Origin of the sequence: Faecalibacterium sp. Marseille-Q3530 (genome assembly GCF_017377625.1) — a bacterium.
In the GTDB taxonomy this organism is placed as follows: domain Bacteria; phylum Bacillota; class Clostridia; order Oscillospirales; family Ruminococcaceae; genus Faecalibacterium; species Faecalibacterium prausnitzii_E.
Window position 1 is genome coordinate 1 of record NZ_JAFREH010000008.1, and the last position, 115,343, is coordinate 115,343.

Here is a 115,343-nt window from a genome sequence, read left to right on the forward strand (position 1 = left end):
GGGGTCTGGCTGCGGGAGGGGCGTCTGACCCTGCGGCGGCAGCGGGGCATCTATCTGCACAGCATCTGCGTCTTCCATCCGGACATCTGCCTGACGGCCCGGCAGTCGCCCTGGGCCGTCAATGCAGACCGCACCAATCTGACCGTCGCCTTCCCCGGTTTTGTCCGGCTGACGGTGCGCAGCATCCCGTGGCGGGACGCACAGAAATGTTTTGAATTTTTGGAAAGAAGTCGAATCTTATGATAAAAACGATCCTTTTTGATCTGGACGGCACCCTTCTGAACACCATCGACGACCTGGCCGATGCAGGCAACTGGGTCTGCGCTCAGCACGGCTGGCCCACCTTTACGGTGGAGCAGTTCAAGCACATGGTAGGAAACGGCATCCCGAAGCTGGTGGAGCGCTTTTCGCCCGCCGATGCCCGGTCGCCCGAACGGCTGGCCGCGACGCTGGCCGAGTTCACGGCCCGGTACGATGCCCACAAGGAAGACAAGACGGCTCCCTATCCCGGCATCCCGGAGCTTCTGGACGCCCTGAAGGCCGAAGGCATCCAAACCGCCGTCTTTTCCAACAAGGCAGACCCGCTCTGCGGGAAGATCATCGCACACTACTTCGGCACCGGTCGGTTCGAGCTTGTCCGGGGCAACCGCCCGAATGTGCCCACCAAGCCCGACCCCACCGGCGTCTATGCCCTGATGCAGGACCTCGGTGCAGAGGCTGCCAGCACCCTTTTCGTGGGCGACAGCGATGTGGATATCCTGACCGGCCACAACGCCGGTCTGCCCGCCATGGGCGCGCTCTGGGGCTTCCGGGGCGAAGCGGAGCTTACCGCAGCCGGAGCCGACGCTTTGGCCGCCGTGCCGATGGACATTCTGGAATTTGCCCGGAGAGGGTGATCTTTGTTTTCATAAAGTTTACGGGCAGTTCATTGCATTCCGGGGCCTTCTTTCTTATAATTTGATTCAAATTTGAATCACACTGGAATCATCTGGAGGTATCCCCCTATGGCAGCTGAAAAGAAAGCATCCCCCAACGTCGAGAGCCGCCTGCGCCACAACATCCTGAAAATGCCGCAGGAGGTCTATCAGGCCAGCGGCATCGTCATCAACGGGCGGCGGCTGAAGAGCTTCGTCTTCACCACCGACCTCGCCATCATCCGCAACTGCGATGCCGACGCCGTCTTCGCCGTCTATCCGTTCACGCCTCAACAGGCCATCAGTGACGCCATCATCAAGGCCTCTTACATCCCGGTGTTCTGCGGCGTGGGCGGCGGCACCACCCACGGTGTGCGCACCCTGAACCTGGCCCGCGACGTCGAGAGCCAGGGTGCCATGGGCGTCGTGCTCAACTCCCCCATTTCCGACCTGAATCTGCTGGCGGTCTCGCGGGTGGTGGACATCCCGGTCATCATCACCGTGACCAAAGCGGACACCGACATCCGTGCCCGCCTCGATTCCGGTGCATCCATCCTGAATGTGGCGTGCAGCACCGACACGCCCCGCATCGTGAAGAAGATCCGCGATGCGTTTCCGGATGTCCCCATCATCGCCAGCGGCGGCAAGACCGGCGAGAGCATCTCGGCCACCATCGCCGCCGGTGCCAACGCCATCACCTACACTCCGCCGTCCCCGGCCATCCTGTTCAAAGAGATGATGGAAAAGTACCGGGAGTGACGACACGGAAAACGCCCCATGTTCGAGCGGCTGCGGCAGTGCAGCCGCTCGTTTTTTCGGGCTGTACCGGAGATCTGAAAAAAATTTGATTTTTTTCAGAAATAATTGTTGACAAACAGGCGAGTTCTGGATATAATAATAAAGCACCGTTCAAGTGCGCAAACAAAATATGGCGGCATAGCTCAGTTGGCTAGAGCATTCGGTTCATACCCGAAGTGTCACCGGTTCAAATCCAGTTGCCGCTACCAAGTTACAGAGTTTCGCTAAGATAAGGGGGACGGTCGTCCGCAATAGTGGATGATGAATGTCGGAGGTTTTAGCGAAGCTCTGTATTTATAAGGCCCGTTGGTCAAGCGGTTAAGACACGGCCCTTTCACGGCTGTAACATGGGTTCGATTCCCGTACGGGTCATAAAAGCGTTCAAGCAAAGGCTTGAACGCTTTTATTTTTTGCCCGCACGGGAATCGAACCGGGCGGCGGTGCAAAGCACCGTAAGCAATCAGCCCTGTAGGCTGTTGCTTAGCCCGCGGGTCCCAGCGTACCAGGAATGTCTACGAGGCGAGACTGCCGTGAAGAAATCGTCCCCCATCAACAACAAACACCCCGCTCGATCGTCTGCGTCAGCAAACGGTAAAGCGGGGTGTTTTCAACATCTTATTGCATTGCTGTGGAAAGCTGTGTGGTCCGCTCTCAGCCCTTCTTGTGGGTTGGGACCATGACCTCCAGGCCGCCCATGTAGGGCTGCAGGACCTTGGGGATGGTGACCGAGCCGTCGGCCTGCAGGTGGTTCTCCAGGAAGGCGATCAGCATACGCGGAGGTGCCACGCAGGTGTTGTTCAGCGTGTGGGCCAGATAGGTCTTGCCGTCCTTACCCTTGACGCGGATGTGCAGGCGGCGGGCCTGTGCATCGCCCAGGTTGGAGCAGGAGCAGACCTCGAAGTACTTCTGCTGGCGGGGGCTCCAGGCCTCGATATCGCAGCTCTTGACCTTCAGGTCTGCCAGGTCGCCGGAGCAGCAGTTCAGCTGACGGACGGGGATCTCCATGTTGCGGAACAGCTCCACAGAGTTCTTCCACAGCTTCTCATACCAGTCGGCGCTCTCTTCGGGGCGGCAGACGACGATCATCTCCTGCTTCTCGAACTGGTGGATGCGGTAGATGCCGCGCTCCTCGATGCCGTGGGCGCCCTTCTCCTTGCGGAAGCAGGGGCTGTAAGAGGTCAGGGTCAGGGGCAGCGTTGCCTCGTCGAGGGTCTGGTCGATGAAGCGGCCGATCATGGTGTGCTCGCTGGTGCCGATCAGGTACAGGTCCTCACCCTCGATCTTGTACATCATGGCGTCCATCTCCGGGAAGGACATCACGCCCTGCACCACGTTGCCGTGCATCATGAAGGGCGGGATGACATAGGTGAAGCCCTTGTCGATCATGAAGTCACGCGCATAGGCCAGAACGGCCTCGTGCAGGCGGGCGATGTTGCCCAGCAGATAGTAGAAGCCATTGCCGGCCACGCGGCCTGCAGCGTCCATATCAATGCCGTCGAAGCTCTCCATGATCTCGGTGTGGTACGGGATGGGGAAATCAGGCACGACGGGTTCGCCGAAGCGCTGTGCCTCGACGTTGTAGGTGTCATCGGGGCCGATGGGCACGCTGGGGTCGATCATCTGAGGGATGGAGTACATGATCTCCTGGATGCGGGCGGCGAGCGTTGCCTCCTCGGCTTCCAGCTCTGCCATCTTGTCTGCGTCGGCCTTGACGGCGGCGTTGTTGGCGTCGATCTGCTTTTGCAGCTCAGCCTTCTGTGCCTCGTCGGTGCACTTCTTCAGCTGGCCGAACAGCGGGCCGTTGGCCTTGCTCAGCTTGTTGCGGGCAGCCTTGAGGGATTCGACCTCCTTCAGGCACTCACGGTACTTGGCGTCCTTCTCAACGACCTCGTCCACGAGGGGGAGCTTGGCGTCCTGGAACTTCTTCTTGATGTTTTCCTTGACCGCGTCCGGATTCTCACGGACAAATTTGATATCAAGCATGATTTACTCTCCTTACTCTATTTCATTCGCGCGGGGGCGCATCGTCCCCGTGCCGTTCAAAGGCGGGAGCCCGCCCTCAATCGCATGATTGTTGATACTGGCCCAGCAGATTTGCAAAGGCCCGGAGCTGATCGTCCGAATAGAAATGCACCGTCAGCCTGCCCTTGCCGCCATGGTATGCAACGTTGACTTCGCTGCCCAGCACTTCTTTCAGGCTCTCCTCTACCTCCACCGGCAACGTGTCGATGGGGGCCGGTTCGGCGGGGCCTTTGGCGGGCCGTGCCAGCTTTTTGCAGAGCACTTCGGCCTGCCGGACGTTCAGTTCATGGTCGGCGATCATCTGCGCGGCCTGCTCCTGCAGCTCCGGCGTGGGCAGGCCCAGGATGACCTTGGCGTGGCCGGTGTTGAGGAAGCCGCTCTTGAGCAGCTCCAGCACGTTTTCCGGCAGGTTCAGCAGGCGCAGGCTGTTGGCCAGCGCACTGCGGCTCTTGCCCAGCTTCCGGGCGGCCTGCTCCTGGGTCAGGTCGCAGCGGGTCATCAGCTCACGGATGCCCATGGCCTCTTCCACCGGGTCCAGGTCTTCGCGCTGCAGGTTCTCCACCAGCGCGATCTCCATGGCCTGCTCGTCGGTGACGTCCTTCACGACGACCGGCGCTTCGGTCAGGCCCGCCATCCGGCAGGCCCGCCAGCGGCGCTCGCCTGCCACGATGAGGTAGCCGCCGGACACCTTGGGCCGTACCGCGATGGGCTGGATGAGGCCGTGTTCAGCGATGCTGGAAGCCAGCTCGGCCAGTGTCTCGTCATCAAAGGTCTTGCGGGGCTGGTCGGGGTCAGGCTCGATCTCCCGCAGCGGCAGGGTCTCGATCTTTGCATTGTCGGGCTCAAAGCTGGGCGAAACGTCCTCGAACAGACTTTCCAGCCCTCGGCCGAGGCCCCCTCTTTTCTTTGCCATCTCCTTATACTTCCCCCTGCTTTACTTCTTCCAGCGCATTTTTCGGTTCGGCGGGTGCACTGCTGCCCTTGCCGCGCCGTTTGGCAGGCTCGTGCGGGCGGTTGTTCTTCACGAACTCAATGGCGAGGTCCATGTAGGCCTCGCTGCCCTTGCCCTTCGGCTCATAGAAATTGATGGGCTGGCCGTAGCTGGGCGCCTCCGAAATACGGATGGTGCGCGGGATGGTGGTCTTGTAGACCTTGGCCCCGAAGTACTTTTTGACCTGCTCCACGACCTGCATGGTCAGGTTCAGGCGGCCGGAGAACATCGTGAAGACCACGCCCTCAATGTCCAGATAGGGGTTGTACTTTTTGCGGATGGTCTTCAGGGTGCTGATGAGCTCAGACAGACCTTCCAGCGCATAATACTCGCACTGGATCGGGATCAGCACACTGTCGCAGGCGCACAGGCCGTTCAGCGTCAGCAGGTCCAGGCTGGGCGGGCAATCGATGAAGATGAAGTCATAGTCCTTCTGCACCTCGGCCAGCGCCTTGCGCAGGCGGCTCTCGCGGCCGGGCAGGTCGATCATTTCCAGGCTCGCGCCCGCCAGCCGGGTGTTGGAGCCGATGACGTCGGTGCGGAACTCGGTGTTCCGGATGGCCTGCCGGGCGCTCGCCTCGCCGATGAGCATCTCATACGTCCCCAGCTCGACGCTCCGCTTGGGGATGCCGTAGCCGGTGGTGGTGTTGCCCTGCGGGTCCAGATCCACGATGAGTACCTTTTTGCCCAGCGCCGCAACACAGGACGACAGATTGACGGCCGTGGTCGTTTTGCCCACGCCGCCTTTTTGGTTTGCAACTGCAACTATTTTTGCCACGCGCGTTTTCTTCCTCTCAGGAAAACTTTTTGTTCCACATGGAACATTCGAGGTCGGGCCGCCGTTTTCCCGTCTGCGGGCCCCTTTGTTCTTTAGTATAGCACATCAGCGCGGCTTTTTGAACCCGATTCTTTATAATTTTACGCGAAAACGGCCCCGCGTTCGCAGATTTTGCTTCCCCCGTTCGATTTTTTCAAATTCTTTCGCTTCCCGGCGCGTTTTTGATGTTGTTTTTTCGGCTCCGGATGTTCCACATGGAACATTTCTGCCCTCCCCTATTTCTGGGCCGCAGCAGTTGGGATGCGGACGGTGTACTCAATGTAGCCGTCCCGCTCCTCACGGTGGGCGGTGGCGGGTACGCCGTTGTCGGTCATCAGGCGGATGGCGTGGTCGATGGTGTTCACAAAGATGCGCACATCCTTGACCATCGAAATGCGGTGCTTGCCCTGCGACGTCTCGTTCAGCAGCTGGTCGATGTAAAGGTCGGTCGTGCGGGCGTTCATCTTCCGCTTGGCGATCATGATGAGGGCTTCGCTGCGGCGGTTCTCCGGCAGGCGGAGGACGGCCCGCGCGTGGCGCTCGGTCAGGCCGTTGTCCAGAATGAACTGCCGCTGGTCCCCTGTCAGCTGCAAAAGGCGGAGTTTGTTGGCCAGAGTCGGCTGTGCCATCCCCAGCCGTTTCGCTGCTTCGGCCTGCGTGCAGTCCCACAGGACCATCACATCCCGCAGGCCCTGCGCCTGCTCAAATGGGTTCAGGTCTGCCCGCTGCAAATTTTCGAGCAGGCCAAGCGCGGCGGTGCGCTGGTCGGTGAAGTTGCAGACGATGGATGGGATGGTCCCCATCTTCGCCAGCTTGCAGGCGCGGAGCCGCCGCTCCCCCGCAACCAGTTCATAGCCGCTGTCGGTCTTCCGCACCGTGATGGGCTGCAACAGACCGTTTTCCCGGATGCTCTGGGCCAGCCCCGCAAGCTCCTGCTCATCGAAGGTCGTGCGCGCCTGATACGGCGAGGGATGGATGTCTTCCACCGGGAGCTGCACGATTTTTCCAGCGGATCTTCTACGTTCAAACATAAGAATACCCCTTTCACCAAAGTATGCGCTCGTTTTCAACAATTTCTCAGGAAAAGGTGGAAAACAAGCCTCGTTCCATCCCCAGTGTACCAGAAAACAAAACACCCTGCCAGAAGTTTCGTTCGGCAGGGTGCTTCAATTTTATTTCGATATTTCGTTATTTCAGCGGCGATTTTGCGATTTTTCCACCATTTCTGGGGTACGCTGTCGGAGTTTGCGAAATCTTTTTGCAGAGGATGAGGGTGCGGGTGTCGCCGCCGGGCAGATGCAGGGTGCGGGTCTCCTGATACGCGCCGCCCAGCTTCCGGATGGCGCCGCGGGCTGCCGCGAGTTCCTCCTCACCGGAAGCGCCCTTCATTGCCAGAAAGCTGCCGCCGACCTTGACCAGCGGCAGGCAGTATTCGGCCAGCATCGGCAGAGCCGCCACCGCGCGGGCCGAAGCAAGGTCGAACTGTTCCCGCCAGCTCTTGCGGGCTGCTTCCTCAGCGCGTTCCTTGGCGAACTCCACCCCGGTCAGGCCCAGCTGGCCGCAGGCATATTTCAAAAACTCCACCCGCTTGCCGGTCGGCTCCATCAGGGTCAGTTCCAGTTCCGGTTTGTAGATCTTGGTCACGATGCCGGGGAAACCTGCCCCTGCGCCGACGTCCACCATCTTCCCTGCCACTTCCGGCTGCGCGGCAAAGAGCAGGCTGTCGAGGAAGTGCTTGTCCTCGATGCCCTCCGGGTCGGTGATAGCGGTCAGGTTGACCTTCTGGTTATACTCCACCAAAATCTCTGCAAAAGCGTCCAGCTGGTCGAGCTGGGTCCCGGTCAGCGCAATGTTCCACGTGGAACACTTTTCTTCCAGTCTGTTTTTGTCGATCATCGTTTGTTCCTTTTCGTTTCAGGTGTTTTGCGTGTTCGGACGGGTCATTCCCCGGTGAGCTTTACGTAGGTCGGCGCATGGTGGCCTCTCCTTTTAGGAGAGGCCCTGGCATTCTCTCTCAATCTTTCCGGGGGCCTGCGGCCAGCGCGATGCTGAGCTGCGCCACATCCGAGGGCGACACGCCGGGGATGCGCCCCGCCTGCCCCAGATTCTTCGGGCGGATGCGCGCCAGCTTCTCGCGGGCTTCCAGCGTCAGGCCGGTCAGGGCCTCATAGGCGAAACCCTCCGGAATGAGCGTCTTTTCATGGCGGGCCACGTCGCGGATCATCCGATCCTGCCGGGCAATGTAGCCCGCATACTTGATCTCCGTCTCCAGCCGCTCGGCCAGCATGGGGGTGATCTCCTCCCCCCAGCCGATGACGCCCGCGAGGAGCGGATAGGAGATCTCCGGGCGGCGCAGCAGCTCTTCGGCGATGCCGCCCTCCGCTGCCGGGGCCAGACCCGCCGCTTCCATCGCGGCCCGCAGGTCGGCGGTGCGCAGATGCGTTTCGTGCAGGCGGCGGCGCTCTACGTTCAGAATGGCCTGTGTGTGCTGGTATCTGGCCCAGCGGTCATCCTGCACCAACCCATAGTCCCGGCCGATGGGGGTCAGGCGCTGGTCGGCGTTGTCCTGCCGCAGGGTCAGCCGGTATTCGCTGCGGCTGGTCATCATGCGGTAAGGGTCCATGACGCCCTTGGTCACAAGGTCATCCACCAGCGTACCGAGGTAGCTCGTATGACGCGGCAGAATGAGCTGTTCTTTGCCCAGTGCATTGCGGGCGGCGTTCAGGCCGGCCAGCAGCCCCTGCGCAGCCGCTTCCTCGTAGCCGGAGGTGCCATTGAACTGCCCCGCACCGTACAGACCGCGAACGTTCTTGCTCTCCAGCGTTGCTTCCAGACTGGTGGGGTCCACACAGTCGTATTCGATGGCGTAGGCCGGACGCATGATCTCGATGTTCTCAAACCCTTTGATGCTCCGGTAGAAGGCATTCTGCACATCTTCCGGCAGGCTGCTGGAAGCACCCTGTAAATACATCTCCTCGGTGTTCTCGCCGCAGGGCTCCACAAAGATGGGGTGGCGGTCCTTCCCTGCAAAGCGGACGACCTTATCCTCGATGGAGGGGCAGTAGCGCGGGCCGACGCCCTCGATCATGCCGCCGTAGAGCGGGCTGCGCTGGATGTTGTCCAGAATGATCCGGTGCGTCTCCGGGTTGGTGTAGGCGATCCAGCATTCCACCTTGTTGTGCATAGGCGCATCGGTCAGAAAGCTGAAGGGCTGCAGCTCATGGTCCGGGTCGCCGGGCTGGCATTCCAGCTGGGAGAAGTCGATGCTGCGCCGGTGGACACGGGCCGGGGTGCCGGTCTTGAACCGGCGCAGCGGCAGGCCCGCCGCCTTCAGGCTCTCGGTCAGGGCATTGGCGGCGTGCATCCCGTCCGGGCCGGAGGCATACCACGCATCACCCACAAAGATCTTGCCGCCGAGGTTGGTGCCCGTGGCGATGACCACGCATTTGGCCCCATACTCGCCGTTCAGCTGGGTCACAACCCCCTTCACATGGCCGTCCTCCACCTCGATGGAGACGACCTCCGCCTGATGGATGGCCAGACCCGGCGTCAATTCCAGTGCATGTTTCATATATTCGTGGTAGCGCTTGCGGTCGGTCTGGACGCGCAGCGCATGGACCGCCGGGCCTTTGCCCTTGTTCAGCATCCGGCTCTGCAGATAGGTGGCGTCCGCCGCCAGGCCCATCACGCCGCCAAGGGCGTCCAATTCACGTACCAGCGTTCCTTTTGCAGTTCCACCAATGCTGGGATTGCAGGGCATATTGCCGATGGCATCCAGGCTCATGGTGAACACCGCCGTCTTCGCGCCCAGCGTCGCAGCCGCATGGGCCGCTTCAATGCCCGCATGGCCTGCGCCGATCACAATGACGTCATAATCTCCTAAATGGTTCATTTTTACTTTCCCACACAAAATCGTTCAAATACTTCGTTGATGACCGCTTCCGACGCATTTTCGCCGGTCAGGTCACACAGGGCATCCAGGGCATCGTCCACGCAGACCGATACGGCATCCAGCCCGAACCCGCCCGCTGCGGCCTCCAGCGCACCGGCGACCGCTTCCCGCGCACGGGTGGCGGCGGCAAGCTGCCGCTGCCCCGAAAGGCTGGCAGCGTGGGGGTCGATCTGGTTCGTACCCAGCAGCCGCGCCACCGCCGAGGCGATGAGCTTCCGTGCCCCCTCCTCCTGGCAGCAGACCGGCAGCACCATCGCGAAATAGGACGCGATGACCTCCGCGTCGAACCGGGTCGGCTTGTCCTCCTTGTTGATGAGGGCAATGGCCGGGCGGCCCTCACACTTCCGGGCCAGCGCAAGATCCTCCCGCGTCAGCGGCTCCGAGCCGTCGAAGACGGCCAGCACCAGCCCGGCCTCGTCCAGCTTCTTCCAGCTGCGGCGGATGCCCTCGGCCTCGATGACGTCTTCGGTATCCCGCAGTCCGGCGGTGTCGAAGAGGTTCAGCCGGATGTCGCCCAGCCGGACGGCCTGTTCCACCACGTCGCGGGTCGTGCCCGCCACCGGGGTCACGATGGCCCGGTCGAACCCGGCCAGCAGATTCAGCAGGGTGGATTTTCCCGCATTGGGTCGGCCCACGATGGCGCAGTCCACGCCTTCGCGCAGAACGGCCCCGGCATCGTAGTTCCGGATGAGGACATCCAGTTCGTCCTTCACGCTGCCCAGCACGGCTTGCAGATGGGTCTCGTCCAGCTCCGGCACATCTTCCTCCGGGAAATCCACCCACGCGGCCAGATGGGCCTGCAAGCTGGTCAGGGCCTCTTTTTCGGCGGCGATCTTTCTGGCCAGCGCCCCGCCCAGCGAAGCATTGGCCAGCGCGGCCCCCTGTCTGCCATCCGCAGACACCAGATCCATGACGGCCTCGGCCTGGGTCAGGCTGAGTTTGCCGTTCAGAAAGGCGCGGCGGGTGTACTCGCCCGGCGCAGCAGGCGCAGCCCCGGCCTCGATGCAGCTTTCCACCAGCCTCCGGGCCACAGCGCTGCCGCCGTGGCAGCTCAGCTCCACCACGTCCTCGCCGGTGTAGCTGTGGGGTGCCCGGAAAAAGAGGGCGACCCCCTCATCGAAGGCGTCCTCCCCTTCCAGAAACGTTCCGAACAGGGCGGTGTAGCCCTTGGCCCCGGCCACGGTCCGATCCGGGTTCGCGGGGCGGAACACCCGCGCCGCCACGGCGTAGCTCTCCGGCCCCGAAAGGCGCACCACGGCAATGCCGCCTGCCCCCGGTGCTGTTGCAATGGCTGCAATGGTCGAATCCTGCATCTGTGTCCCCTCCCGCTGGTTTGAATCAAAATTTATTGTACCACGAACCGACGAAAAAGGGAAGTTTTTCTTCGCAGGCGGCCTGTGTGCAAAACAAAAGCTGCCCCTTCCCGGCAGTTTTCCACCAGAAAGGGGCAGCATGGTTCAAAACTCAGCGATCAGATCTCGATCTTGCCGAAGCTGAAATCGGCGAAATCATCCACGCGCTCGGTGCGCTTGGGTGCTACGGGTGCTGCATCCTCCGCGTCGCGGGGCGCATAGGTGCGCTCCGGCACACTGGAGCCGCGGCCGCTGCGGCTGCCTGCCGGGCGGGGTCCGCTGCGGTAGCCGCCGCGATTGCTGCCATTGCGGTCGCCGTTCCGGTTCCCGCGATAGCCGCCATTCCGGTTCCCACCATTCCGGCGGCCGTTGCCGCGCGGGCGGCGCTCGCCGTAGGTGTTGTCGGTCTGGGCATCGGGTGCGGTAGAGTAGATGACCACACGGCGGTCACGGCCTTCGCCCTTGCTCTCGCTGCGGACGCCCTCCATCTTGCCGATGGCAGAGTGGATGATGCGGCGCTCGTAGGGGTTCATCGGCTCCATGGCAAAGCTGCGGCCGGTCTTGCGGACCTTGGCACCGATGCGCTGCGCCAGAGCGGTCAGGTCGCTCTCGCGCTTGTCGCGGTAACCGGCCACATCCAGACCCAGCTTGATGTAATCGCCTTCCAGACGGTTGGCCACCAGGCTTGCCAGATAGGACAGGCTCTCCATGGTCTCGCCGCGGCGGCCGATGAGGGCACCCAGCTTCTCGCCATCCAGACGGATGATGGTGGCTTCGCCCTTCTGCACAGCGCTGAAGGTCACGTCATTGACGCCCATCCGGGTGATGACTTCCTGCAGGTATTCCACAGCGGCCTTGACCTTGCTGTTCTCTTCGATGTTGATGGGCACTTCCACCTCTTCGGCTTCCTCTGCGGGAGCAGCCTCTGCGACCGGTGCGGCCTCCTCCGCCTTTGGTTCCTCGGCCGGAGCAGCTTCCTCTGCCGCGGGTGCGGCGGGCGCTTCCACCTTCTCCTCCACGGGAGCAGCTGCCGGTGCCTCTGCGGCGGCGGGTGCCTCCGGAGCCTTGGGTGCATCGGGTTCTTCCACGCTGACCCGCACCTTGGCGGGGGTCAGCTTCAGGCCCAGGAATCCCGTCTTCTGCGGCATTTCCAGCACTTCGTAGCTCACATTCATATCCTCAGCCTGCACACCCAGCAGGGCGCAGGCCTTTGCGCGGGCTTCATCAACCGTCTTGCCGGTTGCTTCCTGAGTACGGATCATAACCGTTATTCCTCCTCTTTCTTGTTCAGCTCACTCAGCGGAACGGTGCGCTCGTCCTTGTAGCGCTCTGCGTCCAGCTGGCGGGCATACTCCAAGCGGCGCTTGTTCATCTCGCTGGCGGAGATGTTCTTCTCGACCGTCTTGCCGGTCTTCTCGTCGGTGACCTTGATGGTGGTGCTCTTCACACCGCGCTTCTGCTCCTTTTTGCGGGCTGCCATCTCCGCCAGAACTTCAGCCTTCACCTTTTCGGGGTCGTAGATCTTCTTCATGATGATGCTCTGCACGGTCATGAGGATATTGGAGACGACATAGTACAGGGAGAATGCACAGGGGACTGTGAAGCAGAAGAACAGATACATCAGCGGCATCATATACATGGTCAGCTTCATGCTGCCCTGCATCTGCTGGCCGGAGGCCTTCATGCTGATGTGGGTGGAAATGAACATGGTCACGATGGCCAGGACGGGGAAGATCAGCAGGGGCAGGTTCTCTGCGGCCAGGCTGTACTGGGGCACACGGGTCAGGTCGATGCCGAAGAAATCCATGTGCTGGCCGAACTCGGTGATGGTGCTGACCTGATCCGGGGTGAAGCAGCTGGTGACGGTGCTCTCGCCCGCGATGACCTGCGCAATGATGTTGGTGTCGCGGGTCACGGTAGTGAAGCTGATGCCAAGGGTCGTCAGGGCCTCACCGGCAGCGGTCAGAGCATCGGCACCGATGTGGAAGATGCGCTGCAGCGGGCGGTACACGACCTCGATGACGCCGAACATGACCAGGAAGTTGACCAGCATGGGCATACAGCCTGCGGTGGGCTTGTAGCCCTGCTCCTGCAGCTTCATCAGCTCTTCCTGCTGCTTGTCGGGCTTGTCGCGGTACTTCTTCTGGATGTCGGCGACCAGAGGCTGGTAGGCGGACATCCGGGCCATGCTCTTCTGCTGGTTGATCTGCAGCGGGATCTTGACGAGCGTGATCAGCAGGGTGAACAGGATGATGTCCCAGCCATAGTTCGGGATCAGCTTGTAGATCCACTCCATTACATAGCCGAGAGGCCAGCCGAGGATGTATAAAGGATTCATATCTTCGTCCATTCTGCCCCGCCTGTGGCGCGGGACGATAAATTTTTTATGAGAAGGACACACCGCCCACAGTTCGGTGCGTCACAAGAAGCAGATTTCTCCGTCTTGCTTTGCCCGCCAGGCCGTGCTGGCTGAAAAAGTGCGACGGTTTTTCAGGAGCGATGGCTCCGTCTGGCCCGGAAGAGCCGTGCGGCCGAGAGCTTCCGCTCCGGGCTGACCCACCTTCCCTTCGGGGGGACGGGGTCGTACCCCCAGCGGCCCAGCGGATTGCACCGGGCGATGCGGGCCGCGCCCAGCAGCAGCCCTTTCAGGCATCCATGGGTCTGGATGGCCTCCAGCGTGTACTGGCTGCACGAGGGCGAAAAGCGGCAGCTGCGCCCAAGGCCGGGGCTGATGAAGCGCTGGTAAAATCGGATGGGCGCGCAGAGCGCGTTCCGGCATCCCTGCGAAAAGCTCATTCCTGCGGGGCCGGCTTCTGAGCCGGCGGAACGGTGGCCGGGGGCTTGGCTCCCGGCTGTTTGGCCTTGTCCGGCAGACCGGCCTGTGCAAAGAGTTTGGCCACCACTTCGCTGAGCTGCCAGCTCTTGAGGTGCGGGGTGATGCCCCGCGCCACAAACACGAGGTCGTAGCCGCCGATGTTGTAGTCCAGATGCTCGTCGATGGCCGCCTTCATCACGCGGCGGGCGCGGTTGCGCTGCACGGCATGGCCGATCTTTTTGGTGGCCGTCAGGCCCACGCGGGTCTTTTTGCCGCGGGTCTTGAGGACGTACAGCACCAGCGCCGGGTTCACATAGGACTTGCCGCGGGCATACACGCGGCCATATTCGCTGTTGCGGCGGATGGGACGATAGCGCACTCCTTCGGCGCCTCCTTTTCTGGTAAAATCGGGTACTCTGCCCAAAAGGCAAAGTTCAAAATCAGTATAGCAAAAAAACGCCGACATGAAAAGCCTGTCCGGACGTTTTTTGTGCCAAATCTTCGGAATATTTTTTAGTCAAACCGCGCGAAAATAAAAAAGAAGACCGCCAATTCGATATCAGCGGCCTTTTGTGCGCATGTTCAATTCTGCGCCGGACCCATTGCTCAACGCAGCTGGATCAGACGGTCAGGCTCTTGCGGCCCTTTGCACGGCGAGCATTGATGACCTTGCGGCCGTTCTTGGTGCTCATGCGGGTCAGAAAGCCATGAACTTCCTTGCGCTGACGCTTCTTGGGCTGAAAAGTTCTCTTCATGGTTGTATCCTCCGTAAAAACTCGTCCCCGGTGATGGGGTCTATTCTGGTCCCAAAATGGGGACAGGCTTGCAATTCAACAGTATATCGCACACTATCCCCTTCTGTCAAGCATTTTTTTCGCTTTCCAGCAAACTTTTTTCAAAACCGGGTGTGAAAAATCTTTCAACTTTTTCACCCATTCCCCGTGGAAAACTTTTCTTCCACCATATCTTGTGGCTGATTTGGGTGTTGAACACAAGCCTTGCAGACGGACGCAGGTGCGTCTTTTCTTATGTATTATAAATTACATTATAGAATGTAGACGCAGGGAGATTTTTGTGGTATACTAACCTGGTATCAGCAGCATTGTTGAAAACTTCAATGGAGTGGATGTTTTATGGATTCTTTCAAGGACGTTTTAGAGGCCGCGCAGGCGTACTGCAAAACGCAGATGGCCGAGCCGACCTATAATCTCTATATCGATGGCCTGGAGCCCATCAGCTTCGAGGACTCAAGCCACATCACCCTTTCGGTGCGGAACGACTTCATCTGCAAGATCGTGACGGACCGCTACCTCGGCCTGCTCAAGGAAGCCTTCAAGACCGTGCTGGGCTTTGATGTGGACATCACCCTCGTGGTGCCCAGCACCCCGCCGCACGAGGTCGTGCTGGCGCAGCAGTACGAGGCGAACCCCGCTTCCCCGCAGGGCAACTACGAGTTCACCTTCGAAAACTTCATCAAGGGCCCGTCCAACCAGTTTGCGTTTGCTGCTGCGCAGGCGGTCGCGGCCAACCCTTCCGGCGCCTACAACCCGCTGTTCATCTACGGCGGCTCCGGTCTGGGCAAGACCCATCTGCTGACGGCCATCCAGACCGAGATCAAGCGCACCCACCCCGATTTCGTCATCATGTACGTGACCTGTGAGCAGTTCACCAACGAGCTGATCGCCGCCATCCGCGCGGGCAGCACCGAGGACTTCCGGATGAAGTACCGCGTGGCCGACCTGCTGCTGGTGGACGATATCCAGTTCATTGCCGGCAAGGAGTCCACCCAGGAAGAGTTCTTCCACACCTTCAACTCCCTGCACGACGCCCACAAGCAGATCGTCATTGCATCCGACCGCCCGGCCAAGGAGATCAAGAGTCTGGAAGAGCGCCTGCGCACCCGCTTTGAGTGGGGTCTGACCGCCGATGTCCAGCCGCCGGATTTCGAGACCCGCGTGGCCATCGTCAAGCGCAAGGCCGAGCTGCTCCACCTTGACCTGCCCGAAGATGTGGCAGAGTTCATCGCCAACCACCTGAAGAACAACATCCGCCAGCTGGAAGGCGCAGTGAAAAAACTCAACGCCTACTACATGCTGGAGGGCATCCAGCCCGTCATCAGCGTGGCGCAGAATGCCATCAAGGACATCCTGAACGAGACCCAGCCGGTGCCCGTGACCATCGAGAAGATCGTGGGCGAGGTGTCCCGCACCTTCAACGTCTCCCCCGCCGACATCCGCGGTACCAAGCGGAACGCCAACGTCGCCTCCGCCCGCCGCGTCGCCATCTACATCCTGCGCGAAGTCACCGGCATGAGCATGGAGGAGATCGGCCGCGAGTTCTCCGGCCGGGACCATTCCACCATCGTCTACTCCCTCAAGACCATGGAGCGGGACATGAAGAACGACCAGCACCTGCGTGAGACGGTCAGCGACATCATCAAAAACGTCAAGGCGTAAACCCGAAGAACGCCGCAAAAAGTCATACTATTTCAGGTGGCAAACCACCAAATATGGGAGAAAAAGGGGCATTCCGGGGAAAACTGGAACAAGATGTTGTGGCAAAGGGGCGGATCTTTCCACTCTTTCCACAGAGTTTTCAACATTTAACACCCACAATCCACATTGGATGTGGAAAGAAACCGCCGACCACACGATTCAACACTTCTTCCACGACGCATTCACAACCCCGTGGAAAACCCCTGCCCCGCATGAAACCAGACACTTTCCGACTTTTCAACATCTTCCCCACCCCCTACTACGGTTACTACAACAAGTTCAATATACAGAAGACGGTTTTGCAGCCATTCCATACGGAAGACTTCCTGAACAAACGAATCCAAAATAAGGAGAGACGATAGATTGAACATCATCTGCGATAAGACCCTGCTGAGCGCAGCCATCGACGGCGTTTCCAAAGCCGTCACCCTCCGCTCCACCATCCCCGTGCTCGAAGGCATCCTGCTGAAAGCCGAAGGTTTTCAACTGACTTTGACCGGCTACGACCTCGAAATGGGCATCGTGACCACCATCGAAGCCAATGTCAAGGAACCCGGCGAGATCGTGCTGAATGCCAAGCTGCTCAGCAGCATGGTCAGCCGGATGCCCTCCGGTCAGATCACGATTCAGTCTGCCGAAAACGGCAAGACCACCATCCAGAGCGGCGTGGCCCAGTTTGAGATCCAGTCCATGTCGGCCACCGATTTCCCGGAGCTGCCCAACACCGGCGCCGAGGAGACCCTGAACATCCCGACCGGCGTGCTGCGCGATATGATCGACCGCACCCTCTATGCCGTCAGTCAGGATGAGAAAAAACCTGCGCACACCGGTGAATTATTTGAGATCCTGCCCGATAAACTGACTGTGGTGGCCCTGGACGGCTACCGTCTGGCCATCGTCGAGCGCCCGGTCAAGGCCGTGAAGGACATCCGGATCATCGTGCCCAGCAAGACCATGAACGAGGTCTCCCACCTGCTGGCCAACGACGACGAGGAAGCCGTCCACATCTGTGCCAACCGCCGGTATGTCGTCTTCATGACTGCCGGTTACACCATCATGAGCCGCCTCATCGAGGGCGAATTCCTCAACTATCACAATGTCATCCCGGACGGCAGCCGCACCCGCGTGACGCTGGACACCAAGGAATTTATCGAGACCATCGAGCGCGCGTCCCTGATTATTACAGAGCGTCTAAAAAATCCCCTCCGCATCAGTTTTACAGAGGGTAAAGTCGTGGTCCGCTGCCAGACCAATCTGGGCCGCGTTGTGGACGAATTCAACGCCAAATGCGAGGGCGACGATGTGGAGATCGGCTTCAACAACCGCTATCTGCTGGATGCGCTGCGGAATGCCCGCACCGAGCAGGTCCGGCTGGAGATCAGCGGCCCGCTGAGCCCGGTCAAGGTCCTGCCCGCCGAGGGAAACGACTTCCTGTACCTCGTCCTGCCCGTCCGTTTCAAGAACGATTGAGAGGCGTAATATGCAAAAAATTCTCATCCATACGGAATTTATCAAGCTGGATGCCCTGCTGAAATATGCGGGCCTGTGCGAGACCGGCGGCGAAGCCAAGGAGCTGGTGCAGAACGGTGCCGTCAAAGTGAACGGCGAAGTCTGCACCATGCGGGGCAAAAAGTGCCGCGCCGGAGATGTCGTCGAACTGGACGGCCAGAGCGTGACCATCGGCCAGGGACAGTAAACCATGCGTCTGCTCTCACTGGAAGTTCAAAATTATCGCAACATCGCCTCGGCCAGCCTGACGCCGGGCCGGGAGCTGACCGTCATCTGCGGCAACAACGGCCAGGGCAAGACCAACCTGCTGGAAGCCATCTGGCTGCTGACCGGCGGAAAGAGCTTCCGGGGCGGCAAGGACGCCGAACTGGTGCGGCGGGGCGAATCCTTCGCCGTGCTGGAAGCGTCCACCCTCCGGGCACAGCAGGAAGAGCAGGAACCGGACACGCCGAACCGCGTCCGGATGACCATCGGGATGCCGGATTCCGCCCGGCCGGGGCGGTACGCCGCCGTGAACGGTGCCCCGCCCAAACGGGCGGCGGCATTGGCGGGCAGTTTCCCGGCCGTCGTCTTTTACCCCGGACATCTGAGCCTTGTCAAAGGTGCCCCGGAGGGCCGCCGGAAATTTCTGGATGCTGCCTTGTGTCAGCTCTACCCCGGTTACCTGACCATCTACCGCCGCTATGTCCGGGCATTGCAGCAGAAAAATGCGCTGCTGCGCCATTCCAGCACCACGCCGGAACGGCCCTACGCTGAAAAGACGGCTCTGCTGGAAGTGCTCAACACCGAGCTTGCCGCGCAGGGCGAGGCCATCCAGCAGCGGCGGCGGGCCTACCTGGAACAGCTGGGCCCTCTCGCCTGCGCCAACTACGCCGAGCTTTCCCACGGCGCGGAGCGGATGGAGCTGCGCTATGCGGCCCAGTTCGAGCCGGGTGGTCTGGCCGCTCTGCTGCGGGCCCGGCAGAACGAGGAACTGCGGGCCGGACAGAGCCTTTGCGGCCCCCACCGGGAGGACCTGGAACTTCTTCTGGACGGTCAGCCCGCCAAAGTGTTCGCCAGCCAGGGACAGCAGCGCAGCGTGGTGTTGAGCCTGAAAATGGCCGAAGCCGCTGCCGCAGCGTCCATCACCGGCGAACACCCGGTGCTCCTGCTGGACGATGTGCTCAGCGAACTGGACGACGGCCGCAAGCAGTATCTGCTGACCCGGATGCGGGAAAAGCAGACCTTCGTCACCAGCTGCGACGATACCGCCTTCCTCAAGACGGACGGCGAGGTCTACCGCATGAACGGCGGGGTGCTGACCAAACTGTAATTGGCACTCTTGCAATCACAGTGCCGAAATTGGAGATAATACGAAATGTATATTCATCTGGGGCGCGACTATGTCCTGAACGACCGGGACGTCATCGGCATCTTCAATCTGGAGACGACCACCATCTCCCCCCGCGGGCGGGAATTTTTGAACTACGCCCAGAAGAACGGCGCGGTGGTCAGCCTTTCGGAAGAACTGCCCCAGTGCTACGTGCTGGCCGATGCACCGGTGGATACCGTGTATCTCTCGGAGCTGTCCAGCACCGCGATGAAAAAAAGAACGGAAGCGCCGTTCTGAACGGCCCGGCTGTGAAAATGAGCCGAAGGCAAAATGAAATCAACGAATCCGGCCTGCCGGAGGCTCCCGCTTTGGGGAGCCGGCTTTGCGATGCAATGCCGGAAAAGCAGGCCATTCAAATCTAACGATAAAGGGAGAAAGGATATGGCAGAGGAAATCATCACCAGCACCAACGCGGAAACCGCAACGGACCACGAGTATAACGCCAGCGAGATCCAGGTCCTGAAGGGCCTGGAGGCTGTGCGCAAGCGCCCCGGCATGTATATCGGCTCAACCGGCGAGCGGGGCCTGCATCATCTGGTCTACGAGATCGTGGACAACGCCATCGACGAGGCTCTGGCCGGTTACTGCGACCACATCGAAGTCAAGATCCTGAAGGACAACATCATCCAGGTCACCGACAACGGCCGCGGCATCCCCGTGGATATCCAGGCGGATACCGGCCTGCCCGCTGTCACCGTCGTCTATACCATCCTCCACGCCGGCGGCAAGTTCGGCGGCGAGAACTCCGGCTACAAGGTGGCTGGCGGCCTGCACGGCGTCGGCGCATCGGTCGTCAACGCCTGCTCCGAGTGGCTGACCGTCAACGTCCGCCGCGACGGCCACGAATATGAGCAGACCTTCCGCCGCGGCGACCCGGACGGCCCCCTGAAGTGCATCGGCACCGTGGAGCCGGGCGTCACCGGCACCCGCGTCACCTTCAAGCCGGACCCGGAGATGTTCAAGGATACCACCGTCTACAACTTTGAGACGCTGGAAAAGCGTCTGCGTGAGGAGAGCTTCCTAAACGCCGGTGTCAAGATCACCCTGACCGATGAGCGTGAGCTGTACACCCCCGTTCTGGAGGACGGCCAGGAGGGCGACCCCTGCTACCGCACCGAGGTCATGTGCTACGAGGGCGGCATCAAGAGCTTCGTCACCTACCTGAACGAGAAGCGGAACCTCGAAGTTCTGCATCCCAACGTCATTTACCTCAAGGGGCAGACCGACCGCGGCATGGCCGAGATCGCATTGCAGTACAACTCCAGTTACAACGAGCTGGTGCTGAGTTTTGCGAACAACGTCAACACCCCGGACGGCGGCACCCACGAAGAGGGCTTCCGCACCAGCCTGACCCGCGTCTTCAACGACTACGGCCGCAGCCACGGCCTGCTGAAGGACAAGGATGAGAACCTGTCCGGCTCCGATGTCCGCGAGGGCCTCATCTGCGTCATCTCGGTCAAATTGCAGGAGGCCGAGTTCGAAGGCCAGACCAAGGCGAAGCTCGGCAACACCGAGATCCGCACCCTCGTCTCCAACATGGTCTACACCAAGCTGATGGAGTTCTTTGAGGAGAACCCCGGCGTGGCCAAGGCCATTTTCGAAAAGGCCACCCAGGCCGCCCGCGCCCGCGCCGCTGCCAAAAAGGCCCGCGAACTGGTCCGCCGCAAGAGCGCGCTGGAGACCAGCCGGATGCCCGGCAAGCTGGCCGACTGCCGCGAGAAAGACCCCTCCCGCACCGAGATCTTCATCGTCGAGGGCGACTCTGCAGGCGGCTCGGCCAAGATGGGCCGGGACTCGGCCATCCAGGCCATCCTTCCCCTCTGGGGCAAGATGCTGAACGTCGAAAAAGCCCGTGCCGACCGCATCTACGGCAACGATAAGCTGATGCCGGTCGTGCTGGCGCTGGGCTGCGGCATCGGCGAGGAATTTGATATCTCCAAGCTGCGGTATGACAAAGTCTTCATCATGGCCGATGCCGATGTCGATGGTTCGCACATCTGCACCCTGATGCTGACCTTCTTCTTCCGCTATATGCGCCCCCTCATCGAGCAGGGCCATGTCTACGTTGCCCAGCCGCCCCTGTTCAAGGTGCAGAAGGGCAGCACCATCAAGTATGCCTACAACGACGCCGAGATGGCCGTGCTCTCGCAGGAAATGCCGGGCGCAAAGGTCAACCGCTATAAGGGCCTTGGTGAGATGAACCCGGAACAGCTCTGGGAGACCACCATGAACCCCGACAACCGCGTCATCGTGCAGATCACCATCGAGGATGCCGAAAAGGCCGATGAAGCCTTCACCATCCTGATGGGCGACCAGGTCGAGCCCCGCCGCCGCTTCATCGAGGCGAATGCACAGTATGCAAAGCTGGATGTCTGATATCCCTCTCAGGCGCTGACGCGCCAGCTCCCCCTAAGGGGGAGCTTATCGGCAAAAGATAAACGTTCCCTTCTCAAGCAAAAAAGCTCGCCCTTTGGGAGAGCTGTCAATGCCGCAGGGCATTGACTGAGAGGGTTGATCCTACGGAGGAAAAAATGGAAGAAGATTTTGTGATGATACCGGGCAGCGGTACCAAAAAGATCATCCGCGACGTCAAGAAAGAGATCGAGACGGCGTTCCTGGACTATTCCATGTCGGTCATCGTGTCCCGTGCGCTGCCCGATGTGCGCGACGGTCTGAAGCCGGTCCACCGCCGCATTCTGTACACCATGCACGAGCGCGGCAACGACCCCAGCCATCCCTACCGCAAGTCGGCGGATACCGTCGGTGCGGTGCTGGGCTCCTACCACCCCCACGGCGACGCATCGGTCTACGATGCCATGGTCCGTCTGGCGCAGGATTTCTCGCTGCGCTATCCGCTGGTGGACGGCCAGGGCAACTTCGGTTCCGTGGATGGCGACCCCCCGGCTGCTTACCGTTACACCGAGGCCCGCATGAGCCGGATGGCCGTCGAGATGCTGACCGATATCGACAAGGATACCATCAACTGGGACCCCAACTTCGATGAGACGAAGAAGGAACCCAGCGTCCTGCCCTGCCGCTTCCCGAACCTGCTGGTCAACGGCAGCCAGGGCATCGCGGTCGGCATGGCCACCAACATCCCGCCCCACAACCTGAGCGAGGTCATCGACGGCTGTGTGGCGTATATCGAAGACCCGGACATCGACCTGCCCGGCCTGATGGAGCATATCAAAGGCCCGGACTTCCCCACCGCCGGCATCATCATGGGCCGCAGCGGCATCCGTGCTGCCTACGCCACCGGCCGCGGCAAGATCACCCTGCGCGGCCGCGCCACCATTGAGGAAAAGAAGAACGGCCGCGCCCAGATCATCGTGACGGAGATCCCGTACATGGTCAATAAGGCGCGCCTCATCGAGAACATCGCAGACCTCGTTAAGGACAAGCGGATCGAGGGCATCAGCGACCTGAACGATGAGACCAACCGCAAGGGAATGCGCATCGTCATCGACGTGCGCAAGGATGCCAACCCCCAGGTCGTCCTGAACCAGCTGTACCAGTACACCCAGCTGCAGGATACCGTGGGCGTCATCATGCTGGCCATCGACCACAAGGTGCCGAAGGTCCTGACCCTGAAGCAGATGATCCAGAAGTACGTCGAGTTCCAGGATGAGGTCGTCCGCCGCCGGACCCAGTATGACCTGAAGAAGGCACGGGAGCGCGCCCACATCCTCGAAGGTCTGAAGAAGGCAACCGACATCGTGGATGAGCTGATCGCCACCATCCGCGCCTGCAAGGGCGGCATGAGCGAGGCAAAGACCGCCATCATGGAGCGCTTCGGCTTTGATGACCCGCAGGCCGACGCCATCGTGAAATTGCAGCTGGGCCGTCTGGCCGGTCTGGAGATCCTGAAGATCGAGGAAGAGCTGGGTGCTTTGCAGGCTAAGATCCGGGATTGGGAGGACATCCTGTCCAACGACGCCCGTGTGCTGGAAATCGTCAAGAATGAGCTGCTGGAGATGAAGAAGCGCTTCGGTGACGAGCGCCGCACCGAGATCGAGACCGTGAACGGCGAAGTGGACATCGAAGACCTCATTGCCGAGGAGCAGTGCGTCTATACCCTGACCGAGGCAGGTTATATCAAGCGCCAGCTCAAGGCCACCTATCAGGCCCAGAAGCGCGGCGGCCGCGGTATTTCCGGCATGACCCGCAAGGAAGAAGACATCGTGCAGGAGATGTTCGTCGGTTCCACCCACGATTATGTCCTGTTCGTCACCGACCGGGGCCGTCTGTTCCGCATCAAGGGCTACACCATCGCCGAGGGCAGCCGCACCAGCAAGGGCACCAACATCGTGAACCTGCTGCAGCTGGCGGAGGGCGAAAAGGTCACGAACATGATCTGCCAGAGCAAGGACGCAGAACAGGAGGGCGGCTTCGTGACGATGGTCACCAAGCAGGGCCTCATCAAGCGCACCCCGCTGGAACAGTACGCCAACATCCGCCGTTCCGGCCTGATCGGCATTGCCCTGAACGAGGGCGATGCGCTGGCCTGGACCCGCCTGACCACCGGCCACGATATGCTCATCGTCGCCACCCGCAACGGCCAGGCCATCCGCTTCAACGAGGAGGATGCCCGCCCGATGGGCCGCAGCGGCCACGGCGTCCGAGCCATCAAGCTGGCCGAGGGCGACGAGGTCGTCGGCGTCTGCATCTGCCGCGAGGGCGCGACTGTCCTGACCGTGACCGAAAACGGCAAGGGCCGCCGCTCCGAAATCGACACCTACCGCATCACGGCCCGCGGCGGCAAGGGCATCCGCAACTACGATGCGTCCAAGGATAAGGTCGCAGCCGTCAAGATCGTCGATGATGTGGACGATATCCTGCTGAGCAGTCAGGAGGGCATCATCATCCGCTTCCATGCCGACTCCATCCCGGTGCAGAGCCGCTATGGCTCCGGCGTCCGCGTCATGCGCCTGGGCGAGAGCGACAAGGTCATGGTCCTGGCCCGTACCGACCACGACGACGAGGCCCAGACCGCAGCCATCGAGGCCGAGGAGGGCGATGAACCCACCGCCGAGCAGCTGGCCGCGATGGAAGCTGCCGACGAGGCTTCGGCTGCGGAGACCCCCGAAGCAGACCCTGAAAACTGAGAGCAAGGCCCAGCCGGTTCCCGTTTGAAAGTGCTTTGTTCTGCTCACGCCGATTTTCACGGCCTGAGAGGAAAAGTTAGTCTGGACTTCGCCCGGAACGTGTGATAAAATAACCAAACAATAACAAATCCCATGGGGGAGTAGCAGGCGCTGTTTGCAGACGGCGCAGCAAGTCAACACAATGGCCGCCGGTCGCGGTCTGGCTTGCTTTCATTTGCGAGACTCATGTGTTTTGGTGCGAGTACCACGCCCAACACATGGAGTCCGGATGTAGAAAATGACCCGGAATCGGACGTGTACGCGCGTCGATTCCGGGTTTTGTTTTTGCCGCACCAGATTCCGGTCAGATTTAGGAGGCATGTTTGTATGGAATGGAATTTCTTGTTTTTCTTCAACAGTGGATTGCTGGGCGTGGGCCTTGCCATGGATGCGTTCTCGGTCTCGATGGCGAACGGCCTGCACGACCCCAAAATGTCCGTCAGGAGGATGTGTATCATCGCAGGCACTTTCGGTGTATTTCAAGCGGTCATGCCCATGACGGGCTGGGTCTGCGTCCACACCATTGTCGAGCTGTTCTCGTCCTTTGAGCTGTTCATCCCATGGATCGCCCTCATCCTGCTGGCGTACATCGGCGGCAAGATGCTGTTGGAGGGCATCAGGGGCGAAGAGACCGAGGAGGCAGTTGAGCTGAGCGCCGGTGCCCTCTTCGTGCAGGGGGTGGCCACCAGCATCGACGCCCTTTCCGTCGGCTTCACCATCTCGGAGTACGACTGGACGATGGCACTGGCGGCATCTGTTATCATCGCCGCAGTCACCTTCGTCCTCTGCATGGCCGGTCTGCACATCGGTAAACAATTCGGCACCAAGCTGGCCGGCAAGGCATCCATTCTGGGCGGCGTCATCCTCATCGGCATCGGTCTGGAGATCTTCCTCACCGGCGTCCTCTGACGGAAACGTTTTCACGGGGCCTTGTATTCGGAAAAAATCTTTCGTACATGCGCCACAGCATGGCCTCCTGCATTTTCGGCACAGTGGCCAAGAAATGCAGGGGGCCTTTGGATGAGCTGCTGTGTTTTTTGCCGGTTCGTGCGCAATTTCTGCGGCTTTGAGAAAACGGCAAAGTTTCTTTACTGAAATTTCGTACAAAGAAACGCAGCCCGGCCGGTTTTTGGCGCAGATTCCGCTTGCAAAACCTCCGGAGATTTGATATGCTCAGGGCAGAGAACAACATTTCCAACAATGGTCGGAAATGTTGCAATACCAGACCATTCATAAGGAGGTACCGAATATGGCAACCAATATGAGCCGCCGCGTTTTTCTGAAGTGTGCAGGTGCTGCTGCACTGGCTGTGACTGCATCCGGCATCTTCGCAGGATGCTCCCCATCGGGCGGGGGATCGAAAGACACCGTGTACGGCGTGGGTGAGTCCACACAGATCAATGGAGTGAACGTAAAGCTGTTGGGCTATCGCCTGGATCCGATTTCGGGCATGGTCGGGAACTATGCAGGAAAAACGTTCATCACCGTGTGCATCGGGCTGGAAAATCAGTCGGAGCAGACGGTCAAGATGGGAAATACCACGGAGACCGAACTGGCCGAGGTGCTGAAGGCAATCTATAAGAACCAGTATGAGACGCTGGGCAAGAGCGATTTCAAGATGACGTCGGACAGCGGCAAGATTGGCCATGCGGAGATCGGTTATCTGACGGACGAGACCGGCCTGAAGAGCTACGGTGTGCGGGATAATCTGAAACCGAAGGAGACGGGCTGCATCAAGATCTATGCGGTCGTTCCGAGCAACTGGGAGCAGATCGGCATCCAGTATACGCCGTACTTTGCCCCGAACGAGACCCGCAGCTTTGTGCTGAACCGCGCCAACAAACTGTAACCATGCCTACGGCCCTTCCCCCAGGGCCAGGCGTTTTCTCCGACCCCACAGAAAAAGGACCCGCGCCGCAGAGTGAATGCCCTGCGGCGCGGGTCCTTTTGTGGTTGAAGCGCAAGTTTTATGGTTCCGGTTCAAAATAGTCGGCATATTCCTCGGTGAGCTTGGAGCCAAGCCGCCGAATGCCGCCGTAGAGGTGCCGCTCCACCAGCGGCTCAAATGCGGCCATGTCGCAGTGCTCGATGGCGTCGATGAGGTTGGCGTGGTCTGCGATGACCTCGGCAAGCCCGCCGCTGGTGATGGTGTCCAGCATCCGGAACCGGCTGTAGTCGGCGTGGGCGTTCTGCAACGTCCGCCAGAGATACATCTTCCCCATGGCGGCAAACCAGGTCTCGTGGAGCAGGCGGTCAGCCTCGTACAGACGGTTGAAGTCTGGGTGCTCGGCGTGGGCCAGAGCCTCGTAAGCAGCGGCCCGCTTCCGGATGAGCGCCCGCTGTTCCGGGGTGCACCGGGGCGAAAAATCCCGCAGCACACGGGCCTCCACGGCGGTGCGCTCGTAGATCAGCTCCTCCACGATCTCACGGTTCAGCCGGGTGACGGTGGTGCCCTTGTAGGGCACGATCTTCACCAGCCCGTTTTCCTGCAATTTCTGCAAAACGACCCGGATGAGCGACCGCGGTGCCCCGAACCGGGTGCAGAGCGGGTTCTCACTCAGCGAGCTTCCGGGGCGGATGGTCAGGTCGATGATCTCCCGCTCCAGCACATCATAGATCGCGGCGTCTGTTTTGTACGTTTGTTGTTCCATAGCTTCGTTCCCCAGACAACAAGGCCCGGCTGTGTTCAAGCCGAAGGCGAAAAAATAGAGTGGACTGATCTGCCGAAGGCGGATGCTAAATGTTCCATGGTGCCGTGTCCGGCTTTTCCAATGCGAACTCCATCGGCTCCCCGGTCTCCGGGTGCAGAAAACAGAGCCGTGCGCTCTGCAGTGCAATGGTTCCCTTGAAATGGCTGCCGTATTTGCCGTCGCCCCAGAGCGGATGCCGCCGGGAGGCGAACTGCACCCGGATCTGATGGGTCCGCCCGGTGTGGAGGGTGATGTCCGCAAGGCTCAGTGTTCCGTTCGAGGCAGTGATGCGGTATTCGAGCACGGCTTCCCGTACCCCTTTGCGCGGGCGGCTGACCGGGAAGACCCGGCCCTTCCGGCTGTCCTTGAACAGATAGTCCCGCAGGATGCCGTGTTCCGGCAGTGTTTCGTCCGGTGCCCCGGCAAGGACGGCCCGGTACTGCTTGGTGAAGACCGGTGCGGGCAGCGTATTTTGGGTGGGTGCAGCCCGGCCGTCCAGCACGGCGTAGGCTTCCTGGCTCTGGGTGATCTGCCGTGTCAGCGCGGCGGCGGCCTTTGGAGTCCTGGCACAGACCATCAGGCCGGACACGCCGGTGTCCAGCCGGTGCACGATGCCCACATAGGCGTCCGGCTGCCTCCACAGCTCCCGCAGCCGGGCGGGCAGGCCGGCCTCACTGGACAGGCCTGCCGGTTTGTTCACGACCACAAGGGCCGCATCCTGATAGAGGATCACAGTCTGCCCTCGTCCAACAGAGCCTTCAGCTTGAGCACGCCTGCCACAGTCTTGCCGTCCTTGATCTCGCCGCTCATGACCATCTCATAGGCTTTCTGCAGCGGCACACGGTCGGGCGTCAGGAACTCGTCGGCGTCCAGGTGCATGTGGGTCTCCTTCAGGCCGGTGGCCACCCAGGTGTAGATGACCTCGGTGTCGTAGCCCACGGTTGGGTAAAATTCGCCCAGCGAGGTGTAGTGCTCGGCGGTCAGGCCGCATTCCTCTTCCAGTTCGCGCCTGGCGGCTTCAAAGGGATCTTCGCCCGCTTCCAGCTTGCCGGCGGGCAGCTCCCACAGCTCCTGCTGCATGGCATAGCGGAACTGGCGCACCATGCAGATGGTGCCGTCCTCAAAGTAAGGCACGATGCAGGCACCGCCGTGGTGGTGCACCACTTCGCGGGTGGCGGTCTTCCCGTTCTCCAGCAGGGCGGTGTCCTTAGTCAGGGTGATGACCCGGCCCTCGAAGAGCACCTCGCTGGTCAGTTTCTTCTCAAAATGTGCTGCGTCCATCGTTTCTGCGTCCTTTCTGAACGAGCCGGAGCCTGCTCCGGCCCGGATAAATCACTGGTTCCAGTTTACGGCATTTCCTGTACGATTGTCAATTCAAAATTAAGGAAAAGTTAAGAAAAAATCGCTCCATTGGCCAAAAACTTAAAATTCTGCAAGAATGAATCCCACCAAAAACACAAGCGTAAAAAACCAACAAAAAAAATCGTGAAATTTTGTTGCGTTTTGCCAGTGGGTTTGCGTTTACTTTAGAAGCGGAATTTGTTATTATAGTATATGAGCAATAGTGCCTTTTGGGGTTCTCCGGCCCCGCCGGGGCGCTTATTGCCCCGCGCAAAAGGTACCAAATTCTGAACAATGGAGGAAGAAAAATGCCTAGAGCAAAGCAAACCATGGATGGCAATACCGCTGCCGCTCATGTAGCATATGCCTACACGGACGTGGCTGCCATCTACCCCATTACCCCGTCTTCTCCGATGGCTGACTCTGTGGACCAGTGGTCCGCAGCTGGCCAGAAGAACATCTTCGGCAACCAGGTCAAGGTCGTCGAGATGGAGTCTGAGGCCGGCGCTGCCGGCGCTGTGCACGGCTCTCTGGGTGCAGGTGCTGTTACCACCACCTTCACCGCTTCTCAGGGCCTGCTGCTGATGATCCCCAACATGTACAAGATCGCTGCGGAGCAGCTGCCCTGCGTGTTCGATGTTTCGGCACGTACCGTTGCTACCCAGTCCCTGAACATCTTCGGTGATCACAGCGACGTTATGGCATGCCGCCAGACCGGCTTCGCAATGCTGGTCGAGAGCAGCGTGCAGGAAGTCATGGATCTGTCCCCGGTTGCCCATCTGGCAGCAATTGAGGGCAAGGTCCCCTTCCTGAACTTCTTCGATGGCTTCCGTACTTCTCACGAGTACCAGAAGATCGAGAAGTGGGATTACGCTGATCTGAAGGAAATGTGCAACATGGAGGCTGTTGAGGCGTTCCGCGCTAAGGCACTGAACCCTGAGCACCCCAAGATGCGCGGTTCCCACGAGAACGGCGACGTGTTCTTCCAGCATCGTGAGGCCTGCAACTCTGTCTACGACGCACTGCCCGCAGTCGTCGAGAAGTACATGGCCAAGATCAATGCAAAGCTGGGCACCAACTACGATCTGTTCAACTACTACGGCGCTCCCGATGCAGACCGCGTCATGATCGCTATGGGCTCTGTCTGCGACGTTGCAGATGAGGTCATCGATTACCTGAACGCCAAGGGTGAGAAGGTCGGTATCGTCAAGGTCCGCCTGTATCGTCCCTGGGTCTCTTCCGCTCTGCTGAAGGTCCTGCCCAAGACTGCAAAGAAGGTCGCAGTTCTGGACCGCACCAAGGAGCCCGGCTCCCTGGGCGAGCCTCTGTACCTGGATGTTGCTGCTACCCTGCGTGAGGCCGGCATGAACGATGTCGTCCTGACCGGCGGCCGCTACGGCCTGGGCAGCAAGGACACTCCCCCGTCCTCCATCTTCGCTCTGTTCAAGGAGCTGGAGAAGGATCAGCCGAAGGAGCGCTTCACCCTGGGCATCACCGATGATGTCACCGGTCTGTCCCTGCCCGAAGTCAAGCCCGCTCCCATCACCGCAGCTGCTGGCACCAAGGAGTGCAAGTTCTGGGGTCTGGGCGGCGACGGCACCGTCGGCGCAAACAAGAACTCCGTCAAGATCATCGGCGACCATACCGACAAGTATGTTCAGGCATACTTCCAGTATGACTCCAAGAAGACCGGCGGCGTGACCATCAGCCACCTGCGTTTCGGCGACAAGCCCATCCGCAGCCCCTACTACATCAACCAGGCTGACTTCGTGGCCTGCCACAACCCCGCTTACATCCACATGGGCATGAAGATGGTCCAGGATGTCAAGCCCGGCGGCGTGTTCATGATCAACTGCCAGTGGTCCGATGAGGAGCTGGGCCAGCACCTGAACGCTGAGGCCAAGAAGTACATCGCTGACAACAACATTCAGCTGTACACCATCAACGCCATCGATAAGGCTATCGAGATCGGTATGGGCAAGCGCACCAATACCATCCTGCAGTCTGCTTTCTTCAAGCTGGCAGACGTCATGCCCATCGAGGACGCTGTCAACTTCATGAAGCAGGCCGCTCAGAAGAGCTACGGCAAGAAGGGCCAGGACGTCGTCGAGATGAACTGGAAGGCCATCGATGCTGGTGTTGACGCCATCCACAAGGTGGACGTCCCCGCTTCCTGGTCCAACCCCGAAGCTGATCCCGCACCCAAGGCTCTCACCGGCCGTCCGGAGCTGGTCAAGCAGATCCGCGACGTCATGGAGCCCATCGCTCGTATGGACGGCGACAGCCTGCCCGTTTCCGCTTTCGTTGCAAATGCAAACGGCGAGTGGGAGCAGGGTGCTTCTGCATATGAGAAGCGCGGCACCGCTGTCAACGTTCCGGAGTGGGATGCTTCCAAGTGTGTTGGCTGCAACCAGTGCGCATTCGTGTGCTCTCACGCAACCATCCGTCCCTTCCAGCTGACTGCTGACGAGCTGGCTGCTGCTCCCGCACAGACCAAGAGCCGCGACAACAAGCCCGCAAACGAGTACAAGTTTGTCATGGCTGTGTCTCCTCTGGACTGCATGGGCTGCGGCGAGTGCGTCACCGTCTGCCCCACCAAGGCCATCAGCATGGTTCCTCAGGAGAGCCAGGCCGACCAGCAGGCAGTCTTCGACTACTGCGTCGCCAACATCTCCAAGAAGCCCGGCAAGTTTGCTGACGACACCGTCATCGGTTCTCAGTTCAACCAGCCGCTGCTGGAGTTCTCTGGCTCCTGCGCAGGCTGTGCCGAGACCTCTTATGCTCGCCTGATCACCCAGCTGTTCGGCGAGAAGATGTACATCTCCAACGCTACCGGTTGCTCCTCCATCTGGGGCGGCACCGCTTCCATCTCTCCGTACACCGTCAACAAGGACAGCGGCCATGGTCCTGCATGGTGCAACTCCCTGTTCGAGGATAACGCTGAGCATGGTCTGGGCCTGTACCTCGGCCAGAAGACCGTCCGTGAGAACCTGATCAAGCGCATCGCTGAGGTCGCTGGTTCTGACAAGGCTTCCGCTGAGCTGAAGGCTGCATTCGACAAGTTCATGGAGACCAAGAACAACACCAAGGCCAACGACGAACCCGCTAAGGCTCTGATCGCTGAGCTGGAGAAGGCTGCTGCCGCTGGCTGCACCGAGTCCGCTGAGATCCTGAAGAGCAAAGAGTTCATCGCAAAGAAGTCCGTCTGGATCTTCGGTGGCGACGGTTGGGCATACGACATCGGCTTCGGCGGCCTGGATCACGTCCTGGCTTCCGGCGAGGATGTCAACGTCATGGTCTTCGATACTGAGATGTACTCCAACACCGGTGGACAGGCATCCAAGGCTTCCAACATTGGTGAAGTCTGCCAGTTCGCTGCTGCTGGTAAGGAGATCAGCAAGAAGAGCCTGTCCGAGATCGCAATGACCTATGGTTACATCTACGTCGCTCAGATCGCTCTGGGTGCCAACATGAACCAGGCTGTCAAGGCAATCGCCGAGGCTGAGGCTTATCCTGGCCCGTCTCTGATCATCGGCTACGCTCCCTGCGAGCTGCACGGTGTCAAGGGCGGTATGACCAACTGCCAGAACGAGATGAAGAAGGCTGTCGAGGCTGGTTACTGGAACCTGTTCACCTTCAACCCGGCCAACAAGGCTCAGGGCAAGAACCCGTTCACTCTGACCTCCAAGGCAGTCGATGCCGAGAAGTACCAGGCTCTGCTGGCAAACGAGACCCGTTACAGCCGCCTGACCCGTGCCTTCCCGGAGCGCGCAAAGCAGCTGTTCGCACGCAACGAGCAGGTCGCAAACGATCGTTACGAGCATCTGACTCGTCTGGTCGAGCTGTACAAGTAATCTTTCTCCCCTGTTTTGGGCCGGAACGCGCCGCAGCGGCACCCTAGTCCGAAAGGCGGCTGCTCCGCACTGGCGGTTACTGCGCAACGCAGCAGTGCGAAACTGTGGCTGATCTGGCCCCGGCAGCGGCAAAAGAAGAACGTGCACAAAAGCGACAACGCTTTCCGCACAACAAGTCTCTGATTTCATTTTCCCACGCCCTTGCTGCGGCAGTGATCCGCAGTGGGGCCGGGTGTTTGAAATACCAAAGCGCCCGCGAGGGTCCTTGAAAGCACACCCCGCGTGTGTCAGGAACATAAGGTCTGTTCGCAGATACCTTGTTCCGCCTGAAGCATAAGACCTGCCTTGCAGGGATCTTGCCCCAGTCAAAAACGAATCTCGTTTTTAGCGCCCCGCTCACCGGCAACGGTGACCGGGGCGTATTTTTTTGTGTGCGGCGGGCTATTTTACACTTTCTTCATAGGTTTTTCATGAAAAACCGCGCATTCGGTGCTATACTACAAACATAAGGAACCGGGGCCGCAACCGATTCCTTGTACATGATTCCTCCTCACACCAAGGCAATATCCGAACAGAAAGTCCTTTCCAGTGTTCCGCAAGCGCTGGAAAGGGCTTTCTGCGTTTTTGACGGAAATTTCCCTCTGCTTTCGGCGGTTTTAGGGTTGACCGGCCTTTTTGCGGACGCTATAATAAAAAGTGGATAAGATTTTTAGGAGGTGAACGCAGGACAATGGACCCGGATCATAGTCGAAGACACGGATCAACTGCGGCACAGCAGAACGAAAAAGCAGCTGCGTTCGCCTTTTTTGCCCGGTAAGAGGTGCTGTACAGGCACTTCTCAGCGGGGAGAAAGGGCGCAGCTTGGTGCGCGCAGCGGGCAGAACGGCTCGCTGCGGGAAGCAGGCGGCGCTTTTTGTTTTGTGTGCTGTCCGATCCGCCGGAAACGGTAAGGAGGAACACAAATGGAACTGGAAGAAAAGAAGAACGCGGCCCCGGAAGCATCGCTCCCGATGCCCGAACTGCCCGCAGATATCCCTGCGGAAGTCCGCCAGAAGCTGGCCGAAGACCTGAGTGAGGAGGCCACCGAAGACCTCAAGCAGGATGTGCGGGACGCCGAAGAAGAAGAGGCCCGTGACGAAGAGGTCAAGGCCAACCCCGAAATGCTGACCAAGAGCCGCCTGCTGAAAATGCTGGTGAAAAAGCAGTATGTCAAGCTGCGCGAAGTCACCGAGGAAGAGCAGCCCGCCGACCTGGCCGAGCTGCTGGAAGAACTGGACGAAAACAACCGTCTGGTGGTCTTCCGCCTGCTGAAAAAGGAAGTGGCGACCGAGGCCTTTGCCTATATGTCCGATGAGGCCCGCGATGACCTCGTCAATGCGTTCTCGGATGTGGAGCTGGTCAGCGCCATCGAGGAGATGAGTCTGGACGACGCCGCCGACCTGCTGGAAGATATGCCAGCCGGTGTTGTGAAACGGGTGTTGGAGAAATCTTCCAAGCAGACCCGTGAGAGCCTGAATAAGCTGCTGAACTACCCCGAAAGCTCGGCCGGCAGTCTGATGACGCCCGAATACGTCCGTCTGCGCAAGGAGATGAACGTCAGCGATGCGCTGGCCGCCATCCGCCGTCAGGGCGAGAACGCCGAGACGGTCTACACCAACTACGTCGTCGAGCGGAACCGTCTGCTGGGCGTTGTGTCTGCCCGCAGCCTGCTGCTGGCAGACCCCAAGACCCCCATTGCCGACATCATGGACGACAACGTCGTTGCCGTGAAGGTCACGGACGATCAGGAGTATGTGGCCCGTGAGATGCAGCGCTACGACTTCACGGCCATGCCGGTCCTGGACAACGAGGGCATGTTCGTCGGCATCATCACCATCGACGATGCAATCGACGTTCTGACCGACGAGTCCACCGAGGACATGCAGAAGATGGCGGCCATTCTGCCGGATGACGATGCAACGACTTATTTCGGCACAAGCGTCTGGACCCACGCCAAGCAGCGCATCCCCTGGCTGCTCATCCTGATGCTGTCGGCCACCTTCACCGGCATGGTCACCACCCACTACGAGGAAGCCTTCGTCAGCCTGCCTCTGCTGGTCTCCTTCATGCCCATGCTGATGGACACTGCCGGCAACTGCGGCAACCAGATCAGCACCCTGATGGTCCGTGGTCTGGCGCTGGGTGAGGTGGAACCGGCCGACTTCCTCCGCGTTCTGGGCAAGGAGATCCGCGTCTCTGCCATCGTGGGCGCGGTGCTGGGCATCGTGAACGGCCTGCGCATCTACCTGATGTACACCTTCCTCTTCCCCGGCCAGTATGAAAATGTCATCGGTTATGCCATCGTGGTCAGTGTATCGCTTTTCTTCAGCGTCATCCTGGCCAAGCTGGTGGGCGGTATGCTGCCGCTGGCCGCCAAGAAGCTGGGTGCCGACCCGGCCATCATGGCAACGCCGTTCATCACCACCATCGTCGATGCGTGCAGCCTGATCCTGTACTTCCAGATCGCGCAGATCGTGTTCCGGAATATGATGTGAGAAAACTTGAAGAGCGGCTGCATCTGCCGGGACTCCGCAGATGCAGCCGCTCTTTTTCTGTGGAAAAGTCGGGTTTTCCAACGGTTTTCAACACGAAGAAATTCCGTCCCATCCGATGTGGAAAACTTATACGCCCTGCATTCCAGCGGGGAGAAAGCACTTTACAGCTGAGAAGAGCCGGTGAAAAAAGAAAAGAAAACGGCTCGACTTTCTTTTGGAAAAAAGAAAAAGCTCCCGCATTTCTCCCCAGAAACCACCATGGAAAATGCCGGGAAATACTTCACGTATAAAAACCAAACGGTGGAGTAGTGGAAAACTCGGTGGAAAAAGTGGAAAACATCGTGGGAAACTGGCCCTCTTTTTCACAAATTCAGTGGAAAACCCGGTGGAAAAAGTGGATAAGTCCATTCGGAAGGCACAAAAATGGATACAACCGACTGTTTTAGCAGAAGGCGGCAGCGACAGCCAGCCGCCTTTTGTTCACAGGGATTTTCTTGAATGGCCCTGCCAAACATGATACAATGAGAAAAACAGCGGCCCCCAAGCCGGGGCCGGAATCTTACGAGCATGGAGGCGTTCCCCTATGAACTGGCTAACCAAACTGGAGCGGAAGTATGGCCGCATCTGCATCCCGAACCTCATCTCGATCCTGGTGGGTGCGCAGGTCCTGGTCTATGCCGTGGAACTGTTCGTCAATCAGTATGTCTCGCTTTATCTGAGCCTGAGCCGCACGGCCCTGCTGATGGGGCAGGTCTGGCGGGTCATCACCTTTGTGTTCGTGCCGTTTTCGGGCGGCGGGCCGCTCAGCGTCATTCTGGGCATCTACTTCACCTGGTTCATCGGGAGCGCACTGGAAAAAGAGTGGGGCGACTTCCGCTTCAATCTGTATCTCCTGCTGGGCGTGGTGGGCGCAGTGGCGGCCTGCCTGCTGACGGGCTATGCCGATACCTACTGCCTGTCGCTCTCGCTCCTGCTGGCCTTTGCGATGCTGTATCCGGAGGTGCAGGTGCTCCTCTTCTTCGTCATCCCCATCCGGGTCAAGTACTTCGGCTGGTTTGCGGCGGCGCTGTGGGCGCTCAGCTTTCTGGGGTCCGGCATGATGGGAAAACTGAACGATCTGCTCTGTATGCTGAACTTCGTCGTCTTCTTCGGCCCGCAGGCCTGGCGCAGTGTCCGTGCCTGGGTCCGCCGGGAGCAGTGGAAACGGAAGAACCGCCGCTGAGTGCGGGAGAAAACAGGAAAGACAGAGGACAGCATGTTAGAACGCATTGCGGGAAATGAAGAACTGAAGTCCAGCATCCGCCGGATGCTGGAGGGGCGGCGTCTGACTCACAGCGTCCTGCTGGTGGGCGAAGCGGGCCTGGGAGCCGGTTTTGCGGCCCGTTGTGTGGCGGCGGATTACCTCTACCCCCAGGGCGGTGCGCCCGCAGAAGCGCTCCTGCGGGGCGAATGCTGCCGTGCGGTGGCCAAGGCGGGCAAACGCGACAGCGGCCAGATCGAGACCGGCATCGTGCGGGAGGCCATTTCCGTCACCGGCATGGGGTCCGGCGGGCGGTATCTGGTCGGTCAGGTCACGGCCATGCGGTCGGAGATCTTCAACACCAGCCTTTCGGCAGAGGGCCGTGCCGTCCTGCTCTACCATGTGGAGCGGATGAACGAGGAATCGGCCAATGCGCTGCTGAAGGTCATGGAAGAGCCGCCGGAGGGGGTGCTCTTTCTACTGACAGCGGATTCGCTGGCAGGCGTCCTGCCCACCATCCGGAGCCGTTGCATCAGCTTTGCCGTGGCCCCGGTCTCCCCGGAGGACTGCGCCCTCTACTGCACCGCGCAGGGCGTGGGCGCAAAGGATGCGGCCCTGTACAGTGCGCTGTTCGATGGGCACATCGGCACCGTGCTGGCCGCTGCGCGAGACGAAGCCCGCCGCGAGCAGGTGGACCGGGCGCTGGCGCTGGCCAAAGCCGCGGCAGCCAGAGACAGCTATGCGGCAGCGGTGCTGCTGGCCGCTTATGAAAAAGACAAGGCCGGTGCATCGGCCCTGCTGGCCGATTTCCGGGCCGTAGCCGCCGCCGGGCTGCGGGGCAGCTCTCATTCCCCGGTGGAGGGTGAGACCGCCCGGAAGGCCCTCGGAGCCGCCGATGCGGCGATGCAGCAGATCGGCGCGCAGGTCAACCCCAAGATCGTGCTGTCGGTGCTGGCGGCGAAGTTCCGGACGTTCTGAAAAAACAAAAGCAGCCGCATTGCGGCTGCTTTTGCATCGTTCTTATTTTCGATTGGCTCTCCGCTTGCGGTTCCGGTTCAGGGAGCTGCCGCCGGAGACGAGGGTGACACAGCTCAGAACCGCGAGGAGGAGCACGAGTGCGGCCATCAGGAGCAGGGTGCTCTTGAGGTCGGTGCGGAAGTCCGACACGTATTCCTGATGGGTCACAAGGTCTACGGTGCCGACCTCGTAACCGTCCAGATAGACGGTGGCCTGGCCGAGGACTGCATCGGCCTTGACGGTGGCGGAGACGCGCTCCGGCAGCGCAAAGCTGTAGGTGACTTTGTCATCGGCGTGGCCGTAGCCGCTGACCGGTTCGGCGGCGTAGAGCTCGACGGCCTCCGCACTGCGGCACTTGGTCAGGGGCACGGTGGTCAGCGGGGTGGTGGTGTCCACCAGTCTCCGGTCTGCAAAGCTGGCGAAGGCCCAGTCCAGCAGCTCGGAGGCTTCTTTGTAAATGTTGTCCAGATCAGAGCCGAGGATGACCAGACCATAGGTGTGGCCGTTCTTCTGGGCAAAGGTGACATAGCAGCGGCCTGCCAGCGTGGTGAATCCGGTCTTCATGCCCCGGATGTAGTCGCGGTAGTAGGGATATTCGGGGTTCAGCATCAGGTTGGTGGAGGTGATGCTCCGCTCATTCTGGTGCAGGTTGGTGGCCGGGAGGGTGTAGCTCAGGGTATTGGCGACCTTCATATAGGTCTCGTTGGCGGCGCAGGCCGAGGCGATGAGCGCGAGGTCACGGGCCGAGGAGACGTTGCCGTAATCGTACAGTCCGTGCACACAGGTGAAGCTGGTGCTGGTGCAGCCCAGCTCCTGGGCCTTCTGGTTCATCATCGCGACAAAATTGGGCAGGCTGCCCGCCACATCGTTGGCGATGACGCTGGCGGCATCGTTGGCGCTGGCCACCAGCAGGCCGTACAGCAGGTCGATGCGGCGCACGGTCTCACCGATGCGCAGATTCATGGTGCTGCCGTTGGCATTCTGGATGTCCTTGAACTCCTGTGTCAGGCTGGTGGGAATGGTGATCTCTTCGTTCAGGTCTTTGCCGCTTTCGAGAAAGAGCAGGGCCGTCATCATCTTGGTCAGGCTGGCGATATACCGCTGCTGCCCGGCGTTCTGGTCCAGGATGGGCTTGTCGATGTCTGCGTTGAACAGATAGACCGACTCGCCCTCGTTGGCGGTCTGGATGGGCATCTCGTACACAGCCAGACCGGGCAGCGCGGCCGAGACGGCCAGCACGACCGTCAGCAGCAGAGCCGCCATCCGGCGGAAGAGCGTAGTGTTTTGCATGAGCGTATCCTCCCAAAATTTCAAATCAGCTGAACAGGAGCTGCCAGAAAGTCAGCGGCTTTTCGGGCTGGGCCGGGGCGGCGGCTTCCGGCTGCGTGGTGGTCTGCACGGGGTGCAGCTCCGGGCTGGTGAAGGCCCAGTCCAGCAGCTCGGAGGCTTCCCGGAAAATATTCTGGCTGTTCGAGCCGAGGATGACCAGACCGTAGGTGTGGCCGTCCTGCTGGGCAAAGGTGACGAAGCAGCGCCCGGCCTTGGTCGTGAAACCGGTCTTCATGCCGTGGGCGTAGCTGCGGTAGGCCGCGCTGCCCGGCTGCAGCAGCTTGTTCGTGGTGGTGATGGTCCGGGTTTCATGTACATTGGTGGCGGGCAGCTGGTAGCGTACCGTGTCGGCCACCTGCCGGTAGGTCGGGTTCGCGTAACAGGCCAGCGCGATCTTCGCCAGGTCCCGCGCGGTGGAATAGTTGTTGGCATCGTACAGGCCGTGCGGGCAGGAGAAATGGGTGGTCGTGCAGCCCAGCTGGCTGGCGCGGGCATTCATCCGGGCCGCAAAGGCGGCCAGGTCTCCCCCGGCGGCATCGCTGGCCAGCACACTGGCCGCGTCGTTGGCGCTGGGCAGGAGCATGGCATACAGCATGTCGATGCGGCGCACGCTCTCCCCTGCCTGTAGGCCGATGGTGTGGCCCCGGTTGGCCTTGATGGACTGGAACTCCGGTGTCAGACTGTCCGGGATGGTGATGCTGGCGTTGAGGTCTGACCCGTTCTCGATCACGAGCAGGGCCGTCATCATCTTGGTCAGGCTGGCCACATGCCGGACCATATCCGGGTTCTGTTCCACGAGGGCCTCGCCGGTGTCGGCATCGAAGAGGTAGATCGACTCCTGCGGATAGGTGGTCTGGATGGGCATGGCGTAAACGGCAAAGCCGGGAAGCGCTGCGGCCACCGCCACGGCGGCGGTCAGAACCAGCGCGAGCACCCGGCGTACAAAAGCAGGATGGTTCATGAAAGAATGCTCCTTTGGAAGTTTCGGGCTTCCCTGATCCCCAAAATCAAAACGAACTATTAAAAGAATACCATAAATGAGCGAAAAGAGAAAGGTGGTTTTTCAACAATGATGATCCCATTTGGTGGAAAAACGCCCCAGGACTGCGGCGCGGCCTTTGTGGCCCCCAACGCAACGGTGCTGGGCGACGTGGTGCTGGAGAAAGGCTCCAGCGTCTGGTACGGAGCCGTGCTGCGGGGCGACGACGGAACCCTGACCCTTGGTGAGAACACCAACGTGCAGGACAACGCAGTCCTGCACTGCGACCCCGGCGGCGCGGTGACGCTGGGCAAAAACGTGACGGTGGGCCACAGCGCGCTCGTTCACGGCTGCACCGTGGGCGACGGGAGCCTCATCGGGATGCACGCGACCCTGCTCAACCACTGCGTCATCGGCCGGAACTGCATCATCGGCGCGGGGGCGCTGGTGCCGGAAGGAATGGTCATCCCGGACGGCTCGGTGGCGGTAGGCGTCCCGGCGAAGATCATCAAGACCATCCGCCCCGACCAGGCCGCGCATAACATCGAAAATGCCGTCCACTATGTCAGCGATGCCGAGGCCCATGCCGAGGCGGTGAAACAATGCGAAATCATCGAAACGGAAGCGAAAACGAAATGAACTTTCATCGAACCGGCTCATACCGGATGATTTTTCGGGAAAGCGACGAAATTTCAGGGCCGGATGCTTAACAAAATTTTCACAAGATTTCACAAGAATGTAATGACTTTTGTTCGGAAATCGGGTATACTATGAATTACAAGGGAGCGGGGCCGCAACCGTCTCCCTTGCACATGATTCCTCCTCACACCAAAGCAATACCCCAAAACAGGAACCCCCTCCGGTGTACCGCAAGCGCCGGAGGGGGTTCCTGTTTGGTTTCAAAAAGATATTCTAAAGACACTCCCGCCTTTTGGGAGAGGGTCATACAGCGCCGTAGATGCCATGCACCGAGACTTCACCGGTGAAGACATGTTCTTCGCCGCTGTCGGTGCGGACGACCAACCGGCCGTCCTCGTCCACGTCGATGGCCTCACCGGCACCCTGCCCGCCGCCCGGCAGGTCAAAGGTCACGCGGCGGCCGATGTTGATGCAGGCGGCCCTGTATTCGTCCCGGAAGGGTGCAAAGCCGTCCCGCGCAAAGACGTACATCGGGCGGTCGAAGCCGAAATCGGTCAGCCCCTCGGCCAGCCATTCGGGGTCGGTGGAAAGGTCCACCTTGGCCCCCTGCAGCTCCAGCGAGGTGCCGTGGGGCAGGTCGGCTGCGTCAAAATAGCTCTGCGGCTGGGCCAGGTTGATGCCGATGCCGCACAGGATGCCCCGGCCCTGCTGCTCGTAGCCGTAGGACACGCTCTCGCAGAGGATGCCCACGATCTTTTTGCCGTTCAGCAGCAGGTCGTTGGGCCACTTGATCTGGCAGTCTACGCCGTAGCGCAGCTTCAGCTGGTCGCGCACGGCCAGACTGGCCAGCAGCGGCAGGGTGGCGGGCTGCGCCAGCGGCTCCCGGATGGCGACGGTGTAATAGAGCGCCCGGCCCTCTGCGTTGACCCAGGTGCGGCCCAGACGGCCCCGCCCGGCGGTCTGGTTGGTGGTGTAGACCGCGCCCACCGGGCCGAATTCTTCAAAATGCTCTTTCACATAGGCGTTGGTGCTGCCGCATTCGGTCAGATAGCGCACTTCATTGATGCTCATGGATGCGGTACCTCTTTGTGTTCATAGTGGACGATCCTGCCCTTGTCCAGCGTCAGGATGCCGTAGGTGTTGGGCCCGGTGTAGCACCGGCCGCAGGAGCCGGGGTTGAACAGGAACACCGATCCGTGCTGTTCGGCCACCGGGACGTGGGTGTGGCCGAACAGGGCCACCTCCGCGCCGCGGGCCTCGGCGGCATCGGTCAGCGTGTCCAGATCGTATTTTACACCGTACATGTGACCATGCGTATAGAAAATGACGACCTGATCGAAGGCGGCCAGGCCGTCCAGCGGCTCCAGCGCACCAAAATCGCAGTTTCCGGCCACGGCGTAGACCTTCATCTTCGGGTAGAACGTCAGCGCTTCTTCCAGGTCGCGCAGGCCGTCGCCCAGAAAGATGACGGCGGTCGCATCGCTCTCCGCGTGAAGGATGCGCTCGACTGCGCCGGTGCTGTTGTGGCTGTCACTCAGGATCAAAAGTTTCGTCACGGGACCAAGTCCTCCTCAAAATTTATTCTTCCGTTTCGCCGGCCTGCAACGCCAGCATCTGTTTGTAGACTTCGCTCTTGGAGTAGGGGGTGCCCTGCGCGGCGGCCTTGGCGGCAGCCGTGGGGCCGTAGCCCTCCCCGGTCAGCTCCAGTGCCCGCTGTGCGGCCTGTTCCAGCGTCAGGCTCTCTTCGGCCTCGGCAGCGGGCGCTCCGGCCATGACCAGAACGTATTCGCCGCGCGGCTCGTTCCCGGCGTAGTGGGCCTGTGCCTCGCCGAGGGTGGTCTTCCAGATCTCCTCATGCAGCTTGGTCAGTTCCCGGCAGAGGGTGATGCTCCGCTCGGTGCCAAAAGCCGTCGTGAGATCGTCCAGCGTGGTGCGCAGCTTGTGGGGCGCTTCGTAGAAGATGACCGTCCGCTTCTCGCCCTGCAGCTCGGCCAGCCGCTCCCGCTTCTGCTTTTTGTTCACGGGCAGGAACCCCTCGAACACCCAGCGGGAGGTATCCTGGCCGGAGACTGCCAGCGCCGTGACGCAGGCCGATGCGGCCGGCACCGGCACCACCCGGATGCCCCGCGCCAGCGCATCCCGCACGATGACCTCGCCGGGGTCGGAGACGCAGGGCATCCCGGCGTCCGAGCAGAGGGCGCAGTTTTCGCCCGCCTCGATGCGGCGGAGGATGCCCTCGCCCTTTTGCAGGGCATGCTCGTAGTAGCTGACCATCGGTTTTTTCAGGCCGAGGAAGTTGAGCAGCTTCATGGTCACGCGGGTGTCCTCGGCGGCGATGAAGTCCGCCGCGCCGAAGGTCGCCGCCACGCGGGGCGGCATGTCATCGAGATTGCCGATGGGGGTCGCGACGATGTATAAGGTTCCTGCCATGGGGAGTACCTCCAAAATTTATTGTTTCCCGTACAGGGCCGCTCCGGTCGAAAGGAGCACGTCCGGCTCAATGCGCAGGCCGGTCTTCCGGTTCTTCTGCGCTTCCACCAGAAAGAGCCAGGGCGCGGCATCCGGCTGATTTTTCACAAAGGCCAGCCGTTTGGGCTCCAGGCGGTGGGCCCGCAGCACGGCCAGCACTTCGGCCAGTCGTTCCGGCCGGTGGCACAGTGAGAGCCGCCCGCCGTCTTTGAGCAGGCGGAACGCGCAGCGGCAGACGTCTTCCAGTGTGCAGTCCGTCTCGTGGCGGGCCGTGGCGCGGGCGGGGTCGCTGCTCTGGAAGCCCGCCGTGAAATAGGGCGGGTTACAGGCGCACAGATCAAAGCTGCCCTCCCCTTCGCGGAAGGTGCGCAGGTCGGTGCAGCAGGGGTTGATGTGGTCGATGCTCTGGGCCATCAACGCCTCGGAGAGCAGGGCGCTGGCTTCCGGCTGCAGCTCGATGGCTGCGCAGGGGCCGCGGTGGCCCCGGTCGTGCCATTCCAGGCTGACGATGCCGCAGCCGGAACACAGGTCTGCCGCGCGCTGGAGCCGCTTTGGCTCGGCAAAGCGGGCCAGCAGCAACGCGTCTGAGCCGAACCGGTGGACCGCAGAACAGTAGACTTCTGTTTTATTATACAAAATCTCGGTGGAATGTTCCATATCTGCAAGCTGCATCCTTTACCAAAATATCGGGGCCGAAAAGCCGGGAAAATTGTGCATGAAAGAAAAGCAGCAGACCCGCTTTTGACAGGTCTGCTGCTTTTGATGCGTTTTTACGGATCTCGCCGCGAAACTTATTCAGCGGTGATTGCACCGGTGGGGCAAGCGCCCTCGCAAGCGCCGCAATCGATGCAAGCGTCTGCGTTCACAACTGCAACGCCACCCTCAACGGTGACTGCACCAACGGGGCAAGCGCCCTCGCAAGCGCCGCAGCCAACACATGCGTCAGAAACCTTGTGTGCCATAATAAAACTCTCCTTTATTTCCCGTGCCAATGTTTAGGAGACGCCTGCCCTCGCACGGTACCAGCATGCCTCTCCGGAATTCTTCCTTGTCTGCATTCTAGCAAACCAAAAATGAAAAGGCAAGACTAACCGTGCCAACGAAAAGATGTTTTTTTGTTTTTTGTGGGGTTGCACAAAAGCAAAGGCTAACTTTGGGGGAAAATTGAGAGAGATTTTTAGCGAAAATCACGAAATACAGTTAGTTTTATAATACTAACCACTGTGATTCCCCACTGTTTTTCTGGGAATTATTTCTCTTTTTTGGGGCAGTTTCCACAGCCGGTGCGGCCATTGGCGTCGGCTGCGGCCACCACGGGGGCCGGGTTGCGCACACCGGAATAATCGTCGTCCGGGTCGGGGCGGCGGGGGGCGCGCTTGCCGCCGCTGACGTACTCGCAGACACCCACTTTGTAGTACCGCGGGGTCAAAGCCTCGGTGCCGCAGCGCACCCGCAGGTAGCCGGACACCGGGTTCACTTCCAGAACGGTGCCCAGGCCGTCCGGGGTGCGCACGGTGCTGCCCACCATGGGCATGATGCTGTTCAGATACTCGTAGGCGCTCTCCTCATAAGCCAGGCAGCACATCAGGCGGCCGCAGGCACCGCTGATCTTGGTGGGGTTCAGCGAGAGGCCCTGCTCCTTGGCCATCTTGATGGAGACGGGCTGGAAGTCCTTGAGGAAGCGGGAGCAGCAGAACGGCTGGCCGCAGATGCCCAGGCCGCCGATCATCTTGCTCTCGTCGCGCACGCCGATCTGGCGCAGCTCGATGCGGGTGTGGAAGATGCCGGCCAGGTCCTTGACCAGCTCGCGGAAGTCCACGCGGCCGTCGGCAGTGAAGTAAAACATGATCTTGGAGCGGTCGAGGGTGTATTCGGCTTCCACCAGCTTCATTTCCAGGCCGTGGCGCGCGATGCACTCCTGGCAGGTGTGGTAGGCGCGCTTCTCGTCCTCGCGGTTCTGGCGCATCCGGCGCACATCCACGCTGTCGGCCATCCGGGTGATGGGCTTGAGCGCCTTGGGCACGGCGGCGTCGGTCAGTTCCCGGACGCCCTGCACCACCTCGCCGCACTCGATGCCGCGGGCGGTCTCTACGATGACGTAGTCGCCGGTCTTGATCTCGGCCCCGGCAGGGTCGAAATAGTAGCTTTTTCCGTTTTCCTTGAAACGGACAGAGATCACTTGTTTCATAGTTGTCCTCGTTCTATTTTCTGAAACGCTCAGAGATCTGAGCCTGAAGAGCCATTCTTGAAACAGTATAACATACTTGAGTGCAATTTTCTATGAAAAATCAAATTCCTCTGCAACAATCCCGGCGGCTGAGCCGTATCTCTAGCGAAAACTGACTGAATTTTGCAAAAGATTCACCCGGCACCCTTGCAACCCCTCAGACCTTGTGTATAATAGAAATTATGTAAGACTGCCCTTTTGAGGGCGCTGGCCGTGGAGCGCACGGCGCAAGCAAAGAAACGGTAGGATAAAATGGAAAAATTCAGTGTCAAAAAACCGTTCACGGTGCTGGTGGCGGTCATCATGGTGCTGATGCTGGGCTTTGTGTCCATCAGCAACATGCAGACCAACCTTCTGCCCGACGTGAATACACCGTACCTGATGGTGGTCACGGTCTACCCCGGTGCAAGCCCGGAGCGTGTGGAGAGCGAAGTCTCCGACGTGATGCAGAACGCATTGGGCACCGTGGCGGGTGTGGAAAAAGTCACCGCCACCTCGGCGGAGAACTACAGCCTTCTGCTGATGCAATTCTCCGATGATACGGATATGAACAGCGCTATGGTCAAGGTGTCGAACAAGGTGGATCAGACCACGGCCAGCCTGCCGAGCAGCTGTCTGACCCCTTCGATCATCGAGTACAGCCTGAACATGAATGCCTTTATGACCGTGGCTGTCAGCCGCGAGGGGAGCGATGTGTATGACCTGTCGGAGTTCGTCAGCGACACCCTCGTGCCCTACGTGGAGCGCAAGGGCGGCGTTTCCAGTGTGTCCACCAATGGTCTGATCGAAAAGATGGTGCAGGTCCAGCTCAGCCAGGAGAAGATCGACGCCATCAACGAAAAGCTGCTGGAAGTGATCGACGTCCAGCTGGCCGATGCGCGCAAGCAGCTGGAGAGCGCCGAGGCCCAGATCGAAGCGGGCCGCAAGGAATACAACCGCCAGTTCAAGAATTACAGCAATACCGTTTCGGATACCATGATGCAGGAGATGAGCGGCCAGGTCGGCGACGCCATCGAGGTGGTGCGCAAACAGGCGCAGGCCCTTCTGGACAGCGTGAACCAGCTCATCGCGGTGGTGCAGGAGCCGGAGATCCAGCAGGCTCTGATCGACGTCCGCGACGGGCTGCAGCGGGTCATGGACAAGTTCAACGAGACGGGCATGAAGGACATCGACTCCCTCATCGAGATCGTGACCGAGCTGCGGGATATCACCGATAAGCTGACCGGTGCACTGCAGCAGCTGCAGCAGCGCCTGAACACCGAGTCCGGCACGGAGGGCAGCACGGCGGCAGATCTGGCCGATGACCTGCAGGTACAGCAGAGCCTGAACACGGTCTACAATACCCTGAACGATGTCATCAAGGCCATGGACGATGTGCCGGGCCTGACCAAGACCTTCTCGGACGCCATCGGCAACTTCTCGCAGCAGCAGATGCAGGCTTATATGAAGTTCACCGAGGCCCGCGAGATGCTGAACGAGTACGAAAAGCAGCTCGCCGAGGCAAAGCAGACCTACGCGGACGCTGAGGAAAAGGCGATGGCCAGCTCCGACGTCTCCAAGCTGCTGGACATCGACACGCTGGCACAGCTCATCTATGCCCAGAACTTCTCGATGCCCGCCGGTTACGTCAAGGATTCCAGCGGCAAGAGCTGGCTGCTGAAGGTCGGCGAGGAATACGACAGCATCGAGGATATCTCCGGCGCTCTGCTGCTCCATGTGGACGGCTTCGGGGATGTCCGCCTGTCGGACGTGGCTGACGTTGAGGTCATCGACAACGCCGAGGCCAGCTACACCCGCCTGAACGGCGAGCGCGCAGCCGTGCTGAAGATCTACAAGGGCGCCACCTCCAGCGCCAGCGAAGTGTCGGACAACTGCCTGTCCGCTTTCCAGGAGCTGGAAGCCCAGTACGACGGCCTGCATGTGGTCGTTCTGTCCAACCAGGGCAACTATATCACCATCATCGTCAAGAGCATCCTGAGCAGCATGGTCATCGGTGCGGCACTGGCCATCATCGTGCTGGCCATCTTCCTGCGGGATGTCAAGCCCACCCTCGTCGTCGGCTTCAGCATCCCGCTGTCGGTCCTGTTCGCTGTGGTGCTGATGTACTTCACCGGCATGGACCTGAACGTCATGACGCTGGCCGGCCTGTCGCTGGGCATCGGTATGCTGGTGGATAACTCCATCGTTGTCATCGAGAACATCTACCGTCTGCGCGGCCGGGGCGTCCCGGCGGCCCGCGCCGCCGTGCAGGGCGCAAAGCAGGTGGGCATGTCGGTCGTGGCGTCTACCCTGACGTCCGTCTGCGTCTTCCTGCCCGTCGTCTTCTCGTCGAGCATCGTCAAGAGCCTGATGCAGCCCATGTCCCTCTGCATCGGCTACTGCCTCATGGCCTCGCTCATCGTGGCCCTCACCGTCGTCCCGGCGGCTGCTTCCACCGTGCTGAAAAAGGCCGAGCCCAAGCAGCTGAAGTGGTTCGACAAGATCCAGGACAAGTACGCCAAGAGCCTGGAGTGGTGCTTCCGGCACCGCGCCCTGCCCCTGCTGGCGGCGGTGGTGCTGCTGGCCTTCTGCGGCTGGCGGGTCTTCTCCATGGGTGTGGAGCTGCTGCCCACCATCACCAGCAACGAGGCCATCGTGACCCTGAGCACCACCAAGGACCTCAGCAAGGAGGATTCCTACGCCATTGCAGGCAAGGCCGTGGAGGCCATGCTGGAGGTGGACCATGTGGAAGAAGTGGGCATCACCACCGACACCCGCGTGGCCGGGATGGACATCGGCCAGCTGGGCCTGCCCACCACCATCACCGACCTGCTGAACGCAGCCAACAGCTACGGCACCTATCAGGTCAACGTCATGCTGGATGAATCCCTCTCCTCTTCCGAGATCGAGACGGCCCGGCAGGCGCTCGAAGATGCCCTTTCCGGCATCGAGGACTGCACCGCCAAGGTCGAGATCAGCGGGATGCAGGAGCTGACCAGCCAGCTGGCCAGCGGCCTGAGCGTGAAGATCTACGGTGCCGATGCCGAGACCCTTTCCCAGCTGTCGGAGAAGGTCGTGGACATCGTCAACGATACCGAGGGCTTTGCCAATGCGACCAACGGTCTGGGCAGCGGCGACGCCACCATCAACCTGCACATCGACCGCGACAAGGTCCGCTCCTACGGCCTGACCGTGGCCCAGGTCTACCAGCAGATCGCTGCCAAGCTGACCACTACCACCACGGCCCAGACCCCCGTGACCGTGGATGGCAGCACCATGAGCGTCCAGATCAGCAACAATCTGGACCCCGTCACCAAGGAAAACATGATGGACATCACCTTTGAGACCACCGTCATGTCTGCCGACGGCACCACCAGCACCGGCACCTGCACCCTGGCCGATATGGCCACCTGGGATACCGGCAGTGCGCCGGACTCCATCACCAGCGAGGACCAGACCCAGTACGTCAGCGTCACGGCCGACACGCTGGACGGCTACAACACCACCGTGCAGGCCCGTGTTCTGGAAAAGAAGCTGAACGAGTTCGCCCTCTCCGATGAGATGCCGGAGGGCTGCTCCTTCTCGATGGGCGGCGAGTCCGACTCCGTCAACTTCATGGTCAACGAGATGGTGCAGTGGCTGTCCCTGGCTCTGCCCTTCGTCTATCTGGTCATGGTGGCCCAGTTCCAGAGCCTGCTCTCCCCCTTCATCGTCCTGTTCACCATCCCGCTGGCCTTCACCGGCGGCCTGCTGGGCATGCTCTTCACCGGCCAGCAGCTGACCATGATCTCCCTGATGGGCTTCATCGTCCTGATGGGCACCGTCGTCAACAACGGCATCGTCTTTGTGGACTACGCCAACCAGCTGCGTCTGGGCGGCATGGAGCGCCGTGCGGCCCTGATCGCCACCGGCAAGACCCGTATGCGCCCCATCCTGATGACCACCCTGACCACCGTGTTGGCCATGCTCCAGCTGGTGTTCAGCAACGATATGGCGAGCCAGCTCATGAGCGGCATGGCCATCGTCATCATCTGCGGCCTGAGCTATGCCACCCTGATGACCCTGTATATCGTGCCCATCCTGTACGATATCCTCTTCAGGAAGCCGCCGCTGAACGTCGATGTCGGCAGCGACGATGAGCTTGACGACATCCCCGACGATGCCGCCGAGTATATCGCCCAGTCCTCCTCCGCACAGCCGGAGGGCTGAACCTGAAGTTCCCCAGAGCCGTCCGCCGTTCCAGGCGGGCGGCTCTTTTGCTGCCTGCGGCCCGGCTGACCGGGGCATTCCCCTTCGGATCAGCCTGAGCGGGTCATTTTCACCAAAAAATATCTCGAAATATTGGCTGATAAACCTAAAAAGATGTCCACACAGAAGGTGCAAATTGTGATATAATCATAATAATAAAGGATATAACCGAGAGTGTGGTATCCAAACATTTCGAAAAAGGAGGCGAAGCCCTATGGCACAGTTTCGCTCCAAGCCCTTTGGTGTGACCAGAGACGGCGAAAAGGTCAATGAATACATCATGTCGAATCCTGGCGGGCTGGCGGTCAGTGTGCTGAATTATGGCTGCGTGATCAAAAACATCTTTGTCCCCACAAAACAGGGTCCGGTGGATGTCGTGGTGGGCCACGATACCTTTGCCGACTACGAACAGGATTTCAACTCTTCCGGCAGCACCTGCTGCGGCGCCTTTGTGGGGCGGTACGCCAACCGCATCGAGAACGCGGAGTTCAGCGTGGGCGGCAGGAAATACCAGCTGGAGCCCAACAACGGCAGGAACCATCTGCACGGCACCTTCCCCAAAAAGATCTACGACGTCAAGGCCTTCGGCGATACCCTGCTGCTGGAGACCGAGAGCCCGGCGGGCGAGGACGGCTTCCCCGGCAACCTGAAAGTTTCGGTGCGGTACATCCTCACGGAGGACAACGCCCTGCGGATGGACTACCGCGTCTCATCCGACGCTGACACCATCCTGAACCTGACCAACCACACCTATTTCAACCTCGACGGCGGCGGGGATGTGCTGAACCAGAAGCTGCGCCTCTATGCGTCCCGCTATCTGGAGGGCAACAACGAGACCTGCCCCACCGGCAACATCCTGCCGGTGGACAATACGCCCATGGACTTCCGGGCGGGCAAGATCATTGGCCGGGACATCGACACCGGCTTTTCCCAGACCACCATGGCGGGCGGCGGCTACGACCACTGCTTCGTCATCGACCGGGGCCGCGGGGCCAGCCAGAGCCTCTGCGCCTGGGCTTCCAGCGATCAGACCGGCATCAGCATGAAGGTCTATACCACCCAGCCCGGCGTCCAGCTCTACACGGCCAACTTCCTGCAGGACTGCCCTGCCCCCGGCAAGGGCGGCATCCCGATGCAGAAATACGGCGGCTTTGCGCTGGAGACCCAGCACTTCCCCTGCAGCCCCTCTCACCCGGAGTTCCCCTCCACGGTCCTGCGGGCCGGAAAAGTGTTCCGCGCCAACACGACCCTGCGGTTCTTCACCGGCAAACAGTGCGGGAAACTGTAACCAGCAGAGCGTCCGGCCTGCATAGAAGGCCCGACGCTCTGTTTTTGTTTTTCGCCTATTTGCACAAAGTGCGGCTTCTCTCCATGGGCAACATGCGAAAAATCATGCGTCATCAAAAAGTCAAAAACTGTAAGGCAACAAAAATCCAGAGGAATAGAAAGATGGATACTTGATTCTGCCCGCAAAACGCGGTATGCTTTAGGCAGATGGAGACGGGGAAACGCCCCGCTCACAATACGGTGAGAAGTGAGGTATTTTGCTATGGCAATTCTGGTTTCCGGCGGTGCCGGTTATATTGGCAGCCATACCTGCATCGAGCTGCTGAACGCAGGCTACGATGTGGTGGTGGCAGACAACTACTACAATGCTTCCCCTGTGGTGCTCGACCGCGTCAAGCAGATCACCGGGAAGGACTTCCGCTTCTACAATGCGGATATGACCAAACACGAGGACGTGGAGAAGATCTTCACCGAGTGCCCGGACATCGACGCTGTCATCCAGTTCGCCGCCTACAAGGCCGTCGGCGAGAGCGTCTCCAAGCCCATCGAATACTACTACAACAACCTGAACTGCACCCTGGTCATTCTGGACGTGATGCGCCGCCACAACTGCCACAACTTCGTGTTCAGCTCTTCGGCCACTGTCTACGGCGACCCCGCCTCTGTGCCCATCACTGAGGATTTCCCCGTTGGTGCCACCACCAACCCCTACGGCACCACCAAGGCCTTCACCGAGCGCATCCTGACCGATGTCTGCAAGGCTGACCCGGAGCTGAACGTGGCCCTGCTGCGGTACTTCAACCCCATCGGTGCCCACAAGTCCGGCCTCATCGGCGAGGACCCCAACGGCATCCCCAATAACCTGATGCCCTACATCGCCAAGGTCGCCATCGGCAAGCTGGAAAAAGTCCACGTCTTCGGCAACGACTACCCCACCCCCGACGGCACCGGCGTGCGCGACTACATCCACGTCGTGGACCTGGCCCGCGGCCATGTTTGCGCCATCAAGAAGCTGGAGACCAAGTGCGGCCTCTTCATCTGCAACCTGGGCACCGGCCACGGCTACAGCGTGCTGGATGTCATCCACGCCTTCGAGAAGGCCTGCGGCAAAAAGATCCCCTATGTCATCGACCCGCGCCGCCCCGGCGACATCGCCGAGTGCTACGCCGACCCCTCCAAGGCCAAGCGGGAGCTGGGCTGGGAGGCTGAGTACGGCATCGAGGAGATGTGTGCCGACAGCTGGAACTGGCAGCAGAAGAACCCCGACGGCTACCACACCGTGAAGTAAAAAACCAACGAAAATGCAAGGCCCGCTTCGTCCGCTCCACACCGGATGAGGCGGGCTTTTTTTCGCTGTCTGCCTTGACAATGCCGGGCAGTTAGCATATATTAAAACTGTTTCTATAAGCTAACAATCTGTCGAAACAGAAAGGCATTGGCCATGACATTAAAAGAACTGAAGATCGGCGAAAGTGCCGTTATTGACGCAGTGGGCGGGGCGGGAGCCCTGCGGCAGCATTTTCTGGACATGGGGCTGATCCCCGGCGAGAAGGTCACGCTGGTGAAGTTTGCACCCATGGGCGACCCCATGGAGCTGCAGATCCACGGCTATGAACTGACCCTGCGTCTGGACGACGCAGCACAGATCGAGATCACTCCGGCAGCGGCAGCGCCAGCCGCTGCACCCGCCCGGCGGGAGAACAAGATGGTGGAGCATCCGGGTCTGGGCGAAGGCGGACGCTACCACACCAAACAGGGCGAGCATCCCCTGCCGGATGGCAAGACCCTGACCTTTGCGCTGGCGGGCAACCAGAACTGCGGCAAGACGACCCTGTTCAACCAGCTCACCGGTTCCAACCAGCATGTGGGCAACTTCCCCGGCGTCACGGTGGACCGGAAGAGCGGTGCCATCAAGGAGCACCCGGAAACGGAAGTCACCGACCTGCCCGGCATCTACTCGATGTCGCCCTATTCCAGCGAGGAGATCGTCACCCGCCAGTTCATCATCGGCGAAAAGCCGACCGGCATCATCAACATCGTGGACGCGACCAACATCGAGCGCAACCTGTACCTGACGATGCAGCTCATGGAGCTGGATACTCCCATGGTGCTGGCCCTGAACATGATGGACGAGGTGCGCGGCAACGGCGGCACCATCCGCATCAACCAGATGGAAGCCATGCTGGGCATCCCGGTGGTGCCCATCTCGGCGGCTAAGAACGAGGGCGTGGACGAACTGGTGGACCATGCGATCCATGTGGCCAAGTACCAGGAGCGTCCGGGCCGGCTCGACTTCTGCGGCGAGGAGGACCACGGCGGCGCGGTGCACCGCTGCATCCACGGTATCATCCACCTCATCGAGGATCACGCCAGAGCGGCCGGCATCCCGGTGCGGTTCGCGGCCACCAAGCTGGTGGAGGGCGACGCCCGCATTGAGGAAGCCCTCAAGCTGGACCAGAACGAAAAAGAGATGATCGAGCACATCATCGTGCAGATGGAGCAGGAGCGCGGGCTGGACCGTGCCGCCGCCATTGCGGATATGCGGTTCCACTTCATCCACCAGCTGGTGGATCAGACCGTGGTGAAGCCGCATCAGAGCAAGGAACAGGTGCGCAGCAGCCGGATCGACCAGTTCCTGACCGGCAAATACACGGCCATCCCGGCCTTTGTGGGCATCATGGCGCTGGTGTTCTACCTCACCTTCGGCGTCATCGGCGCGGGCCTGCAGAGCCTGCTGGAGATCGGGATCGAGAACCTGACCGTCTTTGTGGACAATGCCCTGACCTACTGGAACGTCAACGAGGCGGTCCACTCACTGGTCATCGACGGCATCTTCACGGGCGTGGGCAGTGTGCTGAGCTTCCTGCCCATCATCGTGACCCTGTTCTTCTTCCTCTCGCTGCTGGAAGATACCGGCTACATGGCCCGCGTGGCCTTTGTGATGGATAAGCTGCTGCGCCGCATCGGCCTTTCGGGCCGCAGCATCGTGCCGATGCTCATTGGCTTCGGGTGCACGGTGCCGGGCGTCATGGCCAGCCGCACCCTGCCCTCCGAGCGGGATCGCAAAATGACCATCCTGCTGACCCCCTTCATGAGCTGCTCGGCCAAGCTCCCCATTTACAGCCTGTTTGCCGTGACCTTCTTCCCGGATCATGCGGCGCTGGTCATGGTGGGGCTGTATTTCCTGGGCATTGCGGTGGGCATCCTGGCGGCATTTGCCCTCAAGGGAACCTTGTTCCGCGGCGAGGCGGTGCCGTTCGTCATGGAGCTGCCCAACTATCGCCTGCCCGGCCTGAAAAATGTGATGCAGCTGCTCTGGGAAAAGGCGCGGGATTTTCTGGAGCGCGCCTTCACCGTCATCTTCATGGCGACCATCGTCATCTGGTTCTTGCAGAACTTTGATCTGCAGCTCAGCCTGACCGCAGACCCGCAGGAAAGCATCCTGGCCTTTGTGGCCAGCGGCATCGCGCCCCTGTTTGCCCCGCTGGGCTTTGCGGACTGGCGGGTCTCCACGGCCCTCATCACCGGCTTCATGGCAAAGGAGAGCGTCGTTTCGACCCTGACCATCCTGTTCGGCTCGTCCGCTGCGCTGGGTGCGGCGCTGTCCCCGGCGGCAGCGGCCCCGCTGCTGGTGTTCTGCCTGCTCTACACCCCCTGCATTGCGGCAGTGGCCTCCGTCAAGCGGGAGCTGGGCGGCCGCTGGGCAGCCGTCATGGTCCTGAACCAGTGCGTGGTGGCATGGGTGGCAGCCTTCATCGTCCGGATGCTCGCGCTGGCGCTCGTGTAAAACATCTGTTCTTTATAACAAGAGCCTGTACCCGAAGCGATTTGGGCACAGGCTCTTTGTTTGTGTGCGGCTCTTGACAAGGCACAAAAATCGTGCTAAAATACTTCAAAAATGAACGATTCAAAAATGGAGCGATAAAATGAGAGAGAAAAACCCCAGCATGGAATTTGCAAACAAGACGGCGCTGGCCTACAGCGCGGTCTGCAAGCCGCTGTGCCAGGAACTCGGCCTGCCCCAGACGGCGTTTGATATCCTGCTGTTCTTGGCCAACAACCCCACCTACAAAACGGCCAGCGACATCGTGGAGGTGCGCCACATCAAAGCGAACCTCGTCTCGGTGAATGTGGACAAGCTCGTGCATGAGGGCCTGCTGACCCGCTGCCCGGTGCCGAACGACCGCCGCAAGACCGAGCTACTCTGCACCGAAAAGGCTCAGCCCATCATCCAGCGGGGCCGGGCGCTGCAGGAGGCTTTCTTTGACCGTCTGCTGAACGGCATCGACGAAGCACGGCTGAACGTTTTTTATGGGACCCTGGAACAGATGGGCCGGAACCTGGATGAAATTCTGGAAGGAGAACTGTAAGATGAATGTATTGTTTACGATCGTTGTGACCTTTTTTGCCGGGATGGGCGCAGGCCTGGGCACCGGCTTTGCCGGTATGAGCGCCGCTGCGGTCATCAGCCCGATGCTCATCGCCTTCCTCGGCATGGACCCTTACATGGCCGTCGGCATCGCCCTCTCATCGGACGTGCTGGCCAGTGCGGTGTCGGCCTATACCTACCATAAGAATAAGAATCTGGATATCAAGAATGGCCTCATCATGATGGCCAGCGTTCTGGTGTTCACGGTCATGGGCAGCTACCTTGCCAGCCTGCTTCCGTCGGCCACCATGGGCAGCTTCTCGGTCTTCATGACCTTCCTGCTGGGCATCAAATTCATCGTTCGCCCCGTCATGACCACCAAAGAGGCCATGCAGGGCGTCTCCGCAAAGAAGCGCGCCATCCAGTCCGTCGTGTGCGGTGTCTGCATCGGCCTGATCTGCGGCTTCGTGGGCGCTGGCGGCGGTATGATGATGCTCCTCATCCTGACCAGTGTGCTGGGCTATGAGCTGAAGACTGCCGTCGGCACCAGCGTTTTCATCATGACCTTCACCGCCCTGACCGGTGCCGTTTCCCATTTCGCCATCGGCGGAATGCCCGATCCCTTCGTTCTGGCGCTCTGCGTGGCGTTCACCCTCCTGTGGGCCCGCATTGCAGCCGTGTTTGCCAACAAGGCAGAACCCAAGACCCTGAACCGTGCCACCGGCATCGTTCTGGTCGTGTTGGGCATCGTGGTCATGGGCTTCAACTTCCTGACCAAGTAACGCACAAGACCCCCTTCGGAGCGGCAACTCGGAAGGGGGTCTTTTTGTATGAATGGGATGCGATTTTGAAAAAATCAGGCGTCTTTTTCCTCAATGGTGGAGTGCTCAATGACCCAGTCGGCGGCGCGGCGGATGGCCTCATTGCGCTGAATCATCGGGATGTTCATACCGGCCTTGACCTCATCGAGGGTCTTCTTGGTGCGGTCTGCACGCTCCTGCAGGTTCTTGTTGATCTCCTCATCGGTGGGGACGAGGTTCTCGTTCTGGGCGACCTGCAGCAGGGCCATCCGGGCGCGGGTGTTCTTCTCGGCGGCAGCGTGCACGTTGGCCGTGAAGGTCTCGCGGGTCTGGTGGATCTGGCTCAGGTAGCGGTCCAGGCTCATCCGCTGCATCTGGAGCTGCTGCTGGATGTTCTCCATCTCGTGCTGGTAGGTGCTCTCTACCAGAACACTGGGCAGCTCACCCTCAGCGGCGTCAGCCAGCTGGGTCAGGATCTGATCCTTGGCACGGTTCAGGGCACTGGCGTGTTTGCCGTCGTACAGCTGCTTGCGGACCTGTTCCCGGAAGGCTTCCATGGTGTCCACCTTGCCGATCTTCTTGGCGAAATCGCTGTTCAGGGCGGGCAGCTGGCGGACGCAGACGTCGAGCAGCTTGATCTTGAAGACGACCGGCTTGCCTGCCAGATCCTTGGCGTGATAGTGTGCCGGGAAGGTGACGTGGATCTCAAACTCCTCGCCGCCCTTGTGGCCCAGGATGCCGTCCTCAAAGCCGGGGATCATCCGGCCGCTGCCCAGCTGCAAGGTCTGGTTCTGGGCGGTGCCGCCTGCAAAGGCCTTGCCGTCCAGCAGACCCTCGTAGTCGATGTGCACGATGTTGCCCTTGACGGCCGGGCCTTTGTGGGGCACCAGCTCCGCCGCCGCGGCACGGCGGCGCTCCAGCATGGCGTCGATCTCCTTGTCGGTGACAGCCGGGGTGACGCACTCGGACTGGAAGCCGGTGGTCTGGGCCAGCTTGAGTTCCGGCTGCAGGGCGGTGGTGGCGGTGGCCACAAAGCCCTCGTCCTTCTTGACGCTGACCAGATCGTAGCTGGGCTCATCCACGGCGTGGAAGCCGTGCTCCTGCATCGCAGCATCGTACAGTGCGGGAACGTCCCGGTCCATCAGATCGTTGATGGCGTCATACCAGAAGGTGTGCTCGCCGCGGTCGGCTTCGATCTGCGCACGGTCAGCCTCGCCCTTGGCAAAGCCCTTGATGGTGTAGGAAGCGCGGGTGCGCTCATACACCGCGTTGGATGCGGTCTCCAACTCCTCAGCGGTCGCGCTGAAGGTCATTTTGCAGACACTCTTTTCGGGAGTTTCCACGCTTACCAGTTTCATAGAAATCGAACCTCCGTGTTGCCCCAAAAGGAGCGAATTCAAACATTAGTAAAGTTATTATAGCACAAGTGGGGCAAAAGCGGTATAATAAAACAGAGAAAAAGTGCGAAGAGAACACTTTTGCCGGCCGGAACGGGCCGGAATGAGGGGCTTTTTGCAGGGAATACGAAAGGATGTGCATCGTATGCGCTTATTTGACGTTCTGGGGCCGGTCATGATCGGGCCCTCTTCCAGCCACACGGCGGGTGCAGCCAAAATTGGATACACGGCACAAAAGCTGCTGGGCGATATCCCGGTGGATGCCGACATCGGTCTGTATGGCAGCTTTGCCACGACGGGCCGAGGCCACGGCACCGACCGTGCGTTGGTGGCAGGTCTGCTGGGCCTCCGCCCGGATGATCCCCGCCTGCCGGACAGCTTTGAGCTGGCCAGAGAGCAGGGCATGAAGTTCAGCATCCACCCGGTCGAGCTGCGCTCAGCCCACCCGAACACCGCTGTGCTGCGGCTGACGAGCCGGACCGGCCGGGTCCTTTCGATGAAAGCGGCCTCGGTGGGCGGCGGACGCATCCGCGTCACCGAGATTGACGGTGTGCCCGCCGATTTCGGCGGCGACAGCAACACCCTCATCATCCACAACGAGGACACCCCCGGCTGCATCGCAGAGGTCACGACCTCGCTGGCGCTGCGGCGGATCAACATCGCGTCGATGCAGGTGTTCCGCGCCGGGACGGGCAGTTACGCCGTCATGGTGCTGGAATGCGATTCTCACATCCCCCACCCGCTGGAGCAGCAGCTTGCGCTGATGCCCGGCATCCTGAAAGTGACCTGCCTGAACGTAGACGAACCCGAAGAAAATGCGGAGGACTGAGCAATGGCTTTTTTATCCTGTGAAGAAATGCTGGCAGCAGCCCGCACCCAGAACATCTCGCTGGCCGAGGCGGTTTTGCGCAGCGACCTGGCGGAGAGCCGCCTGACCGAGGAGCAGAGCCGCCATGGAATGCGGCATCTGTGGCACGTCATGGAGGCCACCAGCCGGGATTACGACCCTGCCCAGCGCAGCCGCAGCGGCCTTTCCGGCGGCGACGCCGCCAAAGTGGAACAGGCGCATCGGGCAGGCCGGAGCTACGGCGGCGATTACCTGGCCGAGGTGACGGCCGAAGCGCTCAAGACCGCCGAGTGCAATGCCTGCATGAAGCGGATCGTGGCCGCGCCCACCGCAGGCAGCTGCGGCGTTCTCCCGGCGGTGCTGCTCCCGCTGGCCCGCGCGGGCGAAGCCGATGAGACCGCCATCTGCGAAGCGCTCTACGTGGCCGCAGGCTTCGGTCAGGTCATCGCTGCCCGCGCAACGCTGGCCGGTGCCGAGGGCGGCTGCCAGGCCGAGGTCGGAGCCGCCAGCGCCATGGCTGCGGCGGCGCTCTGCCACCTCAAGGGCGGCACACCGGAACAGTGTTCCGCAGCGGCCGCCATGGCGCTGGGCAACCTGCTGGGCCTGGTCTGCGACCCGGTGGCGGGTCTGGTGGAAGTCCCCTGCATCAAGCGGAATGTCGTTGGCGCAGTGAATGCCGTCTCCTGCGCCAATATGGCGCTGGCCGGGGTGGACTACGCCATCCCCTGTGACGAGGTCATTGACGCCATGGGCCGCGTCGGAAGCCTGCTCTCCCCCGACCTCCGCGAGACCGGCCAGGGCGGCCTTGCCGCAACGCCCACCGGCATCCGCATTGCCGAGCAGCTGGCGGAAGAAACGTAAAAACGAAACGGCGTACTTTTTTCAAAGACGAAAATAAAATTCTGAAAAATCCAAAGAAAATTTCAAAAAACCGTTGACAAAACCCCTCCTCAGTGATAAAATACATTATGTTCCGAGTGGAACGTATGCGTTGGTAGCTCAGCTGGATAGAGTGACTGACTACGAATCAGTAGGCCGGGGGTTCGAGTCCCTTCCATCGCACCATGACGAATGTTCTTACAGCATTTAGCTGTCAAAGAGCATTCGTCATTTTTTATTCGCTAAATAGCGACATCACAGGGGGTGTAGTTCACAACTACGCCTTTTCTTGTATTCACTGATACATCGGGTGTCGGTAAAGGAAGTGCGCTTGGAATCTCGATGGTGCCCACGCAGTTGTAGTGAATGCGGAGCCGCTGCTCCCATACACCATTGACCTTTTCTGCATTGAACACTTCGATTTTTTCCACCAGTTCATTCAGCATCCGGGGTGTCAGCTTTTTTGCTCTGGTGTACTTGCGAACCAGACTGATAAACATATCCGTTGTCATAGTGCGGCTGCTCTGCTTTTCGATTTCGGAGCGGAGCTGTTTGATTTTTTCGGTCAGCTCCTTTTGCTCGTCCTCATATCTCCGGGACATTCTGGAAAAGCGTTCATCAGAGATCTTGCCGGAAACATTGTCCTCATAGATGCGCTCAAAGAGACCGTCCAGTTCTTCATCACGGGCAAGGAGTGCTTTCAACTCTTTCTCTTTCAGCTTGCGGTCGGCTTCGTCCGCCTGCTGGGAGTGCCCGATAACAGCCTTCAAAAAGTCGTCCTCGTAGAGGCTGGCAAACTTGGTCAGCCGCCGAATCTCGCCTAGCACCACTTCTTCCAGAAAGTCTACCCGGATGTAGTGGGTGGATTGACAGGTACCACGGTTGCCTTTGTAGTTGGAGCAGTTGAAATACTTGATTTCCGGGTTGCCCTGATTGAAGTGGAAATGCAGATTGCAGCCGCAGTCTGCGCAGACAAGCAGGCCGGAGAACATATTGTGTTCTCCGTTGCTGGTACGGCGTTTGCGCATCTTTCCGCGCTTCTGCTGTACCTGTTCAAACACGGCACGTTCAATAATGGGTTCGTGAACATCATGGAACACTACCCAATTTTCCGGGTTGTTATGAATCCGCTTCTTATTCTTGTAGGACTTGGAGTAGGTTTTGAAGTTCAGAACATCACCACAATACTCCTGCTGGTACAGAAGATGGGTAATCGTGGAGCCATTCCACTTGGTGGTGGGGCGCGTCTTGGTCTTTCCGGGACGGCCGATGCCTTTCTGAATCCAGTAGGCCTGCGGCGTCAGGACGCCTTCCTTTTCAAACTGGGTGGCAATCTGTTCCGTGCCAAAGCCCTCCAACGTCATATCAAAAATGCGCCGGACAACTTGTGCAGCTTCTTCATCAATGACCCAATGCTTGGGATTGTTCGGGTCCTTGATATATCCATAGGGAGGAAGCCCCATCGGTTCGCCGGAGTTGCCTTTGATTTTATTACTGATACGGCGTTTCTTGCTGATGTCGCGGGCATACCACTCATTGAACAGGTTTCGGATGGGTGCCAGTTCATTTTCTCCCTCGGCCGTGTCGATGTTGTCCGAAACGGCAACAAGTCGGATGTCATGGTCCGGGAAAAATTCTTCTGTCAGCCGCCCGACCTCGATATAGTTTCGGCCCAGACGGGAAAGGTCTTTGACGAACACAGCAGAGGCTTTCCCTTGTTCAAGCTGCTGCATCATTTCAACGAAACCGGGACGGTTCATGGTCACGCCGGAAATGCCATCATCCAGAAAGTGAACCAGATTGGTATAGCCTTTTTCCTTTGCAACTTTGGTGAGCAGTTTCTTTTGGTTGCCGATGCTGTAACTCTCGCCCTCCAAATTATCATCACGGGAAAGACGCTCATAGAGAAAAGCGGTTGCTTCACGGGATTTCTTGTTACTCGACTGTTTCATACTCGCTCCTTTCTTGGGACAGTCGAATAGCAAATTCACTTGTACGCCTATATTATAACACAATCCGCTTTCTCTGTCCGCTGCCTCCCGAAAGGTCATTATAATTTTTCGCTTTCGGATTTCATCAGCCGGAGAAGAACTTCTCCTAAGGTCTGGGAGCTTTCTTCTTTGAACACCGGCTCAACGATAAAGGAGCGATTGCCAATACGATAAGTCGAATCCAGAGTAAGCATCTCTGGATTTTTTGTTTTTTCAGGGTTTATCTTTTTCGCTTGCATCGTAAAATCCCCTTTCTTAAAAATCAAAAAATGAGCCAACGGACGGCTGCTGGCAGCAGCCCACGGGAATCTCACCCTTGCATTCCTCATGCAGCCCTACTCATTGCCTGCGACGCTCTGAACGCTCGGACTTTGACGGTAAGGGAGTATCAGTCTGTCAGTATGTCATGGCCCGCAAGCAGCCACGCTTGCATTGCGGCGGGGTGGAGATCGCTCCACTTTTCAGAGAAAAGCATCGTGGCGCACCCGCCGTCCGGCTCGATACAGACAGCAACGTATCCGTTTGCCCTATGATGCACCGCCATTGTCCGGCGGGCATATTTTTCAAGGTGCTGTCCCGAAATGTGGAAAGGGTCAGACCGTTTCGGCTTTGGTTACAATAGAAGAAATCAGTTTGATTTCCAGATGGCGTTTCATGTACTCGTCTATGCACACATGAGGCTGACCGTGCTTGTCATAGAGAATGCCTGTACAGAGCTTGTTGATATAACCTCTGTAATGTCGCAAAACCTGTTCAACTGCATCGGTGTCCCCAGCGCAGGCAGAGCGAATCACCGAGAGCGGTAAAAACTCTCTGCTCGTGTGTTCATAGGAGTTCATTTACGCCTAACCTCCCTCCGGCAAGTGCGCCTTTAGCTTTTTTTGCAGCTCGTTCAGCGTTTTTGTCCGGTGGCGCTGTACAGCACTCCGGGACATTCCCATGAGGTCGCCAATCTCGCCATCGCCCAGTTCCAGAACGCAAAACAGAATCAGAATGCTTTGTTCTTGCTTTGGCAGAGCGGCAAACGCATTGGCAACAAGTTCATTGTCGATGTGCAGATCACAGCCGTAGGATGAAAATACAAATTCTTCACTTGGATAATGGTCTACACTCGTGAGCTGCCCCAGTTCTTCCATCGACAGAACGCTGAATGACTTTTCACGGTCAAGCAGGCGTTTTTTGTTTCGGTGATAGTTCCGGGCCTCATTTCGCAGCACCGCTTTGCAGAACGCATCGAATCGGTACTGTTCGCCATCGTTGCGAGGGATAGCTTCCATCTTCTCACCCCCTTTCCGTGGGGATGTCGGGTGGATTTTTCCCTTTCCGCTAATATGACACCTGAAACACCCGATTCTGCCCGCTTTTTTGAAAATTTCCAAAAATATTTTTGAAACAGGCAACTTTTCAGGCGGCAATAGAAAAGCCCAGCAGACCGAAAACGGCCAACCGGGCATAATGGCAGCACGAAACGCGCAGTAGCTACATCGTATAGTACATAGTAAAAGCCCTGCTGACCCTGTGCGGGAGCAAGGCTTTTTTTGACAGTTCAAAGCTGGGCGTTCGATAGAATATCAGGCGCATGGTGGCATCCTCCTATGGCCGCCATACGGACGATGAAACGCTTTGATAAGCAAAAAGAACCGGCGGCCTTGATTTTCTCAAAAGCCGCCGGTTCAAAATGGGCGCGCGGATATGTCTGCTGTACGACGGCTTTTTTTCTTTTGCCGTCGTCCGGCAGGTGTTTTTACTTTTTATTCTTTTGTGCTACATGGACGATTATGGCAACTAAAATAATTGCGGCGACCATACCAATTAAAGGGAGCCATGTGTCGGTGATGCTTTGCAATACGGCATTCCAGTTTACATTTTCGGGCAACATAGTTTAGACCTCCAATTCTCGCTGTTCTGTGACAATACGTTTACAGGAAAGATACGTTGCAAGGAAATAGCTTCCGTAGACAAGCAGAAAAAGAACGATTGTCAGTCCGATATTTGTTGCGATATGGATGTTCATAAATTCTTCCACCACAGCCATTGCTTTGCCAATCAGAAAAGCAGAATACACGCCAGCGACGACTAGCGGAATGGCAAAGAACACGACTGTCTGCACAAAAAGCGTATGATCGATTTGCCTGCGGCCTGCACCCAGCTTTTGCAGCAAGCCATAACGATACACATTGTCGGTCGTTTCGGTAAGCTGTTTTAACGCTAGAAGTGCGGCGCAAATCAGCAAAAAGACCAACCCGATATAGCAGCAAAGGAAGCTCACCAAGGCATCAAGGCCGTAGAACGTCTCATACATCATGTTCTTTTCGGCATACCGATAGCCATGTGTACTATCCAATCCAATCGGAATCATCTTTTGCAGAACTTCATTGGAATCTGCATCTAGTTTATATTGCACCAAAAGCACATTTACATCTTTTTCAAGAGATGCGGTGACGGAATCGGGAACGATCAAGGTGCCGCGGTCATTATTACCAACCGAGGTCATAACGTATGTTTCCTGCAAAACGTTATCTTCTGCACGCTGTAAAGTCGCCCCGCCAACCATGATTTCCGGGTGGCTCTGCAATGCAGCAGCAACATACCGATACGTTCCATTGTAGTTGCAGTTCAACAGGTATTGGCCATCGTTCAGCGTGATGGGTGCTTTGTTCTGCATGGCTAAGGCACGATTCAAGTCCGAAATGGAGATTACAGAAACCTTGCTGTCAGGAACTTTTTCATCAATCGGCCAAAATTTGACTTTCTGTCCTTCAAATAGTTCAGAGTAGGTCATATCGGCCTCGTAAACACTGATTTGCTCTGTAGCTTTGGCGTAGTTGCTTATGGTAATATCGTGTGCAGCGAGATAGGCAGCAATATCGCTGTCCCCGTCAACCGAAACATTGGAAAGCACGTTCAAATCATAGGGCGTTGCAGATTGGGACATTTTGTTCATAGCAAGCGCTGTGCTTGCGCCAATCGACACGGCGCAGATCGTGATGGTCAGCAATCCGCATACAACCGTTACCACAAGATAATTGGTTCGGATTTTGCTGCCAATCTGACGGACAAGGAATGTATTCAGACCTTTCAGGTAAAAGCGTTTCCTTGCACTTGCTACTTGCATGAAAACGGCTGACAGCGAGTAGAACAGCAGAAAAGTTCCCGCGACCAATGCCGCCGCTGCCAACTGGAACAGATTATTTTCATGCGATGGCAGAATCCCGTTTTTGTTGAACAGCGCGGCAGAAATTCCGATGCAAAGCAGCGAGAGCAGGAACAGACAAACCGGCAAGATACGGTTTTCAGTCTGCATACTTTCGTTTTTTCTGCTGTCCGTCAATAGGTCAATCAATGTAACATTGGTGACAGACCGAATATTGAAAAGCATGACGATAAAAAAGATGATTGTGAAACACAACACGGTCTGGCGAAGCGCTCCGGCTGAAAACACGATCCGAAACTTTTCAAGATTGATTGCAAAAAGCCGCAATGCAATCAAAGAAAACCCTTGCGAAAAGAAAAAGCCCAAAAGCAATCCTGTGCCCAGCGCAATGATGCCAACACAAAGCGTTTCGCCTGCAAACAACCGGGAAATACGCCCTTTTTTCATGCCGAGCATCATATACACGCCCAATTCCTTTTTGCGACGTTTCAATAAAAACTGGTTGGCATAAAGAATCAGAAAAGCCAGAACAACCGCAATCATAGTGGAAAGCGTAGAAAGCATAATGCCGAGCTGACGATATAAGAGCGTGCCGGTCATGCCCATATTGGAAAAAGCCGGCTGGTCAGAAATGGAATTGAACGCATAGAACAAACTGACCGAAAGGGTCAGCGTAAGAAAGTAAATCAGATAGTCACGAATGTTCTTGCACACATTTCGGAAAATCAGCTTACATGTGTTCACTCTGTTCACCTCCCAAGACGGAAACTACTTCCAGAATTTTTGTAAAAAATTCTTTGCGCGTATCCGTCCCACGATGCAGTTCGTTGAACACCTGCCCATCTTTGATAAACAAAATGCGATTGCAATAGCTGGCAGAAAAAGCGTCATGCGTTACCATGAGAATCGTTGCTGAAAGCCGTTCATTCAATTCGGTCAACATTGTCAACAGCATTCGGGAAGAGTTGGAATCCAGTGCGCCGGTCGGCTCATCTGCCAGTACGATGGCGGGATTTGTCACCATCGCTCTTGCAGCAGCTACTCTCTGCTGCTGACCGCCAGACATCTGATAGGGGTATTTACCCAATACATCCTGAATGTTCAGCGCTTGGGCAATCTGTGGAATACGCTGCTCTATTTCACTGGGTTTGGCACCTGCGATGGAAAGGGCCAGAGAGATATTTTCATAGGCGGTCAAGGTGTCCAGAAGATTGAAATTCTGGAAAATAAACCCCAGCTTTTTTCCACGGAAATCTGCAAGCTGTGCTCTATGCAGCATCGTGATATCCTTTTCCTCTACATAGATATGACCGCTGGTGACGGTATCAATCGTGGAAATGCAGTTCAGCAAGGTGGTTTTGCCAGAGCCGGAAGCACCCATGATGCCGAGAAATTCTCCTTTGCGAACAGAAAAAGAAATGTGGTCGATGGCTTTTGTCAGGTTGCCTTTGTTACCGTAAAATTTTTGGATGTCATCCACCCGTAAGATCGTATCGCCCATAGGTCAGGCTCCTTTCTCAAAAGCGCTTTGCTTTTGTGCTTTTACTCTACCACAAGGAATTTTCCGATGCCATTAAATTGGATTACATTTGTATTACCAAAATGTAAGGTTGAAAAAAGCGAGGCTTTACAGCCCCGCCACCTGCAAATAGCTTTCCGTAGGAAAAACCATCGTCACCGTCGTTCCCTGTCCCGGAACGCTGGAAATAGAAAGTGAGATATTCATTTTTCGACATAGCCTTTGGCTCAAGTACAAACCAATGCCGGTTGATTTGGAATAACGACGGCCGTTTTCACCGGTAAAGCCTTTGTCGAACACACGCGGCAAGTCAACAGCAGAAATACCAATGCCATTATCGGAAATGAAAAGAGATACCGTGTTTTTCTCTGCTCTGGCTGAAAATTCAACTTGTAAATTATCTTTCCGATACTTGATAGCGTTGGACAGAATCTGTCCGATCACAAAGGTGCAGCTCTTGCTGTCTGCGGCCACGGGAATATCCAGTTCCTTTAGAACCGGCTTTCCACCGACCTGAATCAACGGCTTTGAGTACGTTTTTAGCGCAGCGTACACCAATGCCTGCAAGGTGGTTTTCTCCACCTTAAAGTCCTTTTCCACATCGGTACTGCGGGCGTAATATAGCACCTGCTCCACATAAGCATCAATTTTCCGCAGTTCATCGTCAATTCGCAGTGTGATGGGATTCTTTTCATTTTCAACGATCAGCCGGGCAGAGGTGATAGGCGTTTTGATTTCATGCACCCATGAATCAAGGTATTCCCGATATTCACGGTTCTCCTGTTCTGCACAGGCAAGCTGGTCGTTCTGGTATTTGTTGCAGCACCGCAGAACGTCCACCAAAATCTGCCCCTCTAAAAAATGAGGCGGCACCATTAACTCGCCTAAAAGAGTTTTTATGGCCATCTGCTCTGTCATTTTTTGAAGCAGATTATAAAAACTCTGCTTGCGGAAAAAATCATACAGCAGCGCTGTACTGTACGCTGCAAGTAAAATCACCTCGGCAAACAGAATAAACACAGCAGGTGTTTCAATCAGCCAGAGGAGCGCAAGCAGCACGAGTGCAGCCACCAGCATACAAATCAGGGAAAAGATACGGTCAAGCAGATACTCGGATAACTTCATACGCAATACCCTAAACCACGTTTCGTTTCCAGATAGTCCGGCAGACCGATTTCGGTCAGTGCTTTCCGTAACCGAACGATGTTGACATTCAATGTGTTTTCGTCTATAAATTGTTCACTCTGCCAGAGTTCATCAATAATAGCGTCACGGGGAATAATGTTGCCCTTATTCACCATAAGCAGGCGCAAAATCCCAAGTTCATTTTTGGTAAGCGATTTTTTGTTCCCTTGATAGCTGATTTCCGCCTTGAGCAAATTTAAGGTCAAGCCTTTGTGCGTGAGAACGATGTTGTCCTGTACTTCATAGGTCCGAGCCAGAAGTTTTTGGATTCGCGCCAAAAGAATCTGTGCATTGTACGGCTTTGCAATATAATCATCTGCGCCGATGTTCAAGCTCATCAACTCGTCAAAATCGCTGTTTCTGCTGGTAAGTACAATGATAGGAAGATTGGATTTCTGTCGGATTTCTCTGCATACTTGGAAACCATCCTGATAGGGCAGATTGATGTCTAAGAGAATCAAGTTAGCCCCTGATGAAAGAGCAGCTTGCACAATGTGGTGAAAATCATCGCTGCTGTCGCATTGGTAGCCGTACTTTTGAAGAAGCTGAACAAGTTCCTCGCGGATTGCTGGTTCATCTTCTATAATGAAAATTTTCATGCTCACACCTCCATATTCTATTATATTTCGATTTTCCAGAGAATACAATGCTCAAACTATGAACAATAAAGTTTAGCATATATGCAGTTTGCATCATTTCGCCAATCGTCCATGAACTATAAAATGTATATGGGTGATGCAGAATGGCAAAAATTGAGGACTGTCCCGGCTTTGAAACGTTCGGAGCGGATGTCAAGGCAGCACGAAAGGCAAAACAGCTTTCCCGCAGTGCGCTGGCCGACATGATACATTGTGACAGCCGGTATCTTGCGAACATCGAAAACGAAGGCACGTTGCCCAGCTTGCCGGTGGTGATTCAGCTGATAAAAATATGTGGTCTGCCAGTGGAACGGTACTTCAACCCGGAACTCATGCGGGAAGAAAGTGCGGAACGTCAGCGGGTCAGCCACAAGCTGCAGCTTTGCCCGGAAGAATACTTACCCATCGTAGAAGGTGCCATTGACGGTGCCTTACGAATCCATGAACAGGAAAAAGAGCCCGTGTGTGTCTGATTGTCATGCACGGTCATTGAGAGGATGCAAAAGCGTCCTCTTATTTTTTTTTGCATTTTGCGGGCAAAACGGGGGTGTTGTGGTGTCATAGTAGTGGGGAAAGGTAACGTAGCAAGCATAGGGAGTGTAGCCACTCCCGGCAGAAATGCTTGCTGGGGAGTACCCCAGACCCCCAAGAAACGAGGTGAAACTATGGCGAACCGAACCCGAAAAATTGTTCTGCGTGTTCCCGTGACGCCGGAGGAACAGGAACTTATCCGGCAGAAGATGGCTCTGCTGCACACACGGAATTTTTCTGCCTACGCCCGGAAGATGCTGATAGATGGTTATGTTGTCCACATCGACACCACCGACATCCGGGCGCAGACCGCCGAACTGCAAAAGATTGGTGTCAATATTAACCAGATCGCGCGGCGGCTGAACAGCATGGGGCCGCTGTACACACAAGATGTTGCGGACATCAAAGGAGCGCTGGCACAGATATGGCAGTTACAAAGATACATCCTATCAAGTCAACGCTGAAAAAGGCACTGGACTACATCGAGAATCCAGCCAAGACGGATGAAAAAATGCTGGTGTCCTCCTTTGACTGCTCCTATGAAACCGCCGACATCGAATTTGAACTGCTGCTATCACAAGCCATGCAGAAAGGCAACAATCTGGCCCACCACCTGATACAGTCTTTTGCGCCGGGCGAAACCACGCCGGAGCAGGCCCACGAGATTGGCCGACAGCTTGCAGATGAAGTCCTGCAAGGCAAATACCCGTATGTGCTGACCACGCACATTGACAAGGGGCACGTCCATAACCACGTCATCTTTTGTGCCGTGGACATGGTGAACCAACGAAAGTATGTTTCCAACCGACAGAGTTATGCCTACATCCGGCGCACCAGCGACCGGCTGTGCAAGGAACATGGTCTGTCTGTGGTGATGCCCGGTCAAGACCGGGGCAAAAGCTATGCCGAGTGGGATGCACACCGCAAGGGCACGAGCTGGAAGGCGAAGCTGAAAGCTGCCATAGATGCAGCCATCCCGCAGGCCAAGGATTTTGACGATTTTCTGCGGCTCCTGCAGGAGCAAAGCTATGAGGTCAAGAGGGGCAAGTATGTGTCGTTCCGTGCGCCCGGACAGGAACGGTTCACCCGCTGCAAAACGCTAGGAGAAGTCTACACCGAGGAAGCCATCACCGAGCGCATCAAAGGGCGGTTCGTGGAGCGGAAGCCCAAAGAAAACCACAAAATTTCGCTGCGGATTGATTTGGAGAATAGCATCAAGGCCCAGCAGTACGCAGGGTACGAGAAGTGGGCAAAGCTCCACAACTTGAAACAGGCTGCCCGGACGATGAACTTCCTGACGGAGCATGAAATTGATAGTTACCCGGATTTGGAAAGCCGGGTGGCCGAGATCACCGCCGCCAGCACCGAAGCTGCCGCCGCATTGAAAGCAGCAGAGCGCCGGCTTGCAGAAATGGCCGTGCTGATAAAGGATGTCACCACCTGTAAGGAACTGCACCCACTGTTGCATGAGTATCAGCGGGCTGCTGACAAAAAGCAGTTCCGACGTAAGCATGAAGGAACCTTGATTCTCTATGAAGCAGCGGCGAAAGCTCTAAAAGAGCAGGGCTTTCAAAAGCTGCCCGACCTCTACGCCCTGAAAAACGAGTATAAGCAACTGGCCGAGCAGAAAGACCAGCTGCAGCGGCAGTACAATGATGCCAAACGCCAGATGCAGGAGTATGGCATCATAAAGCAGAATGTGGACGGCATCCTACGGACAGCACCGGGAAAGGAGCAGATGCAGGAACGGTAAATCTGCACAAAATATTGTTCAGATTTTTGAATCCCAAACGCTTAGACCGGGTGGCGTTTCCACCCGAAATCATGTAAAATAGAACTAGACAACGAAAGCGAGGAACCCTCTATGGCAGAAGTAAAAGACAATAGCTCTATCCAGCTTTTTGAAAATCAGAAAATCCGTACTGCGTGGGACGCAGAAAAGGAAGAATGGTATTTTGCCATCGTTGATGTGATTGCTGTTCTGACTGACAGCGCAGACCCACAGAACTATTGGCGCGTTCTAAAAAAACGTCTTAAAGACGAAGGAAATGAAACCATTACAAATTGTAATGGTTTGAAAATGACCGCTCCTGACGGCAAAAAGCGCAAAACGGATGTCGCTAACACTGAACAGCTCCTGCGCATCATCCAGTCAATCCCATCTCCGAAAGCTGAACCGTTCAAGGCATGGCTGGCAATGGTAGGCAAAGAACGCATCGAGGAAACAATCGACCCGGAGCAGGCCATTGACCGTGCGCTTGATACCTATTTGAAGAAAGGCTACTCCGAAGAATGGATTCACCAGCGGCTTTTGGCAATCCGCATCCGCAACGAACTGACGGATGAATGGAAGAAGCGCGGAGTACAAAAGGGCAAGGAGTATGCTATCCTGACCGATGAAATCTCCCGCGCATGGTCTGGCATGACCACAGGGCAGTACAAGCGGCTGAAAGGTCTGACGAAAGAAAATCTCCGGGACAATATGACTGATTTGGAACTTGTGCTGACCATGCTGGCGGAAGCCTCCACCACGGATATTTCCAAAACTGCAAAGCCACAGACCTTTGAAGAAAACAAGCAGGTTGCCAAACGCGGCGGCAAGGTGGCCGGCATTGCGCGGCAGGCTCTTGAAGCGGAAACCGGCAAGCCTGTTATCACAGAAAAGAATGCGTTTGACTTCCAGCAGCTTGTGACCGACATTGTAGAAGATGCCGCCGAACTGCCGGAAAATCCCACCGAGAAAAAAGATAAAGACTGATACATGAAAAATAGCCGGACACAGCAGCCACAAGGCTACCGTGTCCGGCTATTTCTGTGTTGACAATGGCACATTACTCTCTCTAAAAATAATGTGTCATTGTCGAGCTGGCAGTATCACTCACCCGCAAAATCAAACCTCTGTCCGTCAAAGTCAGCATCGGTCATGTGCTCCAACTTGGCAACGGCGCTATTTGCCAGCCTCCGCATTTCCGTGTCCATGTCCGGCAGTGCGGCCATCATCCGCGCCATCGTCCGGCGGCGGTCAGAAGTGTGGTACATACAAATCAAATTTTCTTCTTCTACGCTGAAATTCATGCGTCAGACCTCCATTTCGTGTTGCTTGCTGCGGGCCGCTGCCTTTTTCGGGCTGGCGGCCTGTTTTGTTTCGGAAAGCTGCTTGCGGACGGAAGTGCGGGGCTTGCAGATGCCCTTGTCCCGGTTTTCGTTTTTGCCAACCAGCGCGTAGATGCCGAAACGGTCTTTCACGCTGGACAGGTGCAGGGACTTGTACGGCAACATGGCAAGTAGCTGGTCCGTGTCCCGGCTGGATGCCAGCTTGGTGAAATACGGCGATACCTCCACCATAAAATGATTCTTGTCCGGGCTGTTGGGAGCAGCCAGCCGCTTTATATCGGTTGCGATACGCTGCGCTTCGGCTTCAATCAGCCCGGTGTGTAGTGCTGCAAGATGTTCTTTGAAATCACTGGGCCGTGCAGGTTCCCGGCTGCGCTGCTCCTGTCGGATGGTCGCTTGCAGAAGTTCCGGGTCACGGGGCTGCATTTCATACCGCACGAACTCTCCAAAATATTTGTCCGATCGGCTGTCGAAATGCTCTTTGAGGCCAATTTCCCGCATCCCACTTTCGTAGATCAGGCGATTGGCACCCACAAGCAGAGCGGCATCCCGGATATGCTGGAAATGCTGCTGGTAGTCCAGTTCATACAGATTGCCTTGCACAGTTCCGTTGGCCGCGCCGGTCAGCTCCACCGCATAGGCAAGAATCCTGTCATGGGTCTGTTCGCCGCAGAATTTCCATGTGTTGTAGGCTTGCGTGTCTTTGAGCAGCACGTCCCGTTCCCGGAAGCAGAATGTTCCAGAGGGCCGGGACAGCCACAACAGCAGCTTATCTTCCGGCTGGTCGCTGCGGGCGGCCTCCCGCAGCATCTTGATGTCATAGGCAAAATCGCTCTGATAGTATGCGGTGTTCTGGTGCATAATGGCTTCCAGCGCAGCGATCACATCCATATTTTCAAATTTTTGCACGGCTTACACCTCCAATTCCTTTGTCTTTTCTCGTGGCTGCGTTTGCTTGCTCTGTTCCTTTTTTGCGGCATCCAGCTGTGCCCGGATGGACGGCTTTTTCGATTTGGCCGTTCGGGATTTTTTTGCTTTCGGCGCCTTTTCCTCGGCTTTGACTGCGGCGGCAAGGTCTGTCAGAGAAATTTGTTCTCCGGCTTTTGCTTTTGCCTCCAATTCGCCCAGAGATGGTGCATTGTTCAGCACGCCATCAATCATATTTTCGTTTTGTTCGGTGGAAAGTTCTGCAGTGCGCAGCGGATTTTCCCGCAAGAACTCCGGCACCTGCTGGAAGCCCACACTGTCGCAGTAGTGGGCGGTGTCCTGCCCATTCTGGTGCAGCACCACCACATCCGAAACAGACAGCGAGTGTCCCTTGAAATCTGCCGGATAGTCCACATTGAATGTGCGGTAGATGTCCTCCAACGTGGTGCCAGCAGTCAGCGGCGCGGTGTACACTTCCGTATAGTTGGACTTGTCCACGGTCCGGCCAGCGGCTTGCAGGCGGTCGTAAGGTTCAAAACGGTAATCACGGGTGGAATCCTCATTGCGCAGCTGGCAGATGGAAAAGCTGTCCTGCTGCGGTGCTTCAAAGCCTGCCGCCGCATATTTCTCAACCGTCATTCCAGCAGCAGCCGCTTCCTGCGCGATCTCGGCCTGCACCTGTGCCTTGTAATCCTGCAAGCTCTGGTCAAAGTCAGCCAACTTGGGCGGTTCCGGCAAGTTATACTGGCCTTGGTTAAGCAGCGGGCGGCAGTCCTGCGCATAGGTTACAATGGCATTGTAATAAGCGGTTCGTTCCGGCGAAATATCCTGACCCTCCCGCAAAGCGGCGGTAGCCGTCTGCTCCATAGCGGAAAGGTTGCAATGCTGTTTGAGGTACGGGATAAACTCAGTCAGCACCATTTCCCGCTCTGCCTTGTCCTGTTCCCATGCTTTCGGGCTTTTGTTGTGCAGCACGAAGTTTTTCCAGCTCTCGTCCTTGGCGTAGTATTCGTGGTAGTTCTGGATATGCTGAACCAAAGAACCCTCCCCATCCCCGAAATCCTGCCGCCCCTCGTAGTTGTCCGGCTGGCCGTTCAGGGTAAAATCAATACGGAATGCGGTCTTGTCATACCAGCCGCCCGTGTAGCCATCCTTTTCCCGTTCTGTGTGCTGGGTGGTGTCCAGTTCTTCAAAAACACGATTCGCCACGGACAGCGGCATGGTTTCGCCGTCCTGCAGCTTGTCGCTTTCACTCCACAAAATCGTGACCGTAGGCTCTGCGGATAAATCTGTCGCAGCGGCTTTTTCTGCTTCCGGGGCAGAAAGTTCATTTGCTTTTTCCTCCGCCTCTTGGAACGCCGCCAGCTTGTCGCCCAACAGGACTTCCGACACTGCGGCTGTCTGCCCCAGCAGATTAAGTGCTTCCTGCCCGGCATCTGGCAGGGTCAGACCGGGCGCGTCCAGCTGGCCTCCGTCCAGAGCCTTTTTGTCCGCATCATACAGTGTATAGTCATAGCCGGAATCACAGGTCTGGATGAATAAAATATTGCCGTTGTCCAGCGCAAATGCGGCTTCCTGTGCGGCGGAAAGGTCTGCTTCCCGCTGCTGGCGCAGTTCTGCCAGATGTTCGTCCAACGCAGAGATCAGCTCATGGGCCGCGCTGCGAATAATTTCCAGAGAGGCTTTTAGTTCGGCCAGTTCCCGGCCCGAACTCCACCCAGCTACATAGCCAAACGAATACTCGGACGTGTCCAGCCCATAGTGCTGGCAGACGGCATAGGCCACACTTTCGGCCTGCACCTCGCGGGTGCGGCTGTCCGGGCGGTTGGCCTGTTCCGGGTCGTCTGGGTCGATGGCGTGCAGCTTAGCATGGGCAATCTCATGGATGGCTGTCTTGATGGTTTGCAGCTGGCTCATGCCCTCTTGGATGGCAATGCGGTTGTCGAGCAGATGAAAGTACCCATGCGCGCCACCCTCGATGCCCTCAAACCCGATGGGCACCGGGGATGACTGCTCCAATGCCTTGAAAAAATCTTGGTAGTCCTGCACGCTGCCGGAAAGCTCATTTACCGCGATAGAGGGCAGAGGTTCGCCCTCGGTCTGGCTGACATCGAACACGGACACCACTTTGAACGCCGGAATCTGCACCGTCTTTTCTTCCGTCAGTGGCTTGCCGTCCTTGTCCAGAATCGGCTTGCCTTGCTCGTCCAGCTTTTCCATCTTCTGCTTGACCTTGTAAGGCGCAGGAGCAAGAATTTTGATGCCTTTTTCGCCCTTTTTTACGGTGCGGTGGAATGTGTCTTTCCACTTGTTGAAGCCTGCCACCAGCTGCCCGCCCTGCATGGCGATCAGCAAGGTGTTGTTGAAGCTGTAATTATGAAATTTTGCCATCGTGGTGAGGTAGGCTTTGTAGCGGTCACTGTCGAATAATTCTTGAATGCCTGTTTCCAGCCGGTCCGTGATTTCTTTCATGCGCTCTGCGCTGTCCTTGCCGTTCAGGATGATGGGAATAACTTTCTGCTGTTCTGTTGTGGACTGCACCGGCGGTGGGATGTTGGCCGCATCCCGCAGGATTTCCAATGCAGGAAAAGACAGCACCCGGTATTCTTCCGGCACAGGCTGGCCCTCGTGGACTTTCTGCCACACATCCCCGCTTTTGACAAGGTAGCCATACTCGGTAAACACGCCCTGCTCCTGCTGGGCCACATACCGGCCGAACTGCGCCGTGTCGATGCCGCCTTTCCATTCTTTCGGCATATCCACCATGCCGGAGCGATTCAGGTAGTAATCTCCTAGCTGGGCAGGTCCGTGCACATCCGGCAGATGCACATAGTAGTCCACGTTTTCGGGAAAGTCGGTGATTCTCCCGATGCTGAAAAGCTCACTCTGCGGGGCTTGCAGGGCGGCGTTCAGCTCTGCGCGTTCCCCGGCAGAAAGCGTTTCCAGCCGTGCGGCCAGAAAGTTCAGCTCGTCCACATTGGATGCCAGCACCATGTTGTAGGGGATGGCAAAACGCTTTTCTTCCTCGGCAAAATAGCCGGAAATGAAAAGGCCCTGCGGATTATCGGACGAAATGCCGATTTGCCGCAGGGCCGCTTGTACCTGTTCGGTTGTAGTGGGCAGGTCCAGCCAGATGCCATCCCTGCCTTGCTGCTGCCGATTTTGCAGCTGGATGGAAAATAATTCGCCCATTTGGTCACACTCCTTTTTTGCTATCCTACGGATAGAGAGAGCCGGTTATGGCAAAATGAATGCTTCACCTTACCATAACCGGCCCTCGTATTTTTGCCTTACTCTTTGCGTTCTACCCGGTAATTGACGTACTTGCCTCCTGTATCTGCGAGAAGCACCGTTGCATCATAGGTTTTGCCTGTCTTTTCGGAGTAGAGGCCCTTGACCTTTGCCTTGCCGTTTTTGAGCAGAGCGGCGGCGATCTTCGGGGTGAACGCCTTTTTCCGCTGCTCAAAGAAGCGGTCATTCTTCCACATCACGAACTGACAGCCACGGTTCCCGCAGTAGAAGTTTTTCTTGCCCTCATAGACGTTTTCACTGCACCGGGGACACTTGCCGATAATAACCCGTTCCGACTGAAATAAGTTCTGCTTGTCCGCGCTGATGCAGGAGTAGGTCTTGACCAGCTGGCGCACCTGCGTTTCAATTTCAGCCATGAACTCGTCCGCGTCTGCGTTGCCCTTGGCAATCTCGGTCAGGCGGTTTTCCCATTCGGCGGTCAGGACGGGAGAGGTCAGGCTTTCCGGCAGAACCACCGCCAGATTGATGCCGTCCTTGGTGGGGACAAGCTGTTTGCCCTTGCGCTGCACAAAGCCCATTTGCACCAGCTTTTCCAGAATCGCCGCACGGGTGGCCGGAGTACCCAGCCCCTTGCGTTCCGCTTCCTCCGGCATATCCTCGGCCCCGGCCCGCTCCATTGCTGACAGGAGCGTATCTTCGGTGTAGGCTTTCGGCGGGGATGTGAAGTGTTCCGATACGGTAGAAGTTACGCGGAAACTCTGCCCCTCGGCCAGTTCCGGCAGGGTGTTCAGGGCTTCCGTTTCTTTTTCGCCGTCTGCTTTCATGGTGGAGCGGAACCGTTGGTCGATCTCTTTCCATCCGGGGACAAGCACCGTTTTTCCCTTGGCGGTGAACTCGTTCCCTGCACAGGAGAACACGGCGGTCACTGTTTCGTACTCGTGGGGTGCGGCCACCGCACAGAGCAGTTTGGAGCAGACAAGGTTCATCAGCTTGCATTCACTTTCCGCAAGGCCGGTGAAGCCCTGTTTTACAAATTCGGCCGTGGGAAGGATGGCGTGGTGGTCCGATACCTTTTTGCTGTTCAGAATCCGGCCCACTTCCGGGGTCAAGTCAAGCTCTTGGGCAAAGGGCAGCAGCTCCAGCAGGTCAGACACAAGATGTTGTGCTGTCTGGCCCATGTCCTCGGTCAGATATTGGCTGTCCGTGCGGGGATAGGTCAGCAGTCTCTTCTCGTAAAGTTGCTGGGCATAATCAAGGGTCTGCTTTGCCGTAAATCCGAACAGGCGGTTTGCCTCCCGCTGCAAGGTGGTCAGGTCATAGGGCTTGGGCGGCTGTTCTGTCTTTTTCTCCCGTTTGACAGAAGTACAAACGGGAGTTGTGCCTGTGCATTTTTCTTTGAGAGAATTTGCAGTTTCTGCATCCGAAATGCGCCCACTGTCTGCTTTCAGGCTGCCGGACTGGATGCCGACTGTGTAATACTTTTCTTTTTGGAAGCGCAGAATTTTTGCATCCCGGTCCACCAGCATTTTCAGTGTCGGGGTCTGCACCCGGCCTACCGTCAGGGTTTTGTGATACAGCACCGAAAACAGCCGTGTTGCATTGATGCCCACCAGCCAATCCGCCTTTGCACGGCAGAGGGCCGATTGATACAGAGCATCATAATCCGAATCCGGGCGCAGGTTTGCAAAGCCCTCCCGGATAGCGGCATCCTCCATGCTGGAAATCCAGAGCCGCTTTACGGGTTTCGTGCAGCCGGCCATTTGGTAGACGAAACGGAAAATCAGTTCTCCCTCCCGGCCTGCGTCGGTCGCGGCGGTCACACTGTCCACATCCGGGCGGTTGAGCAGGGTGCGCAGAACTTCAAACTGCTGTTTCTTCTCGTCCGGGACGATGAACTGCCACGGTTGGGGCAGGATGGGCAAATCCTCATACCGCCATTTGCAGTATTTTTCGTCGTACTGGCCAGCCTCGGCAAAGGACACCAGATGCCCGATGCACCAGCTGACCAGATACCCGCCACCCTGCCAATAGCCGTTTTGCTTTTCAGCGGCCCCGATCACGGCGGCAATGCTGCGGGCTACGCTGGGCTTTTCGGCAATTACCAGCTGAACGCTCATGTTTCGTCCTCCTGTCCGTTCTCCGAATGAATCTCGATTTCAGCCGGTTCCTCGTCTGCATCTTCGTCCTCGCCAAAATCGTACTCATCCAGATCATCGTGCCCGGTGGTATCGGCCTTGGGCTTGCGGAACTTGAAATAATAGAGGGCCGCGCCGCCGCCCGCCAGAGCCAGCACCAGCAGGATTATCAGACTGCCCATGTTGGACTTAGGCTTTTCCTGCGGCGTTTCGGTGTCAGTTTTCACAGCTTCCGGGGCCGTGCAGTTGCGCAGGCTCTTTTCACACAAGGGGCAGTTTTCATTGACATTCCCGACATCACACTTCACGGTGCAGGTGCAGACTTCGGTTTCCTGCGGTTCTTCATCCAGTAGGGCCAGCAAGTCGGCATCGTCCACTTGGTTCAGGAAGTGGACAGAGGTTTCTTTGTCCTTATTGGCACGGTCAATTAGGATGTAAAAATAATTCCCGGCTTTGGTGGTCACAGTGATAAGCTGCTTGTCACCATAAAAATCATCCACCAGTGTTGCGTTGCCTTTGGGTGTGATGGGCACGCCCTCCGGCTCCATGCCGCCCGTAGTGGGTTCTTCTTCGATAATCTCCGGCAGAGGTTCCGGGGCCGGGTCAGAGCCGCTTGCAAAGGCGGGCATGGAGAACGAGCAGAGGCAGAGCAGGATAGCCAGCAGTCCGGCAGCGAAACGGTTCCAGTTGTCAGGTTTCATCGGCGGCATCCTCCTGTTTATGGTACGGGGTGACGGTGGGCGTGGCATTCAGCGCACCGCTGCGCAGGAAGGCTGCAAACTCGTCCGGTGTCATGTTCATACTGCGCACCAGCTGAATGATTTGAAGATTTTCCTGTTCGGTCTTTGCAGCTTCCAGTTCTTTCAACTGCTGCTGGTATTCAGAGATTTTTTCTTTGAGCCGTTCGATGTCGCGCTCAATGCGGAAAAGTCTTTTTGCCATACAAAATCCTTTCTGGCGTCACGGTAAACGCCCATAGCTGTAAAAATGTTCCTGCCAATATTTTGAGTTGAGGTTCGTGTAAGAGATAGGGTCGCCGCAGTGCAGCATGATGGAATCGCCTACATAGATACCGCAATGGCTCACGCCGGGGGTATCGTAGGTTCCCTTGAAAAACACAAGGTCGCCCGGTTTGACCTGCGCCGTCGAAACAGGAGTACAGAGGTTGTAAAGGCCCTGTGCGGTCTGGCGGCCCACGTTCCAGCCGGAGTGATTCAGCACCCACGAAATGTAGCCGCTGCAATCAAAGCTGGTGCTGGGCGAACTGCCGCCCCACACATACGGGTAGCCGATGTACTTCGTGGCTTCCTCCATCATGGCGGCAAACCTATCATCCTTTAGTGCTTCCGGGGGAATATCGTAGTAGGTGGGCTGCTTGATGGTGGACGCATTGGGGTACTGTGCCTGCCCGAACAAATCCGGCCGGTTGCCCAGCGTGCGCATATAGAGCGAATAGGCACTAAGTTGTTCTTCGGTCAGCACTTCCACGGGCAGGTGAGATAAATCTTTGTTCTTCAGCTTGACCGTACAGATGTAGTATTCATACGGCTCTTGGTAGGTGATAACCTGCGGCACACCATACGGGCCAATAATGACCATCATTTTTGTACGGTAACGTATCTGCATGGTCACGGTCTCGGTCAGGATGTACTGCTTTTCAAAGAGCATTTCAAGTTCGCCCTGCACCTCGGCCAATGTAAAAACGCCATCATGGAGCGCGGACAAAATCGAGATCAGCACATAGGGGTCATGCTCGATTTCGTCCAGATAAAAATGGTATTCATCGTAGTTGTGGGTGGCCTCGTAGGTGTCGAGATACCGTTGTAGTTTTTGTTCCAGCTTGGCGTAGGCTTTCTCTGCACCCAGCATATCCTTGTCCTTGGAAAAGTAAGAGGATGCCGTCACGCCGGTTCCAGCGGTGCCCGCCATCACGGTGCAGGACTGCAAACCCGTTATCAAGAGCAGAGCCAGCAGACCGAACACCGCCACGATCAGAATGGTTTTCCAGTTCCGGGCCGCAAATTCGGCCACTCGTTCGCCGCCCTCGGCTGCCAGCTTCGTTACCCGGAAACCGTTCTCTGCGGTGGTGGCCGCACCCTGCGCGGCGGCTTGGCCGGCCTGCCGTGCAGCTTTGGCATACTGCTGTTTGATACGCCGTTTCTGCCACATCCGGGAAATGGGGTTGCTGGCAGACTGCGCAATTTGCGGATTGTCCCGCAAAGACTTCTGATAGAAATACTCCGCATTGGCGGAACGCAATTCCCGTTCTGCCTTTTCCACAGCCTTGTAGGGCTTCATCTTGTGGTGCCGGATGCCGCTGCGGATGACCTTGGAGGTCTGATGCTCCACCAGTTCTTCACCCTTGTGGCCACCCTCCACACCCACGTTTTCATGTTCGACCTCGTGGATTTTTCCATGGGCGAACAGCAATGCTTCCGACAGCGGACGGCTGGCCGGGTTTGGTTTCAGGCTGGGCGGGCCTTTGTCCTGCTGCTCAAAACGCAGAGTGGATTTTGCCTTGCCGCTGGCGGCATCGTAGATTTTTTCCTTGACCGGGACACGCTTTTTCGGCAGAGCGGCACGGGCCGCATCCAGCTTGTCGGCTTTCGCTTCCGCCTTTTGGATGTACGGCTGCAATTCCGGGTTTGCCTGTTCTTCTTCGGTCAGTTCCAGACGGGCCGCCAAACCGTGCAGGCCATCTTCACTTTCGGCGGTTTCCGCAGCCTGTTTTGCTTTTTTCTTTGCCTTGTGCTTAGCCTTTACATCCTCGGCGCGTTCCAGAATTTTTTCGGCCTTGCCCTCGGCATCCGTGGAATAATCCTGTTCCGCCTCCCGGCTGGAAATGTTCTCCACAGTGCCGTCAGCTTGATTTTCCACCACCAGACCATCACGGGTCATGGTCTGGGTGACTTTGGCTTTTGCCTGCAATTCTTTCAAGTTTCTTCACCTCCCATCGGACAGCGGCCCGTTTCAATGTCCGCAATGTATTTGAGAATCGGAAATACTTGAGGCGGCGAAACCGCATTGCCCAGCGTTTTCATCCGCTTGCTGCGGTTCGGCACATCTTCGGTCAGGCGTGGGATGTCGGTGGGCTCTTTGGCCCAAAGGGAATGTCCGTCCATTTGCGCGGGAAACCCATCAGCCACTCTACCCAGTCCGGGTTGAGATAGGGCTTTTCCAGCGTGGTGGGGGTCATGCGGTAGACCACATGGGAGAGCCGCGCTGTCCACGCCTTGCCATCCTTGTTCATCTTGCGGTAGCTGCCATTCGCAGAGATTTGAATGTCCAGCCCCTTGCCCACATCCCCGGTGTCGCTGGCAAGGGGCGTGGGAAGCAGCAGAGCCGATGATGAATACCCGTTTCCGCTCGTGCCACGCGCCAACGGCAGCAGCAGGTAATACGAAAACCCGAACATCGTAACCTGACTGCTCCAAGTCAATGAGCGTTTTGTCGAGCCCCATACGGAGGAAGCCAGCAACATTTTCTCCAAGCACCCAACGGGGCTGCAATTCCCGGATGACCCGCAGCATTTCGGGCCACAGGTAGCGTTCATCGTGGAAGCCGCGCTGCCGCCCTGCGGTGGAGAACGGCTGGCACGGGAAGCCGCCTGAAATGAGGGTGACGGTGCGAAGTCCTGTTTTTTCAAAGAAAGCCTCCTTTGTTACAGTGGTGATGTCCTGAAAACGGGGCACTTCCGGCCAGTGGCTTGCCAGCACAGCGGCGGGAAATGCCGCCCACTCGCATTGACAGACAGAGGTAAACCCCGCTGCTTCCGCGGCAAGGTCGATGCCGCCGATGCCGGAAAACAAGCTGAAATGTGTTAAGCTCATAGCTCCACCACCTCGCCGAGCCGGGTGGTCATAATTTTATAGAGCTGGGTATTTTTCGGAATGGGATTGGAAAACGGCAACACCACGTTCTCAAAAATCAGCAGTCCTTCGCCCGGTTCGGAATTGTCAATGTACTTCTGCTGGTCTGCGGAGAGGTTCAGCCGTTCCGAAAGGATTTTGCGGTCGCCGGATGCCTGATTCAGCAGCGTGATGAAGTCGCTGTTTTCCAGAATGTTCTCAATCTCCGGGGAAGAAAGAAGGTCCTTCACATTTTGGGTGGCACCTGTGGGCACGCCGCCCCATTTGCGGAAGCGCTTCCAAATCTCGGCACTGTACGCGGCGGTCTGTTCCTCTTTCAGCAAAAGGTGGAACTCGTCTGCAAAATACCATGTGGCCCGGCCTTGGCTGCGGTTCTGGGTGACGCGGCCCCATATCTGGTCTTGGATAATGAGCATCCCCAATTTTTTTAACTGTTTTCCTAACTCTTTGATGTCAAAGGCCACAAGCCGGTTGTGGATGTCCACATTCGTTTTGTGGTTGAACACATTCAGCGAGCCGGACACATACAAGTCCAATGCCTGCGCTACCCGGTCCGCTTCCGGCAAGTGCTGGTCGAGCAGGGCTTGGTGCAAATCGGAGAGGATGGGCATATTCTCCGGGCAGGGGTTCGCCAGATAGGGACGGTAGATAGCTTTCACAGCACGGTCTATCACGGTACGTTCAATCGCTTCCAGACCTGTTTTGCCGCCCATGACCAGTTCACAGAACGACAGCACAAAATCCGATTTTAGGGCCAAAGGGCTGTCATCTTCGGAATAATTCAGGTTGATGTCCAGAGGATTCACATAGTCCTTGCTGGTGGGCGAAAGTTTGATGACCTGCCCATGCAGCCGCTTGACCAGCGGATAATACTCGGCCTCTGGGTCTGAAATAAAAATATCGTCAGCAGTCGTTAAAAACACACTGACGATTTCGGACTTGCAGCTCATGGATTTGCCGCTGCCGGGCGTGCCCAGCTTTAGGCCGTTGGGACACCGGGCCTGCTTGCGGTCCAGCATGATCATGTTGTGGGATTTTGCGTTGATTCCGTAGTACATAGCGGCCCCGCTCTGGAAAAGCTCCTGCGTGACAAAGGGCACGAACACCGCCACGTTGGAGGTGGTGAGGCTGCGCTGAATCTTTATCTGGTTGATGCCCAGCGGAAGGCTGGACACAAGGCCCTGCTCCTGCTGGTAGTCCAGCCGGACAAGAGAGCAGTTGTACTTCTGCACCACACCTGCCGCTTGGAACACATCGTTGCCCAGTTTTTGCTTGGTGTCGGCCACATTCAGCACTAAAAAAGTCAGCATGAAAAGCCGTTCGTTCCGGGTCTGCAATTTGTTCAGCAGCTTTTTGGCATCCTCGCCGTAGGTGGCAAGGTCGCTGGGCAGTATATCCATGTCGTACCCGGAACGGACAGCCTTTTTCTGCTCCTGAATCTTCATGGCGTCAAGGTCTGTGATTTTTCGCTTGATGGTTTTGATGGCCTCGGTCTGGTCAATGGCCTGCACATGGAGATTGACGAGAATCCCGCTTTCCGTTTTGAGAAAGTCGGCCAGCATTTCGTCCGAAAGTTCCGGCGCAAGGATTTGTAAAAAGCTCACGGCTCCATACTTGCCGCCCAAACCAAAGGTTTTGGCCGTACCGAAACAGAGGGAAGACGGGGCCACAAAATCCTTGGTAGACAGGCCGGAGGGTGCCAGCCAGTCCCAGTCAAAGCGGAACGGTTCGCCGTCTGGGTGGAAGATGCCGTGCAGCACCTCCAAACGCTCCTGCCCGTCCATGACGTGCGCCGCGCAGCCCATGGTCTTGAAATAGCCCAGCAGGTCAAGACCAATGCGGGTCAGCCGCGCCCGTGCGGTTTTCAGGCTGTCGGCCTCGATGGTGAAGGTCAGGTACTTGGTTTTCACAATGCCGTTGTTGCCGCTGGCAAGCTGCTTTTGCAGGATGGCCGTGTACTCGGCGCGGATGTCGTCGAAATCATCTCCCTGCGGTGCAATCTCAAAACTTTTTGCGTACTGCACCGGGTCAACCTTGCGATTCAAAAACGAAAGCTGCACATGGATGGAAGCATCCACATAGTTGTAGAGGTCGCACAGGTGTTCAAAGATGGCGGTCCGGGTCTCCGGCTGGGCCAGCTGATAGCTGATGTCCTCAAAGGCAATGCACTTGGAGAATGTGCGTCGGTCAATGCGGCACACACCGTCCGGGTAGATGGCCTCATACGGGATGGTGGTCTGTGCCGTGCGGGGCTTGCCGTCACCCTTGTACTTGCGGATAACGGCATCAATTTCTTTTTTCTGGGCGCGGGTGAGCTTTTTGGGCTTTTCGGTCTCGCGGGGTATCGTTTTTCTGGACAATGGCCTTTACCTCCTGTTCCATTTGGTATTGCCGCACAAGGGCGGCGTAAGCATTGTTGGTCTGATAGGGCCTTTCCTTGGGACGAAGAAAACAGCACTGAATCATTTGCTGAATCACCACTTCAAGGGGCTGGCCGTGCCGCTCGAACAGAGCGAACAGCAGTCCCGGCAGCATGGCAAAAATCATCAGCAGGGCCGCTGCACTGTTGGAAAGATAGTTCCGGGCCAAAAAATAAAGCGGTCCGCCCGTTAAAAGCGCACCGCAGAAGCAGACCAGCTGCCGCTTGGTCAGCCCGAATAAGACTTTGGATTTTACATGGGTCAAATCTTTGGGAACGGTCACATACGCCATACGTTTTTCCTTTCTCGGCCTTAGTGGGCACCAAACACCGACTTGCTGATGCTGCCGGTCTTGAACAGACAGAAACAGAGCAGCACGGTGTAGCCCATGCAGCCCCAGATAGCCCCGGCAATGTCCGCTGCACCTGAAATGTTGCGTATCAGCACCGCATAGATGCCCACGACAATCATAATCAGGAACGCTTGGAAGCCTAACGCCAAAAGCGATTTCAAATAGTTCTGCCCGGTGCTGCGCCACTCGCTGCTGCCCATGGTCGCCAGCGGGATAGGCCCCAGTGCGGTCACAACGTAAATCTCAATCATGCGGCCGTAGGTCACAAGGAAGATGCAGATGGACAGGATGTTCATGGTCAGGCCCACCACAAGGGTCTGGAACCACAGGCTGAGTAGGCTGCCGATGGTCATGCTTTCCAGCTGAAATTCCAGTCCGGGTATCAGGCGGTCAAAGTGGATGGATGTTTCGCCAATGATAACGCCGGAACTTTGGTTGACAACGCTCTGGGTGGCATCGAACACACCCATAACGATATTCCATGTGTTGCTGACTATGAGGATGGCAAAGGCAGACTTGAAAATCCAGCGGAAGAACATGGAAGTATCGAAGTCGTGCATATTGTTCTTTTCGGTAATCATCTGGATAAGCTCATGGCACATCACAAGGGCAAGGATGGCCGCTGCAATGGGCAGTACTACCGTTTCGGAAAGACTGCGCAGCATATTGAAAATGCCGCTGTTCCATGCCTGCGGGGTAGAACCAACGTCCGAAGCGATTTCGCCCACCTTGGCGTTCACGTTATCGAACAGGCCGGAGAGGTTGCCCGTGATGCCATCGATCAAAATGCCTTTTATCCATTTCTCGATGATCTCACTAATCAAGCAAAGATACCTCCTTTCCCGCGCCCTCCCATGTGAGCGGGAGAGCGCGGAGTAGGATTTTAAGTATTGTTATTAAAAAATGCGGGAAGTACGGGCAGCGATGCAGGGCTTAGCCCAGCAGCCCGGACAGCAGCGGGACGAGGGTCACGCCGATCAGGGCAACGCCGCCGCCTGCGACCAGCTGCTTGACGCCCTGGCTTTTGCTGCCGGGGTTATCCTGTCCATAGCCCTCCAACAGGTTGATGCCGCCCCAGACACACAGGGCACCGCCCAGACCGACCACGATCGTCTGCAAAGTATCGACTGCGCTGTTGAAAAATTCCATAAGGTCCTCACTTTCTGCCGCTTATTCTGCGGCACTCAAAAATAAAAATTATTCGGCTGCATCTTCATCCGACAGGTCAATTTCGTACAGGTCAAAACTTTCATCCTGTGCGACTACCTGCTGCCGCTTCCGGCGCAGGGTGGATAAGAACCTGTCCACATCAAAGGTGTTCTTCTTGTCCGTGTCCGCAAGGTACTTGTAGTGCGGGTGCTTGGTGATGTCGAACTTTTTCGAGAAGAACGGCCTCACGCCCCGCAGCTGCAAGATGCACCTGCCGCCGTCCATGATTGCGATTTCGTCCTCTGACATCAACGCCTTTCCTAGTTTTTGATAGTTCAGTCCGTGGGAGGTTTGAGAACCCCGGTTTTCGCTGGTGTTGAAACTGTCGATGGTCTCTTTCCCCAGCGCATCGGAGATCTCTTTGGCATTCTTGCCCCGCCCACTCAAAAAGAGAACAGAATCGCAGTTGTCCGAAATGATTTCGGCTGCATCCTTGTAGATAGCTTTCAGCTGCGACTGGCTCTGCAAAATGATGGATGCCGAGATTTCCCGGCTGCGGATGGTGGCGATCAGCTTGTCGAAGTTGGGAATCTGCCCGATGTTGGCGAACTCGTCCAGAATCAGCCTTACATGGACAGGCAGCCGCCCGCCGTATTTATCATCCGCACGGTCACACAGCAGGTTGATAAGCTGGCTTTGAAGCATGGCAAGAATGAAGTTGAAGGTGGTGTCCGTGTCGCTCATAATCAGGAACAATACCGTCTTTTCATCCCCAATGGTGTCCAGTTCCATTTCATCGTCCTCCATCAGCTCCCGCACTTCCCGGATGTCAAACGGGGCTAAACGGGCACCGCAGCTTATCAGGATGGAGGAACGGGTCTTGCCCGCCGACAGCAAGAACTTTTTGTACTGCCGGACAGCGAAGTGGTCCGGGTCTTTCTGTTCCAGCCGTTCAAACATGAGGTCCACTGGGCTTTGAAACTCCGGGTCGTCCTCGCGGGCTTCACTGGCATTTATCATTTCCAGCAGGGTGGTGAAGTTCATTTCTTCTGCCGGGGCCTCATACCAGATGTAGCCGATAAGCGCAGTGTAGAACAGCCGTTCCGACTTCACCCAAAAATCTTCCGCCGATTTTTCACCCTCGCCCTTTGTGTTGGCGATAAGGGTATTCACCAGCTTCAGCACATCCTTTTCCGAGTGGATGTAAACAAACGGGTTGTACTTCATGGACTTGGAAAAGTTTATCGTGTTCAGGATTTTCACCCGGTAGCCCGCCCGCTGGAACATTTGGCCTGTTTCGAGAACCAGTGTGCCTTTCGGGTCTGTGACCACGAATGAGGTGGGATAGTCAGAAGTGGGGAAACATTGCATGAGGTTGGGCTTCACATAGAAGCGGGTCTTGCCGCTGCCGGAGCCGCCGATCACCAGCACATTTTTGTTCCGGGCTGTTTTGGGGTCTTTGGGCCGCCCGGTCATGGTCAGGCGTTCGGTCTGGGTCAGCAGGATGTTGTTTTCAAACTTGGGGTCGATGTAGGGGGCAATGTCCTTGGCGGTGCCCCATCGGGCAGAGCCGTATTCTTCACCCTTGCGGTATTTCTTGGCGTTCTTGCCCTTGCTGTACACGATGAGCCGGACAGCCACCGCACCAACAACGCCAACGCAGAGGTCAAACGGATGCAGGCTGGGCAGCGGGCTTGCAAAGGCGGCGGAGATGCCGCCCGTCAGGTGGAGCAGCTTTGCCGAAGCATCCGCGCCCGCCGCCAGACGGTACGCCTGCCCGCATTTGGCGAACAGGTACACGAACAGCAGATACGGCAGATTCAGCACCAGCAGTTTTTTCAGTTCAGGCTTCATCGCTCTAGCCCCCTTTGCTTGATTTTTTCTTTGGCGCGTTTCGGCTGCTGGGTCGCTTTCTGCTTGGCTGCGGTCAGCACCTTGCGGATGGAGGGCCGCTGCTCCTTGGAGAGCGTTTTGGCTGTGAACTCCCGGAACGCCTGTTCCAGATTGTCCGTATCCTTGGCCTTGAAGATCACGATGTAGTGGGGCGGCTGGGTGGTCTTGTCCTTACGCAAGGTGAAGTCCACGCCGTACTTCTTGGCGCAGGGCTTGAACGCCCCGATGTTCGCCTCCGTGACTTCAATGTTGGTCAGGGCCGCGCCGTGGGCTTTCAGCTGTTTCAGGCTTTGCTTGCCGTGGTGCAGCTTTGGCCCCTTGGCCCGGTGCTGCAAATATTTTTTCAGGGCAGCTTGCAACGCTTGGGCGGTGAGCTTGCCCGTTTTCATGGACAGAGCAATAGTTTTCTGGGTGACTTCTTCCTGCAATATGAATCCCTCCTTGTTGCAGAAAATTCAGAGCGGCAGCTAGGGTGGAACTACCAGCCGCCGCAGGTAAAGGGTTCTCATGGGTGGACGCTCCTTTCGGTCAGGTGTTGGGCGGGCGGCCCCAATCGGGCTGCGCCATGTCGTGCGCCACAAGGGACGCATAGTAGCTGTTGATGGTGCTGGGTGCGTTAAAGAGCATGGCCCGCAGGTATTGCTTGATGTTGCGGACTTTGGTGGTGTTATCCCGCAGGCAGTCCATGACGAACTCGATGTGATGGCTGTCCAGCTTCAAGAATTTTGCCTTGACCAGTTCTGCCGGGTAATCGTCCCCGGCCACCCGGATGGACTTGCGGGAAGTGCAGACCGTTTCCAGCAGGATGTCCACGATCTCGTCCAGCTGTTCCCGGTCTATCCGGGGATTCTGGATGAGGGTGTCATACTCGATGTTCTCCAAAATCAGGTCCCGGTAGATTCGATAGGCCGCTTCCTTTCGGCTTCCTGTCCGTTCCGGCGGCGGTGCCGCTGCCTCGTCCTCGTCCAAAGGCAAGGGGTTTAGGGAATGGATAGGAATGGAATCGGTATTTAATCCCTCTTTCTTTTGTTTTTCTGTAATTAGTTTATCTTTATTTAATTGCATTGGATTTTCCAACGTAGGGTTTTCCTGCGTGGGATTCTCCAACGTTGGATTTTCCAATGTAGGTGAAACCGATGCAGGAACGGGCTGCGGCAGCTCGAAGATCACATAGTCTGCACCGCGCAGCCGCCCTTTCTCGTCCCGTTCTCTGGAACGCTGGATGTAGCCCGCCTGTTCCAGTTCCCGGATGGCCTGCCGTATCGCGTCGATGCTTTCCCGGTTGATACGGGCCAGCCCTTGCAGGGTGTAGTCCCAATCTTCCGGCAGGGAGAGCATTTGGGAGAGTAAGCCTTTGGCTTTCAGGGATAAGTTCCTGTTCCGCAGGTGATGGTTCGACATGACCGTGTAGCCGCTGTTCTTTTCTACCCGAAAAACTGCCATTTCACGGATGCCTCCTTTCGTTGCAAACAAAAAAAGCAGCGTCCATTTGCTCCCGGTGATGGGAGAAGTGAACGCTGCGCGTACTTGATGATTTTTAGGTTGTGTGGTATATAAAAGGCAACTGGATTTCAAACACGGCTGCCCATCTGGGTACGATACAAGCAAATTGCTATCCGACGACCTCAAAAACGAATTGTACTACGATGGTTTTCAAAAAATGCTGTATCACTACTCGCACCAAACAATGAAAATCCGAACCTTTTCTCGATAGGAGAAGGGTTCGGATTTTTTTGTTTTCTTCGGAAAGCAAAATGAAGGCTCCTTCCCGATGGCTGTGTGTTCAAAACCTTATCAGAAAAAACGTGTAACGAAAGTCACAACTGTAAAGGTGCCGTAAGGCAGAAAGGACACGATTATGAAGTACGATGAAAGAGCCTGTAAATTCAACATGGACACCGGCTGCGTGGAGCTGCTGCTCCGGGATGGGAGAAGGATTTCCATTGACTGCACCGGGGTCGAGGATGCGCTGAATGTGACCATGGCACAGCAGACGGAACTGAACTACCTTATCTATAATGACCCGCTGGGCTATGCCGATTTGATTCTGAATGGGGACCCGGAGGAATATTTGAAGAACGTGGCCGGGAGCCATGGGTTAGAAGATTGACCACACTATAAGAATTCCCTGGAAAACAGTTCCCATCTGTACGACAAAATTACAGATGAAAACGATTTTTATGTGCGTATAAAATGTTCGGTGCAACTTGCTCCCAGCTAAATGACGCCGGTCTTTTTGTCTGGGCTTGTGCAACAGCCCTTTTTGCTGCAGAGCAACGGACGCTCTGAGCATAATCTACAAATTTACGGTCAATTATTTGTGAAGATATCGAATAGACATTTCGAATCCTCTGCGGTATCATAAAAGCACAGGATTGTTACTCTCTGGAGGCATTACTTGTACATTTGCTTGCTGGTTTGACTTACTTGTTTGACTTGCTTGTGATCGTACTATCGTTGTTTGCCGCAGGGAGTTATTTTTTTGTAGGGCAGGGTCAGACGTGGAAGTTTACAAGAAGATCAACAATAACGTTGCGCTTGCCCGCGATGCAAAGGGCCGGGAGCTCGTTGTCTTTGGCAAAGGCATCGGCTTTGCCTCCATGCCCTATGAACTGACCGATCTTTCCCGCATTCAGCGCACCTTTTACGATGTGAACGAGAAGTATTTTGCACTTCTCCGCGATGTGCCGGAAGCCGTGTTTCTGGCGGCGGACGATATCGCCGATACAGCCCGAGAAGAACTGGATTGCACCCTGAATGCAAACCTGACCTATGCCTTGGCCGACCATCTCAACTTTGCCATCCAGCGCAGCCGCGAAGGACTTAACGTTCAGGTGCCGCTTGCCTATGATATACAGCATCTCTACCCGCATGAGTACGCCATCGCAAAACAGGGGCTGCACGAGCTGTGCCGTACGCTGGCGGTGGATCTGCCGGACACCGAGATCGTGAGCATTGCCATGCACATCATCACGGCGGAAAACGAGGTGGGAGATATGCATTCCACCATCCTGACCGCCAAGGTCATTTCGGAGCTGTCTGCCATCGTGGAGCATGGCATGGAGATCCAGCTCAATAAGGAAAGCTTCAGCTACTCCCGGTTCTGTATGCATCTGCGGTATCTGGTACAGCGCATGATGCACGGCAACCCGCTCAACGCCGATAACGCCGTGGACAGCATGTTCGTTACCATGCGCAACGAGTACCCGCAGGTCTATGCCTGCGTACAGCAGATCGACACCTTTCTGCACGGCACCTACGGGTGGCAGTGCAGCAAAGAAGAGCAGCTGTACCTCATCATGCATATCCACCGCGTCTGCGTTGAGCGCACCGCTGTGGAGGGGTGAACCCACAACTGAATATCCCCGGTCGTTTTACGGATCGTTACCCGCACACCGTTTGCGGGGCGTCACCCAGGACATCGAGCACCAGCTGTACAGGCCTTTTAGGGGCTTTTGTATTGCTGCAGCGGCTCATGCTTTGGGTGATTTTTCTTTTTTACTGATATAGCCGCGGCCCGGCGCGCGAGGGCTGCGTTTATATGTTTTTGGTTTGACACTATAACGGCAGAGCTTTGTATGCTCTGTGCAAGGGAGGCTTGAAATGATACAGGACGAACATGACCCGCAGGAGCTGCTGCACGCCCTGTATCCGCTGGCAGGCGGCGAGGCAAACGTCGCCGCAGCGGTGCGCCGCGGCGCAAAGCTGACCCTGACGCTCAAGGACGAAAGCCTTGCAGACGGTTCGGCGCTGGCGGCACTGCCGTACATCGCGGCAGTCAGCGTGAACAACGGCAGGCTGCGGCTGGAGTTGACCGCACAGGCATACGAAGAATGTAAAAAGGAGAATCGACTTATGGCTAGTAAATATGATGGTCTTGCGCGTATCATCATCCAGAATGTTGGCGGCAAGAGCAATATCATCTCGGTAGCACACTGCATCACCCGTCTGCGCTTCAAGTTGAAGGACGAGAGCAAGGCAAACAAGGAAGTTCTGGAGTCCACCGACGGCGTCATCAAGGTCATGCAGGCAGGCGGTCAGTATCAGGTGGTCATCGGCAATCAGGTCAACGACGTGTACGACGCCGTGCTGGAAGTGGGCCATCTCGCTGCAGCAGGCGCTGTGGATGAAGAGGGCAACGCAGTGGAAGAGACCTCAGGCGGCGGCAAAAAGAGTCCTGTCTCCCTGCTCATCGATGTGATCTCCGGCACTCTGCAGCCCACTCTGGGCGTTATGGCAGCGACCGGTATCATCAAGGGTCTGCTGGCACTCTTTGACTTCCTCGGTCTGATCCCCGCCGCTTCCGGTACCTATCAGGTGTGGTACGCAGTGGCAGATGGCTTCTTCTACTTCATGCCCATCGTTCTTGGCTACACCGCAGCCAAGAAGTTCAAGGTCAACGAGTTCATCGGCATGGCGATTGGCATCGCCCTGTGCTATCCTGCCATGGTCAACAGCACCGCAGGAACTGTGCTGGGCACCGTGTTTACCGGCACGGCGTTTGAGATGAGCTACTACCTCACCTTCTTCGGCATCCCGGTAATCATGCCTGCCTCTGGCTATACCAGCTCGGTAGTGCCCATTATTCTGGCAGTTGCTATTGCGGCTCCCCTTGAGCACTGGCTCAAGAAGGTGATACCCGATGTTATCAAGCTCTTTGTGGTTCCCTTTGTAACCCTCATCGTCATGGTACCCCTGACTTATCTGGTCATTGGTCCCATCGCAAGCATCCTGTGTAGCATCCTGTCCCTGTTCTTCAACGCCATCTACAGCATCCCCGTGGTGGGCGGTCTCATCGGCGGTGTCCTCATCGGTGCGTTCTGGCAGGTGCTGGTGATCTTTGGTCTCCACTGGAGTCTGGTACCTCTTGCCATGATCAACTACAGTCTGCTGGGCTATGACTTCATTCTCAGCCCCTACTTCTGCGTCTCCTTTGCACAGACCTTCGTAGTCCTCGCTATCGTCCTGAAGACTAAGGATGAGAAGCTCAAGAAAATCGCCATCCCTGCTTTCATCTCCGGCATCTTCGGCGTCACCGAGCCGGCGATCTACGGCGTCACCCTGCCCAAGAAGACTCCCTTCATCTACTCCTGCATCGCCGGTGCCATCGGCGGCGCATTCACCGGTCTCATGCGCACTCGCAGCTACTCCATCGGCGGTCTGGGGCTGTTCGGTCTGCCTAGCTTTATCGACACCACCGGTGTCATGGGTCTGACCAACATGATCTACATCCTCATCGCCATCCTCATTGCTTCCGTGGCTGGCTTTGCCATGACCTACGTGCTTTATAAGGATGAGCCTGCCAAGAAGTAAACGGCACCCCAAAAACAAAGGAATGTTCAGGCACCTGTAAAAAAGACCGGCAGATCAAGGCTGGTCAGAGAAGGTAAGAATTTACAACAGAAGGTAAATGCAGAAAGGTGAAATAGTATGAGCACTCGTAACGTTTATATCAGCCGTCGCAATTTCATGAAAGCAGGAGCCGTCGCAGCAGCAATGACGTCCCTCAGCGTTCCCGCAATGGCAGCCTCCGCAGAAGAGGAAAACTGCCTGTGGACAAAGATCACCCCTCGCCGCTCCACCCAGTACGGACCGGTCGTGGGTCTGGATCAGGGCGAGAGCCTTGTGTGGTACGGCATTCCCTATGGTGCAGCCCCGGTGGGAGAGCTGCGCTGGCAGGCACCGCAGGATCCTGCCGTGTGGACGGAAGCCAAAGATTGCACTGCTCCCAGTGAGGTCGCCTATCAGTACGGTTCCGGTGCCATCGGCACCGAGGACTGCCTGAAGCTGGATGTTTATACCACCCCCAACGCTCATAAGCTGCCGGTGTTGGTGTTTATCCACGGCGGCAACAACCAGACCGGCAACACCAAGGAAATTCTGGGCAGCGAGCTGGTGGTTCGGGATAACTGCGTTTTTGTCACGCTGGATTACCGGCTGGGTCTGTTCGGCTTCAACTGCCTGCCTGCCCTCTGCCGGGGCAGCGATGACACCGGCAACTTCACCCTGCTGGACATCGCCAAGGCATTGGACTGGGTCAAGGATAACATTGCACAGTTTGGCGGCGATGCGGACAACATCACCATTTCCGGTTTCTCTGCCGGCGGTCGTGACGTAATGGCAATGCTGACCAGCCCTCTGTTTGCCGGACGCTTCCAGAAGGCAATTGCCTTCTCCGGCGGCATGACCATTGCCGACGAGGCAGCAAGCGTGAGCCAGATCGCATGGGCAATTGCGCCGCTGGCGGTAGAGGACGGTCTGTTTGCAGATACGGCAGCTGCCAAGGCGTGGCTCATGACCGATGGCGAGGATGTTCGGGATTGGCTGTACAGTCTGGACTCCGCCCGTCTGTGCCCGCTGATGAGCAATGCAGGTATCCGCATGAGCGTCTTCCCCCACCTGTACGGTGACGGGGTGGTGCTGCCCAAAGAGGGCTTTGCCACTACCCAGTACAACAATGTGCCCCTGCTGATGCTGACCGGCAGCACCGAGTTTAGCATGTTTGCAGCGTGGGATGCATACTTTGGCAGCGCTGAAATGAAGGCATACCCGGCAGCAGAGACTAATGCTGCAAAGGACTTTGCAGTCAAGTACGGCTCCGATATGTACCGCATCTTCAATGCAGAATGCAGCGCCGAGACCATGTACGACCATTATGGTGCGGATATCTACCTGTGCCAAATCGACTACGGCGACCCCGATGCACTGAGCCAGATCCCCGTTCTGGGCGCATTCCACGGTATCTTTGTGCCCATGCTGTCCACGGTGAACAACTATGCGGCAATGGTGGATTTCAGCGGCGAAGGCTATCAGGAAATGGCAGTGCTGTTCAACCGTTATCTCAAGAACTTCCTCACCACCGGCGACCCCAATGGCAACCTGTTTACCGGTATCCGGGGTCTGTTCTCCGGCGACAGCGCCCTGCCTAAGTGGCAGAACTGGACCCCGGACAACAAGGTCAGCATGGTGATGGATGCTTCTGCAACGGATGCACAGATCGGCTGCAAGGATGTCTCCACCACTTATGAGGAGATCATGGACCGCATGGATGCAGACACCACGGTTTCGGCAGAGCTGAAGCAGAAGATGATCCGCAATGTCATGAACGGTCGCTGGTTCAGCGCTGCGCTGGATGCACGTTACGGCAACCCCACTCTCTGGAAGTAAGAGAGCTCCCTAAAACTTCAAAGAACCGACAGATCGGGGCTGATCAGAGGAAGGTATCCTGAAAGGCTTCCTCTCGCTGTTCGCCGCGATTGGCGTACTGGACGACGCAGGTTCCACCTGCTCACGGTCGTTGCTGCATTCGTTATCACCTATATCGTGTACAGCGACGAGCCCGCCAAGGCAAAGAAGTAAACCGCAGTTTTAGCAGGGGTTTTATAGAGATCCGTATTCAGGGGCAGGCTCCGGCCACAGGCCGTGCAGGGCCGCAGCCGTAAAGGGCCTGCCCCGCTTTTTATATCAGATGAACAAAGGAGAAAAACACCATGAGCGTTTTCCGCGACGATTTCCTGTGGGGCGGCGCCTGTGCCGCCAACCAGTTTGAGGGTGCCTGGGATGTGGACGGCAAGGGCGCCAGTGTGCCCGATATGTGCACAAACGGTTCCCACACCGTGCCCAAGTGGGTGACCACCACCATCCACCCGGACCGGCTGTACCCCAGCCACGAGGCCATTGATTTCTACCACCACTACGAAGAGGACATCGCCCTGTTTGCCGAGATGGGCTTCAAGACCTTCCGCACCTCCATCAACTGGACCCGCATCTTCCCCAACGGCTGGGAAACGGAACCCAATGAGAAGGGTCTGGAGTTCTACGACCGCGTGTTCGACTGCTGCAAGAAGCACGGCATCGAGCCGCTGGTCACCATTAGCCACTACGAGCTGCCCTACGCTCTGGTGGAAAAGTACAACGGCTGGGCTTCCCGGGAGCTGATCGGGTTCTACATGAACTACTGCAAGACCATCTTTGAGCGCTACAAGGATAAGGTCAAATACTGGCTCACCTTCAACGAGATCAACGCAGGCATGATGGCCTTTGGTCAGGTGCTTTCCACCGGTACCGTGCAGGGCTACGAAGGCCCCGCCATGGGTGCACCGGATGACCCCCAGACCCGCCTGCAGGCTTTGCATCACCAGTTCGTGGCCAGCGCACAGGCCATCATCTACGCCCATGCGCACTACCCCCAGTTCAAGATGGGCTGCATGCTGGCCTACGGCCAGAGCTACGCCATGACTTGCGACCCGGATGACCAGCTGGCCAACCAGCAGGGCATGAACGAGCACAACTGGTACTGCGGCGATGTGCATGTGCGCGGCGAGTACCCCTACTTTGCAAAGCGCCTGTGGAAGGAGCTGGGCGTGGAGATCCGGATGGAGCCGGAGGACGCCGAGACCCTGAAGAAGGGCGTGGTGGATTTTTACACCTTCAGCTACTACATGACCAGCTGCGTGACCACCCACAAGGATGTGGAGGGCATTGGCGGCAACCTGCTGGGCGGCGTGAAGAACCCCTACCTGAAAGCTTCCGACTGGGGCTGGCAGATCGACCCCAAGGGCCTGCGCTATGCCCTGAACGAGATCTATGGCCGTTACCAGATCCCCCTGATGGTGGTGGAGAACGGTCTGGGTGCCTACGATGTGAAGGGCGAGGACGGCAAAGTGCACGACAGCTACCGCATCGACTACCTGCGCGACCACATTGCACAGATGGCCGAGGCCGTGAAGGACGGCGTGGACCTGATGGGCTATACCCCGTGGGGCTGCATCGACCTGGTTTCCGCCTCCACCGGCGAGATGGCAAAGCGTTACGGCTTCATCTACGTCAACAAGTTCGACGATGGCACCGGCGATTTGAGCCGCGAGCGCAAGGACAGCTTCTACTGGTATAAGAAGGTCATTGAGACGAACGGCGCGGAACTGTAATCCGGAGCAAAACAAAAAGGTGCGCCTTGAACAGGACGCACCCTGAAAAATCCACAGACCATAGCGATATGTACAACAGGGCGTTCCCCGTCGGGAACGCTCTGTTTCTCTTTGCTGAGGGCATGATGAGCCTGCTCTGCCTGCCATGCGGCAAATTCTCTTTGCCCCTCCTCGCTGTTCCAGCAGGCAAGGATAGCCGGGTAGAATGCCCGTGCCAGACGGTCAATGACTTCATCAGGATAAGGGGAAGTGTTTGTGGACTTTTTCTTTTTGTTCAAACGCACGCTCCTTTGGACATCTGTGAACAGCATACCATGTGCCTGATGTTATGCTGTCTGCTCCTTGTCATCTGCGAGTGCAGCTTCCAGAGAAGCAAGGTAGTCCTTGTGCTTCTGAATGATCTCCAGAATCACATCACGCTGCGCATTATCGGGCATCTGCTCCAACTGGTAGTTGAACGAAATGCGGAAACGAGTAGTGAGTTCTTCCAAAGCCACATACTCGTACCGTACATCCTCCGGGTAAGCATCGCTGTCGTAAATCGATTCAAACTTTCGGAATGGCATGACAGGCGCTTTGCCCGGAACGCGAATCACACCGTCAGCGTCAGGCTTCGGTTCCACCTTCAGCTCCGGGTGCAGAATATCCTGCAAAGTTTGTGCGCGGTCATGGTAGGCCGCCTTGGCAAGGCGGTGCATATCCGCTTTGGACACTTTCGTCTGTCCGGACAGAATGCTCTGCTTTAGGCCCGGTATCAGTTCTTCCGCAATCTCCACGCCTTTCATATACTTCGAGGCACGAAGAACAGTGTTTTTACTGACACCGTTTTCCTTGGCGATACGCTCACACGTTTTAATGCTCTCACCGGAGTTCCCATTTTGGGAACTCCGGCTAAACTGACCGTTTGTGCGCTGGACATCGTCACGAGTACAGCCATGTTCCGCACGTTCCGCTTCGTACTGCTTGCCGATGAGGAACAGCTTCTGCTCTGGGGTTAAATTGCGCCGCCCCAGTTGATTTTTGCAGATCCAAGCGAGGACTTCTTCCCGGCTTTCAAACGGGAGCGGCATGGTGGAGAAAGAGATTTCGGGATGCTTCTGAACGATTTCATAACGATTGTGGCCGTCAACAAGGGTATTACCCCAGACAATCAAAGGAGAAATCAGCTTGCCCTCTTTGAGGATATTTTCTTCAAGCTGCTTAAATTCATCATCGGTCAGAGGAGGAATCTGGGACTGAAACTCCGGGTCGATTTTCAGATTGATCATACGCACACTCCTTTATCTCTCCTGTTGCGCCTGTTCTTCCTCCCGGAAAAAGGACGCAACATTCTGCTTTGCGGTTTTCAGTTTGAGCAGTTCTTCCTTGGCTTCTTTGTACTGCTCGTAGAACTTTGCCTTTTCGGATGCCAGCTGCGCATACTCGGCTTCCAGCTTTTTCGGACTGGGCAGCTTCGTGATGTTGTTTGCCTTGAGATAGGCTGCTGCCGTCCGGTATGCTGTCAGTTCTGCACGGTGCTGTTCTTCAAAGGCTGCGGGTCGTTTTGCGGCTTTTAACTGTTGTTCGATGTTCTTGGTGTTGGTGTAGGCTGCGACGTGATAGCGCAGCTCATTGTTGGTTTTCATGCGACCTTCGAGGTCTTTCACCACCGCCAGCGAGTCGTGATACTTGGTTTCCAGTTCGGTGATGCGCTGGTTCAGGGCGTCCTCGTCGGTCAAGCCCTTTTCCTGCAGAAGCTTCACGGTCTGTGCCATAACTTTGAGATTGTGTTTCGTGAGCCAACGCTTATAGCCGATGCCCTTGTCCTCGGTCACCCTCGACTGGATGTCGATCAGTTTCCCGATGGTATCCTGCTTGAACTGAACCTTGGGTTTGCGTTCGGCGTTTGCCTGCAACGTGGCAAGCACTGCCGCCTTATCGAACTTGTCACCGAGATGTTTCGCCCGGATGAACTTCGTTCTGCCAGAGGGCAGATAGCTGAGCCGACCACGGCTTTCCTTGACGGTGATGCCATACTGTTGCATAAGCCTATCAGAAAAATCTTCAAAGCTGGTAACACGGTACAGCACAGACGAAAGCTGCTTCCGCAAAGTGTCTTTTATGGTTTCAAACTTCTTCTGCTTGGGCTGCTGTCCGGTTGCAGTGAGGGCTGCGTTTTCACGGTCAAGTTTCAACTGGCCGCGCCTGCGCGCCCAATACTCGGCTTCGCTCACGCGCTCTTTCGAGCCGTTGAGCAGGTCGATCTGGTACAGTCCGGCACCCTCGCACAGCTCCATGACCTCAACACGCAAGTGCCGCATGGTCTGGGCTGTGCTAGAGTGCTTCATGCCCTCTAGCCAGTCACGGGGCTTCTGCATATAGGGCTTGCGTTCCACCTCGCGCATTCGGATGCTGCCGATCACGATGTGGACGTGGATGTTTCCCGAATGGTTGTGCCCATCCGGGTGGGTGCAGACGATGGCGGGATGACCGGAGAAGTTTTCTTCGCAGAATTTCAGGCCAAGTGCCTGTGCCTTTTCCATGGTCAAGCCGTTGTCGGCTGCATCTCTTGGGTCAAAGCTGATGATATACTGGTGGCTTTTGATATCACCATGCTGGGTGTTCTTGCCATACTTGCGGTTTGCCAGCAGACAGGCTGTTGCAAACGAGAAATCGCCGCACTCAAGGGTATCGAGCAGGTAGGATTCCCGCAGCTTCGGTCTGCCTTGTTCGTCCAGAAGCTGTTTTCCGGTGAACGCGTCGTGCTGGTAAACGAGGTACGCTTCGATGGCGGTGTAATCCGAGTTCTTAGAGCTGATATGCTTGAGCGTTGCCATACAGTTCACCCAGAACTTTCTCGGCGCTGAGCCGGAATGCAGTCAGGTCTGCAAGTTCGTCAAGGAGTTTCGCCCGGATCTGCTCGGTGTCCGCACCGCCGGAATTGAAGTGCCTTGCAAGCTGGTTGAGGTTGCCGCCCACCTTGTTGCACTGGGCAAGCAGGGTGGAAACAGCGGTCAGGGTTTCTTCTCCGCCGCCGGCAACGATGACCGTTTTCTCGATTTTGACGTTGTGGATGGCACGGCGGATGAAAGTGGAGAGGGAGAGATTCAGGAGTTTGCAAGTGAGTTCCAGTGACGTTTTTTCCTCCGCTGTCACACGGAACTTGATGACGTGCGTTTTGTTGTTCGGCGTGTCGTGGTGCTGGGAATTGCTAGGGGTCAGTTGAACATTCGTTTTGGTCATTGTACCTCCTGTCTGTTCGATAACTCCTCGGTGAAGTTATGTAAGCACGACACGCCATTGCTGTTCGCACCATCAGGTGCGAACCATGAGCAGGGTTTGGGGCAGGCACGCCCCAACAAGATCACATCGGAAATGCAGACGCATTGAAGAAGTGAAGTCCCGGTGGAACACAACATTTTCAAGAATTGAAAATTTGTGGCCACGGGACGGTTCTTGCCCTCTACCGCTGCGCTCAAAACGCATTTTCAACAAATGTTTCCGAATTGTTAAGACGCAAAAAATAAGTAAAAGGTCTCTGCTCATGTATGGGAGTCACCGTTTGCTCCGAACGAAGTTCCTACCCCTGTTTTGCAGCGGCGTTGACGAAAAGTCGGTATCACGTCCGGTCGGCTTATGAAATTTTCAAGGTACGTTTCCCATAAAGAAAAATACCGCCCAAGCAGCGCAGCGATGGATTTTGTCGGGGTGAATCGGCGGCAAAATGAATCGGGTGTGTTGCGGGGCGGTAAATTCTTTTGCGGACTTTCCCTCACTGAAGTGGTGGGTCTCACGGTGATAACCAACCACTTTTGCAGAAGATTTGCAATCAATCTACAAGTTCAGTGGGATTTGTGATAGAGAATATCATGGTTCGTAGGGTACGTCAAGATGATTCCGAAGAAATTATTTATGAATGGAGACAATAGTAAGACTTCTATTATGAATATGATACACTTTACATCATGAAAGAATTTAAGCTGCACAAAGATGATTCAAGCGGATGTGCAATATGCACAATAAGTTTTCTATAGCAAAATACAGATGTGGTCATTTAGCTCTTTTACCAGACAACTTTTTTTGCAAAATAAAAAAATTTGTTGACTTAAAATTGCTTGAAATGTTATCTTGTTGGTAACAAAAGCACGGTGAAGTGCTTGCTACCACACGAAAAGGCAAAACAAAAAAGGAGAGTAAAATGATGAAAAAGCGTATTGCGGCGTTGGTCACCGCCGGTGTCCTTGCTTTGTCGATGCTTACCGGCTGCGGAAGCAAACAGGAGAGCTGGAAAGTTACCTGTCCGTGGGCACCGTCTGGTGTAGCAGCGATGGTCAGCCAAAAGGCTGCTGCCAAGTCCCCTGATTATTCTGATAATAAAATCACACTGGTTGCTGAAGCCGTCAAGGGCGATGCTGCTACTGTCAACACTTGGGTGTCCAGTACTAAGGCAAATGATAAGGAACTGGTCTTCGCCGGTGAGGGTCTGTTCGCCATTACCGAGACTCTGGATCCGGCCAAGCTGCAGTTCAGCTACGACGATTTCGAGTTCGTGGAGAACTTGTACTCCTCCGTCTTCGTCCTGTCTGCTGATTCTTCACTGAACCTCAAGAATCTGGACGATCTGGAGGCCTATGTCAAGGCAGGCAACCCCGTATCCGTGGCCGTTAACGGCGCTACCGGCTCCGAGGCTTTCCTGGCAGCGGCTCTGTTCGGCTCTATGGGTGCCGGCGACCAGCTGAAACTGACTCCGTACCAGTCCGCTGCGGAGGCTGCACAGGCTGTAGCTAAGGGTGAAACGAACTTCGCGGTCTCTCACCAGTCTCAGATTCTTGAGACCTACCAGCAGGGCGGCGTTGATGTGGTCTGCGCATTCGACGATAAGGCCATCGAGAACGGCCCCTTCGCTGGTGTTGAGGGCGTTGGCTCCAAGGGCTATCCTTACTTCCGCAACCGCTGCTTCGTGATGGCACGCAAGGGTACCGATGCTGCAAAGATTGCAGAGCTGAAAGAGCTGTACGATAAGATCCTTGCCGATCAGGAAATGGTCGAGTGGCTGAACGATACCATGCTGCTGGAAGTTGATACGATGAGCGAAGATGACGTCAAAGCTCATATTGAGAACGTCAAGAGCATCGTCGAGCAGTATAAGGACATCGTGGCAGGCTGATAAAAAGCCCTCATAGCGACAAAAAGCTGAAGCAGGGGGAACGGGGACATCCCCTTCTCCCTGCTTTTATATTTAAAAAGGAGTTGAAACAAGTGAAAAATCTGATAGAACGTGCCGAAGCAAAACTGGATGAATGGGGCGCAAAGCTCGAACAGAAGAACATCGAGTACCCGGTAGACCTGATTTGCGGCATTCTGTTTCTGGTCATTGGCATCGTGCTGCTGCTCATCATGCCGCAGCAGGTGCAGATCTCGGAAAAAGACGTTGTGAATGGCCGCGCTTTCCCGACGATGCTGATTTGGCTCATGCTGGCCATGAGCGCCCTTCTGGTGGGCCGCGAGGCATACAACATGGTGATGCACCGCCCGACCAAAACTAAAACGCTGAATCTTTTGGTGGAAACAAAAGCACTCGTCATCGTCCTCATTCTGGTGGTCACTTATCTGCTGGCAGAGGTCACGGATCTGTTTGTTGTGGGCGCTGTATTCTGCGCACTGGCATTTCTGGTCTTTTTCCGCTGCAAGAAACCCCTTTACTATGCCATCACAGTTTCAATGGCTGTGCTGATTTGGGTCGTATTCCACTTTGTGCTGAATGTTAGTTTCTGAGGAGGCAGAATATGGGTTTGTTTGACTTTATCGGCCCGGCCTCCGGGCTGCTTTTCACCCTCGAAAATATCATCTGGATAAACCTCGGCGTCTTTATTGGCTGCGTGTTCGCGGCCATCCCGGGATTAAGTGTTATCCTCTGCATCATCCTATTCCTGCCTGTCACTTATACCATGCGTGCGATTCCCGGCATGATGTTCCTGTTGGGCATTTACTGCGCAGGTGGCTATGGTGGATCGGTATCGGCTATCCTTATCAACACGCCGGGTACGCCCCACGCGGCGGCTACTATGCTGGACGGCTATCCGCTGTCCAAAATGGGCCGCACTAAGGCGGCGTTGAAAATTGCACTTTATGCATCTACCTTTGGCGGTATCTTCTCTGCGCTGGTGCTGCTCTTCCTCGGCCCTCAGGTCGCAAAGATTTCGGCACAGCTCGGCACGGCGGAGTACTTTATGGTCTGCCTGTTCGGCATGACGATTATTGCAGGCGTTTCTGGTAAGAGCCTTGTCAAGGGCATCATCGCCGCCTGCCTTGGTTTGCTTATTTCCTGTGTGGGCGCAGACCCCATGACCAGCTATGACCGCTTTACATTTGGTATTCCCCGTCTGTATCTGGGTCTTGACCTTGCCGTTACCCTCATCGGTTTGTTCGCACTGGTGGAAATCATTGGCAAGGCAGAGCTGAAGCGGAATGAGTTGAACCTTCACGCCGGAAAAATCGGCAATGATGACGGCAAAATCACAAAAGATGAATACAAGCGGATGTTCCGACCAGTGCTGATGGGTTCTATCATCGGTTCCTGTGTTGGTATCGTACCTGGCACGGGTGCGTCGGAGGCCTCGTGGTTCTCCTACAACACTGCGAAGAACCTGTCCAAGCATCCCGAGGAATTCGGCCACGGTTCTGTGGAGGGCGTTGCGGCTGCTGAGTCTGCCAACAATGCCGTCTGTGGCGCGACCCTGATTCCCTTGCTGACGCTGGGCATCCCCGGCGACGGCTGCGTGGCCATCATGTTGTCGGCCCTGATGATAAATGGCCTGAACCCCGGTCTCTCGCTGTTCACCACCGACGGCGCTATCATGTATGCCATCATGCTGGGCCTTATCCTCGTGAACATCTTCATGTTCCTGCAGGGCAAATACCTGACTAGCCTGTTTGCAAAGGTCGTCTCCATCCCTCAGCAGATCTTGACTCCCATCATCGTGATTTTCTGTTTCGCCGGTGCTTACTCGGTGAACAGCAGCTATTTTGATTTGAGCGTTGCGCTGGTGTTCGGCGTGATGGCGTGGTTCATGCGCAAGCTGGAGCTGCCCGCTGTCCCTGTGCTGCTGGGCATGGTGCTGGGCAATATGACCGAGACGAACTTCCGCCGCGCCCTGCTCATCTCGGATGGAAGTCCCAAAATCTTCTTCAGCAGTGTGTATTGCTGGATTTTTATCGCGCTAATCGTGGTGGTTATCATCGGCATCCTGCGCGGCAAGATGAAGGAAACGAAGAACGCGAAAGTGGAACAGTAAAAGGAGGTAAAGACCGTGGCATATAACATTATTTTCTACTTCAGTGACCAGCAGCGCTGGGATACCTGCGGCTGCTTCGGCCAGCCGCTCAACGTCACACCCAATCTGGACAAGCTGGCAGAGGAGGGCGTAAAATTTGACAATGCTTTCTCTCCCCAGCCGGTGTGCGGCCCTTGCCGCGCCCTATTCCAGACCGGAAAATACCCCACTGAGACAGGCTGTTTCCGCAATAACCTGATGCTGCCCTCGAATATCAAGACTCTGGGCGAGTATATGGAAAAAGATGCCGGCTACGAAACTGCCTATGTCGGCAAGTGGCATCTGGCCTCGGATGGCGAGCTGGAAAAGAAGCCGACCATTGACCATACCATTACAGCCGTTCCGTTGGAGTTGCGCGGCGGCTACACCGGCTACTGGCGTGCAGCCGATGTGCTGGAATTTACCTCCCACGGCTACGACGGCTATGTGTTCGACGAGAACAACAACCGCATCGATTTTAAGGGCTACCGTGCTGACTGCATCAACCAGTTCGCGCTGGACTACCTCGACCAGTACACCGGCGAAAAGCCCTTCTTCATGACCGTATCCCAAATTGAGCCGCACCATCAGAATGACCACAACCACTACGAAGGCCCCAACGGCTCGAAGCAGCGATTTGCGGATTTTGTCCTCCCCGAAGACTTGAAGGCTCTGGGCGGCAATGCAGCAGAAGAGTATCCGGATTATCTGGGACAGTGCGCAAGCCTCGACGAGAACCTCGGCAAGCTGGTGGAAAAACTGAAAGAAAAGGGTCTGTATGAGAATACTGTTATCCTTTACGCTTCCGACCATGGCTCTCATTTCAAGACCCGCAACCGCGACGCCCATCTGAACGGATACGATGACTATAAGCGCTCGTGCCACGACGGCTGCCTGCATGTGCCGCTGGTCATCTGCGGCGGCCCGTTCAAGGGCGGCAAGGAAGTCACCGAGCTGGTCAGCACCGAGAGCATCCCCAAGACTCTGTTGGCTTTGGCAGGCGTGGATGTCGGCGACAAGATGATCGGCGAAAATCTGCTTGACGTTGTGGAAAAGAAAAATCATAATAGAGCTAATGAGGTCTACGCCCAAATCTCGGAGAGCCGCTGCGGCCGCTGCATCCGCACGGCAGATTATATGTACTCTGTCTATGCCCCCGGTGTCAATGGCGGCGAGGCTGCGGCATCTGATGTGTATGCGGACGACTTCCTCTATGATATGCAGAAAGACCCGTGGCAGCTGAACAATGTTGTCGCAGATCCTGCATACGCCGACGTCAAAGCGGAGCTTCGTGAGCGCTTGCTGAACTGGATACAGCACGCAGAAGGCACCCGCCCCACCATCACCGACTGAAAAGGAGCGTTTGCCCATGCTCTCGGCTGCTGAGAAAAAATCTGCTCAGGTATATCGTTGGCTTCTGGCTTATATCGACGAAAACAAGTTTTCTGGAAATCAACGACTGCCCTCGGAAAATGCACTCTGCCGAAAGCTGGGCGTCAGCCGGGAAACGATTCGAGTTGCCATTGACCGATTGGTGAATGAAGGAATCGTGTACAAAGTCAAAGGGAGCGGCACCTATTTCCACCGGGAAAAGGTGATGACGCGCGATTTGAACACAGATGATGCCCTTTATAAAATCGGCCTTGTCCTGCAGGGACAGGATACAAGTGCCAATTCGGGATTAATCGAAGGGGTTCGCAGTGTTCTGACGCAGGAGCAGGTTGACCTCCATGTATTTCTGACCGATAACAAATTCTGCAACGAACGCCGCTGTCTGGAGACTGTGGTACATCAGAATTTTCACGGTTTCATCGTGGATGGTGTCAAATCGAGCATCCTCAGCCCAAATCTTGACTGCTACAAGGAGCTTTACCGACGTAAGATCCCGGTGATATTCTACAACAACTTCTATCGGAACTTGCGCTGCCCCCGCGTAACGATCAATGACATCGAATGTGCCCATCAGCTGATAGAACGCCTGATGGATGCCGGACACAGCCACATTGCAGGCATCTTCGTGTACGACAACTACCAGAGCGTAGAAAAGTTTCAAGGCATGGCGGAAGCGATGCGAAATCGTGGTTTGGAACTGAACGATGATTACATCAAGTGGTGTATTTCGGACGAAGCCCACAACGAAAGCTATGTCCGTTCCATTGAAAGATTTCTGAAGAGCATCCCTAAATGCACCGCTATCGTCTGCTGCAACTACATCATCTATCGGCTGGTCATGAAAACCCTGCAGAAAATGGGGAAGAATGTACCCGAAGATTATTCGCTGGTCTGTTTTGATTATTCCGAAGAAACTTATCGGCAGGAGGATGTTACCTGCTCCGTAGAGCAAGGCTTCGAGATGGGACGTCAGCTTGCGCTGCGGCTTATGGAGATGATTTCCACCGGCGAATGCGATGACCGGAACTACACTTATGTCATGAAGCCCATCCTCTACGATGGCCATTCCATCCGGAAGATCAAAAAGGTAAAATAAAGATTCTCCCGGAGGCAGTACTGCTCTCCGGGAGAATCTCTTTATCGGTTTTGTTGTGCCAGAAAATGTGCAGCAGTATGCAGGCGCGGAAGCACATAGGCAAAGAACTGCTTATACGCTGCGCAAAAGCGGTTGCTTCCAGAGGCATCCCAATCTCGCTTGCATCCGCCCCGGCAGAGCAGCTGATAAGCACATGCTGCGCATTCCGCCGGGCGTTTGCGGCCCTGTGCCAGAAATGTCTGGCTTGTGGGAGAATCAAGCGCATCTTCAACGGTACAGTGGCTCAGATTTCCCAGCTTCCACTCATCCAGAACATAAAAGTCACAGGGATAAAGGCTTCCGTCACCTTCTACGGTAAGATAATGTCCACAGGAACCGGAGGAAGCGCAGGAGGTAGGCGGCATTCCCAGCAGGATACGCAGATAGTCCTCAAAATTGCGAACGCTGATATAATTGCCTCGTTGCAGCTGCTGATACCAAGTATCAAAGACGCCGCACAGAAAACGACCATAAAGTTCCGGCGTTAGAGAATATGCCTGCCCTCCAATCGTATCAAGTGGGTCAAGACATGGGATGAATTGCAGATTGTGCTGTCCCAACTCGCAGAGGCTTTTGAAGGCTCGCTGCGGCTTTCTGGCCAGCTGTCCGGTCACAACACAGAGCAGATTCGTTTCGACCCTGTAGGCATCCAGCAGCGCAAGCGCATGAGTTACTTTATCCCATGTGCCCTGCCCAGTTGCGTCCAGCCGATAGAGATCATGGTTCTCCTGTGTGCCGTCCAGAGAGAGGCCTACGAGGAAAGAGTTGGCTTTGAAAAAGGAAGCCCACTCTTCATCCAGACAAATGCCATTGGTCTGGATGCTGTGGAACACAGAGATATTGCGCTGCATGGAACGCTCCGTTTCCAGAAAGAACCGGAAGAAATCCAACCCGGCAAGAGTCGGTTCGCCGCCCTGAAACAGAAAATGGACGCTGCCGCCTTCTTCTGTGGCTGCAAAAGCCTTTTCAACCAGTTCTCCTGCCATTTCATGGGAAAGCAGTCCCATATTTTTGCAGGCTCGGCTGTTGGAAACATCGTCATAAAAGCAGTACCGGCAACGCAGATTGCACAGGCTGGACGCTGGCTTGACGAGAAATGTATTATGTTTCATAGAGATTCCCTCCGTGCTTCGCAGTTCTTAAAACAAGGATACCGGAAAATACGGGCTTTCGCAAGCAGTAACAGTTAAAAGCTGTTTGAAATAGTAAGAAAACGAATATAGTTGTCCGAAAATCAAAAAAAGGAGAAGAAAACTTGTATGGATGAAAATAAAACATACGGTACACGGTTAGCACGGCTTTGGAAGCTGTTTTTGAGTACGCTGTACATTAGCAGCTTTACCTTCGGCGGCGGCTTTGTCATCGTGACCTTTATGAAGAAAAAATTTGTAGATGAGCTGCACTGGATCGATGAACAGGAAATGCTGGATATGACAGCGTTGGCGCAGTCCTCTCCGGGCGCAATCGCGGTCAATGCTGCAATTCTGGTAGGCTGGCAGGTAGAAGGCTTGATTGGAATGATCGTGGCAGTGTTGGGCACCATCATCCCACCTATGGTCATTCTTTCAGTCATTTCTGTGTTCTACAATGCTTTTGCCACCAATCGCTATATCGCGTTGTTACTCAAGGGAATGCAGGCTGGTGTGGCGGCGGTCATTCTGGATGTTGTATTCGACCTCGGCGGCAAGGTGCTGAAGACCCGCTCATGGGTGTATATTGCCCTGATGGTCGCAGCGTTTGTTGCAAATACGGTGTTTGATGTCAATGTGGTGGTGGTCATCCTTGCCGCTGCAGTATTCGGCGTGATGCTGGCTCTGGTCCAGTGGAAAAAAGGTGGTGCAAAATGATCTACTTACAGCTTTTTCTCAGCTTTTTGCAGGTGGGTATGTTCAGCGTAGGCGGCGGCTATGCGGCCATGCCCCTGATCCAGAGCCAAGTGGTGGAACAACATGGCTGGCTGACGATGCAGGAGTTTACTGACCTCATCACGATTGCAGAAATGACCCCTGGTCCCATTGCGGTCAACTCGGCAACTTTTGTTGGTTTGCGTATCGCGCAGGTACCCGGAGCCATCATTGCAACACTAGGTTGCATTACACCGGCGCTGTTCTTTGTTTCACTTCTATCCTACATCTATCGTAAATACAAGGATATTTCTCTGCTGCAAAGTGTTCTGGCCTGCCTGCGTCCGGTCATCGTAGCGCTTATCTTTGGTGCAGGTCTTTCTATACTGTCTATGGTGGTGTTCGGAGAGAGTGCAAAGACGCTCGCCAACGTAGACTGGATCGGCATCGGCAGTTTTGCATCGGCATTTTTTGTCCTACGGAAGCTCAAGTGGAATCCCATCCTGACCATGTGCCTGTGCGGCGTGGCCGGGCTTGGACTTCACATTTTGCTCGGAATATAATCTTAAGACAATTTGTCTGTTGGAATCATGAAAATAAATCATTGGGCTTGCAATCAGGGCAAAACTGTGGTATATACATTATACGAAACATTGCTTTGATGAACGTATTACCGTTCAATGACGTATAAAATGGAGGTGCCCGCCATGACCGCCGTGATCTATGCTCGCTATTCCTCGGACAACCAGCGCGAAGAATCCATCGAAGGCCAGATCCGGGAATGCACGGCTTATGCCGAGAAGAATGGCATCACCATCGTCAAGCACTATATTGACCGTGCTATCTCCGCCAAGACGGACAACCGCCCGGAGTTCCAGCAGATGATTAAGGACAGCGACAAGAAGCTGTTTGACATTGTGCTGGTCTGGAAGCTGGACCGTTTTGCTCGGAACCGCTACGACAGTGCCCGGTACAAGACCCAACTGAAGAAGAATGGCGTCAAGCTCATGTCTGCCACCGAGATCATCTCTGAGGGGCCGGAAGGCATCATTCTGGAATCGGTGCTGGAAGGTTATGCCGAGTATTATTCCGCTGACCTTGCCGAGAAGGTCGTACGTGGACAGACCGAAAACATCCTGAAAGGCCGCTGCAACGGTGGTCGTGGAACCTTTGGATACACGCTGGATTCGGAGCGGAAGTTCCACATTGACCCTCTCACCTCCCCTTTTGTAATGGAATCGTTCAAGAAGTACAATGAAGGCTCCACCATGAAGGAAATCCGGGACTGGTTGAATGAAAACGGCATCAAGAACCCGGTGGGCGGTGCGTTCACTTATAACAGCGTTGAACATATGCTCAAGAACCGGCGGTACATCGGAGAACTGAAATTCCGGGATGTGGTCGTACCGGATGCCGTCCCGCCCATCATCCCGCTGGAACTGTTTGAGGATGTGCAGGAGAAGATCGCTAAAAATAAGAAAGCCCCTGCCCGTAGAAAGGCAGAGGACGACTACCTGCTCACCACCAAGCTGTTCTGCGGCTACTGTGGGGCGCTGATGTTTGGCGAAAGCGGCACGAGCCGGACGGGTGAAGTTCACCGCTACTATAAATGTGCTACTGCCAAAAAGCACAAGGGCTGCAAGAAAAAGACCGTCCGCAAACAGTGGCTGGAAGATTTGGTAGTCAACCAGACCATGCAGCTTGTGAAAGACGATGCCGCTATGGAATCCATCATCGCCAAGGTGATGGAACTGCAAAATAAGGAGAACACCAACATTCCACTCTATGAGAAGCAGCTTCGGGATGCGGAATCTGGTATCCAGAATATGCTGAACGCGATTCAAGCTGGAATCCTGACCAGTTCCACCAAGGAGCGGCTGGAGCAGCTGGAAGAAACCAAGCGTGAGCTTGAAGCCCGCATTGCGGAAGAAAAGCTGGCGAAGCCGAAAGTGACCGAAGAATTCATTCGGTTCTGGCTGCTGCGGTTTCGCAAGCTGGACATGAGCCTGAAAGACCAGCGGCAGGCGCTGGTGGATACGTTTATCAATGCGATTTATCTGTATGATGATAAGGTTTTGATAACTTTTAATTATAAAGAAGGAACACAGACCGTCACCTTTGGAGAAGCGACAGAAGTTGCATCCGAGGGAAATGGTTCGGATTTGGATTGCTTTACTGCACCAGAAAATGCCGTGAAATCGAAAGATTTCATGGCTTTTTTGTTTTGTAAGCCATGAGTGCACGGCTTCTGCACGGTTTTTGCACGGTCGGTGTTATCCATGTCCGATTATGTAGGGCGCTGTATTGCATTGCAATCAGTGCCCTTTTTTGCATCAGCTGAGCAGAGCTAGGCGGAGCTTTGCCTTCATTTCCGGGTCGGCATCCTTGAGCAATTCCAAAAGAGCCGTCATGGAGATGGTGGGTTCGCCTGCGGCGGGTACAGCCCGCGGGCTGGGAGTGTCGGGCTTGGCATAGAAGCCGCTTTCAAACTTCTTGCCCAGTTCCACACGGGAGGACTGCTGGATATGAGCGTAGGTGTTCACCAGCATATCCGCACTGGCGTGTCCTGTGGTCCCCTGCACCGCCTTGATGTCACCGCCGGAGATCATCAACTGGTAGGTGGCACTGGAATGTCGCAGACCGTGAAAGACGATGCGCGGGAACTCCGGGTGTGCGTCCTGCCATTTCAGGAACTTCTTGCGGATGAGCACCGGCTCTACCGCCAGACCGTTGGGGAGCCGCAGCAGCATTCCGCTGTTGCGGTACCGCTCCGGGTCGAGGGCTTCTTCCCTTTTCAGCCGTTCCAGCCACTGCTTCAGCTCCTCCCGCAGGGCAGCGGTCATAAAGATGGTGCGGCAGGAGGCTTCGGTCTTGGTGTCCTTCAGGATGAGGGAGGTCTTGCTGCCCTCCAGCTTGTCTGGGAAGATGCGGAGGATGCAGCCCTTGTCTACCTGCGCCAGCGTGTCCTTCTGCACCCGCTGCATGGAACGGTTGACGGTGAAGGTACCCATGCCGTTGGCGGCATCAAAGTCGATGTCCTCCGGGGTCAGACCTGCTACCTCCCCTTCCCGCAGCGCACCCACCAGCGTCAGGTGCACTGCCAGATGCAGGATAGGATCCTCCATGCTGTCCAGCGCTGCCCGCATCTCCTCCACTTCCCAGATGCTGCGCTCTTGGGTGGTCTTTTTGGGCGCTTCCACCGGGACGGGGCTTTTGATGAGGATGCCCCACTCCACCGCCAGCAGAAAGGAATTGTGCAGAAGCTGGTGGACCTCATGGAGGGTAGTGCCGGAGAGGGTGCGCTTTTGCTGCTTGGGCGAGAGGTCTCGCCGCTTGCCGCCCACATACTGCCCGCAGGGGGTCTTGCTCAGGGTGTCGTACAGGGCTTCGATGTGGTAGGGCCGCAGCTTCTGCATCTGCATCTCCCCGATATAGGGGATGATGAGATTCTGGATGAGGGCCAGATTGGACTGGTAGGTCTTGGGTGCCCACTTGTGCTTGCTGCACTGCTTGGGCAGCCAGTCCATCAGGAACTCTGCCACCGTCACCGTGGATGGAATCAGGAAATTACCGGTCGCCAGCTCATGCTCGATCTGCTTCTGGCGTTTTACCGCCTCCTCTTTTGTGGGAAAGCTTTCCCATTTGTCGCAGCTCTTGCCGTGCTCGTCCTGATAGGTGTAGCGGACGCTGTAAGAACTGCCGCGTTTCGTGATATATGCCATAGATTTGCCTCCTTATCAAGCTGCCCGGTAGAGCCACGCATCGAAGCTGTCTTTCGGGATGCGGATGCTTCCGCCTGCCCGCAGGACACGGAACTCGGTGGTGCTGTTGCACAGGTTGTAGGCGGCACGCTGGCTGATGGCCAGCATCTGTGCGACCTCCTTTACCGTGTACACCAGCTTTGTGGTCTCAGGGCTGTTGGTCGGAGACTTGACGGCATTGGTTCGAGTGACCACCTCCATTGTAGCCGGATCGGAGTCCGACTGCAAGGACTTTTTCGTATAATCCAAAGATTTCACATTCTCGTACATTTTATTACACATAGGCATTGCTCCTTACTTATCGTGGCGCATCGCAGGCTCCTGCGTGCGGTTCTCATAAAATCGAATGACCTCCGGCGGGATGCTGTCCAGCGTTTTCAGGGCGGCTTCATAGTCCTGCCGCAGTTTGGCATCCTCCAGACGCTTCAAGACGCTCCCTTCCGTCGCTTTGTCCAGCGAGGCAGAGAGCGTCTTGTTCTTCTCTTTCAGCTTTTCATTTTCGGCGGCGGTCTTGGTGAAGGCGACGTTGTACTTCCGCAGCTGGTCCTTCATCCGTGCCACATTGGGGATATAGCTGTCCAGCAGCTTGCTGATCTCCGCCGCACGGCTCTTGCCGTTGAAGGGGGTGATGCCCACCAGCAGGGCATCCAACTGCTCCTTCTGCTTGGTCAGCTGGGTCATCTCCTTGAAGATGCGGGGCGGGATGTGCTCCCGCCCGGTCTGGCTGGCACTTTCGCCACGCTCCAGCTCCGGATACTGCTTGACCATGTGCTGCCAGAACTCGTCCTGCCACTTCACAAGGTTCTTGCGGTTGCCGATGATCTCTTTCGCGCTCAGCCGCCCGTCAGCAGTCAGAGGTACAAAGCAGAGGTGCAGGTGGGGCGTTTTCTCGTCCATGTGGACAACAGCCGAGATAAAAGTTTGGGCGTTCTGCTTGCTTTTCAGAAACTCCAAGGCATACTCGAAATACGCCTTGATCTCCCGGTTGGTCTTATCCTTGAAAAACTCCGGGCTGGCGGTGACAAGAGCCTCCACCACCCGTACGCTGTCCTTGCGGACACGGCAGTGGGCGGCAGCTATCATGCGGTCGGCTTCTTCCCGGTACCTGCCCTGCGGCTGCACCAGATGAAGGTTGTAGCAGCTCCGGCTCGTGTCGATATCCGGGTTGCTGGCGTACTGCTCCTTGGTGCGCTCGTTGTGGGCTTCGATGGGGCTGATGGCAGGCCCCTTGTACTTTTTGAACCTTAAAATGCCGTATTGGGCTTTCATAGATCACGCTCCTTCTTGGGGTGTACAAAAAATCTGTACGGACTTCAAATAACCTGTACGGTCTGTACGGCGTACGGGAATTTGAAATATAAACGATAGCACGTTTTAATTTACTTGAATTTTCCGTACAGGTGCGTACAAGTACAGACCGTACAGGTTGTACGAACTTCTTCCGTGAAAAAATGCACTTTTTACGGGCAGGGGTGGACAAGCGGTTCGATGCCTACGAAACCCCGCACCCTGCGACCATCGGGCAGATAGATGTTGTTGGTGGCTTCAAGGTTATAGCGGCGGTCATTCTGGCGCAGTTCTGCGCTGAAACGGATGGCAGACACGCTGTGACAGGCATTGTCCTCGCACCACTGCTTGTAAATGTCGTAGAACTCCTTGGAGCTGATGGAGTAGTCCGCCTTGAAACGGAAGTAGCCCTCGGACTCCATGAAGTCGATGACATTGTTGCTGCTGCGTTTGATGGTGTCCACGTTGGCAGCGGCTCGTTCGCTGACCGTGAAGCGGAAATCGTTCTGCACCAGCCGGTGCAGCCCTTCCAGACACCAGAGCAGGATGCCTTCCAACTCGGCGCACATCTTCTCCACAAGGAAGGGGTCATCCGTGCGGTCGGCAGGCTTGTCCTTAGTGGTCAGGATAAGCTGGCGGCGAAAGAAACCATCCGAATGGTCGTACAGCGAAGTCAGCGCACCGTTGCCAAAGCAGAGAAACCGGGCGTAGATGTCGCGCTGGTAGCTCTGGACACCCTTGCGCTCCAAGTCCAGCTTGGCCTCGGCGGTGACGATGGTCTTGATATAGTTGGTCTTGGGCAGGGCGTTCATGTCCATGTCGTCATCGATCATCAGCAGGCGGCGTTCCAGATCGGCACGGGCAAAGCGGTTGTTCTCGACTTTCTGGACGCTGCCGTTGCTGGCGGCGTCTCCCATGAGCCGTTTCAGTACCAGCCCGATGCGGGACTTGCCCTCGCCGCCCTTGCCGACAATGAGCATCATCTTCTGTCCCTTGGTGCTGGGGATCAGGCAGTAGCCCAGATATTCCTGCAAGGTGGGGATGTCGGCATCGTCCAGCAGCTCGTGCAGGAAAGTTAGCCAGCGGTCAGGGCTGGCGGCTTTGGGGTCATACCTCACAGGCAGGCGGTTCTGGCAGAACAGGCGACTCTCCTGAAAAGAGCCGTCCGGCAGATGGTACACGCCGTTCTGGAGGTGGATGCAGTCCTGCTCGATGGGAAACGGGTCGGAAAAGGCCAGCAGCTTGATGGTCTCCAGAATGTTGGTGACCTTTTTGGACAGGCCGGAGGTGACATATTCCTCGATGTTCTCCAAGATGCGCTGCTTGATCTCGCTTTCGTCCTCTACCGGGTCGTCCAGCGTGTACAGTGTACCGTTGACGCATTTCAGCGGCCACTGTTCCAGAAAGGCACGGCCAAACTGGACTTCATCGATCTTCTTGCCGTTGTACCAGTCCGGCCATAAGGGGTTGCGGGAAATGTTTTTCTTCATAGGGTGTTCCTCCTTTAGAAAAGTGAAGTGGTGGGTCTCACGGTGAGACCCACCACTTCAGGTGAATCAATCGTCAGGCGCACTTTGCCAGAGCAAGGCGGTCGGTGCGCTCTTCCAGCATCAGCAGGTACGACCCGGACAGCAGCTGTGCGGCGGCAGCGGCCTTCTGCTGGGGCGTTCCAAATGCAACGCAGTCCGTCAGGTGCTCGATGGTCTCGGTCATGTGGAGGGCTTCCACGAACCGCTCGTCCAGCGGTTCTTCCGGGCTGGCGGGCTTGTAACGCTCCTGCCAGTCGTGCAGCAGGTCGAGATAGTCGGTCAGCACCCGCAGGCAGTAGGCGATGTCTGCCCACTGCTCGTCCGTCAGGCCACGCTTGGGCGGCGGCAGGGCGATGGCATTGGCGGGCGGCTTATCCGGGTCAAGCCCGAAGTCACTTGCAAGCTTCTCAGCGGCTTGCCGGGGGTTCAGGTCAAACAGTTTGGCGGTGAGGTCGATGGCATCTCCATTGGCCCCGCAAGCAAAACAGTAATAGTAGGATTCGTTCAGCATCATACTGGGGTGGTTGTCGGAGTGGAACGGACAGCACACCATGCTATGGCGGTCGGGCTCCATGCCGTACATCTCTCCCACCTGCCGAACGGTGATGGCGGACTTGATCTTTTGATATAAACTCAAAATTTCTCCTTTGCTCAAAGGCTCTGGCACGGATCAATTTGATCCCTGCCACGTTCAAAGTCACCGGTGTTCCCCAAGTGGGAACTTCGGTGAAGCCGGTCTCCCTTGCTGCCTTCCGACAGGAAATCTTTTTGGACTCTGTGTCGGCCCCATGCAGGGCGCTCGCTCCCCCGATGGGAGGTCTTGGCGGTCTGGGCAGTTCGGACGGTCATTCTGTTCTCAAGGTCCTGTTATGAAAGATATTTCAGAGGGCTTTCGCGGGAAGCCCTTAATATGTTCGCTGCTGGGGAGTTAATATGTTTTCTTTCTGTCTATAGGATAGCACCGCAATGGCCGCTGTGCCGTATATCCATAATGTCGGAAAACAGGTGTAGAAACTGCAAAATTCCACGTTTATGGACAGGAACCGCCGGAAGTGGTATACTGTGCAAAAAACATCGGAGGTGCGACCATGAATATCAAGCTGACACTGGGAGAACGGCTCAAAGACCTGCGTGTGGAGCGGAATCTGAAGTTGGAAACGCTGGCAGAGCAGACGGGTCTGTCCAAATCGGCACTGTCGAAATACGAAAGCGACGATGTGACCGACCTCAGCATTTACGCCGTGACAACACTGGCTGAGTTCTATGGCGTGACCACCGACTACCTGCTGGGTGTGACGGAAAACAAAAAACGCCCAGATGCAGTCCTTTCGGACTTGCATCTGAGCGACGGCGCAGTGGACGTATTAAGGAATGGAAAATTCAATCATCGGCTGCTGTGCGAACTGATCGTGCATGAGAATTTCCGGCGGTTCATGACCGATCTGGAAATCTATGTGGATGGATATGTCAGCGCAAACATTCAAAACCTCAATGCTGGTCTGGAAGCGACCCGGCAAATGCTGAAAAAGAAGTATGCAGCAGATGAAAACGATCTATACATGAGCACCTTGAAGCTGGGGCAGATCGATGAAGATGAGTACTTTGGTCGGGTCTTGTATGACGAGTTGGTGGCTATCCTGAAGAACATCAAGACGGAACACCGCAAGGACAAGACCACTTCGGATGGTGCAATGGTCGATAACTTGATGAAGGAACTGGAGGATGCACAGAAACTTGAAGG

The 115,343-nt window shown here is 56.7% G+C and carries 102 protein-coding genes, 3 tRNA genes and 1 pseudogene (1 of these 106 running past the window's edge); 48 read left to right on the forward strand and 58 right to left on the reverse strand.

Annotated elements, in window-relative coordinates; genetic code table 11:
- From J3350_RS08000 to J3350_RS08020, 5 genes and pseudogenes are all read left to right on the forward strand, one after another.
- Nucleotides 1-243 (forward strand): annotated as a pseudogene (locus tag J3350_RS08000) (PH domain-containing protein); the annotation flags it as partial.
- Nucleotides 240-896, forward strand: a complete 657-nt coding sequence (locus J3350_RS08005; protein WP_118553888.1) for an HAD family hydrolase — start codon at nucleotides 240-242, stop codon at nucleotides 894-896. The pseudogene J3350_RS08000 and the gene J3350_RS08005, both read left to right, overlap by 4 nt.
- A gap of 108 nt (nucleotides 897-1,004) precedes the next feature.
- Nucleotides 1,005-1,673 (forward strand): hydrolase, encoded by a 669-nt coding sequence (locus J3350_RS08010; protein ID WP_097791288.1) that lies wholly within the window; start codon nucleotides 1,005-1,007, stop codon nucleotides 1,671-1,673.
- Nucleotides 1,674-1,844: 171 nt separating this feature from the next.
- A tRNA-Met gene (locus tag J3350_RS08015) sits at nucleotides 1,845-1,921 on the forward strand.
- 91 nt (nucleotides 1,922-2,012) lie between these two features.
- Nucleotides 2,013-2,084, forward strand: a tRNA-Glu gene (locus J3350_RS08020).
- 279 nt (nucleotides 2,085-2,363) lie between these two features.
- On the opposite strand, the gene serS is transcribed toward J3350_RS08020, so the two are convergent.
- The 12 genes from serS to rpmH form a co-directional block, all read right to left on the reverse strand.
- The gene (gene serS, locus J3350_RS08025) at nucleotides 2,364-3,695 is read right to left on the reverse strand and encodes a serine--tRNA ligase (RefSeq protein WP_097791287.1); all 1,332 of its coding nucleotides are present in this window, start codon (nucleotides 3,693-3,695) and stop codon (nucleotides 2,364-2,366) included.
- A 76-nt stretch (nucleotides 3,696-3,771) separates the two neighbouring features.
- Nucleotides 3,772-4,647: a ParB/RepB/Spo0J family partition protein gene (locus J3350_RS08030; protein ID WP_207686267.1), complete on the reverse strand. Its 876-nt coding sequence runs from the start codon at nucleotides 4,645-4,647 to the stop codon at nucleotides 3,772-3,774.
- A 4-nt stretch (nucleotides 4,648-4,651) separates the two neighbouring features.
- Entirely contained in the window at nucleotides 4,652-5,503 is an 852-nt protein-coding gene (locus tag J3350_RS08035; protein ID WP_207686268.1) for a ParA family protein, read from the reverse strand.
- Nucleotides 5,504-5,778: 275 nt separating this feature from the next.
- Nucleotides 5,779-6,573: a ParB/RepB/Spo0J family partition protein gene (locus tag J3350_RS08040; protein WP_207686269.1), complete on the reverse strand. Its 795-nt coding sequence runs from the start codon at nucleotides 6,571-6,573 to the stop codon at nucleotides 5,779-5,781.
- Between the two features lie 157 nt (nucleotides 6,574-6,730).
- The gene (gene rsmG, locus J3350_RS08045; RefSeq protein WP_118553893.1) at nucleotides 6,731-7,438 is read right to left on the reverse strand and encodes a 16S rRNA (guanine(527)-N(7))-methyltransferase RsmG; all 708 of its coding nucleotides are present in this window, start codon (nucleotides 7,436-7,438) and stop codon (nucleotides 6,731-6,733) included.
- A 118-nt stretch (nucleotides 7,439-7,556) separates the two neighbouring features.
- Entirely contained in the window at nucleotides 7,557-9,434 is a 1,878-nt protein-coding gene (mnmG, locus tag J3350_RS08050) for a tRNA uridine-5-carboxymethylaminomethyl(34) synthesis enzyme MnmG (RefSeq protein ID WP_207686270.1), read from the reverse strand.
- A 2-nt stretch (nucleotides 9,435-9,436) separates the two neighbouring features.
- A complete protein-coding gene (mnmE, locus tag J3350_RS08055) occupies nucleotides 9,437-10,807 on the reverse strand; it encodes a tRNA uridine-5-carboxymethylaminomethyl(34) synthesis GTPase MnmE (protein ID WP_207686271.1) in 1,371 nt (456 codons plus the stop codon).
- Nucleotides 10,808-10,965: 158 nt separating this feature from the next.
- Entirely contained in the window at nucleotides 10,966-12,108 is a 1,143-nt protein-coding gene (gene jag / locus J3350_RS08060; RefSeq protein ID WP_207686272.1) for an RNA-binding cell elongation regulator Jag/EloR, read from the reverse strand.
- A gap of 5 nt (nucleotides 12,109-12,113) precedes the next feature.
- The gene (locus J3350_RS08065) at nucleotides 12,114-13,196 is read right to left on the reverse strand and encodes a YidC/Oxa1 family membrane protein insertase (protein WP_207686273.1); all 1,083 of its coding nucleotides are present in this window, start codon (nucleotides 13,194-13,196) and stop codon (nucleotides 12,114-12,116) included.
- 140 nt (nucleotides 13,197-13,336) lie between these two features.
- Entirely contained in the window at nucleotides 13,337-13,642 is a 306-nt protein-coding gene (yidD, locus tag J3350_RS08070; RefSeq protein ID WP_207686274.1) for a membrane protein insertion efficiency factor YidD, read from the reverse strand.
- Entirely contained in the window at nucleotides 13,639-14,040 is a 402-nt protein-coding gene (gene rnpA, locus J3350_RS08075) for a ribonuclease P protein component (protein ID WP_097791277.1), read from the reverse strand. The genes yidD and rnpA overlap by 4 nt, the downstream gene beginning before the upstream one ends.
- Nucleotides 14,041-14,281: 241 nt before the next feature.
- Entirely contained in the window at nucleotides 14,282-14,416 is a 135-nt protein-coding gene (gene rpmH / locus J3350_RS08080; protein ID WP_005924258.1) for a 50S ribosomal protein L34, read from the reverse strand.
- Between the two features lie 378 nt (nucleotides 14,417-14,794).
- Here rpmH and dnaA point away from each other — a divergent pair, with 378 nt between their 5' ends.
- Entirely contained in the window at nucleotides 14,795-16,117 is a 1,323-nt protein-coding gene (gene dnaA / locus J3350_RS08085; RefSeq protein ID WP_005929139.1) for a chromosomal replication initiator protein DnaA, read from the forward strand.
- Nucleotides 16,118-16,338: 221 nt separating this feature from the next.
- On the opposite strand, the gene J3350_RS14080 is transcribed toward dnaA, so the two are convergent.
- Nucleotides 16,339-16,470 carry a hypothetical protein gene (locus tag J3350_RS14080; protein WP_255535672.1) on the reverse strand — a complete coding sequence of 44 codons (132 nt, stop codon included), beginning with the start codon at nucleotides 16,468-16,470 and terminating at the stop codon, nucleotides 16,339-16,341.
- A gap of 49 nt (nucleotides 16,471-16,519) precedes the next feature.
- On the opposite strand from J3350_RS14080, the gene dnaN reads away from it, so the two are divergent.
- The 8 genes from dnaN to J3350_RS08125 all read left to right on the forward strand — a co-directional run bounded on the left by dnaN (nucleotide 16,520) and on the right by J3350_RS08125 (nucleotide 26,030).
- Nucleotides 16,520-17,626, forward strand: a complete 1,107-nt coding sequence (dnaN, locus tag J3350_RS08090; protein ID WP_097791276.1) for a DNA polymerase III subunit beta — start codon at nucleotides 16,520-16,522, stop codon at nucleotides 17,624-17,626.
- 10 nt (nucleotides 17,627-17,636) lie between these two features.
- The gene (locus J3350_RS08095; protein WP_097791275.1) at nucleotides 17,637-17,852 is read left to right on the forward strand and encodes an RNA-binding S4 domain-containing protein; all 216 of its coding nucleotides are present in this window, start codon (nucleotides 17,637-17,639) and stop codon (nucleotides 17,850-17,852) included.
- Nucleotides 17,853-17,855: 3 nt separating this feature from the next.
- Nucleotides 17,856-18,977, forward strand: a complete 1,122-nt coding sequence (locus J3350_RS08100; protein WP_207686275.1) for a DNA replication/repair protein RecF — start codon at nucleotides 17,856-17,858, stop codon at nucleotides 18,975-18,977.
- Nucleotides 18,978-19,022: 45 nt separating this feature from the next.
- Entirely contained in the window at nucleotides 19,023-19,274 is a 252-nt protein-coding gene (gene remB, locus J3350_RS08105) for an extracellular matrix regulator RemB (RefSeq protein WP_118553900.1), read from the forward strand.
- Nucleotides 19,275-19,418: 144 nt separating this feature from the next.
- Nucleotides 19,419-21,413 (forward strand): DNA topoisomerase (ATP-hydrolyzing) subunit B, encoded by a 1,995-nt coding sequence (gene gyrB / locus J3350_RS08110; protein ID WP_097791272.1) that lies wholly within the window; start codon nucleotides 19,419-19,421, stop codon nucleotides 21,411-21,413.
- Nucleotides 21,414-21,568: 155 nt separating this feature from the next.
- On the forward strand, nucleotides 21,569-24,142 hold the full coding sequence (gene gyrA, locus J3350_RS08115; RefSeq protein ID WP_097791271.1) for a DNA gyrase subunit A: 2,574 nt from the start codon (nucleotides 21,569-21,571) through the stop codon (nucleotides 24,140-24,142).
- Between the two features lie 366 nt (nucleotides 24,143-24,508).
- On the forward strand, nucleotides 24,509-25,090 hold the full coding sequence (locus J3350_RS08120) for a manganese efflux pump MntP family protein (protein ID WP_207686276.1): 582 nt from the start codon (nucleotides 24,509-24,511) through the stop codon (nucleotides 25,088-25,090).
- Between the two features lie 340 nt (nucleotides 25,091-25,430).
- Nucleotides 25,431-26,030: a hypothetical protein gene (locus J3350_RS08125; protein ID WP_207686277.1), complete on the forward strand. Its 600-nt coding sequence runs from the start codon at nucleotides 25,431-25,433 to the stop codon at nucleotides 26,028-26,030.
- Between the two features lie 118 nt (nucleotides 26,031-26,148).
- On the opposite strand, the gene J3350_RS08130 is transcribed toward J3350_RS08125, so the two are convergent.
- From J3350_RS08130 to J3350_RS08140, 3 genes are all read right to left on the reverse strand, one after another.
- The gene (locus tag J3350_RS08130; protein WP_207686278.1) at nucleotides 26,149-26,832 is read right to left on the reverse strand and encodes a GntR family transcriptional regulator; all 684 of its coding nucleotides are present in this window, start codon (nucleotides 26,830-26,832) and stop codon (nucleotides 26,149-26,151) included.
- 85 nt (nucleotides 26,833-26,917) lie between these two features.
- Nucleotides 26,918-27,604: an RluA family pseudouridine synthase gene (locus tag J3350_RS08135; RefSeq protein ID WP_207686279.1), complete on the reverse strand. Its 687-nt coding sequence runs from the start codon at nucleotides 27,602-27,604 to the stop codon at nucleotides 26,918-26,920.
- A complete protein-coding gene (locus tag J3350_RS08140; protein ID WP_097791266.1) occupies nucleotides 27,601-28,152 on the reverse strand; it encodes an NUDIX domain-containing protein in 552 nt (183 codons plus the stop codon). Before J3350_RS08140 ends, J3350_RS08135 begins: the two co-directional genes overlap by 4 nt.
- A 368-nt stretch (nucleotides 28,153-28,520) precedes the next feature.
- Here J3350_RS08140 and nifJ point away from each other — a divergent pair, with 368 nt between their 5' ends.
- The 5 genes from nifJ (at nucleotide 28,521) to J3350_RS08165 (ending at nucleotide 36,818) form a co-directional block, all read left to right on the forward strand.
- Nucleotides 28,521-32,066, forward strand: coding sequence for a pyruvate:ferredoxin (flavodoxin) oxidoreductase (nifJ, locus tag J3350_RS08145; protein ID WP_097791265.1), 3,546 nt, complete (start codon nucleotides 28,521-28,523; stop codon nucleotides 32,064-32,066).
- 962 nt (nucleotides 32,067-33,028) lie between these two features.
- Nucleotides 33,029-34,600 carry a magnesium transporter gene (gene mgtE, locus J3350_RS08150; RefSeq protein ID WP_207686280.1) on the forward strand — a complete coding sequence of 524 codons (1,572 nt, stop codon included), beginning with the start codon at nucleotides 33,029-33,031 and terminating at the stop codon, nucleotides 34,598-34,600.
- Nucleotides 34,601-34,814: 214 nt separating this feature from the next.
- Nucleotides 34,815-35,117: a hypothetical protein gene (locus J3350_RS08155; RefSeq protein WP_207686281.1), complete on the forward strand. Its 303-nt coding sequence runs from the start codon at nucleotides 34,815-34,817 to the stop codon at nucleotides 35,115-35,117.
- Nucleotides 35,118-35,183: 66 nt separating this feature from the next.
- The gene (locus J3350_RS08160; RefSeq protein ID WP_207686282.1) at nucleotides 35,184-35,822 is read left to right on the forward strand and encodes a rhomboid family intramembrane serine protease; all 639 of its coding nucleotides are present in this window, start codon (nucleotides 35,184-35,186) and stop codon (nucleotides 35,820-35,822) included.
- 33 nt (nucleotides 35,823-35,855) lie between these two features.
- Nucleotides 35,856-36,818 (forward strand): hypothetical protein, encoded by a 963-nt coding sequence (locus tag J3350_RS08165; protein ID WP_207686283.1) that lies wholly within the window; start codon nucleotides 35,856-35,858, stop codon nucleotides 36,816-36,818.
- 42 nt (nucleotides 36,819-36,860) lie between these two features.
- Here J3350_RS08165 and J3350_RS08170 read toward each other — a convergent pair whose 3' ends face one another.
- Together J3350_RS08170 and J3350_RS08175 are read right to left on the reverse strand one after the other, a co-directional pair.
- On the reverse strand, nucleotides 36,861-38,147 hold the full coding sequence (locus tag J3350_RS08170; RefSeq protein WP_207686284.1) for a D-alanyl-D-alanine carboxypeptidase family protein: 1,287 nt from the start codon (nucleotides 38,145-38,147) through the stop codon (nucleotides 36,861-36,863).
- Nucleotides 38,148-38,172: 25 nt separating this feature from the next.
- Entirely contained in the window at nucleotides 38,173-39,147 is a 975-nt protein-coding gene (locus tag J3350_RS08175; protein ID WP_207686285.1) for a D-alanyl-D-alanine carboxypeptidase family protein, read from the reverse strand.
- Between the two features lie 108 nt (nucleotides 39,148-39,255).
- Here J3350_RS08175 and J3350_RS08180 point away from each other — a divergent pair, with 108 nt between their 5' ends.
- A complete protein-coding gene (locus tag J3350_RS08180; RefSeq protein WP_207686286.1) occupies nucleotides 39,256-39,804 on the forward strand; it encodes a gamma carbonic anhydrase family protein in 549 nt (182 codons plus the stop codon).
- 303 nt (nucleotides 39,805-40,107) lie between these two features.
- Here the strand turns inward: J3350_RS08180 and J3350_RS08185 are convergent, their stop codons facing one another.
- The 6 genes from J3350_RS08185 to J3350_RS08210 all read right to left on the reverse strand — a co-directional run bounded on the left by J3350_RS08185 (nucleotide 40,108) and on the right by J3350_RS08210 (nucleotide 44,461).
- The gene (locus tag J3350_RS08185) at nucleotides 40,108-40,875 is read right to left on the reverse strand and encodes a biotin--[acetyl-CoA-carboxylase] ligase (RefSeq protein ID WP_207686287.1); all 768 of its coding nucleotides are present in this window, start codon (nucleotides 40,873-40,875) and stop codon (nucleotides 40,108-40,110) included.
- Nucleotides 40,872-41,360, reverse strand: coding sequence for a metallophosphoesterase (locus J3350_RS08190; RefSeq protein ID WP_207686288.1), 489 nt, complete (start codon nucleotides 41,358-41,360; stop codon nucleotides 40,872-40,874). Before J3350_RS08190 ends, J3350_RS08185 begins: the two co-directional genes overlap by 4 nt.
- Nucleotides 41,361-41,382: 22 nt before the next feature.
- Nucleotides 41,383-42,234: a 16S rRNA (cytidine(1402)-2'-O)-methyltransferase gene (gene rsmI, locus J3350_RS08195; RefSeq protein ID WP_097791255.1), complete on the reverse strand. Its 852-nt coding sequence runs from the start codon at nucleotides 42,232-42,234 to the stop codon at nucleotides 41,383-41,385.
- Between the two features lie 18 nt (nucleotides 42,235-42,252).
- Nucleotides 42,253-42,930 carry a tRNA1(Val) (adenine(37)-N6)-methyltransferase gene (locus J3350_RS08200; protein ID WP_207686289.1) on the reverse strand — a complete coding sequence of 226 codons (678 nt, stop codon included), beginning with the start codon at nucleotides 42,928-42,930 and terminating at the stop codon, nucleotides 42,253-42,255.
- A 134-nt stretch (nucleotides 42,931-43,064) separates the two neighbouring features.
- Nucleotides 43,065-43,235 (reverse strand): DUF362 domain-containing protein, encoded by a 171-nt coding sequence (locus tag J3350_RS08205; protein ID WP_097791253.1) that lies wholly within the window; start codon nucleotides 43,233-43,235, stop codon nucleotides 43,065-43,067.
- A gap of 287 nt (nucleotides 43,236-43,522) precedes the next feature.
- Nucleotides 43,523-44,461: a stage 0 sporulation family protein gene (locus J3350_RS08210; protein WP_097791252.1), complete on the reverse strand. Its 939-nt coding sequence runs from the start codon at nucleotides 44,459-44,461 to the stop codon at nucleotides 43,523-43,525.
- A gap of 291 nt (nucleotides 44,462-44,752) precedes the next feature.
- Here J3350_RS08210 and J3350_RS08215 point away from each other — a divergent pair, with 291 nt between their 5' ends.
- From J3350_RS08215 to J3350_RS08240, 6 genes are all read left to right on the forward strand, one after another.
- Nucleotides 44,753-48,688 carry an efflux RND transporter permease subunit gene (locus J3350_RS08215; protein WP_207686290.1) on the forward strand — a complete coding sequence of 1,312 codons (3,936 nt, stop codon included), beginning with the start codon at nucleotides 44,753-44,755 and terminating at the stop codon, nucleotides 48,686-48,688.
- Nucleotides 48,689-48,941: 253 nt separating this feature from the next.
- On the forward strand, nucleotides 48,942-50,015 hold the full coding sequence (locus tag J3350_RS08220; protein ID WP_097791250.1) for an aldose epimerase family protein: 1,074 nt from the start codon (nucleotides 48,942-48,944) through the stop codon (nucleotides 50,013-50,015).
- 261 nt (nucleotides 50,016-50,276) lie between these two features.
- Nucleotides 50,277-51,302 carry a UDP-glucose 4-epimerase GalE gene (gene galE / locus J3350_RS08225; protein ID WP_207686291.1) on the forward strand — a complete coding sequence of 342 codons (1,026 nt, stop codon included), beginning with the start codon at nucleotides 50,277-50,279 and terminating at the stop codon, nucleotides 51,300-51,302.
- A gap of 153 nt (nucleotides 51,303-51,455) precedes the next feature.
- Nucleotides 51,456-53,801 carry a ferrous iron transport protein B gene (gene feoB, locus J3350_RS08230; RefSeq protein WP_207686292.1) on the forward strand — a complete coding sequence of 782 codons (2,346 nt, stop codon included), beginning with the start codon at nucleotides 51,456-51,458 and terminating at the stop codon, nucleotides 53,799-53,801.
- A 139-nt stretch (nucleotides 53,802-53,940) separates the two neighbouring features.
- Complete coding sequence (locus tag J3350_RS08235; protein ID WP_207686293.1) at nucleotides 53,941-54,384, forward strand: MarR family winged helix-turn-helix transcriptional regulator; 444 nt, start codon at nucleotides 53,941-53,943, stop codon at nucleotides 54,382-54,384.
- Between the two features lies 1 nt (nucleotide 54,385).
- The gene (locus tag J3350_RS08240) at nucleotides 54,386-55,165 is read left to right on the forward strand and encodes a sulfite exporter TauE/SafE family protein (RefSeq protein WP_207686294.1); all 780 of its coding nucleotides are present in this window, start codon (nucleotides 54,386-54,388) and stop codon (nucleotides 55,163-55,165) included.
- Between the two features lie 74 nt (nucleotides 55,166-55,239).
- Here the strand turns inward: J3350_RS08240 and tig are convergent, their stop codons facing one another.
- Entirely contained in the window at nucleotides 55,240-56,541 is a 1,302-nt protein-coding gene (gene tig, locus J3350_RS08245; protein ID WP_207686295.1) for a trigger factor, read from the reverse strand.
- A 184-nt stretch (nucleotides 56,542-56,725) separates the two neighbouring features.
- Here tig and sdaAB point away from each other — a divergent pair, with 184 nt between their 5' ends.
- The 3 genes from sdaAB (at nucleotide 56,726) to J3350_RS08260 (ending at nucleotide 58,492) form a co-directional block, all read left to right on the forward strand.
- Nucleotides 56,726-57,409, forward strand: a complete 684-nt coding sequence (gene sdaAB, locus J3350_RS08250; protein ID WP_207686296.1) for an L-serine ammonia-lyase, iron-sulfur-dependent subunit beta — start codon at nucleotides 56,726-56,728, stop codon at nucleotides 57,407-57,409.
- A 3-nt stretch (nucleotides 57,410-57,412) separates the two neighbouring features.
- The gene (gene sdaAA, locus J3350_RS08255; protein WP_097791243.1) at nucleotides 57,413-58,288 is read left to right on the forward strand and encodes an L-serine ammonia-lyase, iron-sulfur-dependent, subunit alpha; all 876 of its coding nucleotides are present in this window, start codon (nucleotides 57,413-57,415) and stop codon (nucleotides 58,286-58,288) included.
- A 127-nt stretch (nucleotides 58,289-58,415) separates the two neighbouring features.
- A tRNA-Arg gene (locus J3350_RS08260) sits at nucleotides 58,416-58,492 on the forward strand.
- A gap of 56 nt (nucleotides 58,493-58,548) precedes the next feature.
- On the opposite strand, the gene J3350_RS08265 is transcribed toward J3350_RS08260, so the two are convergent.
- The 4 genes from J3350_RS08265 to J3350_RS08280 form a co-directional block, all read right to left on the reverse strand.
- Complete coding sequence (locus J3350_RS08265) at nucleotides 58,549-60,258, reverse strand: recombinase family protein (RefSeq protein WP_242700196.1); 1,710 nt, start codon at nucleotides 60,256-60,258, stop codon at nucleotides 58,549-58,551.
- Between the two features lie 98 nt (nucleotides 60,259-60,356).
- Nucleotides 60,357-60,611, reverse strand: coding sequence for a hypothetical protein (locus J3350_RS08270; protein ID WP_370569290.1), 255 nt, complete (start codon nucleotides 60,609-60,611; stop codon nucleotides 60,357-60,359).
- A gap of 279 nt (nucleotides 60,612-60,890) precedes the next feature.
- On the reverse strand, nucleotides 60,891-61,136 hold the full coding sequence (locus J3350_RS08275) for a helix-turn-helix domain-containing protein (protein ID WP_117950103.1): 246 nt from the start codon (nucleotides 61,134-61,136) through the stop codon (nucleotides 60,891-60,893).
- A gap of 6 nt (nucleotides 61,137-61,142) precedes the next feature.
- Nucleotides 61,143-61,574, reverse strand: a complete 432-nt coding sequence (locus J3350_RS08280) for a sigma-70 family RNA polymerase sigma factor (RefSeq protein ID WP_207686299.1) — start codon at nucleotides 61,572-61,574, stop codon at nucleotides 61,143-61,145.
- A gap of 261 nt (nucleotides 61,575-61,835) precedes the next feature.
- Between J3350_RS08280 and J3350_RS08285 the strand changes: the two genes are divergently transcribed.
- Complete coding sequence (locus J3350_RS08285) at nucleotides 61,836-62,183, forward strand: hypothetical protein (protein WP_207686300.1); 348 nt, start codon at nucleotides 61,836-61,838, stop codon at nucleotides 62,181-62,183.
- Here J3350_RS08285 and J3350_RS08290 read toward each other — a convergent pair.
- From J3350_RS08290 to J3350_RS08305, 4 genes are all read right to left on the reverse strand, one after another.
- Nucleotides 62,180-64,195, reverse strand: a complete 2,016-nt coding sequence (locus J3350_RS08290) for an ABC transporter permease (RefSeq protein WP_207686301.1) — start codon at nucleotides 64,193-64,195, stop codon at nucleotides 62,180-62,182. The two genes, J3350_RS08285 and J3350_RS08290, sit on opposite strands and share 4 nt — an antisense overlap.
- Complete coding sequence (locus J3350_RS08295) at nucleotides 64,182-64,952, reverse strand: ABC transporter ATP-binding protein (protein WP_097793307.1); 771 nt, start codon at nucleotides 64,950-64,952, stop codon at nucleotides 64,182-64,184. Before J3350_RS08295 ends, J3350_RS08290 begins: the two co-directional genes overlap by 14 nt.
- A 126-nt stretch (nucleotides 64,953-65,078) precedes the next feature.
- Nucleotides 65,079-66,095 (reverse strand): HAMP domain-containing sensor histidine kinase, encoded by a 1,017-nt coding sequence (locus tag J3350_RS08300; protein ID WP_207686302.1) that lies wholly within the window; start codon nucleotides 66,093-66,095, stop codon nucleotides 65,079-65,081.
- Nucleotides 66,092-66,754, reverse strand: coding sequence for a response regulator transcription factor (locus tag J3350_RS08305; RefSeq protein ID WP_097784655.1), 663 nt, complete (start codon nucleotides 66,752-66,754; stop codon nucleotides 66,092-66,094). Before J3350_RS08305 ends, J3350_RS08300 begins: the two co-directional genes overlap by 4 nt.
- A gap of 143 nt (nucleotides 66,755-66,897) precedes the next feature.
- Here J3350_RS08305 and J3350_RS08310 point away from each other — a divergent pair, with 143 nt between their 5' ends.
- The 4 genes from J3350_RS08310 to J3350_RS08325 all read left to right on the forward strand — a co-directional run bounded on the left by J3350_RS08310 (nucleotide 66,898) and on the right by J3350_RS08325 (nucleotide 70,082).
- Nucleotides 66,898-67,266 (forward strand): helix-turn-helix transcriptional regulator, encoded by a 369-nt coding sequence (locus J3350_RS08310; RefSeq protein WP_005927725.1) that lies wholly within the window; start codon nucleotides 66,898-66,900, stop codon nucleotides 67,264-67,266.
- Between the two features lie 192 nt (nucleotides 67,267-67,458).
- The gene (gene mobC, locus J3350_RS08315) at nucleotides 67,459-67,788 is read left to right on the forward strand and encodes a plasmid mobilization relaxosome protein MobC (RefSeq protein WP_117535494.1); all 330 of its coding nucleotides are present in this window, start codon (nucleotides 67,459-67,461) and stop codon (nucleotides 67,786-67,788) included.
- Complete coding sequence (locus J3350_RS08320) at nucleotides 67,749-69,077, forward strand: relaxase/mobilization nuclease domain-containing protein (protein WP_207686303.1); 1,329 nt, start codon at nucleotides 67,749-67,751, stop codon at nucleotides 69,075-69,077. The genes mobC and J3350_RS08320 overlap by 40 nt, the downstream gene beginning before the upstream one ends.
- A gap of 111 nt (nucleotides 69,078-69,188) precedes the next feature.
- Nucleotides 69,189-70,082, forward strand: a complete 894-nt coding sequence (locus J3350_RS08325) for a Bro-N domain-containing protein (protein ID WP_207686304.1) — start codon at nucleotides 69,189-69,191, stop codon at nucleotides 70,080-70,082.
- A 116-nt stretch (nucleotides 70,083-70,198) separates the two neighbouring features.
- Here J3350_RS08325 and J3350_RS08330 read toward each other — a convergent pair whose 3' ends face one another.
- From J3350_RS08330 to J3350_RS08400, 15 genes are all read right to left on the reverse strand, one after another.
- The gene (locus tag J3350_RS08330; RefSeq protein ID WP_207686305.1) at nucleotides 70,199-70,399 is read right to left on the reverse strand and encodes a transposon-transfer assisting family protein; all 201 of its coding nucleotides are present in this window, start codon (nucleotides 70,397-70,399) and stop codon (nucleotides 70,199-70,201) included.
- Between the two features lie 3 nt (nucleotides 70,400-70,402).
- On the reverse strand, nucleotides 70,403-71,329 hold the full coding sequence (locus tag J3350_RS08335) for a hypothetical protein (protein WP_207686330.1): 927 nt from the start codon (nucleotides 71,327-71,329) through the stop codon (nucleotides 70,403-70,405).
- A gap of 21 nt (nucleotides 71,330-71,350) precedes the next feature.
- The gene (locus J3350_RS08340; RefSeq protein ID WP_207686306.1) at nucleotides 71,351-74,557 is read right to left on the reverse strand and encodes a YodL domain-containing protein; all 3,207 of its coding nucleotides are present in this window, start codon (nucleotides 74,555-74,557) and stop codon (nucleotides 71,351-71,353) included.
- A 98-nt stretch (nucleotides 74,558-74,655) separates the two neighbouring features.
- Nucleotides 74,656-76,734: a DNA topoisomerase 3 gene (locus J3350_RS08345; protein WP_207686307.1), complete on the reverse strand. Its 2,079-nt coding sequence runs from the start codon at nucleotides 76,732-76,734 to the stop codon at nucleotides 74,656-74,658.
- Nucleotides 76,731-77,453: a DUF4366 domain-containing protein gene (locus tag J3350_RS08350; protein ID WP_207686308.1), complete on the reverse strand. Its 723-nt coding sequence runs from the start codon at nucleotides 77,451-77,453 to the stop codon at nucleotides 76,731-76,733. The genes J3350_RS08345 and J3350_RS08350 overlap by 4 nt, the downstream gene beginning before the upstream one ends.
- Complete coding sequence (locus J3350_RS08355; RefSeq protein WP_207686309.1) at nucleotides 77,443-77,694, reverse strand: DUF4315 family protein; 252 nt, start codon at nucleotides 77,692-77,694, stop codon at nucleotides 77,443-77,445. The genes J3350_RS08350 and J3350_RS08355 overlap by 11 nt, the downstream gene beginning before the upstream one ends.
- 18 nt (nucleotides 77,695-77,712) lie before the next feature.
- A complete protein-coding gene (locus J3350_RS08360; protein WP_207686310.1) occupies nucleotides 77,713-79,689 on the reverse strand; it encodes a C40 family peptidase in 1,977 nt (658 codons plus the stop codon).
- The gene (locus J3350_RS08365) at nucleotides 79,686-80,582 is read right to left on the reverse strand and encodes a DNA cytosine methyltransferase (protein ID WP_207686311.1); all 897 of its coding nucleotides are present in this window, start codon (nucleotides 80,580-80,582) and stop codon (nucleotides 79,686-79,688) included. Before J3350_RS08365 ends, J3350_RS08360 begins: the two co-directional genes overlap by 4 nt.
- Complete coding sequence (locus tag J3350_RS08370; RefSeq protein WP_207686312.1) at nucleotides 80,579-82,981, reverse strand: VirB4-like conjugal transfer ATPase, CD1110 family; 2,403 nt, start codon at nucleotides 82,979-82,981, stop codon at nucleotides 80,579-80,581. The genes J3350_RS08365 and J3350_RS08370 overlap by 4 nt, the downstream gene beginning before the upstream one ends.
- On the reverse strand, nucleotides 82,908-83,333 hold the full coding sequence (locus J3350_RS08375) for a PrgI family protein (protein WP_207686313.1): 426 nt from the start codon (nucleotides 83,331-83,333) through the stop codon (nucleotides 82,908-82,910). Before J3350_RS08375 ends, J3350_RS08370 begins: the two co-directional genes overlap by 74 nt.
- A gap of 20 nt (nucleotides 83,334-83,353) precedes the next feature.
- Entirely contained in the window at nucleotides 83,354-84,217 is an 864-nt protein-coding gene (locus tag J3350_RS08380) for a VirB6/TrbL-like conjugal transfer protein, CD1112 family (protein ID WP_005927770.1), read from the reverse strand.
- A 109-nt stretch (nucleotides 84,218-84,326) separates the two neighbouring features.
- Complete coding sequence (locus J3350_RS08385) at nucleotides 84,327-84,542, reverse strand: Maff2 family mobile element protein (protein WP_005922889.1); 216 nt, start codon at nucleotides 84,540-84,542, stop codon at nucleotides 84,327-84,329.
- A gap of 48 nt (nucleotides 84,543-84,590) precedes the next feature.
- Nucleotides 84,591-86,396, reverse strand: a complete 1,806-nt coding sequence (locus tag J3350_RS08390; protein WP_207686314.1) for a VirD4-like conjugal transfer protein, CD1115 family — start codon at nucleotides 86,394-86,396, stop codon at nucleotides 84,591-84,593.
- Nucleotides 86,393-86,863 carry a PcfB family protein gene (locus tag J3350_RS08395; RefSeq protein WP_207686315.1) on the reverse strand — a complete coding sequence of 157 codons (471 nt, stop codon included), beginning with the start codon at nucleotides 86,861-86,863 and terminating at the stop codon, nucleotides 86,393-86,395. The genes J3350_RS08390 and J3350_RS08395 overlap by 4 nt, the downstream gene beginning before the upstream one ends.
- A gap of 100 nt (nucleotides 86,864-86,963) precedes the next feature.
- Entirely contained in the window at nucleotides 86,964-87,878 is a 915-nt protein-coding gene (locus J3350_RS08400; RefSeq protein WP_207686316.1) for a DUF6017 domain-containing protein, read from the reverse strand.
- 415 nt (nucleotides 87,879-88,293) lie between these two features.
- Between J3350_RS08400 and J3350_RS08405 the strand changes: the two genes are divergently transcribed.
- The 5 genes from J3350_RS08405 to J3350_RS08425 all read left to right on the forward strand — a co-directional run bounded on the left by J3350_RS08405 (nucleotide 88,294) and on the right by J3350_RS08425 (nucleotide 95,362).
- Nucleotides 88,294-88,545 carry a DUF6061 family protein gene (locus J3350_RS08405; protein WP_120120332.1) on the forward strand — a complete coding sequence of 84 codons (252 nt, stop codon included), beginning with the start codon at nucleotides 88,294-88,296 and terminating at the stop codon, nucleotides 88,543-88,545.
- 391 nt (nucleotides 88,546-88,936) lie between these two features.
- Nucleotides 88,937-89,782, forward strand: coding sequence for a PRD domain-containing protein (locus J3350_RS14150; protein WP_370569295.1), 846 nt, complete (start codon nucleotides 88,937-88,939; stop codon nucleotides 89,780-89,782).
- 256 nt (nucleotides 89,783-90,038) lie between these two features.
- The gene (locus J3350_RS08415) at nucleotides 90,039-91,748 is read left to right on the forward strand and encodes a PTS transporter subunit EIIC (RefSeq protein WP_242700197.1); all 1,710 of its coding nucleotides are present in this window, start codon (nucleotides 90,039-90,041) and stop codon (nucleotides 91,746-91,748) included.
- Nucleotides 91,749-91,865: 117 nt separating this feature from the next.
- Nucleotides 91,866-93,602: a carboxylesterase family protein gene (locus J3350_RS08420; protein ID WP_120120472.1), complete on the forward strand. Its 1,737-nt coding sequence runs from the start codon at nucleotides 91,866-91,868 to the stop codon at nucleotides 93,600-93,602.
- A 323-nt stretch (nucleotides 93,603-93,925) separates the two neighbouring features.
- Entirely contained in the window at nucleotides 93,926-95,362 is a 1,437-nt protein-coding gene (locus J3350_RS08425) for a glycoside hydrolase family 1 protein (RefSeq protein WP_120120334.1), read from the forward strand.
- Here J3350_RS08425 and J3350_RS08430 read toward each other — a convergent pair.
- The 4 genes from J3350_RS08430 to J3350_RS08445 are packed head-to-tail and all read right to left on the reverse strand — an operon-like array spanning nucleotide 95,317 to nucleotide 98,584.
- Nucleotides 95,317-95,646: a transposase gene (locus J3350_RS08430; protein WP_243111436.1), complete on the reverse strand. Its 330-nt coding sequence runs from the start codon at nucleotides 95,644-95,646 to the stop codon at nucleotides 95,317-95,319. The genes J3350_RS08425 and J3350_RS08430 overlap by 46 nt on opposite strands.
- Before the next feature lie 42 nt (nucleotides 95,647-95,688).
- Entirely contained in the window at nucleotides 95,689-96,630 is a 942-nt protein-coding gene (locus J3350_RS08435) for a hypothetical protein (protein WP_207686317.1), read from the reverse strand.
- Between the two features lie 12 nt (nucleotides 96,631-96,642).
- Nucleotides 96,643-98,178 carry a relaxase/mobilization nuclease domain-containing protein gene (locus J3350_RS08440; protein WP_207686318.1) on the reverse strand — a complete coding sequence of 512 codons (1,536 nt, stop codon included), beginning with the start codon at nucleotides 98,176-98,178 and terminating at the stop codon, nucleotides 96,643-96,645.
- Nucleotides 98,150-98,584, reverse strand: a complete 435-nt coding sequence (locus J3350_RS08445) for a plasmid mobilization relaxosome protein MobC (RefSeq protein WP_097840115.1) — start codon at nucleotides 98,582-98,584, stop codon at nucleotides 98,150-98,152. The genes J3350_RS08440 and J3350_RS08445 overlap by 29 nt, the downstream gene beginning before the upstream one ends.
- Before the next feature lie 958 nt (nucleotides 98,585-99,542).
- Between J3350_RS08445 and J3350_RS08450 the strand changes: the two genes are divergently transcribed.
- From J3350_RS08450 to J3350_RS08470, 5 genes are all read left to right on the forward strand, one after another.
- On the forward strand, nucleotides 99,543-100,508 hold the full coding sequence (locus J3350_RS08450) for a tripartite tricarboxylate transporter substrate-binding protein (RefSeq protein WP_207686331.1): 966 nt from the start codon (nucleotides 99,543-99,545) through the stop codon (nucleotides 100,506-100,508).
- A gap of 92 nt (nucleotides 100,509-100,600) precedes the next feature.
- Nucleotides 100,601-101,116 carry a tripartite tricarboxylate transporter TctB family protein gene (locus J3350_RS08455; protein ID WP_113991662.1) on the forward strand — a complete coding sequence of 172 codons (516 nt, stop codon included), beginning with the start codon at nucleotides 100,601-100,603 and terminating at the stop codon, nucleotides 101,114-101,116.
- Nucleotides 101,117-101,127: 11 nt separating this feature from the next.
- Nucleotides 101,128-102,636 (forward strand): tripartite tricarboxylate transporter permease, encoded by a 1,509-nt coding sequence (locus J3350_RS08460; protein WP_015536705.1) that lies wholly within the window; start codon nucleotides 101,128-101,130, stop codon nucleotides 102,634-102,636.
- A 15-nt stretch (nucleotides 102,637-102,651) separates the two neighbouring features.
- A complete protein-coding gene (locus tag J3350_RS08465; RefSeq protein ID WP_097776425.1) occupies nucleotides 102,652-104,007 on the forward strand; it encodes a sulfatase-like hydrolase/transferase in 1,356 nt (451 codons plus the stop codon).
- A gap of 16 nt (nucleotides 104,008-104,023) precedes the next feature.
- Nucleotides 104,024-105,142 (forward strand): GntR family transcriptional regulator, encoded by a 1,119-nt coding sequence (locus J3350_RS08470; RefSeq protein ID WP_207686319.1) that lies wholly within the window; start codon nucleotides 104,024-104,026, stop codon nucleotides 105,140-105,142.
- A 41-nt stretch (nucleotides 105,143-105,183) separates the two neighbouring features.
- On the opposite strand, the gene J3350_RS08475 is transcribed toward J3350_RS08470, so the two are convergent.
- Nucleotides 105,184-106,293, reverse strand: a complete 1,110-nt coding sequence (locus J3350_RS08475) for an anaerobic sulfatase maturase (RefSeq protein WP_207686320.1) — start codon at nucleotides 106,291-106,293, stop codon at nucleotides 105,184-105,186.
- Between the two features lie 147 nt (nucleotides 106,294-106,440).
- Between J3350_RS08475 and J3350_RS08480 the strand changes: the two genes are divergently transcribed.
- The 3 genes from J3350_RS08480 (at nucleotide 106,441) to J3350_RS08490 (ending at nucleotide 109,262) form a co-directional block, all read left to right on the forward strand.
- Nucleotides 106,441-107,028: a chromate transporter gene (locus tag J3350_RS08480; protein WP_207686321.1), complete on the forward strand. Its 588-nt coding sequence runs from the start codon at nucleotides 106,441-106,443 to the stop codon at nucleotides 107,026-107,028.
- Nucleotides 107,025-107,588 (forward strand): chromate transporter, encoded by a 564-nt coding sequence (locus J3350_RS08485; protein WP_015536709.1) that lies wholly within the window; start codon nucleotides 107,025-107,027, stop codon nucleotides 107,586-107,588. Before J3350_RS08480 ends, J3350_RS08485 begins: the two co-directional genes overlap by 4 nt.
- Before the next feature lie 144 nt (nucleotides 107,589-107,732).
- Nucleotides 107,733-109,262 (forward strand): recombinase family protein, encoded by a 1,530-nt coding sequence (locus J3350_RS08490; RefSeq protein WP_207686322.1) that lies wholly within the window; start codon nucleotides 107,733-107,735, stop codon nucleotides 109,260-109,262.
- A 96-nt stretch (nucleotides 109,263-109,358) separates the two neighbouring features.
- Here J3350_RS08490 and xerC read toward each other — a convergent pair whose 3' ends face one another.
- The 5 genes from xerC to J3350_RS08515 all read right to left on the reverse strand — a co-directional run bounded on the left by xerC (nucleotide 109,359) and on the right by J3350_RS08515 (nucleotide 114,239).
- On the reverse strand, nucleotides 109,359-110,747 hold the full coding sequence (xerC, locus tag J3350_RS08495) for a tyrosine recombinase XerC (RefSeq protein WP_207686323.1): 1,389 nt from the start codon (nucleotides 110,745-110,747) through the stop codon (nucleotides 109,359-109,361).
- Between the two features lie 15 nt (nucleotides 110,748-110,762).
- Nucleotides 110,763-111,056 (reverse strand): helix-turn-helix domain-containing protein, encoded by a 294-nt coding sequence (locus tag J3350_RS08500; protein WP_097777000.1) that lies wholly within the window; start codon nucleotides 111,054-111,056, stop codon nucleotides 110,763-110,765.
- A gap of 24 nt (nucleotides 111,057-111,080) precedes the next feature.
- On the reverse strand, nucleotides 111,081-112,055 hold the full coding sequence (gene mobV, locus J3350_RS08505; RefSeq protein WP_207686324.1) for a MobV family relaxase: 975 nt from the start codon (nucleotides 112,053-112,055) through the stop codon (nucleotides 111,081-111,083).
- A 191-nt stretch (nucleotides 112,056-112,246) separates the two neighbouring features.
- Nucleotides 112,247-113,563, reverse strand: coding sequence for a phage/plasmid primase, P4 family (locus J3350_RS08510; protein ID WP_207686325.1), 1,317 nt, complete (start codon nucleotides 113,561-113,563; stop codon nucleotides 112,247-112,249).
- A gap of 73 nt (nucleotides 113,564-113,636) precedes the next feature.
- Nucleotides 113,637-114,239: a CHC2 zinc finger domain-containing protein gene (locus tag J3350_RS08515; RefSeq protein ID WP_242700200.1), complete on the reverse strand. Its 603-nt coding sequence runs from the start codon at nucleotides 114,237-114,239 to the stop codon at nucleotides 113,637-113,639.
- A 451-nt stretch (nucleotides 114,240-114,690) separates the two neighbouring features.
- Between J3350_RS08515 and J3350_RS08520 the strand changes: the two genes are divergently transcribed.
- Nucleotides 114,691-115,343 carry the 5' portion of a helix-turn-helix domain-containing protein gene (locus J3350_RS08520; RefSeq protein WP_117929091.1) on the forward strand. 163 nt of this gene lie beyond the right edge of the window, so only the first 653 of its 816 coding nucleotides appear in the window; the start codon lies at nucleotides 114,691-114,693; the stop codon falls past the right edge of the window.

Coding starts and splice junctions, on each gene's coding strand:
- J3350_RS08280 (WP_207686299.1), bottom strand. CDS start 61,574: ATGGAAGCTATCCCTCGCAACGATGGCGAACAGTACCGATTCGATGCG.
- gyrA (WP_097791271.1), top strand. CDS start 21,569: ATGGAAGAAGATTTTGTGATGATACCGGGCAGCGGTACCAAAAAGATC.
- J3350_RS08130 (WP_207686278.1), bottom strand. CDS start 26,832: ATGGAACAACAAACGTACAAAACAGACGCCGCGATCTATGATGTGCTG.
- J3350_RS08340 (WP_207686306.1), bottom strand. CDS start 74,557: ATGGGCGAATTATTTTCCATCCAGCTGCAAAATCGGCAGCAGCAAGGC.
- J3350_RS08400 (WP_207686316.1), bottom strand. CDS start 87,878: ATGGCAGTTTTTCGGGTAGAAAAGAACAGCGGCTACACGGTCATGTCG.
- J3350_RS08330 (WP_207686305.1), bottom strand. CDS start 70,399: ATGAATTTCAGCGTAGAAGAAGAAAATTTGATTTGTATGTACCACACT.
- J3350_RS08125 (WP_207686277.1), top strand. CDS start 25,431: ATGGCAACCAATATGAGCCGCCGCGTTTTTCTGAAGTGTGCAGGTGCT.
- jag (WP_207686272.1), bottom strand. CDS start 12,108: ATGATCCGTACTCAGGAAGCAACCGGCAAGACGGTTGATGAAGCCCGC.
- J3350_RS08405 (WP_120120332.1), top strand. CDS start 88,294: ATGAAGTACGATGAAAGAGCCTGTAAATTCAACATGGACACCGGCTGC.
- J3350_RS08185 (WP_207686287.1), bottom strand. CDS start 40,875: ATGAGCATCAATGAAGTGCGCTATCTGACCGAATGCGGCAGCACCAAC.
- J3350_RS08375 (WP_207686313.1), bottom strand. CDS start 83,333: ATGGCGTATGTGACCGTTCCCAAAGATTTGACCCATGTAAAATCCAAA.
- J3350_RS08180 (WP_207686286.1), top strand. CDS start 39,256: ATGATGATCCCATTTGGTGGAAAAACGCCCCAGGACTGCGGCGCGGCC.
- rpmH (WP_005924258.1), bottom strand. CDS start 14,416: ATGAAGAGAACTTTTCAGCCCAAGAAGCGTCAGCGCAAGGAAGTTCAT.
- J3350_RS08240 (WP_207686294.1), top strand. CDS start 54,386: ATGAATGTATTGTTTACGATCGTTGTGACCTTTTTTGCCGGGATGGGC.
- J3350_RS08040 (WP_207686269.1), bottom strand. CDS start 6,573: ATGTTTGAACGTAGAAGATCCGCTGGAAAAATCGTGCAGCTCCCGGTG.
- J3350_RS08365 (WP_207686311.1), bottom strand. CDS start 80,582: ATGAGCTTAACACATTTCAGCTTGTTTTCCGGCATCGGCGGCATCGAC.
- rsmG (WP_118553893.1), bottom strand. CDS start 7,438: ATGATCGACAAAAACAGACTGGAAGAAAAGTGTTCCACGTGGAACATT.
- J3350_RS08390 (WP_207686314.1), bottom strand. CDS start 86,396: ATGAAGCCTGAACTGAAAAAACTGCTGGTGCTGAATCTGCCGTATCTG.
- J3350_RS08295 (WP_097793307.1), bottom strand. CDS start 64,952: ATGGGCGATACGATCTTACGGGTGGATGACATCCAAAAATTTTACGGT.
- J3350_RS08415 (WP_242700197.1), top strand. CDS start 90,039: ATGATACAGGACGAACATGACCCGCAGGAGCTGCTGCACGCCCTGTAT.
- serS (WP_097791287.1), bottom strand. CDS start 3,695: ATGCTTGATATCAAATTTGTCCGTGAGAATCCGGACGCGGTCAAGGAA.
- J3350_RS08175 (WP_207686285.1), bottom strand. CDS start 39,147: ATGAACCATCCTGCTTTTGTACGCCGGGTGCTCGCGCTGGTTCTGACC.
- dnaA (WP_005929139.1), top strand. CDS start 14,795: ATGGATTCTTTCAAGGACGTTTTAGAGGCCGCGCAGGCGTACTGCAAA.
- J3350_RS08325 (WP_207686304.1), top strand. CDS start 69,189: ATGGCAGAAGTAAAAGACAATAGCTCTATCCAGCTTTTTGAAAATCAG.
- J3350_RS08210 (WP_097791252.1), bottom strand. CDS start 44,461: ATGAAACAAGTGATCTCTGTCCGTTTCAAGGAAAACGGAAAAAGCTAC.
- J3350_RS08215 (WP_207686290.1), top strand. CDS start 44,753: ATGGAAAAATTCAGTGTCAAAAAACCGTTCACGGTGCTGGTGGCGGTC.
- J3350_RS08480 (WP_207686321.1), top strand. CDS start 106,441: ATGGATGAAAATAAAACATACGGTACACGGTTAGCACGGCTTTGGAAG.
- sdaAB (WP_207686296.1), top strand. CDS start 56,726: ATGCGCTTATTTGACGTTCTGGGGCCGGTCATGATCGGGCCCTCTTCC.
- J3350_RS08205 (WP_097791253.1), bottom strand. CDS start 43,235: ATGGCACACAAGGTTTCTGACGCATGTGTTGGCTGCGGCGCTTGCGAG.
- J3350_RS08120 (WP_207686276.1), top strand. CDS start 24,509: ATGGAATGGAATTTCTTGTTTTTCTTCAACAGTGGATTGCTGGGCGTG.
- galE (WP_207686291.1), top strand. CDS start 50,277: ATGGCAATTCTGGTTTCCGGCGGTGCCGGTTATATTGGCAGCCATACC.
- J3350_RS08140 (WP_097791266.1), bottom strand. CDS start 28,152: ATGGACGCAGCACATTTTGAGAAGAAACTGACCAGCGAGGTGCTCTTC.
- J3350_RS08220 (WP_097791250.1), top strand. CDS start 48,942: ATGGCACAGTTTCGCTCCAAGCCCTTTGGTGTGACCAGAGACGGCGAA.
- mnmG (WP_207686270.1), bottom strand. CDS start 9,434: ATGAACCATTTAGGAGATTATGACGTCATTGTGATCGGCGCAGGCCAT.
- nifJ (WP_097791265.1), top strand. CDS start 28,521: ATGCCTAGAGCAAAGCAAACCATGGATGGCAATACCGCTGCCGCTCAT.
- J3350_RS08010 (WP_097791288.1), top strand. CDS start 1,005: ATGGCAGCTGAAAAGAAAGCATCCCCCAACGTCGAGAGCCGCCTGCGC.
- J3350_RS08305 (WP_097784655.1), bottom strand. CDS start 66,754: ATGAAAATTTTCATTATAGAAGATGAACCAGCAATCCGCGAGGAACTT.
- yidD (WP_207686274.1), bottom strand. CDS start 13,642: ATGAGCTTTTCGCAGGGATGCCGGAACGCGCTCTGCGCGCCCATCCGA.
- sdaAA (WP_097791243.1), top strand. CDS start 57,413: ATGGCTTTTTTATCCTGTGAAGAAATGCTGGCAGCAGCCCGCACCCAG.
- J3350_RS08030 (WP_207686267.1), bottom strand. CDS start 4,647: ATGGCAAAGAAAAGAGGGGGCCTCGGCCGAGGGCTGGAAAGTCTGTTC.
- J3350_RS08345 (WP_207686307.1), bottom strand. CDS start 76,734: ATGAGCGTTCAGCTGGTAATTGCCGAAAAGCCCAGCGTAGCCCGCAGC.
- J3350_RS08310 (WP_005927725.1), top strand. CDS start 66,898: ATGGCAAAAATTGAGGACTGTCCCGGCTTTGAAACGTTCGGAGCGGAT.
- J3350_RS08335 (WP_207686330.1), bottom strand. CDS start 71,329: ATGGATGTGATCGCTGCGCTGGAAGCCATTATGCACCAGAACACCGCA.
- J3350_RS08100 (WP_207686275.1), top strand. CDS start 17,856: ATGCGTCTGCTCTCACTGGAAGTTCAAAATTATCGCAACATCGCCTCG.
- J3350_RS08170 (WP_207686284.1), bottom strand. CDS start 38,147: ATGCAAAACACTACGCTCTTCCGCCGGATGGCGGCTCTGCTGCTGACG.
- J3350_RS08320 (WP_207686303.1), top strand. CDS start 67,749: ATGGCAGTTACAAAGATACATCCTATCAAGTCAACGCTGAAAAAGGCA.
- tig (WP_207686295.1), bottom strand. CDS start 56,541: ATGAAACTGGTAAGCGTGGAAACTCCCGAAAAGAGTGTCTGCAAAATG.
- J3350_RS08440 (WP_207686318.1), bottom strand. CDS start 98,178: ATGGCAACGCTCAAGCATATCAGCTCTAAGAACTCGGATTACACCGCC.
- J3350_RS08275 (WP_117950103.1), bottom strand. CDS start 61,136: ATGAACTCCTATGAACACACGAGCAGAGAGTTTTTACCGCTCTCGGTG.
- J3350_RS08450 (WP_207686331.1), top strand. CDS start 99,543: ATGAAAAAGCGTATTGCGGCGTTGGTCACCGCCGGTGTCCTTGCTTTG.
- J3350_RS08095 (WP_097791275.1), top strand. CDS start 17,637: ATGCAAAAAATTCTCATCCATACGGAATTTATCAAGCTGGATGCCCTG.
- J3350_RS08420 (WP_120120472.1), top strand. CDS start 91,866: ATGAGCACTCGTAACGTTTATATCAGCCGTCGCAATTTCATGAAAGCA.
- J3350_RS08500 (WP_097777000.1), bottom strand. CDS start 111,056: ATGTACGAGAATGTGAAATCTTTGGATTATACGAAAAAGTCCTTGCAG.
- mgtE (WP_207686280.1), top strand. CDS start 33,029: ATGGAACTGGAAGAAAAGAAGAACGCGGCCCCGGAAGCATCGCTCCCG.
- mnmE (WP_207686271.1), bottom strand. CDS start 10,807: ATGCAGGATTCGACCATTGCAGCCATTGCAACAGCACCGGGGGCAGGC.
- J3350_RS08425 (WP_120120334.1), top strand. CDS start 93,926: ATGAGCGTTTTCCGCGACGATTTCCTGTGGGGCGGCGCCTGTGCCGCC.
- J3350_RS08200 (WP_207686289.1), bottom strand. CDS start 42,930: ATGGAACATTCCACCGAGATTTTGTATAATAAAACAGAAGTCTACTGT.
- feoB (WP_207686292.1), top strand. CDS start 51,456: ATGACATTAAAAGAACTGAAGATCGGCGAAAGTGCCGTTATTGACGCA.
- J3350_RS08460 (WP_015536705.1), top strand. CDS start 101,128: ATGGGTTTGTTTGACTTTATCGGCCCGGCCTCCGGGCTGCTTTTCACC.
- J3350_RS08235 (WP_207686293.1), top strand. CDS start 53,941: ATGAGAGAGAAAAACCCCAGCATGGAATTTGCAAACAAGACGGCGCTG.
- rsmI (WP_097791255.1), bottom strand. CDS start 42,234: ATGGCAGGAACCTTATACATCGTCGCGACCCCCATCGGCAATCTCGAT.
- J3350_RS08485 (WP_015536709.1), top strand. CDS start 107,025: ATGATCTACTTACAGCTTTTTCTCAGCTTTTTGCAGGTGGGTATGTTC.
- J3350_RS08065 (WP_207686273.1), bottom strand. CDS start 13,196: ATGGACGAAGATATGAATCCTTTATACATCCTCGGCTGGCCTCTCGGC.
- J3350_RS08350 (WP_207686308.1), bottom strand. CDS start 77,453: ATGAAACCTGACAACTGGAACCGTTTCGCTGCCGGACTGCTGGCTATC.
- J3350_RS14080 (WP_255535672.1), bottom strand. CDS start 16,470: ATGGAATGGCTGCAAAACCGTCTTCTGTATATTGAACTTGTTGTAGTA.
- J3350_RS08490 (WP_207686322.1), top strand. CDS start 107,733: ATGACCGCCGTGATCTATGCTCGCTATTCCTCGGACAACCAGCGCGAA.
- J3350_RS08510 (WP_207686325.1), bottom strand. CDS start 113,563: ATGAAGAAAAACATTTCCCGCAACCCCTTATGGCCGGACTGGTACAAC.
- J3350_RS08385 (WP_005922889.1), bottom strand. CDS start 84,542: ATGGAATTTTTCAACAGCGCAGTCGATACTTTGCAGACGATCGTGGTC.
- mobC (WP_117535494.1), top strand. CDS start 67,459: ATGGCGAACCGAACCCGAAAAATTGTTCTGCGTGTTCCCGTGACGCCG.
- J3350_RS08470 (WP_207686319.1), top strand. CDS start 104,024: ATGCTCTCGGCTGCTGAGAAAAAATCTGCTCAGGTATATCGTTGGCTT.
- J3350_RS08265 (WP_242700196.1), bottom strand. CDS start 60,258: ATGAAACAGTCGAGTAACAAGAAATCCCGTGAAGCAACCGCTTTTCTC.
- J3350_RS08355 (WP_207686309.1), bottom strand. CDS start 77,694: ATGGCAAAAAGACTTTTCCGCATTGAGCGCGACATCGAACGGCTCAAA.
- xerC (WP_207686323.1), bottom strand. CDS start 110,747: ATGGCATATATCACGAAACGCGGCAGTTCTTACAGCGTCCGCTACACC.
- gyrB (WP_097791272.1), top strand. CDS start 19,419: ATGGCAGAGGAAATCATCACCAGCACCAACGCGGAAACCGCAACGGAC.
- mobV (WP_207686324.1), bottom strand. CDS start 112,055: ATGAAAGCCCAATACGGCATTTTAAGGTTCAAAAAGTACAAGGGGCCT.
- J3350_RS08435 (WP_207686317.1), bottom strand. CDS start 96,630: ATGATCAATCTGAAAATCGACCCGGAGTTTCAGTCCCAGATTCCTCCT.
- J3350_RS08475 (WP_207686320.1), bottom strand. CDS start 106,293: ATGAAACATAATACATTTCTCGTCAAGCCAGCGTCCAGCCTGTGCAAT.
- remB (WP_118553900.1), top strand. CDS start 19,023: ATGTATATTCATCTGGGGCGCGACTATGTCCTGAACGACCGGGACGTC.
- J3350_RS08005 (WP_118553888.1), top strand. CDS start 240: ATGATAAAAACGATCCTTTTTGATCTGGACGGCACCCTTCTGAACACC.
- J3350_RS08300 (WP_207686302.1), bottom strand. CDS start 66,095: ATGAAGTTATCCGAGTATCTGCTTGACCGTATCTTTTCCCTGATTTGT.
- J3350_RS08445 (WP_097840115.1), bottom strand. CDS start 98,584: ATGACCAAAACGAATGTTCAACTGACCCCTAGCAATTCCCAGCACCAC.
- J3350_RS08165 (WP_207686283.1), top strand. CDS start 35,856: ATGTTAGAACGCATTGCGGGAAATGAAGAACTGAAGTCCAGCATCCGC.
- J3350_RS08160 (WP_207686282.1), top strand. CDS start 35,184: ATGAACTGGCTAACCAAACTGGAGCGGAAGTATGGCCGCATCTGCATC.